The organism is Cryobacterium sp. MDB1-18-1, assembly GCF_004402735.1.
GTDB classification, from domain to species: Bacteria; Actinomycetota; Actinomycetes; order Actinomycetales; family Microbacteriaceae; genus Cryobacterium; species Cryobacterium glucosi.
On record NZ_SOFR01000026.1, the window covers coordinates 1 to 115,343 of the forward strand.

General features: G+C 67.4%; 97 protein-coding genes and 1 tRNA gene (1 of these 98 running past the window's edge). 67 read left to right on the forward strand and 31 right to left on the reverse strand.

The features are described 5' to 3' along the window. From E3O50_RS06455 to pyk, 30 genes are all read left to right on the forward strand, one after another. On the forward strand, positions 1 to 865 hold an 865-nt coding region (locus tag E3O50_RS06455; RefSeq protein WP_134560066.1), incomplete at its 5' end, for an HNH endonuclease signature motif containing protein. Positions 866 to 946: 81 nt separating this feature from the next. Next, the gene (pyrR, locus tag E3O50_RS06460) at positions 947 to 1,489 is read left to right on the forward strand and encodes a bifunctional pyr operon transcriptional regulator/uracil phosphoribosyltransferase PyrR (RefSeq protein ID WP_134448752.1); all 543 of its coding nucleotides are present in this window, start codon (positions 947 to 949) and stop codon (positions 1,487 to 1,489) included. Further along, positions 1,486 to 2,436, forward strand: coding sequence for an aspartate carbamoyltransferase catalytic subunit (locus E3O50_RS06465; protein ID WP_134448751.1), 951 nt, complete (start codon positions 1,486 to 1,488; stop codon positions 2,434 to 2,436). The genes pyrR and E3O50_RS06465 overlap by 4 nt, the downstream gene beginning before the upstream one ends. Next, a complete protein-coding gene (locus E3O50_RS06470; protein WP_134448750.1) occupies positions 2,437 to 3,777 on the forward strand; it encodes a dihydroorotase in 1,341 nt (446 codons plus the stop codon). Beyond that, entirely contained in the window at positions 3,770 to 4,318 is a 549-nt protein-coding gene (locus E3O50_RS06475) for a hypothetical protein (RefSeq protein WP_134448749.1), read from the forward strand. Before E3O50_RS06470 ends, E3O50_RS06475 begins: the two co-directional genes overlap by 8 nt. Before the next feature lie 103 nt (positions 4,319 to 4,421). After that, positions 4,422 to 5,558 (forward strand): glutamine-hydrolyzing carbamoyl-phosphate synthase small subunit, encoded by a 1,137-nt coding sequence (carA, locus tag E3O50_RS06480; protein ID WP_134448760.1) that lies wholly within the window; start codon positions 4,422 to 4,424, stop codon positions 5,556 to 5,558. After that, positions 5,558 to 8,845 (forward strand): carbamoyl-phosphate synthase large subunit, encoded by a 3,288-nt coding sequence (gene carB, locus E3O50_RS06485; protein ID WP_134448748.1) that lies wholly within the window; start codon positions 5,558 to 5,560, stop codon positions 8,843 to 8,845. Before carA ends, carB begins: the two co-directional genes overlap by 1 nt. Beyond that, positions 8,842 to 9,711, forward strand: coding sequence for an orotidine-5'-phosphate decarboxylase (gene pyrF / locus E3O50_RS06490; protein ID WP_322140826.1), 870 nt, complete (start codon positions 8,842 to 8,844; stop codon positions 9,709 to 9,711). Before carB ends, pyrF begins: the two co-directional genes overlap by 4 nt. Further along, on the forward strand, positions 9,704 to 10,624 hold the full coding sequence (gene gmk / locus E3O50_RS06495; protein WP_134448747.1) for a guanylate kinase: 921 nt from the start codon (positions 9,704 to 9,706) through the stop codon (positions 10,622 to 10,624). The genes pyrF and gmk overlap by 8 nt, the downstream gene beginning before the upstream one ends. A 53-nt stretch (positions 10,625 to 10,677) precedes the next feature. Next, entirely contained in the window at positions 10,678 to 10,935 is a 258-nt protein-coding gene (gene rpoZ / locus E3O50_RS06500; RefSeq protein WP_134448746.1) for a DNA-directed RNA polymerase subunit omega, read from the forward strand. A gap of 37 nt (positions 10,936 to 10,972) precedes the next feature. Further along, positions 10,973 to 12,187: a bifunctional phosphopantothenoylcysteine decarboxylase/phosphopantothenate--cysteine ligase CoaBC gene (gene coaBC, locus E3O50_RS06505; protein WP_134560068.1), complete on the forward strand. Its 1,215-nt coding sequence runs from the start codon at positions 10,973 to 10,975 to the stop codon at positions 12,185 to 12,187. A 46-nt stretch (positions 12,188 to 12,233) separates the two neighbouring features. Continuing rightward, a complete protein-coding gene (gene metK / locus E3O50_RS06510) occupies positions 12,234 to 13,427 on the forward strand; it encodes a methionine adenosyltransferase (protein ID WP_134560070.1) in 1,194 nt (397 codons plus the stop codon). Positions 13,428 to 13,429: 2 nt separating this feature from the next. Beyond that, positions 13,430 to 15,514, forward strand: coding sequence for a primosomal protein N' (locus tag E3O50_RS06515; protein ID WP_134560072.1), 2,085 nt, complete (start codon positions 13,430 to 13,432; stop codon positions 15,512 to 15,514). Further along, positions 15,515 to 16,432 carry a methionyl-tRNA formyltransferase gene (gene fmt, locus E3O50_RS06520; RefSeq protein ID WP_134560074.1) on the forward strand — a complete coding sequence of 306 codons (918 nt, stop codon included), beginning with the start codon at positions 15,515 to 15,517 and terminating at the stop codon, positions 16,430 to 16,432. Next, positions 16,429 to 17,820, forward strand: coding sequence for a transcription antitermination factor NusB (locus tag E3O50_RS06525; protein WP_134560076.1), 1,392 nt, complete (start codon positions 16,429 to 16,431; stop codon positions 17,818 to 17,820). The genes fmt and E3O50_RS06525 overlap by 4 nt, the downstream gene beginning before the upstream one ends. 105 nt (positions 17,821 to 17,925) lie before the next feature. Next, positions 17,926 to 18,594 (forward strand): ribulose-phosphate 3-epimerase, encoded by a 669-nt coding sequence (gene rpe, locus E3O50_RS06530; protein ID WP_134448740.1) that lies wholly within the window; start codon positions 17,926 to 17,928, stop codon positions 18,592 to 18,594. A 12-nt stretch (positions 18,595 to 18,606) separates the two neighbouring features. Next, positions 18,607 to 18,870 carry a phosphoribosyl-ATP diphosphatase gene (locus E3O50_RS06535; protein WP_134448739.1) on the forward strand — a complete coding sequence of 88 codons (264 nt, stop codon included), beginning with the start codon at positions 18,607 to 18,609 and terminating at the stop codon, positions 18,868 to 18,870. Positions 18,871 to 18,936: 66 nt separating this feature from the next. Further along, positions 18,937 to 19,776 (forward strand): ATP phosphoribosyltransferase, encoded by an 840-nt coding sequence (gene hisG / locus E3O50_RS06540; RefSeq protein ID WP_134448738.1) that lies wholly within the window; start codon positions 18,937 to 18,939, stop codon positions 19,774 to 19,776. Positions 19,777 to 19,844: 68 nt separating this feature from the next. Further along, positions 19,845 to 20,606 (forward strand): imidazole glycerol phosphate synthase subunit HisF, encoded by a 762-nt coding sequence (hisF, locus tag E3O50_RS06545; protein WP_134448737.1) that lies wholly within the window; start codon positions 19,845 to 19,847, stop codon positions 20,604 to 20,606. After that, entirely contained in the window at positions 20,606 to 21,040 is a 435-nt protein-coding gene (gene hisI / locus E3O50_RS06550; RefSeq protein ID WP_134560078.1) for a phosphoribosyl-AMP cyclohydrolase, read from the forward strand. The genes hisF and hisI overlap by 1 nt, the downstream gene beginning before the upstream one ends. Beyond that, positions 21,037 to 22,581 (forward strand): anthranilate synthase component I, encoded by a 1,545-nt coding sequence (locus E3O50_RS06555; RefSeq protein WP_134560080.1) that lies wholly within the window; start codon positions 21,037 to 21,039, stop codon positions 22,579 to 22,581. The genes hisI and E3O50_RS06555 overlap by 4 nt, the downstream gene beginning before the upstream one ends. Further along, positions 22,582 to 23,229, forward strand: coding sequence for a Trp biosynthesis-associated membrane protein (locus E3O50_RS06560; protein WP_134560081.1), 648 nt, complete (start codon positions 22,582 to 22,584; stop codon positions 23,227 to 23,229). Between the two features lie 98 nt (positions 23,230 to 23,327). Further along, positions 23,328 to 23,555 (forward strand): DUF6704 family protein, encoded by a 228-nt coding sequence (locus E3O50_RS06565; protein WP_134448733.1) that lies wholly within the window; start codon positions 23,328 to 23,330, stop codon positions 23,553 to 23,555. A 4-nt stretch (positions 23,556 to 23,559) separates the two neighbouring features. Continuing rightward, entirely contained in the window at positions 23,560 to 24,330 is a 771-nt protein-coding gene (gene trpC, locus E3O50_RS06570) for an indole-3-glycerol phosphate synthase TrpC (protein ID WP_134448732.1), read from the forward strand. Beyond that, the gene (trpB, locus tag E3O50_RS06575) at positions 24,331 to 25,548 is read left to right on the forward strand and encodes a tryptophan synthase subunit beta (RefSeq protein WP_134560083.1); all 1,218 of its coding nucleotides are present in this window, start codon (positions 24,331 to 24,333) and stop codon (positions 25,546 to 25,548) included. A 26-nt stretch (positions 25,549 to 25,574) separates the two neighbouring features. After that, positions 25,575 to 26,387, forward strand: a complete 813-nt coding sequence (trpA, locus tag E3O50_RS06580; protein WP_134448758.1) for a tryptophan synthase subunit alpha — start codon at positions 25,575 to 25,577, stop codon at positions 26,385 to 26,387. Positions 26,388 to 26,469: 82 nt separating this feature from the next. After that, complete coding sequence (gene lgt, locus E3O50_RS06585) at positions 26,470 to 27,444, forward strand: prolipoprotein diacylglyceryl transferase (protein WP_277612963.1); 975 nt, start codon at positions 26,470 to 26,472, stop codon at positions 27,442 to 27,444. A 125-nt stretch (positions 27,445 to 27,569) separates the two neighbouring features. After that, positions 27,570 to 32,147, forward strand: coding sequence for a glutamate synthase large subunit (gene gltB / locus E3O50_RS06590; protein WP_134560085.1), 4,578 nt, complete (start codon positions 27,570 to 27,572; stop codon positions 32,145 to 32,147). Beyond that, entirely contained in the window at positions 32,140 to 33,597 is a 1,458-nt protein-coding gene (locus E3O50_RS06595; protein ID WP_134560087.1) for a glutamate synthase subunit beta, read from the forward strand. The genes gltB and E3O50_RS06595 overlap by 8 nt, the downstream gene beginning before the upstream one ends. 106 nt (positions 33,598 to 33,703) lie before the next feature. After that, positions 33,704 to 35,149 carry a pyruvate kinase gene (pyk, locus tag E3O50_RS06600; protein ID WP_134560089.1) on the forward strand — a complete coding sequence of 482 codons (1,446 nt, stop codon included), beginning with the start codon at positions 33,704 to 33,706 and terminating at the stop codon, positions 35,147 to 35,149. Between the two features lie 66 nt (positions 35,150 to 35,215). Here pyk and E3O50_RS06605 read toward each other — a convergent pair whose 3' ends face one another. Next, on the reverse strand, positions 35,216 to 35,998 hold the full coding sequence (locus E3O50_RS06605) for an alpha/beta hydrolase (protein WP_134560091.1): 783 nt from the start codon (positions 35,996 to 35,998) through the stop codon (positions 35,216 to 35,218). A 178-nt stretch (positions 35,999 to 36,176) separates the two neighbouring features. Between E3O50_RS06605 and metH the strand changes: the two genes are divergently transcribed. Further along, positions 36,177 to 39,713 carry a methionine synthase gene (metH, locus tag E3O50_RS06610; protein ID WP_134560175.1) on the forward strand — a complete coding sequence of 1,179 codons (3,537 nt, stop codon included), beginning with the start codon at positions 36,177 to 36,179 and terminating at the stop codon, positions 39,711 to 39,713. Here metH and E3O50_RS06615 read toward each other — a convergent pair. From E3O50_RS06615 to E3O50_RS06630, 4 genes are all read right to left on the reverse strand, one after another. Further along, positions 39,601 to 40,521, reverse strand: coding sequence for an ECF transporter S component (locus E3O50_RS06615; protein WP_241975453.1), 921 nt, complete (start codon positions 40,519 to 40,521; stop codon positions 39,601 to 39,603). The genes metH and E3O50_RS06615 overlap by 113 nt on opposite strands. Continuing rightward, positions 40,518 to 42,605: an ATP-binding cassette domain-containing protein gene (locus tag E3O50_RS06620; RefSeq protein ID WP_134560095.1), complete on the reverse strand. Its 2,088-nt coding sequence runs from the start codon at positions 42,603 to 42,605 to the stop codon at positions 40,518 to 40,520. The genes E3O50_RS06615 and E3O50_RS06620 overlap by 4 nt, the downstream gene beginning before the upstream one ends. Positions 42,606 to 42,618: 13 nt before the next feature. Continuing rightward, positions 42,619 to 43,173, reverse strand: coding sequence for a hypothetical protein (locus tag E3O50_RS06625; protein WP_134448724.1), 555 nt, complete (start codon positions 43,171 to 43,173; stop codon positions 42,619 to 42,621). A 99-nt stretch (positions 43,174 to 43,272) separates the two neighbouring features. Then, complete coding sequence (locus tag E3O50_RS06630) at positions 43,273 to 44,301, reverse strand: glutathione S-transferase C-terminal domain-containing protein (RefSeq protein ID WP_134560097.1); 1,029 nt, start codon at positions 44,299 to 44,301, stop codon at positions 43,273 to 43,275. 111 nt (positions 44,302 to 44,412) lie between these two features. Here E3O50_RS06630 and E3O50_RS06635 point away from each other — a divergent pair, with 111 nt between their 5' ends. Continuing rightward, complete coding sequence (locus E3O50_RS06635) at positions 44,413 to 46,650, forward strand: glycoside hydrolase domain-containing protein (protein ID WP_134560099.1); 2,238 nt, start codon at positions 44,413 to 44,415, stop codon at positions 46,648 to 46,650. Then, positions 46,647 to 47,936, forward strand: coding sequence for a glycosyltransferase (locus E3O50_RS06640; RefSeq protein WP_134560101.1), 1,290 nt, complete (start codon positions 46,647 to 46,649; stop codon positions 47,934 to 47,936). Before E3O50_RS06635 ends, E3O50_RS06640 begins: the two co-directional genes overlap by 4 nt. Positions 47,937 to 48,168: 232 nt before the next feature. Here the strand turns inward: E3O50_RS06640 and E3O50_RS06645 are convergent, their stop codons facing one another. The 8 genes from E3O50_RS06645 to E3O50_RS06680 form a co-directional block, all read right to left on the reverse strand. Then, on the reverse strand, positions 48,169 to 49,926 hold the full coding sequence (locus tag E3O50_RS06645; protein WP_134560103.1) for an HNH endonuclease signature motif containing protein: 1,758 nt from the start codon (positions 49,924 to 49,926) through the stop codon (positions 48,169 to 48,171). A 93-nt stretch (positions 49,927 to 50,019) separates the two neighbouring features. Further along, the gene (locus E3O50_RS06650) at positions 50,020 to 51,621 is read right to left on the reverse strand and encodes a hypothetical protein (protein WP_134560104.1); all 1,602 of its coding nucleotides are present in this window, start codon (positions 51,619 to 51,621) and stop codon (positions 50,020 to 50,022) included. Between the two features lie 17 nt (positions 51,622 to 51,638). Beyond that, the gene (locus E3O50_RS06655; RefSeq protein ID WP_134448714.1) at positions 51,639 to 52,385 is read right to left on the reverse strand and encodes a dihydrofolate reductase family protein; all 747 of its coding nucleotides are present in this window, start codon (positions 52,383 to 52,385) and stop codon (positions 51,639 to 51,641) included. After that, positions 52,382 to 53,383 carry a lysylphosphatidylglycerol synthase transmembrane domain-containing protein gene (locus tag E3O50_RS06660; protein ID WP_134560106.1) on the reverse strand — a complete coding sequence of 334 codons (1,002 nt, stop codon included), beginning with the start codon at positions 53,381 to 53,383 and terminating at the stop codon, positions 52,382 to 52,384. The genes E3O50_RS06655 and E3O50_RS06660 overlap by 4 nt, the downstream gene beginning before the upstream one ends. Further along, positions 53,380 to 54,201, reverse strand: a complete 822-nt coding sequence (locus E3O50_RS06665; protein ID WP_134560108.1) for an SAM-dependent methyltransferase — start codon at positions 54,199 to 54,201, stop codon at positions 53,380 to 53,382. Before E3O50_RS06665 ends, E3O50_RS06660 begins: the two co-directional genes overlap by 4 nt. Continuing rightward, positions 54,198 to 55,232 (reverse strand): glycosyltransferase family 4 protein, encoded by a 1,035-nt coding sequence (locus E3O50_RS06670; RefSeq protein ID WP_166790689.1) that lies wholly within the window; start codon positions 55,230 to 55,232, stop codon positions 54,198 to 54,200. The genes E3O50_RS06665 and E3O50_RS06670 overlap by 4 nt, the downstream gene beginning before the upstream one ends. A gap of 2 nt (positions 55,233 to 55,234) precedes the next feature. Beyond that, complete coding sequence (locus tag E3O50_RS06675; RefSeq protein WP_134448710.1) at positions 55,235 to 55,633, reverse strand: 6-carboxytetrahydropterin synthase; 399 nt, start codon at positions 55,631 to 55,633, stop codon at positions 55,235 to 55,237. After that, positions 55,630 to 56,610, reverse strand: coding sequence for a zinc-binding alcohol dehydrogenase (locus tag E3O50_RS06680; protein WP_134560112.1), 981 nt, complete (start codon positions 56,608 to 56,610; stop codon positions 55,630 to 55,632). Before E3O50_RS06680 ends, E3O50_RS06675 begins: the two co-directional genes overlap by 4 nt. Positions 56,611 to 56,685: 75 nt before the next feature. Between E3O50_RS06680 and E3O50_RS06685 the strand changes: the two genes are divergently transcribed. Continuing rightward, positions 56,686 to 57,408 (forward strand): CDP-alcohol phosphatidyltransferase family protein, encoded by a 723-nt coding sequence (locus tag E3O50_RS06685; protein ID WP_134560114.1) that lies wholly within the window; start codon positions 56,686 to 56,688, stop codon positions 57,406 to 57,408. 180 nt (positions 57,409 to 57,588) lie between these two features. Continuing rightward, positions 57,589 to 58,809 carry a DUF2235 domain-containing protein gene (locus E3O50_RS06690; RefSeq protein ID WP_134448707.1) on the forward strand — a complete coding sequence of 407 codons (1,221 nt, stop codon included), beginning with the start codon at positions 57,589 to 57,591 and terminating at the stop codon, positions 58,807 to 58,809. Here E3O50_RS06690 and E3O50_RS06695 read toward each other — a convergent pair. From E3O50_RS06695 to E3O50_RS06710, 4 genes are all read right to left on the reverse strand, one after another. After that, positions 58,799 to 60,085, reverse strand: coding sequence for a hypothetical protein (locus tag E3O50_RS06695; protein WP_134560116.1), 1,287 nt, complete (start codon positions 60,083 to 60,085; stop codon positions 58,799 to 58,801). The genes E3O50_RS06690 and E3O50_RS06695 overlap by 11 nt on opposite strands. Then, a complete protein-coding gene (locus E3O50_RS06700) occupies positions 60,078 to 62,135 on the reverse strand; it encodes a hypothetical protein (RefSeq protein WP_134560118.1) in 2,058 nt (685 codons plus the stop codon). Before E3O50_RS06700 ends, E3O50_RS06695 begins: the two co-directional genes overlap by 8 nt. A 125-nt stretch (positions 62,136 to 62,260) precedes the next feature. After that, complete coding sequence (locus tag E3O50_RS06705) at positions 62,261 to 63,634, reverse strand: glucose-6-phosphate dehydrogenase (protein WP_134560177.1); 1,374 nt, start codon at positions 63,632 to 63,634, stop codon at positions 62,261 to 62,263. A gap of 185 nt (positions 63,635 to 63,819) precedes the next feature. Further along, positions 63,820 to 63,905: transfer RNA gene (locus E3O50_RS06710), tRNA-Leu, on the reverse strand. A gap of 38 nt (positions 63,906 to 63,943) precedes the next feature. On the opposite strand from E3O50_RS06710, the gene E3O50_RS06715 reads away from it, so the two are divergent. After that, positions 63,944 to 64,549, forward strand: coding sequence for a response regulator (locus E3O50_RS06715; RefSeq protein WP_134366651.1), 606 nt, complete (start codon positions 63,944 to 63,946; stop codon positions 64,547 to 64,549). An 82-nt stretch (positions 64,550 to 64,631) separates the two neighbouring features. Here the strand turns inward: E3O50_RS06715 and E3O50_RS06720 are convergent, their stop codons facing one another. After that, the gene (locus tag E3O50_RS06720; RefSeq protein ID WP_134448704.1) at positions 64,632 to 65,057 is read right to left on the reverse strand and encodes a hotdog fold thioesterase; all 426 of its coding nucleotides are present in this window, start codon (positions 65,055 to 65,057) and stop codon (positions 64,632 to 64,634) included. A gap of 53 nt (positions 65,058 to 65,110) precedes the next feature. Between E3O50_RS06720 and polA the strand changes: the two genes are divergently transcribed. From polA to E3O50_RS06795, 15 genes are all read left to right on the forward strand, one after another. Continuing rightward, positions 65,111 to 67,783, forward strand: a complete 2,673-nt coding sequence (gene polA / locus E3O50_RS06725; protein WP_134560120.1) for a DNA polymerase I — start codon at positions 65,111 to 65,113, stop codon at positions 67,781 to 67,783. 53 nt (positions 67,784 to 67,836) lie between these two features. Continuing rightward, complete coding sequence (locus E3O50_RS06730) at positions 67,837 to 69,513, forward strand: DUF885 domain-containing protein (RefSeq protein WP_134560122.1); 1,677 nt, start codon at positions 67,837 to 67,839, stop codon at positions 69,511 to 69,513. Between the two features lie 169 nt (positions 69,514 to 69,682). Beyond that, complete coding sequence (gene rpsA, locus E3O50_RS06735; RefSeq protein WP_134448701.1) at positions 69,683 to 71,140, forward strand: 30S ribosomal protein S1; 1,458 nt, start codon at positions 69,683 to 69,685, stop codon at positions 71,138 to 71,140. Between the two features lie 91 nt (positions 71,141 to 71,231). Further along, the gene (gene coaE / locus E3O50_RS06740) at positions 71,232 to 71,870 is read left to right on the forward strand and encodes a dephospho-CoA kinase (RefSeq protein WP_134448700.1); all 639 of its coding nucleotides are present in this window, start codon (positions 71,232 to 71,234) and stop codon (positions 71,868 to 71,870) included. Positions 71,871 to 71,879: 9 nt separating this feature from the next. Next, positions 71,880 to 73,940 (forward strand): excinuclease ABC subunit UvrB, encoded by a 2,061-nt coding sequence (gene uvrB / locus E3O50_RS06745; protein WP_134448699.1) that lies wholly within the window; start codon positions 71,880 to 71,882, stop codon positions 73,938 to 73,940. Positions 73,941 to 74,041: 101 nt separating this feature from the next. Next, positions 74,042 to 76,909, forward strand: coding sequence for an excinuclease ABC subunit UvrA (gene uvrA, locus E3O50_RS06750; protein ID WP_134448698.1), 2,868 nt, complete (start codon positions 74,042 to 74,044; stop codon positions 76,907 to 76,909). A 51-nt stretch (positions 76,910 to 76,960) separates the two neighbouring features. Next, on the forward strand, positions 76,961 to 78,862 hold the full coding sequence (uvrC, locus tag E3O50_RS06755; RefSeq protein WP_134448697.1) for an excinuclease ABC subunit UvrC: 1,902 nt from the start codon (positions 76,961 to 76,963) through the stop codon (positions 78,860 to 78,862). A gap of 63 nt (positions 78,863 to 78,925) precedes the next feature. Further along, positions 78,926 to 79,798 (forward strand): RNase adapter RapZ, encoded by an 873-nt coding sequence (gene rapZ, locus E3O50_RS06760; protein ID WP_134448696.1) that lies wholly within the window; start codon positions 78,926 to 78,928, stop codon positions 79,796 to 79,798. Between the two features lie 95 nt (positions 79,799 to 79,893). After that, on the forward strand, positions 79,894 to 80,874 hold the full coding sequence (whiA, locus tag E3O50_RS06765; protein ID WP_134448754.1) for a DNA-binding protein WhiA: 981 nt from the start codon (positions 79,894 to 79,896) through the stop codon (positions 80,872 to 80,874). A 101-nt stretch (positions 80,875 to 80,975) separates the two neighbouring features. Beyond that, a complete protein-coding gene (locus E3O50_RS06770) occupies positions 80,976 to 81,602 on the forward strand; it encodes a superoxide dismutase (RefSeq protein WP_134560124.1) in 627 nt (208 codons plus the stop codon). Positions 81,603 to 81,695: 93 nt separating this feature from the next. Then, complete coding sequence (gap, locus tag E3O50_RS06775) at positions 81,696 to 82,703, forward strand: type I glyceraldehyde-3-phosphate dehydrogenase (RefSeq protein WP_134448694.1); 1,008 nt, start codon at positions 81,696 to 81,698, stop codon at positions 82,701 to 82,703. 12 nt (positions 82,704 to 82,715) lie between these two features. Next, entirely contained in the window at positions 82,716 to 83,930 is a 1,215-nt protein-coding gene (locus tag E3O50_RS06780; RefSeq protein ID WP_134448693.1) for a phosphoglycerate kinase, read from the forward strand. Continuing rightward, complete coding sequence (gene tpiA / locus E3O50_RS06785) at positions 83,921 to 84,715, forward strand: triose-phosphate isomerase (protein WP_134448692.1); 795 nt, start codon at positions 83,921 to 83,923, stop codon at positions 84,713 to 84,715. Before E3O50_RS06780 ends, tpiA begins: the two co-directional genes overlap by 10 nt. 129 nt (positions 84,716 to 84,844) lie before the next feature. Continuing rightward, entirely contained in the window at positions 84,845 to 85,096 is a 252-nt protein-coding gene (secG, locus tag E3O50_RS06790; protein WP_134448691.1) for a preprotein translocase subunit SecG, read from the forward strand. 79 nt (positions 85,097 to 85,175) lie between these two features. Further along, on the forward strand, positions 85,176 to 85,544 hold the full coding sequence (locus E3O50_RS06795) for an RNA polymerase-binding protein RbpA (protein WP_134560126.1): 369 nt from the start codon (positions 85,176 to 85,178) through the stop codon (positions 85,542 to 85,544). 72 nt (positions 85,545 to 85,616) lie between these two features. On the opposite strand, the gene pgl is transcribed toward E3O50_RS06795, so the two are convergent. From pgl to tkt, 6 genes are all read right to left on the reverse strand, one after another. Then, a complete protein-coding gene (gene pgl / locus E3O50_RS06800) occupies positions 85,617 to 86,387 on the reverse strand; it encodes a 6-phosphogluconolactonase (protein WP_134448689.1) in 771 nt (256 codons plus the stop codon). Beyond that, complete coding sequence (locus tag E3O50_RS06805) at positions 86,384 to 87,349, reverse strand: glucose-6-phosphate dehydrogenase assembly protein OpcA (protein ID WP_134448688.1); 966 nt, start codon at positions 87,347 to 87,349, stop codon at positions 86,384 to 86,386. Before E3O50_RS06805 ends, pgl begins: the two co-directional genes overlap by 4 nt. Continuing rightward, positions 87,346 to 88,887: a glucose-6-phosphate dehydrogenase gene (zwf, locus tag E3O50_RS06810; protein WP_134448687.1), complete on the reverse strand. Its 1,542-nt coding sequence runs from the start codon at positions 88,885 to 88,887 to the stop codon at positions 87,346 to 87,348. The genes E3O50_RS06805 and zwf overlap by 4 nt, the downstream gene beginning before the upstream one ends. A 61-nt stretch (positions 88,888 to 88,948) precedes the next feature. Beyond that, on the reverse strand, positions 88,949 to 90,553 hold the full coding sequence (locus tag E3O50_RS06815) for a glucose-6-phosphate isomerase (protein WP_134448686.1): 1,605 nt from the start codon (positions 90,551 to 90,553) through the stop codon (positions 88,949 to 88,951). Continuing rightward, on the reverse strand, positions 90,550 to 91,689 hold the full coding sequence (gene tal, locus E3O50_RS06820; RefSeq protein ID WP_134448685.1) for a transaldolase: 1,140 nt from the start codon (positions 91,687 to 91,689) through the stop codon (positions 90,550 to 90,552). The genes E3O50_RS06815 and tal overlap by 4 nt, the downstream gene beginning before the upstream one ends. A gap of 94 nt (positions 91,690 to 91,783) precedes the next feature. Next, positions 91,784 to 93,877 carry a transketolase gene (tkt, locus tag E3O50_RS06825; RefSeq protein WP_134448684.1) on the reverse strand — a complete coding sequence of 698 codons (2,094 nt, stop codon included), beginning with the start codon at positions 93,875 to 93,877 and terminating at the stop codon, positions 91,784 to 91,786. A 256-nt stretch (positions 93,878 to 94,133) separates the two neighbouring features. On the opposite strand from tkt, the gene E3O50_RS06830 reads away from it, so the two are divergent. Continuing rightward, positions 94,134 to 95,075, forward strand: a complete 942-nt coding sequence (locus tag E3O50_RS06830) for a heme o synthase (protein WP_134448683.1) — start codon at positions 94,134 to 94,136, stop codon at positions 95,073 to 95,075. 34 nt (positions 95,076 to 95,109) lie between these two features. Here E3O50_RS06830 and E3O50_RS06835 read toward each other — a convergent pair whose 3' ends face one another. Beyond that, positions 95,110 to 96,051, reverse strand: a complete 942-nt coding sequence (locus E3O50_RS06835; RefSeq protein ID WP_134560127.1) for a COX15/CtaA family protein — start codon at positions 96,049 to 96,051, stop codon at positions 95,110 to 95,112. Between the two features lie 263 nt (positions 96,052 to 96,314). Between E3O50_RS06835 and sufB the strand changes: the two genes are divergently transcribed. From sufB to E3O50_RS06870, 7 genes are all read left to right on the forward strand, one after another. Continuing rightward, positions 96,315 to 97,733 (forward strand): Fe-S cluster assembly protein SufB, encoded by a 1,419-nt coding sequence (sufB, locus tag E3O50_RS06840; RefSeq protein WP_134448681.1) that lies wholly within the window; start codon positions 96,315 to 96,317, stop codon positions 97,731 to 97,733. Further along, entirely contained in the window at positions 97,734 to 98,963 is a 1,230-nt protein-coding gene (sufD, locus tag E3O50_RS06845; RefSeq protein ID WP_134560129.1) for a Fe-S cluster assembly protein SufD, read from the forward strand. A gap of 2 nt (positions 98,964 to 98,965) precedes the next feature. After that, complete coding sequence (locus E3O50_RS06850) at positions 98,966 to 99,295, forward strand: non-heme iron oxygenase ferredoxin subunit (protein WP_134448679.1); 330 nt, start codon at positions 98,966 to 98,968, stop codon at positions 99,293 to 99,295. Between the two features lie 54 nt (positions 99,296 to 99,349). After that, entirely contained in the window at positions 99,350 to 100,114 is a 765-nt protein-coding gene (sufC, locus tag E3O50_RS06855; protein WP_134448678.1) for a Fe-S cluster assembly ATPase SufC, read from the forward strand. 4 nt (positions 100,115 to 100,118) lie between these two features. Next, positions 100,119 to 100,448, forward strand: coding sequence for a metal-sulfur cluster assembly factor (locus tag E3O50_RS06860; protein WP_134448677.1), 330 nt, complete (start codon positions 100,119 to 100,121; stop codon positions 100,446 to 100,448). Between the two features lie 152 nt (positions 100,449 to 100,600). After that, complete coding sequence (locus E3O50_RS06865; RefSeq protein WP_166790690.1) at positions 100,601 to 101,242, forward strand: TetR family transcriptional regulator; 642 nt, start codon at positions 100,601 to 100,603, stop codon at positions 101,240 to 101,242. A 92-nt stretch (positions 101,243 to 101,334) separates the two neighbouring features. Beyond that, positions 101,335 to 102,933, forward strand: a complete 1,599-nt coding sequence (locus tag E3O50_RS06870; protein WP_134448675.1) for an ABC-F family ATP-binding cassette domain-containing protein — start codon at positions 101,335 to 101,337, stop codon at positions 102,931 to 102,933. A 30-nt stretch (positions 102,934 to 102,963) separates the two neighbouring features. Here the strand turns inward: E3O50_RS06870 and E3O50_RS06875 are convergent, their stop codons facing one another. From E3O50_RS06875 to E3O50_RS06885, 3 genes are read right to left on the reverse strand one after another with little or no spacing between them, the layout of a single operon-like run. Further along, complete coding sequence (locus E3O50_RS06875) at positions 102,964 to 103,806, reverse strand: SURF1 family protein (protein WP_134448674.1); 843 nt, start codon at positions 103,804 to 103,806, stop codon at positions 102,964 to 102,966. Next, the gene (locus tag E3O50_RS06880; RefSeq protein ID WP_134448672.1) at positions 103,803 to 104,063 is read right to left on the reverse strand and encodes a hypothetical protein; all 261 of its coding nucleotides are present in this window, start codon (positions 104,061 to 104,063) and stop codon (positions 103,803 to 103,805) included. The genes E3O50_RS06875 and E3O50_RS06880 overlap by 4 nt, the downstream gene beginning before the upstream one ends. Beyond that, complete coding sequence (locus E3O50_RS06885; protein ID WP_134448670.1) at positions 104,060 to 104,431, reverse strand: DUF3099 domain-containing protein; 372 nt, start codon at positions 104,429 to 104,431, stop codon at positions 104,060 to 104,062. The genes E3O50_RS06880 and E3O50_RS06885 overlap by 4 nt, the downstream gene beginning before the upstream one ends. A gap of 134 nt (positions 104,432 to 104,565) precedes the next feature. Between E3O50_RS06885 and fabG the strand changes: the two genes are divergently transcribed. From fabG to E3O50_RS06900, 3 genes are all read left to right on the forward strand, one after another. After that, entirely contained in the window at positions 104,566 to 105,276 is a 711-nt protein-coding gene (fabG, locus tag E3O50_RS06890; protein ID WP_134448668.1) for a 3-oxoacyl-ACP reductase FabG, read from the forward strand. A gap of 20 nt (positions 105,277 to 105,296) precedes the next feature. Beyond that, a complete protein-coding gene (locus E3O50_RS06895) occupies positions 105,297 to 106,280 on the forward strand; it encodes a zinc-binding dehydrogenase (protein ID WP_134560133.1) in 984 nt (327 codons plus the stop codon). Positions 106,281 to 106,455: 175 nt separating this feature from the next. Continuing rightward, on the forward strand, positions 106,456 to 108,117 hold the full coding sequence (locus E3O50_RS06900) for an HNH endonuclease signature motif containing protein (protein WP_134564551.1): 1,662 nt from the start codon (positions 106,456 to 106,458) through the stop codon (positions 108,115 to 108,117). Positions 108,118 to 108,153: 36 nt separating this feature from the next. On the opposite strand, the gene serB is transcribed toward E3O50_RS06900, so the two are convergent. Both serB and E3O50_RS06910 read right to left on the reverse strand, forming a co-directional pair. Beyond that, positions 108,154 to 108,801, reverse strand: a complete 648-nt coding sequence (gene serB, locus E3O50_RS06905) for a phosphoserine phosphatase SerB (protein ID WP_134560139.1) — start codon at positions 108,799 to 108,801, stop codon at positions 108,154 to 108,156. Next, positions 108,798 to 110,042, reverse strand: coding sequence for a glucose-1-phosphate adenylyltransferase (locus E3O50_RS06910; RefSeq protein WP_134446608.1), 1,245 nt, complete (start codon positions 110,040 to 110,042; stop codon positions 108,798 to 108,800). The genes serB and E3O50_RS06910 overlap by 4 nt, the downstream gene beginning before the upstream one ends. An 81-nt stretch (positions 110,043 to 110,123) precedes the next feature. Here E3O50_RS06910 and glgA point away from each other — a divergent pair, with 81 nt between their 5' ends. The 3 genes from glgA to E3O50_RS06925 all read left to right on the forward strand — a co-directional run bounded on the left by glgA (position 110,124) and on the right by E3O50_RS06925 (position 112,501). Further along, complete coding sequence (gene glgA / locus E3O50_RS06915; protein WP_134446607.1) at positions 110,124 to 111,305, forward strand: glycogen synthase; 1,182 nt, start codon at positions 110,124 to 110,126, stop codon at positions 111,303 to 111,305. Positions 111,306 to 111,354: 49 nt separating this feature from the next. Then, positions 111,355 to 112,137 carry an ABC transporter ATP-binding protein gene (locus E3O50_RS06920; protein WP_134446606.1) on the forward strand — a complete coding sequence of 261 codons (783 nt, stop codon included), beginning with the start codon at positions 111,355 to 111,357 and terminating at the stop codon, positions 112,135 to 112,137. A gap of 112 nt (positions 112,138 to 112,249) precedes the next feature. Then, on the forward strand, positions 112,250 to 112,501 hold the full coding sequence (locus E3O50_RS06925) for a type B 50S ribosomal protein L31 (protein ID WP_134446605.1): 252 nt from the start codon (positions 112,250 to 112,252) through the stop codon (positions 112,499 to 112,501). A gap of 108 nt (positions 112,502 to 112,609) precedes the next feature. On the opposite strand, the gene E3O50_RS06930 is transcribed toward E3O50_RS06925, so the two are convergent. After that, entirely contained in the window at positions 112,610 to 113,296 is a 687-nt protein-coding gene (locus tag E3O50_RS06930) for an exonuclease domain-containing protein (protein ID WP_134446604.1), read from the reverse strand. Between the two features lie 81 nt (positions 113,297 to 113,377). On the opposite strand from E3O50_RS06930, the gene E3O50_RS06935 reads away from it, so the two are divergent. Together E3O50_RS06935 and E3O50_RS06940 are read left to right on the forward strand one after the other, a co-directional pair. Continuing rightward, a complete protein-coding gene (locus E3O50_RS06935; protein WP_134560141.1) occupies positions 113,378 to 114,277 on the forward strand; it encodes an alpha/beta hydrolase in 900 nt (299 codons plus the stop codon). Between the two features lie 43 nt (positions 114,278 to 114,320). Continuing rightward, a protein-coding gene (locus tag E3O50_RS06940) for a glycosyltransferase family 1 protein (RefSeq protein ID WP_134560143.1) crosses the window boundary here: on the forward strand, positions 114,321 to 115,343 show its 5' portion. The gene runs 63 nt beyond the window's last position; only the first 1,023 of its 1,086 coding nucleotides appear in the window; it begins with the start codon at positions 114,321 to 114,323; its stop codon lies off the right edge, out of view.

The window sequence follows — 115,343 nt, forward strand, 5'->3', positions numbered from 1 at the left end:
GAAGTCCAACATCGGCTTCGGACAACTCAAGAACGGGTTGTACCCGGTGAAGGGTGGAGTGACACCGGAACTGTTCGGGGTGATGAACACCCTCTTCGATGCCTTCCTCAGCTTCCACGCCCGCCCGGCGTTCCCCACCGCCGAGGAACAGGCCCTGATGGATTCGGGGCAGATGATCCCCGGCGCCGAATCAGCGGGAACCGACGCCGACACGGGCCCGGATCTGGACGTGATCGAAGCAGAGCTCCGGGAGCGCCGGGCGGACACCCGCACGAGTGGGGAGAAACGCGCCGACATCCTCCGGGCCCTGTTCGAACACGCTGCCCGCGACACGGACACCCCGTCGATGGGCGGGTCGGCACCGACGGTGATGGTGCACGTGAACGCCGCCGACCTCGCCTCCGGGGTCGGGGTCGGGTGGATCGACGGCGTCGAGGCCCCCGTGTCGCTGAAGACGGTGCACCAGCGCATCTGCGACGGCGGCTTCCAAGGGGTCCTGTTCGGCGAGCACAACGAGGTGCTCAAGCTCGGTCCGGAACGACGGTACTTCAACCGGGCGCAGCGCCGGGCGATCACCGCCCGGGACGGCGGCTGCATCATCCCCGGCTGCAAAGCCCCGGCGCACTGGGCCGAAGTACACCACGTGAAGCCCTGGGCGAAAGACGGCCCGACCAACGTCGACAACGGTGTCCTGCTCTGCTGGTTCCACCACCACACGATCGACACCTCGGGGTGGGAGATCCGCATGGTGAAAGGCTCACCGCAAGTGCGGGCCCCTGGGTTGATCGACCCGCAACGACTCTGGCGGCCACCGAACAGGCACCGCGCACACCAGGTACTCACCGGACCACCCAACCGCGCATGACCGGGGCTGCTGCTAGGCTGAACAGCGGTAACAGCCATCCTTTAACAACCGTCCGGTGAGGCGGGGAAGGAGGCCTTCGTTTTGTCACGCATTGTGCTCAACCAGGCTGAAATAACCCGGGCTTTGACTCGGATCTCCCACGAGATCCTGGAGTCCAACCGGGGACCGGACAATCTCGTCATCCTCGGCATCCCGACCAGGGGTGTTGCACTCGCCCGGCGGATCGCCGACATCATCGAGCGGATCGAACCCGCCGCGGCACCCGTGAGTTCGGGTTCCCTCGACGTGACGATGTACCGCGACGACCTCGCCCACACCCGCACCCGCACACCGTCCCGCACCCTCGTACCCGCGAGCATCGACGGCGCGACTGTGGTGCTCGTCGACGACGTGCTCTACTCCGGCCGCACCATCCGCGCGGCCCTTGACGCTCTCGGCGACCACGGCCGTCCCGCGATCGTGCGCCTCGCAGTCCTCGTCGACCGCGGCCACCGGGCGCTGCCGATCCGCGCGGACTTCGTCGGGAAGAACCTCCCGAGCTCGACGGAGGAACGCATCAACGTGCACCTCCTCGAGGTCGACGGCGACGAATTCGTGAGCATCGACGGGGGGAGCGCAGAATGAAGCACCTGCTCTCCACCAAGGACCTCAGTCGCGACGACGCCATCACGCTCCTCGACATCGCAGAAGACATGGCGGATGTCTCCACGCGCGAGGTGCGCAAGCTCCCGACACTCCGCGGCAAGACCGTGGTGAACCTCTTCTTCGAAGACAGCACCCGCACCCGGATCTCCTTCGAAGCCGCCGCGAAGCGCCTGAGCGCTGACGTGATCAACTTCAGCGCCAAGGGCTCGAGCGTCTCGAAGGGCGAAAGCCTCAAAGACACCGCCCAGACGCTCGCCGCGATCGGCGCAGACGGCGTCGTGATCCGGCATCCGGCATCCGGTGCCCCCCAGGTACTCGCGACGAGCGGCTGGATCGACGCCGGCATCATCAACGCCGGGGACGGCACCCACGAACACCCGACCCAGGCGCTCCTCGACGCGTTCACCATCCGCCGTCGCCTGCACAAAACCGCGTCGCGCGGCAAAGGCCTCGACGGCGTCACGGTGACCATCGTCGGCGACGTGCTGCACTCGCGGGTCGCGCGCTCCAACCTGTGGCTGCTGACGACGCTCGGAGCCGACGTCACGATGGTCGCGCCACCCACCCTGTTCCCGATGGACATGACCGGCTGGCCGGCGGCGGTGAGCTTCGATCTCGACGACGCGATCGACGCAGGGCCGGACGTGATCATGATGCTCAGGATCCAGCAGGAACGCATGAATGCGGCCTTCTTCCCCAACAGCCGCGAGTACTCGCGGCGCTGGGGACTCGACGATGAGCGCTTCGCCCGGCTCGCGCCGACTAGCATTGTCATGCACCCCGGCCCGATGAACCGCGGCCTGGAGATTTCCTCAGCCGCTGCAGATTCGGCCGCATCGACCGTGCTCGAGCAGGTCGCGAACGGTGTTTCGATACGTATGGCGGCACTGTACCTGCTCATGTCGGGCGACCGGGAGGAAAGCTAAATGAACAACACGGCCACCCGCTATCTGATCCGAAACGCGAGCCTCGCCGACGGCACCCGCACCGACCTGTTGCTCTTCGGCGGTCGCATCCAGGAAATCGGCACCGCGCTCTCACACGCCGGCGCGACGGTGATCGACGCCGACGGCCTCGTCGCCCTTCCCGGACTCGTCGACCTGCACACCCACTTGCGCGAACCCGGCTACGAGCAGAGCGAGACGATCCTCACCGGCAGCCAGGCCGCCGCGATCGGCGGCTTCACGAGCGTCTTCGCAATGGCCAACACCTCGCCGGTGCAGGACACCGCCGGCGTCGTCGAACAGGTACTCGCCCTCGGTGAACGGGCCGGGTACGTCACGGTCCAGCCGATCGGCGCCGTCACCCTCGGGCTCGCGGGGGAGCGGCTCGCCGAGCTCGGCGCCATGGCGACCAGCCGCGCCCGGGTCCGGGTCTTCTCCGACGACGGCTTCTGCGTCTCCGACCCGCTGCTGATGCGTCGCGCCCTCGAATACGTCAAGGCCTTCGACGGCGTCATCGCCCAGCACTCCCAGGAACCGCGCCTCACCGAGAAGGCCCAGATGAACGAGGGCGCACTCTCGAGCGAACTCGGCCTCGCCGGCTGGCCTGCCGTCGCCGAGGAATCCATCATCGCGCGCGACGTGCTGCTCGCCGAGCACGTCGGGAGCCGCCTGCACGTCTGCCACGTCTCGACAGCAGGCGCCGTCGACGTGATCCGCTGGGCCAAGGCGCGCGGCATCAACGTGACCGCGGAGGCCACCCCGCACCACCTGCTCCTCACAGAGGACCTGGTCCGCGGCTACGACGCCCGCTACAAGGTCAATCCGCCGCTGCGCCGCCGCGAAGACGTCGACGCCCTCCGCGCCGGCCTCGCCGACGGCACGATCGACATCGTCGCAACCGATCACGCCCCGCACCCCGTCGAGTCCAAGGACTGTGAATGGGATGCGGCCGCCAACGGGATGGTCGGACTCGAATCCGCGCTCTCGGTCGTGCAGGCATCCGTCGTCGACACCGGACTTCTCGACTGGCGGGACGTGTCCCGGGTGCTCTCGGCCACCCCGGCACGGATCGGGCGCCTCGCGAGCCAGGGCAGGCCGCTCGAGGTCGGCGCCCCCGCCAACGTCACCCTCTACGACCCGGCAGCGAGCCGGGAGTTCGGCAGGGACGACCTCGCCGGCAAGAGCACCAACTCGCCATACCTCGCGATGACCCTGCCCGGTCGGGTCGTCGCCGTCTTCCACCGCGGCACGGCGACCGTGCTCGACGGGGTCCTCAGGGCCCCCGCTGAACTCGGCGGACGAGAGGAACCCCAGCATGGATAGCACCATCCCCGCCATCCTGATCGGTCTGGTCCTCGTCGCCGTGCTCGCGCTCATGCTCCGAAGCTGGCGTGCACGCACCCGCCGCGATGCCGCGCTGGCCGCGGGCTACCCGCTCCCAGGACCGGAATCGGCCGATGCCGTGCTCGCAACGGCCGAAGCGTTCTACGTCGCGACCACACGGGAAGGCCGACAGCTCGAACGCCTGAACATCCGCGGCCTCGGCTTTCGGGCCCGCGCCCTGGTCACCGTGACCGGGACCGGCGTTCTGCTCGATCTCGTCGGCGAGAACCCGGTCTTCATCCCGATGGCGGCCGTCACCGGACTCGAGGACGCCACCTGGACCATCGACCGCGCCGTCGAGACCGGCGGTCTGCTCCTGCTCCGCTGGCGCCTCCAGCCGCAAGCGGATGCCGCAGGTCAGGTCGTCGACAGCTACTTCCGCATCCTTGACCCCACCGACCGCGCCCGCGTGAGCGCGTCGATCCGAACCGAAGCGGCGGGTGCCCTGCACCCGGACGCGCACGACGAAAGCGAGGCGTAGCGTGAGCGACACCGAGGCCCAGGCCCAGGCGGCACCCGACGAGACGACACCGACGACACCGGAGACACCCACCACGCCCACCACGCCGACCACGGCTCCCGCCGTGCTCGTCCTGGAGGACGGCAGGCGCTTCGTCGGCCACGCATACGGCAGCCGAGGACAGACCCTCGGCGAGATCGTCTTTGCGACCGGAATGACCGGCTACCAGGAGACCCTGACCGACCCGTCGTACGCCGGCCAGATCGTCCTGATGACCGCCCCGCACATCGGCAACACCGGGGCCAACGACGAGGACATGGAATCCTCCCGGATCTGGGTTGCCGGGTTCATCGTGCGCGAACCGGCCAGGATCGCCTCGAACTTCCGCTCGACGCGCACCCTCGACGAGGACCTCACGAACAACGAGGTCGTCGGGATCAGCGGCATCGACACCCGGGCGATCACCCGGCACATCCGCTCGGCCGGCGCCATGAAGAGCGGCATCTTCTCCGGGCCCGCCTTCGACCTGTCGGCAGGCGAGCAGCTCGAACTCGTCCGCGGCGGCGCCCCCATGCGCGGCCGCAACCTGTCAGACCAGGTGTCGACGGTCGAACCGTTCCAGATTCCGGCGAAGGGCGAACGGATCGGCTCCGTCGCGGTGCTCGACCTCGGCGTCAAGACGTCGACGCTGAACTACCTCGCCGAACGCGGCTTCGAAGTGCTCGTGCTGCCCCAGTCGGTCACGGCGGAGCACGTGCTCTCGCTCAATCCGACCGCGCTTTTCTTCTCCAACGGACCCGGTGATCCTGCGGCGTCCGATGCGCACGTCACCCTGCTGCAGGAGGTCCTCCGCGCCGGCGTGCCGTACTTCGGCATCTGCTTCGGCAACCAGCTCCTCGGCAGGGCGCTCGGCTTCCGCACCTACAAGCTCCCCTTCGGCCACCGCGGCATCAACCAGCCCGTGCTCGACAAGACCACCGGCCGCGTCGAGATCACGTCGCAGAACCACGGCTTCGCCGTGGACATGCCGATCGAAGGCGTCAGCGACTCCCGCACCGGCTTCGGCCGCGTCGAGGTCAGCCACTACAGCCTGAACGACCAGGTCGTCGAAGGCATCCGCTGCCTCGACATCCCCGCGTTCTCCGTGCAGTACCACCCCGAGTCTGCGGCAGGCCCGCACGACGCCAACTACCTCTTTGATCGGTTCAGGGACATGGTGACCGCCCACACGGCGGCCACCGGAGCAGGAGACGCCAAGTAATGCCCAAGCGCGACGATATCAACAGCGTCCTGGTCATCGGAAGCGGGCCGATCGTCATCGGCCAGGCCTGCGAATTCGACTACTCAGGAACCCAGGCCTGCCGCGTGCTGCGCGCAGAGGGCGTCAGGGTCATCCTGGTCAATTCGAACCCGGCCACGATCATGACGGACCCCGACTTCGCGGATGCGACCTACATCGAGCCGATCACTCCGGAGATCCTCGAGACGATCATCGCGAAGGAACGCCCCGACGCCATCCTGCCGACCCTCGGCGGCCAGACCGCGCTCAACGCGGCCATCCAGTTGCACGAGCGCGGCATCCTCGAGAAGTACGACGTCGAACTGATCGGAGCGTCCTTCGAGGCCATCCAGAAGGGCGAAGACCGCCAGATCTTCAAGCAGCTCGTGCTCGACGCCGGCGCAGACGTCGCCCGCTCGCACATCGCGCACACCGTCGATGAGGCCATCGGCTTCGCCGAAGACCTCGGCTATCCGCTCGTGGTGCGCCCCTCCTTCACGATGGGCGGCCTCGGCTCCGGATTCGCGTACACCGAAGAGGAACTGCGCCGCATCGTCGGCGACGGCCTGCACCAGAGCCCGACCACCGAGGTCCTCCTCGAGGAATCCATCCTCGGCTGGAAGGAATACGAACTCGAGATGATGCGCGACACGGCCGACAACACGGTCGTCGTCTGTTCGATCGAGAACGTCGACCCGGTCGGCGTGCACACCGGTGACTCGATCACCGTCGCCCCCGCGCTCACCCTCACGGACCGCGAGTACCAGAAGCTCCGCGACATCGGCATCGACATCATCCGCGCCGTCGGCGTCGACACCGGCGGCTGCAACATCCAGTTCGCGATCGACCCGGCCGACGGGCGCATCATCGTGATCGAGATGAACCCGCGCGTGTCGCGTTCGTCCGCCCTCGCGAGCAAGGCCACCGGCTTCCCGATCGCGAAGATCGCGGCGAAGCTCGCCCTCGGTTACCGCCTGGACGAGATCCCGAACGACATCACCCAGGTCACCCCGGCGAGCTTCGAACCGACCCTCGACTACGTCGTGGTCAAGGTCCCGCGCTTCGCGTTCGAGAAGTTCCCCGCCGCAGACCCGCGCCTCACCACGACCATGAAGTCCGTCGGCGAGGCCATGGCGATCGGCCGCACCTACGCATCCGCCCTGCAGAAGGCCTTGCGTTCGCTCGAGAAGCGCGGATCGTCCTTCCACTGGGGTGAGGAGACCCGCACGCTCGAGGAACTCCTCGAGGTTGCCTCGATCCCGACGGACGGCCGCATCGTTACCGTTCAGCAGGCCCTCCGCAAGGGCGCCACGATCGACCAGGTCTTCGAAGCCACCAAGATCGACCCGTGGTTCATCGACCAGATCGTCCTGATCAACGAGATCGCCGCAGACGTCGCCGCCGCCGAACGGCTCGACATGGACATCCTCCGTACCGCGAAGGACCACGGTTTCTCCGACGCCCAGATCGGCGAGCTCCGCGGCTTCGGCGAAGCGGATGTCCGCAAGGTCCGACACATCCTCGGCGTGCGCCCGGTCTACAAGACCGTCGACACCTGCGCGGGGGAGTTCCCCGCCCTGACCCCGTACCACTACTCGAGCTACGACGAGGAGACGGAGGTCGTCCCCAGCGACCGCCGCAAGGTCGTCATCCTCGGCTCAGGCCCGAACCGCATCGGCCAGGGCGTCGAGTTCGACTACTCGTGTGTTCACGCCTCGTTCGCCCTCTCCGAGGCCGGCTACGAGACCATCATGATCAACTGCAACCCCGAGACCGTCTCGACGGACTACGACACGAGCGACCGGCTCTACTTCGAGCCGCTCACCCTCGAGGACGTGCTCGAGGTCATCCACGCGGAGAGCCAGAGCGGCGAACTCGTCGGCGTCGTCGTGCAACTCGGCGGCCAGACGGCCCTCGGGCTCGCGAAGGGGCTCGAGGCGGAGGGAATCCCGATCCTCGGCACCTCGCCCACCGCGATCGACCTCGCGGAGGAGCGCGGCCTGTTCTCGAAGATCCTCGACGAGGCCGGCCTGCTCGCCCCCCGCAACGGCGTCGCCACCGACTTCACCGGTGCCGTCGTCGTCGCTGAGGAGATCGGCTACCCCGTCCTCGTCCGCCCGAGCTACGTGCTCGGCGGCCGCGGCATGGAGATCATCTACGATTCCCTGTCCCTCGCCGACTACTTCGAGCGGATGCAGGGCCAGGGCATCATCGGCCCGTCGCACCCCGTGCTCGTCGACCGGTTCCTGGACGACGCCATCGAGATCGACGTCGACGCGATCTACGACGGCACCGAGCTGTACATCGGCGGCGTCATGGAGCACATCGAGGAAGCCGGCATCCACTCCGGTGACTCGAGCTGCACCCTGCCACCCGTGACCCTCGGCCGTGCCGAGATCAACCGGGTCCGCGAGGCCACCCTCGGGATCGCGCAGGGCATCGGCGTGCGCGGCCTGCTCAACGTGCAGTTCGCCATCGGGGCCGGCGTGCTCTACGTGCTCGAGGCCAACCCGCGGGCCTCCCGCACGGTGCCCTTCGTCGCGAAGGCTCTCGGGATCACCCTCGCCAAGGCCGCCGCGCTCATCATGGTCGGAACCAGCATCGCCGAACTCAAGGCGAGTGGAAAGCTGCCGCTCATCGACGGCTCCCGCGTCCCGATGGAATCGCCGGTCGCCGTGAAGGAGGCCGTGCTTCCCTTCAACCGGTTCCGCACCCCGGAAGGCCACGTCGTCGATTCCGTGCTCGGCCCGGAGATGCGCTCGACCGGAGAGGTGATGGGCATCGACCGTGACTTCCCCCGCGCCTTCGCCAAGAGCCAGCTCGCCGCGTACGGTGGAATCCCGCTCAGCGGAACCGTGTTCGTCTCGGTCTCCGACCGCGACAAGCGTGCGATCATCCTGCCGATGCTGCGCCTGCAGCAGCTCGGCTACGAGATCGCCGCCACGGAGGGCACCGCGGAGGTGTTGCAGCGCAACGGAATCCGCGCGAGGGTCGTCACGAAGTTCAGCGAGAAGCACGATGAGGAAGACACGTCGATCGTCGAGCTGATCCGCCGCGAAGAGGTTCAGATCGTCATCAACACCCCCGGCGGTCGCACCGCCCGTGCCGACGGCTACGAGATCCGGGCGGCGGCCGTCGCCGCGGACCTGCCGTTGTTCACGACGATCGCGGAGCTCAGCGCTGCCGTCGCATCCATCGACGCGATTCGAGGCGGGTTCGAGGTGACATCGCTCCAGGAATATGCACTCACGCGGGAAGCCGCCCTGTGATCGACTCCACGTTCGGCGACCGCGTCGAGGCCGCGTTCGGCCGGTGGGGCCAGCTCTGCGTGGGTATCGACCCCCACGCCTGGCTGTTGTCGGACTGGAACCTGCCGGACACCGCTGACGGCGCCGAGACCTTCGGGCGTCTCGTCGTCGCCGCGTGCGCAGGCAGGGTCGGCCTCATCAAGCCCCAGCTCGCCTTCTACGAGCGTTTCGGGTCGCGGGGGTACCTCGCCTTCGAACGCGTGCTCGCGGATGCCCACGCAGCAGGACTGCTCGTGATCGCGGACGTGAAGCGCGGCGATCTCGGAACAAGCGTCGCTGCGTACGGTGAGGCCTGGCTCACCCCCGGTTCCCCGCTCGAAGTGGATGCGATCACCGTCAACGCGTACATGGGCGTCGGTTCGCTCGAGCCCGTCTTCGAACGGGCCGCCGCTGCGGGCAAGGGGCTCTTCGTGCTCTCGGCAACCTCGAATCCGGAGGCGAGCGCCATCCAGCGCGCCCGCGTCCCCGACGGCCCGCACGCCGGTGCCACAGTGGCCCGTGCCGTCTTCGACGACGTCGCCGAACGCAACGCGAGGGCGGGGGGAACGGGTCGGCTCGGCTCGATCGGCGTCGTGCTCGGTGCGACACTCGACCTCGCCGATTTCGGCCTCGACCTCTCGGTTGCACCCGTCGGAGGAGCCACCCCGATCCTCGCTCCCGGATTTGGTCACCAGGGTGCGCATGTCGCTGATCTGGGAAACCTCTTTGGGGGGTACGCTCATTCCGTAATAGTGAGTGAATCTCGTAGCGTGTTGTCAGCAGGCCCGGAACGAATCGGACAGGCGATCGCACGCCGAGTACTTGAAGCAGGAGCGGCCCGTGGCTGAGAATCGCCCTACCCCACCAGACGTCGATCGGGTTGCCGCATCGCGCGCAGCCGTGGCAGCGCGCCGAGCGCGCGCAGCGGTCAAGGCCGAGATCGCAGCAGGGAAGCGCACGCCGCTTGCCGTGCTCTCTGCCGCCATCGAGCATCCGGACGGCGTCGAAGGACGCCTGCGCGCGACGGAGTTCCTCGTCAGCATCCCGGCCATCGGTGTCACGAAGATGCGCCGGATCATGACCCAGCTCGAGATCTCGCCGTCCAAACGGCTCGGCGGCCTCGGCAAGCACCAGCGCGACCGCCTGCGCGAATTCCTCGCGAACCGGACCGTGTCCCGTCGTGGATCCACCGACGCACACCTCGTCGTGCTCGCCGGGCCGACGGCGGTCGGTAAGGGTGCCGTCGCCGGCTATATCCGCGAGAACTACCCCGATGTGCATCTTTCCGTGTCGGCGACGACCCGTGCCCCGCGGCCGGGCGAAGTCGAAGGAAAGAGCTACTTCTTCGTCTCCGACGCCGAATTCGACCGCATGGTCGCGTCGGGGGAGCTGCTCGAGTGGGCCGTCGTCCACAATGCCTTCCGCTACGGGACCCCTCGCGAGCCCGTGGAACAGGCACTCGCGAGCGGACACAGCGTCCTCCTCGAAATCGACCTTCAGGGCGCACGCTCCGTGCGCGCGGCCATGTCCGAAGCGCGAATGGTCTTCCTGCTTCCGCCGAGCTGGGATGAACTGGTGCGCCGCCTCATCGGCCGCGGCACCGAAAGCCCCGCGGAACAGGCACGCCGCCTGGAGACCGCGAAGCTCGAGCTGGCGGCCCAGGACGAGTTCGATTTCCGTGTAGTCAACCAGGAGGTCAATGTGGCGGCCCGGGAAGTCGTAGACTTGATGAATCTGCGTAAAGCACCCTCGCTGCTTTAACGCACTCCGACTTATCCGTCTACTCGCCGCAAACGCTCTGAAGGAGTGCCACCTTGGCCAACAAGCCCACCGGTATCATTGACCCGCCCATCGACGACCTGCTCACCAAGGTCGACTCCAAGTACGCGCTCGTGATCTTCGCGTCCAAGCGCGCTCGTCAGATCAACGACTACTACGCTGACCTGCACGAAGGCAGCCTCTTCGACAACGTCGGACCGCTCGTCGACTCGACCGTTGACGACAAGCCGCTCTCCGTCGCCCTCCGCGAAATCAACGAAGACAAGCTCGTTTCCCGACCGATCGTCGAGTAACACGAAGCAGACCAGAAGCACACCAGAAGCGCGCAGGATGTCGCAAGGACGCACGATCGTCGTCGGTATCACCGGCGGCATCGCCGCGTACAAAGCGGTCAACATCGTGCGCGCTTTTGTGCTGCTCGGGGACTCCGTCCACGTGGTGGCGACCCCAGCGGCCCTGCGCTTCGTCGGCAGGCCGACACTCGAGGCGATCTCCCGGAACCCGGTGCACACCGACCTCTACGAGGGCGTCGCCGAAGTACGCCACGTCGCGATCGGGCAGTCGGCGGACCTGATCGTGGTGGCCCCTGCGACGGCGAACACGATCGCCAAGCTCGCGGCCGGCCTCGCCGACGACCTGCTCGGCAATACGATCCTCGCGAGCACCGCGCCACTCGTGATCGCCCCGGCGATGCACACCGAGATGTGGAACAACCCGGCGACCGTGCACAACGTGCAGACCCTCCGGAACCGCGGCGTCATCGTCGTCGGCCCCGGCGTGGGACGCCTGACCGGATCGGATTCCGGTGCCGGCCGGATGGAAGAACCCGACGTCATCGTCGCTGCGGCCCTCGCCGCCCTGCACCCGGGAACCCCGGCCAGAGACCTCTCCGGCAGGCGCATCGTCATCACAGCCGGCGGCACCAGGGAACCCCTCGACCCCGTCCGCTTCCTCGGCAATCGATCGAGTGGCAAGCAGGGCGTCCGCCTCGCCGAAGCCGCCACCGCGCGGGGAGCGTCGGTCGTGCTCATCGCGGCGAACCTCGAGATCCCGGTACCCGCGGGCATCGAGACCCGCCTCGTCGGCACCGCACTCGAACTCCAGTCCGCCGTGACCGACGCGGCTGCGGGCGCGGACGCCGTCATCATGGCCGCAGCGGTCGCGGACTACCGCCCGGCCACGGTCCGCGGCGACAAGATCAAGAAAGACGACGAGGGGGACACCCTCACCCTCGAACTCGTCAGGAACCCGGACATCCTCGCGGGCCTCGCCGCGGCGAAGACCACCGGTCAGCTCGTGATCGGATTCGCGGCAGAGACGGAGGCGGACCCCGACCGGCTCCTCTCCCTCGGCCGCGAGAAGCTCGCGCGCAAGGGCTGCGACTACCTTGTTCTCAACAGGGTCGGCTGGACCGAAGGGTTCGCCGCGGAACGTAACGAGGTTCGGATCCTCGATTCTGCCGGAGTTATAGTGGCGGAGGCCGCGGGGACAAAAATGTCGGTGGCCGGACGCATCCTTGACGTTGTGGTCGCCGGACTCGGCTGATCCCCTCCATCCATACTTTTCTACCAACGACACAGAGACAGGCCAGATGAGCGATCTTCGCCTCTTCACTTCCGAATCCGTCACCGAAGGTCACCCGGACAAGATCTGCGACCAGATCTCCGACAGCATCCTCGACGCCCTCCTCACCGAGGACCCGAACAGCCGCGTCGCCGTCGAGACCCTGGTCACGACCGGCCTCGTCCACGTCGCCGGCGAAGTCTCGACGGAAGCGTACGTCGAGATCCCGTCGATCGTGCGCAAGTGCATCACCGACATCGGCTACGACTCCTCCGACGTCTGGTTCGACGGCCGCTCCTGCGGCGTTGAGATCTCCATCGGCGGCCAGTCTCCCGACATCGCCCAGGGCGTCGACGACGCCTTCGAGCACCGCGAACAGGCGAGTGCCGAAGACTACGACCGCCAGGGTGCCGGGGACCAGGGCATCATGTTCGGCTACGCCACCCGGGAGACCGCCGAGCTCATGCCGATCCCGATCTGGATCGCGCACCGCCTCGCCGAACGCCTCGCCGAAGTCCGCAAGTCCGGCGAACTCGACTACCTCCGCCCCGACGGCAAGACCCAGGTCACGATCGGCTACGACGGCATCATCCCGCGCACCGTCGAGACCGTCGTCCTGTCCACCCAGCACGCCCCTTCCGTCACGACGGAGCGTCTCCGCGCCGAGGTCGAAGAGCTCGTGATCCGCCCGGTGCTGTCCCGCGTCGAACTCGATTCCTCGAGCCTGACCATGCTGATCAACCCGACGGGCCGCTTCGAGATCGGTGGCCCCCAGGGCGACGCCGGACTCACCGGCCGCAAGATCATCATCGACACCTACGGCGGATCCAGCCGTCACGGCGGTGGCGCCTTCAGCGGCAAGGACCCGTCCAAGGTCGACCGCTCCGCCGCCTACGCGATGCGCTGGGTCGCCAAGAACGCCGTGGCAGCCGGGCTGGCCGAACGGCTCGAGATCCAGGTCGCATACGCGATCGGCAAAGCAGCGCCCGTCGGGCTCTACGTCGAGACCTTCGGAACAGGGGCACTGCCGGACAAGGAGATCACCGCGGCGATCCGCGAGGTCTTCGACCTGCGACCGGCCGCGATCATCCACCACCTCGACCTGCTCCGCCCGATCTACCAGAAGACGGCGACATACGGTCATTTCGGTCGCGAGCTCCCCGAGTTCACCTGGGAGAGGCTGGACCGCGTCGACGAGCTGAGAAGCGCCTCCGGGATCTGATCATGGGACGCACGGGCCTCGTGGCACGCGTCCTGATCGAGTCGACACTGCCCCAGCTCGACCATCTCTTCGATTACGGCATCCCGGACGACCTCGCCGCGGCCGCGCGGCCGGGAGTGCGGGTGCGGGTGCCCCTGCGCTCGGCCGGACGCGTCGCCGACGGCTACCTGATCGAGGTCCTCGATGCCGGGGGAGCCGTCCTCGCGACCCTGAACGCACCGGTGTCCGGCATCGAGCCCCCGAAGGACGCCGCCGCCGACTTCCATGGCGCCCTGAGCCCGGTCGAGGCCATCGTGTCCGCTGCCCCCGTGCTCACGGCGGAGGTCTGGCGGCTCGCACGTCGCGTCGCCGACCGCGCGGCCGGCAACGCGAGCGATGTGCTCCGGCTCGCGATCCCCCCTCGCGCTGTGCGGGTCGAGAAGGCCTGGCTCTCCGCGCACGACGAAGCCGCGCAGGACGAAGCCGCGCAGGACGAAGCCGCGCAGGACGAAGCCGAACCTGCTCCGGAAGCCGAGCCGGCGGCATCCGCCGGTTTCGCTGACTACCCGGCCGGTTTGCTCGACGCGGCCCTGGCCGAGCAGAGGCGCCTCAGCGTGGCCGCCGTACCCGCCCTCGTCGCCCTGCCGGACGGGCGCACCGTCGGCCACTGGGCCACCACAATGGCCGAACTCGCCACGGCAACCGTTCGGAGCGGGCGAAGCGCCATCCTCTGCGTTCCCGACTACCGCGACCAGGACCAGCTCCAGGCCGCCCTCGATGCCTGCGCGCCCGCGGGAACCGTGAGCAGGGTCGATGCCCGCCAGCCCAACCCCGAGCGCTACCGCGCCTTCCTCGCCTGCCTGGAACCCACCCCGCGGATCATCCTCGGCAACCGGTCTGCGGTCTACGCGCCGGCGCACAACCTCGGGGCGATCCTGCTCTGGGACGACGGGGACCCCCTGCACTCCGAACCGCTCAGCCCCTACGTCCATGCCCGCGACGCAGCACTGGTCCGCCAGGCCCTGAGCGGGTGCGCACTGATGTTCTTCGGGCACACCCGCAGCGTGCCCGTGCAGCGGCTCCTCGAACTGGGCTTTCTCGGCGAGGCGCACCCCCTGAGCCCTCGGCATCCCCGGGTGATCCCTACTGAATTCCAGCTCAGTCCCGACCGCCAGGAGCGGACCAACCGGATCCCCTCCGCCGCCTGGCAGGTGGCCAGGGCCGCCCTCGCTGACGGACCCGTCCTCGTCCAGGTCGCGAGCCCCGGGTACGCGCCGACCCTCGCCTGCCAGACCTGCAAGAAATCGGCCCGCTGCACGCACTGCCAGGGACCGCTCGCCCTCGCGAGCGCGAACGCCGTGCCGTCCTGCCGTTGGTGCGGCAAGCTTGCGGCAGGCTGGAGCTGCCTGCACTGTGAGGGCAGGTCCCTGCGGGTGGTGTCCCTCGGAACCGGGCGCACCGCCGAGGAACTGGGCCGCGCCTTTCCCGGCGCGCTGGTCCTCGTCGCCGACGGGGAGCATCCGCTGCAGCAGATCGGGGCCGCCCCTGCCCTCGTCGTCGCGACGCGCGGTGCCGAGCCGATCCCCGAAGGCGGCTACCGGGCGATCCTCCTGCTCGACGGTGAGAAGATGCTCGCCCGCGAGTCCCTCGGCGTCGCAGAGGACTGCCTGCGCTGGTGGAGCAACGCAGCAGCCCTCGCCGCCCCCGGCGCGTCCGTCATGCTCGCCGGCGTCGGCGGGGCACTCGCGACGGCGCTCAACGCGTGGCAGCCCGGTGCCTTCGCAGCGGCAGAACTCGCTGACCGCAGGCAACTGCGCTTCCCGCCCGCCGTGCGCGTCGCCTCTGTGACGGGGACCGCCGCCGATGTCGCAGCGGCGGTCGAGGATCTCACGGACGTTCCCGGCCTCGATGTGCTCGGTCCTGTCACAACCGTCGACCCCCTCGTCCGGGCCGTCGTGCGGTTCAACTACGTCGACGGCGACGACGTCGCCAGGCTCGTGAAGGCGGCGATTGTGCGCAATGCAGCGCGCCGCCGCCGGGCCAAAGGCGCCGCCTTCCGCCCGGCACCTACACTCAAAGTACGATTCGACGACCCGGAGCTGCTCTAAATGAAACTCGTATTCGCGGGCACGCCCCAGGTGGCGGTGCCCAGTCTCCAGGCCCTTGCCGACTCGCCGCACTCCATCGCGGCGGTCATCACCCGGGCGGATGCCCCCCTCGGCCGGAAGCGTGTGCTCACCCCGTCACCCCTCGCGCAGGCCGCTGCCGGGCTCGGACTTCCGCTGCTCAAGACCAATCGCCTCGACGCTGCGGCGACGGAACGAATCGAAGCCATCGAACCCGACCTCGGCGTCATCGTCGCATACGGCGGGCTCGTGCGGGAACCCCTGCTCTCCGTTCCCCGCCTCGGCTGGATCAACCTGCACTTCTCCCTGCTGCCGCGCTGGCGCGGGGCAGCGCCCGTGCAGCGCGCCATCATGGCCGGAGACGAACGGACGGGAGCCGCGGTCTTCCAGCTCGTCGCCGAGCTCGACGCCGGCGCCGTGTTCGCGAGCTTCTCCGAACCGATCTCCCGGCACGCGACCGCCGGCGGGCTCCTCGACTCCCTGAGTCACAGCGGTGCCGTGCTGCTCAGGAACGTCGTCGACCAGCTCGAGGCCAGCACGATCGAGGCGGTGCCCCAGGTGGGCGAGCCCACCACGGCCGCCAAACTCGGCCTCGCCGACGCCAGGATCGACTGGGCCGCATCCGCTGCGGTCGTCTACAACCGGGTGCGCGGCGTGACGCCGGAACCCGGAGCCTTCACCATGCTCGGCGAAGCGCGCCTCAAGGTCCTCGACCTCGCGCCGACCCACGGCGCCCAGCCGCTTCCGGCGGGCGTGATTCGCGAATTTGACAAGAAAGTGCTGGTTGGAACCGGGACGGAGCCGCTAGAGCTCGTCACGGTGCAACCGGCTGGAAAGACACAGATGAAGGCAATCGACTGGTGGCGCGGCATGGCGGCGACGGACGTGGTCGCCTCATGAGCGTCCAACAGCACCAGGGCTTCGTCCAGCCCGCCCGCCGCGTCGCCTACGAGGTCATCGCGGCCGTTCGTGAGTCGGACGCCTACGCGAACCTGTTGCTGCCGACCCGTATCCAGCGGGCCGCCCTCAGCACGGCGGATGCCGCCCTCGCGACCGAACTGACCTACGGCACCCTGCGCATGCAGGGCTACTACGACCTCGTGATCGCGGAAGCGGCCGGCCGGCCGGTCACCGCGATCGACCCGGCCATCCTCGACGTGCTTCGCCTCGGCGCCCACCAGCTGCTCGCGACGCGCGTGGCGACCCACGCCGCCGTCAACGAATCCGTCGAACTGGCCCGGCAGGTCGGCTCCCGCGCCGCCACGGGCTTCACCAACGGCGTGCTCCGCACCATCTCCCGCTCGACCCCGGAGGAGTGGCGCGAACGGGTCCTCGCCGGAGCAGGCTCCGCGGACGACCGGCTCGCCGCCGAACACTCGCACCCGGTGTGGGTCGTGCGCGCATTCAGGCAGTCGCTGCGCCTCGAAGGCCGTGAGGACGAACTCGAAGACCTGCTTATCGCCGATAACGCCGCCCCCCGGGTCAACATGGTCGCGCTGCCGGGCATCACGACAGCAGAGGAGACCGCCGGCCTCGGCCGACCCAACGAGTACTCCCCGGTCGGGTTCATGCTCGCGGGCGGAGACCCCGTTCACCTCGTCACCGACCACGACGGCCGCATCCGGGTGCAGGACGAGGGTTCGCAGCTCGCAGCACTCACCCTGAGCCGGGCCCGCCCCATCACGCCGGGAGAACGCTGGCTTGACCTCTGCGCCGGACCCGGCGGCAAGGCGGCCCTGCTCGCCGCAGAAGCGCGCGCGGGTGGCGCCGAACTCGTTGCAAACGAGCTCGTGCCGGCGAGGGCCACGCTCGTGCGCCGCGCCCTCTCCGCGGTCCCGGGCACCGTTCCGGTCTGGGAACTCGACGGGACCCGCATCGCCGTCAACCACTCCGAGGAATTCGACCGCATCCTGCTCGACGCACCGTGCACGGGTCTCGGCGCACTGCGTCGCCGGCCGGAGGCGCGCTGGCGCAAGCTTCCGCGCGACGTCGCCGAACTCTCCGACCTGCAGTCCGGCCTCATCGACGCGGCGCTCGGCGCACTGAAGCCCGGCGGCCTCCTTGCATACGTCACGTGCTCACCGCACATCGCGGAGAGCCGCGGCATTGTCGCCACGGCGCTGAAGAAGTGGGGAGACCGGGTGCGGGCCGTCGACACGGCCGCGGTCGTCCAGGGATTCAGCGGCACCCCGCTCGACCTGCCGGGCGACGGAACGAGCGTGCAGCTGTGGCCGCACCGCCACGGAACCGACGCGATGTTCATCACCCTGCTCGAGCGCACCGCTTAGCAATACTCGTGAGGTGTCGCATATCGACGTTCGCCGGGCGAATGAAGGTCGATGTGCGACACCTCACGGAGTGGGGTGGCGTGCCTGCGGCGATAGGGTGAAGGCATGCCGATCAGGATCAGCCCCAGCATTCTCGCCGCAGACTTCGCGAACCTGGAACGCGACCTCGGTCGCATCCGCACCGCCGACCTCGTGCACGTCGACGTGATGGACAACCATTTCGTGCCGAACCTCACCTTCGGGCTCCCCGTCGCCGAGCGCATCATGCAGGTCTCTGCGCTGCCCGTCGACGCGCACCTCATGATCGAGGATCCGGAACGGTGGGCACCGAAATTCGCCGAGGCCGGAGCGTTCTCCGTGACCTTCCACGGTGAGGCGACGACCAACCCGGTCGCGCTTGCCCGCAAGCTCCGGGCAGCAGGCGCCCGCGCGGGCATCGCCCTGAAGCCGGGCACCGCCATCGAGCCGTACCTCGAGTTCCTCGCCGAATTCGACCAGGTCCTCGTGATGACCGTCGAGCCCGGTTTCGGCGGCCAGAGCTTCCTGCCGTCGACCATGCGCAAGCTCCGCACGGTGGCGGATGCCGTCAGGGCCAGTGGCAGGGACATCTGGCTGCAGGTCGACGGCGGCATCACGGAGGAGACCATCGTCGTGGCCGCAGAGGCGGGCGCGGATACCTTCGTCGCCGGCTCGAGCGTGTTCGGTTTCCCGGATCCCGAGGCCCGGATCGCTCTCCTGAGGACTGCTGCGACCGCGCACTCGCACGCGCACTAGTAACCTAGGGGAGTGAAAACATTCGACAACCTCTTCGCTGAACTGGGCGAAAAAGCACTCAACCGGCCGGAAGGCTCCGGAACCGTCCGTGAACTCGACGCGGGAGTGCATGCCATCGGCAAGAAGATCGTCGAAGAAGCTGCCGAAGTCTGGATGGCAGCGGAGTTCCAGAGCGACGAGGAAACCGCCGCAGAGATGAGCCAGCTGCTCTACCACGTGCAGGTCATGATGCTGGCGAAGGGGCTCACCCTCGCCGACGTCTACAAGCACCTCTGAACCGGCCGCCGCAGCGGCCGGCGCCGCCATCCCTACCCCGAGAACTGACCTGCTGAGAGTGTTGAGATGCTGAGAATTGCCGTGCCCAACAAGGGCTCCCTGTCCGAAACCGCGGCGCAGATGCTGCACGAGGCCGGGTACACCGGGCGTCGCGACCCGCGCGACCTCGTCGTGTCGGACCCGCGCAACGGCGTCGAGTTCTTCTACCTGCGTCCGCGGGACATCGCCACCTACGTCGGCAGCGGGGCGCTCGACGTCGGAATCACCGGCCGGGACCTTCTGCTTGATTCCGGCTCCCCGGCACGGGAGATCGCGAGCCTCGACTTCGGCGACTCGACCTTCCGCTTCGCGGGCCCCGCCGGACGCTTCGGCGAGCTGAGCGACCTCGAAGGGCTCCGCGTCGCGACGAGCTACCCCGGTCTCGTCGAAGCCTTCCTGGCCCGTCACTCCGTCACGGTCACCCTCGTGACCCTCGACGGCGCCGTCGAGTCCGCCGTCCAGCTGGGTGTCGCGGATGCTGTCGCCGACGTCGTCTCGACCGGAACGACCCTGCGCAAGGCCGGCCTCGAGATCTTCGGCCCGGTCATCCTCGAATCGACGGCGGTCCTGATCACCTCCGAGAACGAGAACGCCGGCATCCACACGCTCCTCCGCCGTCTGCAGGGCGTGCTCGTCGCCCGCCAGTACGTGCTGATGGACTACGACATCCCGCTCGTCAAACTCGACGCGGCCTGCCTGCTCGCCCCCGGAATCGAGTCACCCACGGTGTCGAGCCTGCACGACCCCGACTGGGTCGCCGTGCGCGTGATGGTCCCGCGTCACGACAGCAACCACATCATGGACGCCCTCTATGAGCTCGGCGCCCGGGCCATCCTGATCAGCGCCATCCACAACGCCCGCCTGTAGAACCCGATTGTGGGCAGAATAGCAACGGGCGGAACAACACTGGGCAGCAGAGCCCCGGAGGTGCAATCGTGAGTCTTGCCGTGCGGGTCATCCCGTGCCTCGACGTGGCCAACGGCCGGGTCGTCAAAGGCGTCAACTTCCAGAACCTCAGGGACGCGGGCGACCCGGTCGAACTGGCGCGACGGTACTACGAGCAGGGTGCAGACGAACTCACGTTCCTCGACGTCACCGCGACCGTCGACAACCGGGCGACGACGTACGACGTCGTGCGCGCCACAGCGGAGCAGGTCTTCATCCCGCTCACCGTCGGCGGCGGGATCCGGGGAGTCGAAGACGTCTCGCGGCTGCAGGCGAGCGGCGCTGACAAGGTCGGCGTCAATAGCGCCGCAATCCTCCGCCCTGCCCTGATCGGCGAGATCGCCGACCGCTTCGGTTCACAGGTGCTCGTGCTGTCCCTCGACGTGAAGCGCAGCGACCGCACGGAATCCGGGTTCGTCGTGACGACCCACGGCGGCCGCACGGAGACCGACCTCGACGCCCTCGCCTGGGCCAGGCTCGCGATCGAACTCGGAGCGGGGGAGCTGCTCGTCAACTCCATCGACGCGGACGGGACCAAGAATGGCTTCGACCTCGAGCTGATCGGCCTCATGCGCGAAATCAGCAGCGTACCCGTGATCGCCTCCGGCGGCGCTGGACGGGTCGAAGATTTTCCGCCCGCGATCCGGGCAGGCGCAGACGCCGTCCTCGCGGCATCCGTCTTTCACAACGGCGAACTCAGTATCGGAGACGTCAAACACGAACTCGCCAGGGAAGGACTCGTGGTGCGCTGATGACACCCCTGCAGACCATCGAGGATGCCCTCGGGTGCGCCGTCTTCAATGCGGACGGCCTCCTGCCCGCCGTGATCCAGCAGTGGGACACCCGCGAGGTGCTCATGCTGGGCTGGATGAACGAGGAAGCCCTCCGGCGGACCTTCTCAGAGGGCCGCGTGACATTCTGGTCACGTTCGCGCCAGGAATACTGGCGCAAGGGCGACACGTCCGGGCACGCTCAGTACGTGCGCGGCGCAGCGTTCGACTGCGACGCAGACACCCTGCTCGTCAAGGTCGACCAGGTCGGCGGGGCCTGCCACACCGGAACCCACACGTGCTTCGACGGGCGGGACATCGACGTCGCCCACGGCGCCAGGCCCGATGCGACAGACCCCGATGCGACAGACCCCGATGCGACAGACCCCGACGCGACAGACGGAGAACACGCATGACGACGGATGCCCAGACGAGTACGGCCGGCACGACGACGGCCGCGCAGTTCGACGCGCTGGTAGCCGGGCACCGCGTCATCCCCGTGATCCGCGAACTCTTCGCGGACGGGGAGACCCCCGTCGGCATCTACCGCAAACTCGCGGCCGGTCAACCGGGCAGCTTCCTGCTCGAGTCGGCGGAACAGGGCGGCATCTGGTCGCGGTTCTCCTTTGTCGGGGTGTCGTCGTTCGGCGTCCTGACCCAGCAGGGTTCGGAAACCCGGTGGATCCCCTACGGCGTCGACGCCGCACGCGTCCTCGGCCCGGCAGCGGCCCAGCCGCCGCTCGAGGCCCTCGCCACCCTGTACGCCCGCTGGCAGACGCCGCGGCTTCCCGGGCACCCGCCGTTGACCGGCGGTCTCGTCGGGTTCATCGGCTGGGAGGCCGTTCGTCAGCTGGAACGCCTGCCCAACCAGCCCACCGCAGACTATGACGTACCAGGCCAGGCCTTCAGTTTCGTGGCAGACCTCGTCGCGATCGACCACAAGTTCGGCACGGTCCAGCTGATCGCCAACGTCCTGAACGACGGGATCGACGCCGCGGACACGCTCTGGGCGACCGCCCAGGCCAGGCTCGATTCGATGCAGGCCAGGCTCGCCGTGCCTGCGGAGGCCTGGCTCGCCGAGGTCGACATGTCGGCCCCCGCGACGATGCGCGCCCGCACCACCCGCGACGACTTCCTGGCCTCCGTCGACACCGCCAAGCGGCACATCGTCGACGGGGACATCTTCCAGGTCGTCATCTCCCAGCGTTTCGACCAGGAGTGCACGGCCGACCCGATCGACGTCTACCGGGTGCTCCGCAGCCTCAACCCGAGCCCGTACATGTACCTGCTCGGCCTCGAGTCCGCGACAGGGGAACCGTACTGGATTGTCGGATCGTCCCCTGAGGCCCTCGTCAAGGTCCAGAACGGGCGCGTGTTCACCCACCCGATCGCCGGATCCAAGCCGCGCGGTACCACCCCGGAGCAGGACGCCGACTTCGAGACCGAGCTCGCCGGTGACCCCAAGGAAGGTGCGGAACACCTGATGCTCGTCGACCTCGCCAGGAACGACCTGCTCAAGGTCTGCGCACCCGGCTCCGTCGAGGTCACCGAGTTCAAACGCATCGAGCGATTCAGCCACATCATGCACCTCGTCTCGTCCGTCGAGGGCAACCTGCTGCAGGGGAAGACGGCCATCGACGTGTTCCGGGCGACCTTCCCGGCCGGAACCCTGTCCGGGGCGCCGAAGCCGCGGGCGCTCGAAATCATCGACGATCTCGAGCCCACCCAGCGCGGTGTCTACGGGGGAGTGGTCGGCTACTTCGGGTTCGCCGGGGACGCGGACCTGGCCATCGCCATCCGCACCGCCACGATCAGCAACGGTGTGGCCAGGGTGCAGGCCGGGGGAGGCCTCGTCGCAGACTCCGATCCCGCGAGCGAGTTCCAGGAATCGGTCAACAAGGCCGCGGCACCGCTGCGCGCCGTCGCGATCGCCAACGCCATGAAGCGGGTGCACTAGGTGAAGCGAACCGGTCGCACCCTCAAGCTCCGGCTGGTGCTCCTCGTCATCGCCGCGAGCGGACTCACGCTCCTCGCCTGGAGCCAGGTCTGGATCGACGTGCGCGTCGTGCAGGGGTCATCGACCGTCGACCTGCCGATCAGCGGTTCGACCGCAGCGGGCGCGCTGAGCGCCCTCGCCCTCGCCGGGCTCGCCCTCGCCGGCGCACTCACGATCGCGGGCCCCGTGATCCGGGTCGTGCTCGGCGCCCTCGAGGTGCTTCTCGGCTTCTCGGTCTCCCTCGGTGCCGGCCTCGCCATCGGCAACCCCGCCGCAGCGAGCGCGGCCGCGATCACCAAGGCGACGGGCATCGCGGGTAACGCCTCGATCCAGGACGGCGTCACCGCGGCCGCCCTCACACCGTGGGCCTTCGCCGGTTTCGCGGCCGGTGTCATCATGGCCGCGGCCGGTGTCGGCATCCTCGTCACGAATCGCCGCTGGCCCGGCGCGACGAGTCGATACCAGGCCGTGCGCTTCGAGCCCGCGGACGGTGCACCCGGCGGCCAGCCGGCTGCTTCCGCCGGTGAAGACGCGCGAGAGGATGCCGTCATCACCTGGGACGGGCTCACGCGCGGCGATGATCCCACCGAAACGGCCGGTGACCGGTGATCGGCGCCGCCGCTAGACTTGAGCCGCACCAGGACCCACAATCCACGCGTCCGCAGATGACGCCCATGCGTACGCAGTTGACGCCCAGAAGGAGAACCATGAGCTTCGAGTCGGTAGACCCAGGCGAAGGCCACTCGATCGCGGCCTGGACGGCTGTCGTCGTCATGCTCGTCGCGATCACGATCGGCACCGTCGCCTTCTTCCTCGATGTGCCGTGGCTGGTGTGGGCCTCTGTCGTCCTCCTCGTCCTCGGCCCGATCGCCGGGTTCGTACTGAGCCGGCTGGGCTACGGCGTCGCCGACGCAGCGCCGCACGAAAGTCATTAGCCGAGTGCTGTCCGAACTCCTCGCCGGGGCACTGTCAGACGCCGCTGAACGGCGCCTCACCCGTCCGTTCGCCGCCGTCGAATCGGCGGCCCTCGATCGCGCCCCCGCCATCGACGCACTGCACGCCCTCGCACCGGCCGACAGGGTCAAGATCATCGCGGAAGTGAAGCGGGCGAGTCCTTCCCGGGGCACCCTCGCCGAGATCTCGGACCCTGCCGCCCTCGCCGTCTCCTATGAGTTCGGCGGGGCGAGCGCCATCAGCGTGCTCACAGAGGGACGCCGTTTCCTCGGGTCCCTCGCCGACCTCGAACAGGTGCGATCCGCCGTGTCCATCCCTGTCCTCCGCAAGGACTTCATCGGCGAGCCGTACCAGGTCCTCGAGGCCAGGGCCGCGGGCGCAGACCTCGTGCTCCTCATCGTCGCGGCACTCGACCAGGCCACCCTCGGGTCCCTCCAGGCCCTCGTCCGCGAACTCGGCATGACGGCCCTCGTCGAGACCCATAGCGCCGAAGAAGTCGACCGTGCGCTGGATATCGGTGCAAGCCTCGTCGGGGTCAACGCCCGCGACCTGTCGACGTTCCAGCTCGACCAGGAGCTCTTCGGCCGCCTCGCAGACCGGATCCCCTCCGGTGTCATCCGCGTCGCCGAATCAGCGGTCAAGACGGCCGCGGACGTCGCCCACTATCGTGCCGCCGGCGCCGACGTCGTCCTCGTCGGCGAAGCGCTCGTCACGAACGATCCCATTCTCACCCTTACCGAATTTCTGGCGGTCTAAATGTCCACGTCCCTTCGAACCGAAACAGGCCCGTACTTCGGCGACTTCGGAGGCCGGTTCGTCCCGGAGTCGCTCGTCGCAGCCCTCGACGAGCTCACGAACGAATATGCGCTGGCCAAGGTCGACCCGGCCTTCGCCGCTGAGCTGATGGAACTGCACAGGAGCTACACCGGCCGACCGTCGATCATCACGGAGGTGCCGCGGTTCGCCGCGCACGCCGGCGGCGCCCGGGTGATCCTCAAGCGCGAAGACCTCAACCACACCGGGTCACACAAGATCAACAACGCCCTCGGCCAGGCGCTTCTTACCAAGCGCATCGGCAAGACCCGGGTCATCGCCGAGACCGGCGCCGGCCAGCACGGCGTCGCGACCGCGACCGTCGCCGCGCTGTTCGGGCTCGAGTGCGTCGTCTACATGGGCGAGGTCGACACCGAACGGCAGGCCCTCAACGTCGCACGGATGCGCCTCCTCGGTGCAGAGGTCGTCTCCGTCCGCACCGGGTCGCGCACCCTGAAGGACGCGATCAACGACGCCATGCGCGACTGGGTCACGAACGTCGAGACCACCAACTACATCTTCGGCACCGTCGCAGGTCCGCACCCCTTCCCCGCGATGGTGCGCGACTTCCAGAAGATCATCGGAGAAGAGGCCCGCGCCCAGGTGCTCGAACTCACCGGGCGCCTCCCCGACGCCGTCACCGCGTGCGTCGGCGGCGGCTCCAACGCCATCGGAATCTTCGACGCCTTCCTGGACGACCCTGCTGTCGCCCTCTACGGGTACGAAGCAGGCGGAGAGGGCATCGAGACCCCGCGCCACGCCGCGACCCTGACCAAGGGACGCCCGGGGATCCTGCACGGGGCGCGCAGCCTCATGCTGCAGGACGAGGACGGCCAGACCGTCGAGTCGCACTCCATCTCGGCCGGACTCGACTACCCGGGGGTCGGACCGGAGCACTCCTGGCTCTCGACCATCGGACGGGCGACGTACCTGCCCGTCACCGACGCCGCGGCGATGGACGCGTTCCGCCTCCTCAGCCGCACGGAGGGCATCATCCCGGCGATCGAGTCGGCCCATGCCCTCGCCGGAACCCTCGAGCTCGGCAAACGGCTCGGACCGGAGGCGACCATCCTGGTCAGCCTCAGCGGTCGCGGGGACAAGGACATGGAAACGGCGGGCCGATACTTCGACCTGCTCGACGAGGGTGCACAGCAGCTATGACCGCAACGACGAAGACCAGCACACCGATGACGCCCAACCGCACCAGCAGGGTCGAAGCCACGATCGCCCGGCGCAAGGCAGAGGGCGGCGGTGCCCTGATCGGCTATCTTCCCGTCGGATTCCCCACCCTCGCTGAGAGCATCGAGGCCGCGGTCGCCCTCGCGGAGAACGGCGTCGACATCATCGAGCTCGGGCTCCCGTACTCCGACCCCGTGATGGACGGCCCCGTGATCCAGGCCGCCACCCAGCAGGCCCTCGCCAACGGTTTCCGGCTCCGCCACGGAATCGAAGCCGTCGCGGCGATCACCGCACGCGTCGACGCCCCTGTCCTCGTGATGACCTACTGGAACCCGATCCTGCAGTACGGGGTCGACCGCTTCGCCGACGACCTGCTCGCCGCAGGCGGCGCAGGCCTGATCACCCCCGACCTCATCCCCGACGACGCAGCAGACTGGTTCGCGGCGAGCGACCGCACCGGGCTCGACCGGGTCTTCCTCGCCGCGCCCTCGTCGTCAGACGAACGGCTCGCCCACGCGGTCGAGGTCAGCCGGGGTTTCGTGTACGCCGTCTCCACCATGGGCATCACCGGGGCGCGTTCCGACGTCGACTCCGCAGCCCGCGTCCTGGTCGACCGGCTGCGCCTCGCCGGTGCGACGAGCGCGTGCGTGGGCCTCGGAATCTCGACTCCGGAGCAGGTGCGCGAGATCCTCGGCTACGCGGACGGCGCCATCGTCGGTTCCGCGCTGGTCAAGGCGCTGTCCGACGGGGGAGTCCCCGCCCTCGGAGCCCTGGCCGCCCGGCTTGCAGCCGGAGCGACCGGGATCCGCGCCGCCGTTTAGGGCACGCGACCGTTTAGGGTAAGTTGACCGAGGCGAGCTCCCACGCTTCCCCGCTACGAAAGGTAATACCCAGGTGTCTTTTCTGCTGAGCATTCCGAGCCCAGGCCCCGAGTGGAGTTCTTTCAACCTCGGTATGTTCCCGATCCACGCGTACGCGCTGTGCATCCTGGCCGGCATCATCGCGGCGACGGTCATGACGAGCAGGCGCCTCAGCAATCGCGGCGGCGAGCCGGGCGTCGTGCTCGACATCATCCTCTGGGCCGTTCCGCTCGGCATCGTCGGCGCCCGGGCGTACCACGTGCTCACCCACCCTGCCGACTACTTCTACGCCGGTGCGAACCCCTGGGAGGTCTTCGCGATCTGGCACGGCGGAAACGCCATCTTCGGTGCGCTCATCGGCGGGGCCGTCGGAGCATACATCGGCTGCCGGATCTCCGGCGTGAAATTCTGGTCCTTCGCGGATGCCCTCGCCCCCGGAATGCTCATCGCGCAGGCGATGGGACGCCTCGGCAACTGGTTCAACACCGAACTGTTCGGCCTGCCGACGACCCTGCCTTGGGGCCTCGAGGTGCCGTCGACCAACCCGGCCTTCCCCGTCGGGCTCCCGGCCGGCACCCTGTTCCACCCGACCTTCCTCTACGAGATGATCTGGAACACGATCGGCGTGATCGTCATCCTCCTCATCGAACGCCGGATCACGCTCCGCTGGGGCCGCGCCTTCGGTGTGTACCTGGTCTGGTACGGCCTCGGCCGCACGTTCTTCGAATCGATCCGCATCGACCCGAGCGAGATCTTCTTCGGAATCCGCACCAACGTCTGGGCAGCGATCATCGCGGTGGTCCTCGGCATCATCCTCATCGTGGTGCAGGGCCGCAGGCACCCCGGACTCGAAGTCAGCGTCTATCGCCCAGGTCGGGAATGGAAGCGCCCCGTCCCTGAGGTAGAATCTGAAGAGTTTGATACGGATTTCGAGGACCACGGTGATGAGGCCGTCGAACCCGCCGCATCGGGCGACGTTGCAGCCACAAGCACCAGCAACCCGCGCCTCCAGGCCTGAGACCGTACACCCGGCTCCCGCCTCCCTCCCGGTACGACGGGTCGGCGCGCAACTGTACGCAGATGATCTCCACCCCCGCGGGCCAGCGTCGTCCCCACTTGCCAGCTATCTCTGAGGACGGTCCCATGCCGCAGTCACCCCTCTTTTCCCGCTTCAGCACCGTTCCCCAGCCCCAGGGGCTGTACAACCCTGCCGACGAGCGGGACGCCTGCGGGCTCGCCATGGTCGCGACACTCCGCGGAACCGCCGGGCACGACATCATCACGATCGCACTCGACGCCCTCCGGAACCTCGAACACCGCGGCGCGGTTGGGTCAGACGCCGGAACCGGCGACGGCGCAGGCATCATCACCCAGATCCCGCACGACTTCCTGAGCCAGGTCGTCGAATTCGAGCTCCCCGCCGCCGGGCGGTACGCCGTCGGCAACGTGTTCCTCCCGACAGACCCGACCGAACGCAGCGCCGTCAAGCGCCAGATCGGCCGGATCGCCCAGGAGGAGTGCCTCGAGATCCTCGGCTGGCGCGAAGTCCCCGTGCGCCCCGACGAGGTCGGAAACCTGGCCAGGGCGGCCATGCCCGCGATCCAGCAGCTCTTCGTCCAGAGTTCGCGCACGGAGGACGACGGTGAACGCGTCGCGGACATCGCGCTCGACCGCCAGACCGTCCGGCTGCGGAAGCGCGCGGAGCGGGAACTCGAGACGTACTTCGCGTCGCTCTCCTGCCGCACCCTGGTCTACAAGGGCATGGTCACGACCCTCCAGCTCGAACCCTTCTACCCGGACCTCTCCGACCCGCGCTTCGTCTCGAAGCTCGCCCTCGTGCACTCCCGGTACTCGACCAACACCTTCCCGTCGTGGCCGCTCGCGCAGCCGTTCCGGATGATCGCGCACAACGGTGAGATCAACACCGTGCAGGGCAACCGCAACTGGATGCGCGCGCGCCAGTCCCAGCTCGAATCCTCCCTGCTCGGAGACCTCGCCCCGCTGCTGCCGATCGTCACCCCCGGCGGCAGCGACTCCGCGTCCTTCGACGAGGTCGTCGAGCTCCTGAGCCTCTCCGGCCGCTCCCTGCCGCACGCCGTCATGATGATGGTCCCTGAGGCCTGGGAGAACCAGACCGCGCTCGACGAGGAACGACGCGCGTTCTACGAGTACCACTCGATGCTGATGGAGCCGTGGGACGGTCCCGCGGCGATCGTCTTCACCGACGGTTCCCTCGTCGGCGCCACGCTCGACCGCAACGGGCTCCGCCCCGGCCGGTACCTGATCACCGACGACGGCCTCGTCGTGCTCGCGAGCGAGATCGGCGTGCTCGACATCGACCCCGCCCGCGTGGTCCGCAAGGGCCGGCTCCGCCCCGGCAAGATGTTCCTCGTCGACACCGTCGCGGGCCGGCTGATCGAGGACGACGAGATCAAGGCAGAACTCGCCGCGATGGAACCGTGGGGGGACTGGCTCGACGCCGGCCGGATCAACCTCAAGGACCTCCCTGAGCGCGAGCACATCGTGCACCCGCCGGCATCCGTCGTGCGCCGCCAGCGCACCTTCGGCTACACCGAAGAAGAAGTGCGCATCCTGCTCGCCCCGATGGCCCGCACCGGCGGGGAACCCCTCGGCGCCATGGGCAGCGACACGCCGATCGCCGTTCTGAGCGACCGGCCCCGGCTCATCTTCGACTACTTCACCCAGCAGTTCGCCCAGGTGACAAACCCGCCCCTCGACTCGATCCGGGAGGAGGTCGTGACCTCCCTCAAGCTCGGACTCGGGCCGGAGCGGAACCTCCTGTCCGTCGGACCGGAGCATGCGCGCCAGGTGGTCCTGGACTTCCCGGTCATCGACAACGACGAACTCGCCAAGATCCAGCACATCGACCCCGCCCCCGGCAGCCGGACGACCTCGACCATCCGGGGCCTGTACCGTTTCGACGATGGCCCGGACGCCCTGGCCAACCGCATCGACGCGATGTGCCTCGAAGTCGACGACGCCATCGAGGCCGGAGCCCGTTTCATCGTGCTCTCCGACCGCGATTCCAACAAGGATCTCGCGCCGATCCCGTCTCTCCTGATGATCGCCGCCGTGCACCACCACCTGATCCGCACGGAGAACCGGATGAAGGTCGGCATTGTCGTCGAGGCCGGTGACGTGCGCGAGGTGCACCACGTCGCGCTCCTGATCGGCTATGGCGCCTCAGCGGTCAACCCGTACCTCGCGATGGAAACCTGCGAGGACCTGGTCCGCAGCGGGTACATCACGAACGTCTCACCCGAGAAGGCCGTGCGCAACGTCATCAAGGCCCTGGGCAAGGGCGTGCTCAAGATCATGTCCAAGATGGGCATCTCGACGGTGTCGTCCTATGCGGGAGCCCAGACCTTCGAGGCCGTCGGCCTGAGCCAGGACTTTGTCGCCCAGTACTTCACCGGGACGACGAGCAAGCTCGGCGGCATCGGCATCGATGTCATCGCTGCGGAAAACGAAGCACGCCACGCCTCGGCCTACCCGGAAGATGCAGCAGTCACGGCGCACGAACGCCTCAGCACCGGCGGCGAGTACCAGTGGCGCCGCGACGGCTCCCCGCACCTGTTCAACCCGGAGACGATCTTCCGGCTCCAGCACGCGACCAGGACCGGCCGTTATGACATCTTCCGCGAGTACACCAAACTCGTCGACGACCAGGCCGAGAGCCTCATGACGCTCCGCGGCATGTTCACCTTCGACACGCACAAGCGGCACCCCGTGCCTCTCGACGAGGTCGAATCGGTCGCGTCGATCGTTACGCGCTTCGCGACCGGTGCGATGAGCTACGGCTCGATCTCCCCGGAGGCCCACGAAACCCTTGCGATCGCCATGAACCGGATCGGCGGCAAGTCGAACACCGGGGAGGGCGGCGAGGACCTCGACCGGCTGATCGACCCGCAGCGCCGCAGCGCCGTCAAGCAGGTCGCCTCCGGGCGGTTCGGCGTGACGAGCATGTACCTGTCGCACGCCGACGACATCCAGATCAAACTCGCCCAGGGAGCCAAGCCCGGTGAGGGCGGCCAGCTGCCGCCGACCAAGGTGTATCCCTGGATCGCGCGCACCCGGCACGCCACCGCGGGCGTCGGCCTGATCTCACCGCCGCCGCACCACGACATCTACTCGATCGAAGACCTCAAGCAGCTCATCTTCGACCTCAAACGGGCGAACCCGGATGCACGCATCCACACGAAGCTCGTCAGCCAGTCCGGCATCGGGGCGGTCGCCGCCGGCGTCGCCAAGGCCCTGTCGGACGTGATCCTGATCTCAGGCCATGACGGCGGCACCGGGGCGAGCCCGCTCAACTCGCTCAAGCACGCGGGGACGCCCTGGGAGCTCGGACTCGCGGAAACCCAGCAGACCCTGATGCTCAACGGCCTGCGTGACCGCGTCGTCCTGCAGGTCGACGGCCAGCTCAAGACCGGCAGGGACGTCATCATCGGCGCGCTGCTCGGAGCGGAGGAGTTCGGCTTCGCTACCGCGCCCCTGATCGTCGAGGGCTGCGTCATGATGCGGGTCTGTCACCTCGACACCTGCCCGGTCGGCGTCGCCACCCAGAACCCCGAACTGCGGAAGCGCTTCACGGGCAAGGCAGACCATGTCGTGAACTTCTTCGAGTTCATCGCCCAGGAGGTGCGCGAGTACCTCGCGGAGCTCGGCTTCCGCAGCCTCCAGGAGGCCGTCGGCCACCACGAGATCCTCGACGTCGACGGCGCGCTCGAACACTGGAAGACGGCGGGCCTCGACCTCGCGCCGATCCTCGACGGACCGGACTTTCCGGATTCCGAGCCGAGGCAGTTCGGTCGACCCCAGGAACACGAACTCGACAAGCACTTCGACAACGAGCTGATCAGGCGCGCGGGAAGCGTGCTCGAGCACGGCGGCCGGGTCGAGATCGCCCTGCCGATCCGCAACACCGAACGGGCCGTCGGCACGATGCTCGGCCACGAGGTGACGATCCGGCACGGCGAGAACGGCCTTCCGGCCGGCTCGATCGACGTGACGCTGACCGGTTCGGCCGGACAGTCGTTCGGGGCCTTCCTGCCGGGCGGGATCACCCTCAGGCTGGAGGGCGACTCGAACGACTACGTCGGAAAGGGTCTCTCCGGCGGTCAGATCGTGGTTCGCCCCGACCGTTCGAGCATCTTCTCCGCCGAGGAGAACGTCATTGCCGGCAACGTGATCGGCTACGGCGCCACCCAGGGCAGCATGTTCATCCGCGGCATCGTCGGGGAACGGTTCCTGGTGCGCAACTCCGGAGCGACTGCGGTCGTCGAAGGCGTCGGTGACCACGCCCTCGAATACATGACGGGCGGGCTCGCCCTGATCCTCGGCCGGACCGGGCGCAATCTCGGTGCCGGCATGAGCGGCGGCACAGCATACGTGTACGGACTCCGCACGGAGGACGTCAACAGCCAGGCGCTCGAGTCCGGGGAGCTCACGCTCCTCCCGCTCGGAAGCGCCGACAGGGAGATCGTCAGCGATCTCCTCGAGCAGCACAGAGACCAGACGGATTCCGTGCTCGCCGCGGCTCTCCTGTCGGATCTCGAAACAACCATGTCCACATTCGTCAAGGTGCTGCCGCGGGACTACGCCGCCGTCCTGGCGACCAGGCAGAACGCCGTCGCCGAGGGTCTCGACCCCGACGGCGACGTCGTCTGGAACCGCATCCTGGAGGTTACCAATGGCTGATCCGAAGGGATTCCTCACAACGAAGGCGCGCGAACTGCCGCCGCGTCGGCCGGTGTCCGTGCGCCTGATGGACTGGAAAGAGGTCTACGAACAGGGAGACGCCGCCGTTCTCAAACGGCAGGCCGGCCGCTGCATGGACTGCGGTGTTCCCTTCTGCCACCAGGGCTGCCCGCTCGGCAACCTGATCCCAGAGTGGAACGATCTGACCTGGCGCGAGGAAGGCAGGCAGGCCATCGAGCGCCTGCACTCCACGAACAACTTCCCTGAGTTCACCGGACGGCTCTGCCCCGCCCCGTGCGAGTCGGCGTGCGTCCTCGCGATCAGCCAGCCTGCCGTGACGATCAAGCAGGTCGAGGTCTCGATCATCGACCAGGCCTTCGCCAGCGGCTGGGTGCAGCCGCAGCCGCCGGGGCGCCTGACCGGTAAGACGGTTGCCGTCGTCGGATCGGGGCCCGCGGGTCTCGCCGCAGCCCAGCAGCTCACCCGCGCGGGTCACACGGTCGCCGTGTTCGAACGCGACGACCGGATCGGCGGACTGCTGCGTTACGGCATCCCCGACTTCAAGATGGAGAAGAAGCACCTCGACCTGCGCCTCGCGCAGATGACGGCGGAGGGAACCCGGTTCCGCGCCGGCGTGAACATCGGCGTCGACATCACCTGGGACGACCTCCGTGCCCGGTACGACGCCGTGGTCGTCGCGACGGGTGCGCTCGTACCCCGCGACCTGCCCGTCCCCGGCCGCGACCTCCCCGGAGTGCACTTCGCGATGGAATACCTCGTGCAGCAGAACCGCACGGGCGCGGGGGACACGGTCGACAGCCAGATCACCGCGGAGGGCAAGCATGTCGTCGTCCTCGGTGGTGGCGACACCGGCGCCGACTGCATCGGAACTGCGCACCGCCAGCTCGCGGCATCCGTCACGAACCTCGCGATCGGCAGGCAGCCCGGCACCGAACGGCCCGAACACCAGCCGTGGCCGATGTCCGCGACCCTGTTCGAGGTCTCGAGCGCCCACGAAGAGGGCGGAACCCGCGAATACCTCGCCTCGACGATCGAGTTCCTCTCCAACGAGGCAGGCGAGGTTCGCGCGATCCGCGTCGCTGAAACCGAGTACCTCGATGGCCGGCGCGTGCCCAAGGCGGGTACGGAACGTGAAATCCCCGCGGACCTCGTACTCCTCGCACTCGGATTCACCGGCCCGGAATCGGCGGAGCTCACCAGCCAGCTGCACGTGCCGCTCGATGGGCGGAGTAATGTCGTTCGAGACGGTAACTACCAAACCAGCCATGAGGGCGTGTTCGTCGCCGGCGATGCCGGTCGCGGACAGTCCCTCATCGTCTGGGCGATCGCTGAAGGTCGTGCTGCTGCAGCCGCCGTCGATCGATTCCTCGAAGGTGAGACACAACTACCTGCTCCGGTCAAACCGACCGACCATGCCTTCGCCATCTAACGGTCCCTGTGAAGTGAGCGATTAGCCGGAGGACGCCACCAAGCGGCCTCCAGAACCACAGAACAAGAATGCGCCTACCCGGCGCGGAAAACGGAGCACTTTCAGAATGAGACGCGCCAAAATTGTCGCCACCCTCGGGCCGGCAGCCGCCAGTTACGATCAAATTCGAGCCCTGATCGACGCGGGTGTCGATGTCTGCCGGATGAACCTCAGCCATGGTGACTACACCGTGCACGAGGCCGTCTACGCGAACATCCGCAAGGCAGCGAATGATTCCGGTCGCGCGGTCGCAGTCCTGGTCGACCTGCAGGGCCCGAAGATCCGGCTCGGCAAGTTCGAGGGCGGCCCTTATGAACTGGCCGTCGGCGACATCTTTAAGATCACCACGGAAGACGTGCTCGGCACGAGGGAACTCTCCGGCACGACGTACAAGGGCCTGCCCAACGACGTCAAGCCCGGCGACTTCCTGCTGATCGACGACGGCAAGGTCAAGGTCGAGGTCGTCGCGACAAACGGCATCGTCGTCACGACGCGCGTCATCGTCGCCGGCCCGGTCTCGAACAACAAGGGCATCAACCTGCCCGGTGTTGCCGTCAACGTTCCCGCACTGTCCGAGAAGGACGAAGCAGACCTGCGCTGGGGCCTCCGCCTCGGCACCGACCTGATCGCCCTCTCCTTCGTGCGCGACGCGGCAGACATCACCCGCGTGCACGAGATCATGGCAGAGGAGGGCCGCAAGGTCCCCGTCATCGCCAAGATCGAGAAGCCGCAGGCCGTCGAGCACCTCGAAGAGATCATCGACGCCTTCGACTCGATCATGGTCGCCCGTGGCGACCTCGGCGTCGAGCTCCCGCTCGAAGCCGTGCCGATCGTGCAGAAGCACGCCGTCGAGCTCGCCCGCCGGATGGCCAAGCCGGTCATCGTCGCGACGCAGATGCTCGAATCGATGATCCACAGCCCGGTCCCGACGCGTGCGGAAACGTCCGACGTCGCGAACGCCGTTCTCGACGGCGCGGACGCGGTCATGCTCAGCGGCGAGACCAGTGTCGGCGAATACCCCGTCGTCACGGTTCAGACCATGGCGCGGATCGTCGCATCCACCGAAGACCACGGCCTGGAGCGCATCGCGCCGCTCACGAACAAGCCGCGCACCCAGGGCGGGGCGATCACCCTCGCCGCGATCGAGGTCGCGGAATTCGTCGACGCGAAGTTCCTCTGCATCTTCACCGAATCCGGAGACTCCGCCCGCCGGATGTCCCGCCTGCGGTCGAAGATCCCGATGCTCGCCTTCACGCCTGAGCCCGGCATCCGCCGCCGCCTCGCGCTCACCTGGGGCGTGCAGACGTACCTCGTGGACCGGGTCACGCACACGGACTCCATGTTCGGCCAGGTCGACGACATCCTGCTCGGCCAGGGCCTGGCCCAGCTCGGTGACAAGGTCGTCGTCATCAGCGGTTCCCCTCCCGGAATCGCCGGCTCGACGAACGACATCCGGGTGCACCGCATCGGCGACGCCCACAACGAGGTTGCTCCGGCATACGTCAAGCAGTAGTCCCGTTGGAAGGAAAGCCCCGTCGACCGTTTCGGTCGGCGGGGCTTTTCCAGTGTCCGGGCGGGATCAGTCCGTCGTGCCCAGGAACGCGATGGCCGCGTCGCGGAAGGCGCGGGAGGTCGGGGCGTTGAAGTGGTTGCGGCCGGGGATCTCGAAGAACGATCCGGCAGGCGTGGCCTCCGCGAGGGCCCGCGAAGCCTCGAGGATTCGATCCTCGCTCCCGGTCGCGAACAGGAGCGGCTGGGACGGCGCGTTGTCTGGTCCGGGCTGGGGACCGCCGCGCATGCCCTCGACGAGCGCGACGAGCGCCTCGAGATCGTTGCCCGGCAACGCCTTGGCCATGGTGAGGTACGCGCCAGTGAGCCGGTCGCCCACCTCGGTGCCGTGTTCGATGTGCGCGCGGGCATCGGCGACCTGGAACCGCGTGAGCGGGTCACCGTCCGGAATGCCGCCGAGTACCGCGCGGGTCACGCGCCCCTCGAGCTCACTCGCCGCCTGCCAGCCGACCCGTGCGCCCAGGGAGTAGCCCGCGTAGGCGACCTCGTCGAGCAGGTAGGCGTCGAGGACCTGTTGCACGTCGGCGACGAGCGTGTCCATCGTGTACGCGGAGGGGGAGTGCGGCTTGTCGCTCAGGCCGTGGCCACGCTGGTCGATCGCGATCACGTGGAAGCCCGCGCGCAGGAGGTCCCTCGTCCAGCCGGTGGCGTGCCAGTTCGCGACGGCGCTCGACGCGAAGCCGTGCACGGCGAGCACGGTCGGGTCCGACGGATCACCGAATTCGTAGGTCGCGAGGTTGACCCCGTCCGCGGAGTAGACGAAGCGGTGGGCGGGCGCTGTTCGAGTGTTCATCGTCCACTATTTGACCACGCCGGCGGCCGGGGCGAGCGCTGCGGGGAGCGGCCAGGTCTCTGGCCCGGGCCGCTACTGTAGACGGGTGAGTGAACTGACAGTGAGATCCGATGCCGTGCAGCACCCCGAATTCGCGGATGCCGTGCGCCCGGCCCGGTCGCAGGCCCTGCTCGACACGATGAAGGAACGGGTCGTCATCGCCGACGGCGCCATGGGGACGATGCTGCAGGAGCACAACCCCACCCTCGACGACTACCAGCAGCTCGAGGGCTGCAACGAGATCCTGAACGTGAGTCGTCCCGACATGATCGAGGCGATCCACGGCGCGTACCTCGACACCGGCATCGACGCCGTCGAGAGCAACACCTTCGGAGCCAACTGGTCGAACCTCTCCGACTACGACATCGAGGACCGCATCGAGGAACTCGCGAGGCTCGGAGCGGCGATCGCCAGGAAGAGCGTCGAGGACTACGAGTACAGGGACGGCCGGGTGCGCTGGGTGCTCGGTTCGATGGGTCCGGGCACCAAGCTCCCGAGCCTCGGCCACACCACATACGCCCACCTCAAGGCGACCTTCGCCGAGCAGGCCGTCGGTCTCATTCGCGGCGGTGCCGACGCCTTCCTGATCGAGACCTCCCAGGACCTGCTCCAGACCAAGTCCGCGGTGAACGGCTGCAAGCAGGCCATCGCGGAGACCGGCATCCGCCTGCCGATCTTCGTCGAGGTGACCGTGGAGACCACAGGCACCATGTTGATGGGGAGTGAGATCGGGGCGGCGCTCACGGCGCTCGAACCCCTCGGCATCGACGCGATCGGCCTGAACTGCGCCACCGGTCCGACAGAGATGAGCGAACACCTGCGCCATCTCGCGCGCTACTCGCACGTTCCGGTGATGTGCATGCCGAACGCCGGCCTGCCGATGCTGACGGCGACGGGGGCGAGCTACCCGCTCACGCCGGACCAGCTCGCGACGGCGCACGAACAGTTCGTCAAGGAGTTCGGGCTGGGCCTCGTCGGCGGATGCTGCGGGACGACTCCCGCGCACATGCGCGCGGTCGTCGACCGCCTGCGCGGCGCCACCGTCAGTGCACGCACGATCGAAGAGGACTCCGGCGTCGCGAGCCTCTACCAGCATGTCAGCTTCGACCAGGACAGTGCCTTCCTCGCGATCGGGGAGCGCACGAACGCCAACGGCTCCCGGGCATTCCGCGACGCCATGCTCGAGGAACGCTGGGACGACTGCGTCGACATCGCCCGCGCCCAGGTCCGCGACGGCGCCCACCTGCTCGACGTCTGCATCGACTACGTCGGGCGGGACGGCGTCGCCGACATCCGCCAGGTCATCTCCCGGCTCGCGAGCGCTTCGACCCTGCCGCTCGTCGTCGACTCCACAGAGCCTGCGGTGCTGCAGGCGGGCATGGAACTCATCGGCGGACGCCCGGTCGTGAACTCGGTCAACTTCGAGGACGGCGAGGGACCCGGCAGTCGCTTCGGCCGGATCATGCCGCTCGTCAAGGAACACGGAGCCGCCGTGATCGCCCTCACCATCGACGAGGAGGGCCAGGCCCGCACCGCAGAGCACAAGGTGCGCATCGCGACCAGGCTCGTCGAGACCCTCGTGAACGACTGGGGGATGCGGGTCGAAGATATCATCGTCGACGCCCTGACCTTCCCGATCGCCACGGGCCAGGAGGAAACCCGCAGGGACGGGATCGAGACGATCGAGGCGATCCGGCAGATCAAGGCGAAGTATCCCGGCATCCACACCACGCTCGGCGTCTCGAATGTGTCCTTCGGGCTGAACCCGGCGGCCAGGTCGGTGCTCAACTCGGTGTTCCTGCACGAGGCGACAGCGGCCGGGCTCGACTCCGCCATCGTCAACTCGGCCAAGATCGTTCCGCTCGCCTCGGTGCCGGACGACCGCCGTACGGTGGCGCTCGACCTGGTCTGGGATCGCCGCGAGTACGACGTCGACGGCAACCTGACCTACGACCCACTGGCCGCGCTCCTCGACCTGTTCGCCGGTGTCGACTCCGCCGCACTGAAGGACGAGCGCGCGGCCGAGCTCGCGGCCCTGCCGGTCGGCGAGCGCCTCGAGCGACGCATCATCGACGGAGAGGCCAAGGGGCTCGAGGCCGACCTCGACCTCGCCCGCGCCGGAGGGATGAGCGCCCTCGACATCGTCAACGTTCACCTGCTCGCCGGCATGCAGATCGTCGGCGCCCGGTTCGGCAGCGGAGAGATGCAGCTGCCGTTCGTGCTGCAGTCCGCCGAGGTGATGAAGGCCGCCGTCGCGCTCCTCGAGCCGCACATGGAGAAGTCGGAGGCAGCGGGCAAGGGCACGATGGTCCTCGCGACCGTGCGCGGCGACGTGCACGACATCGGCAAGAACCTCGTCGACATCATCCTGACCAACAACGGTTACGACGTCGTGAACATCGGGATCAAGAAGACGATCAACGAGATCATCGCGGCCGCGGAGGAGCACAACGCCGACGTGATCGGGATGAGCGGCCTGCTGGTCAAGTCCACGGTCGTGATGAAGGAGAACCTGCTCGAACTGAACAACCGGGGGCTCGCGAAGAAGTGGCCCGTGATCCTCGGCGGCGCAGCCCTCACCCGCGCCTACGTCGAGGAAGACCTCGCCGGACTGTTCGAGGGGCAGGTCCGGTACGCCAGGGACGCCTTCGAGGGCCTGAAGCTGATGGAGCCGCTCGTGGCCATCGCCCGCGGCGCAGACCCGGCATCCGTCGGCCTGCCGCCGCTGAAACAACGCATTCACAAGCGCAGCCTGCTCACCGTCACCGAGCCGGACGCCATGCCGGTGCGCAGCGACGTGGCAGCAGACAACCCGGTGCCCGTTCCGCCGTTCTGGGGGACCAGGATCGTCAAGGGCGTCGCCCTCGCCGAATACTCGGCCTTCCTCGACGAGAGGGCGACCTTCATGGGCCAGTGGGGCCTCAAGCCCAGCCGCGCGGAAGACGGCGCCAGCTACCAGGAACTCGTCGACACCGAGGGCAGGCCGCGGCTGCGGTACTGGCTCGACCGGATCCTCGCGGAGGGCATGCTCGACGCCTCCGTCGCGTACGGCTACTTCCCCGCATACAGCGAGGGCAACGACCTCGTGGTGTTGCACCACGACGACGACCCGGACGGGCGCCTCGGCACGCCGGGCCTGCTCGCGCCCGACGGCGGTTCCGGCGGAGCGGTCGGCACCGAACGGTTGCGATTCTCCTTCCCGCGCCAGAGACGGGACCGGCACCTGTGCCTGGCCGACTTCGTCCGTCCGCGCGAGTCCGGGCAGGTCGACGTCGTCGCCCTCCAGCTCGTCACGGCCGGCGCCAACGTCGACAGCGTGACCGCGAAGCTCTTCGCTGCGAACAAGTACCGCGATTACCTGGAGCTGAACGGTCTCACCATGCAGCTGACCGAGTCCCTCGCCGAGTACTGGCACGCTCGCGTGCGCTCAGAGCTCGGTCTCGGCGCCGAGGACCCGGCCGACGTGGCCGGCATGTTCAAGCTCGAATACCGCGGCGCCCGTTTCTCACTCGGCTATCCGGCCTGCCCCGAGATGGAGGACCGCCGCAAGGTCGTCGAACTGCTCAGGCCCGAGCGGATGGGTGTCGTGCTGTCTGAGGAGCTGCAGCTTCATCCGGAGCAGTCGACGGATGCGTTCGTGTTCCATCACCCGGAAGCGAAGTACTTCTCGGTCTAGCGTCGCCCGGCGATGGCGCGCTCCTGGCGGCGGGCAGTTTCGCCCGGCGCAGGGCGGCGAGGGCCGCCGGGCCGACCAGGAAGATGCCGAGCACCGTCGTGACGGCGCGAACGGTGTCCCAGGTCAGCGTCGACGTGACGAGCGAGTAGAGGCCGAAGGAGGCCAGGTTCGTGCCCAGGGACGCTCCGGGGGAGTAGGAGATGCCGGTCCCCGTTCCAACGGCGAACGGCCAGAACCACAGGTTCATCACGAGCCCGAACAGGTAGGACGCGACGACGCCGTACCCGGCCAGGAGCGCGATCTCGAGGCGTGCCCTGGCACGCGGGCCGAGTCGCCCACCGGCGCGCAGGCGTGGCAGCAGGGCTGCACCCGCGCCGACCCAGCCGCAGGCGAACATCTGGAACGGGGTCCACGGCCCGAACCCGCCCCAGAGCACCGAAGACACGGCGATGGTCAGCAGCCCGAGCAGCAGCCCGAACCGGGCACCGTAGACCCGTCCGGCCAGGATGAGCAGGATGAACACGGCCTCGATACCGCCGACGCCCGTGCCCGCGATCCGGACCGCAGCTCCCACTGCCGCGAGCACCCCGAGCAGGGCCACCGTCTTCGCGGTGTACATCTCGCGGTCCACCACGAGGGCGAGCGCGACGATCACGGCGGGCACGAGGGCGAACGCGACGAACGGAACAGCGCCCTGCGCGTCCCGGGGAACGGCGGTCGCGAACAGCGGCCAGCCGAAACCCGCGGCGGCGAGCAGGCTGCCACCCCACAACACCGCGGATGTCCACCGCCCGCTGCGGCGCTTCACGGCGTCACCGGCTTGTCCCGGCCCGGAGTACCGACAGCTGAGGCTGCGCCCGACGCCCCGGCGCCGATGTACAGCTCTGCACTCAGGCACCCGGCCTCGAGGTGCAGGGTCCGGGTGGCGAAAGACCGGGAGAAGTCGTGGTCGTGCGTCGCGAACAGCACCGCGGATTCCCGGCTGGACGCGCGTTCCAGCGCCGTGCCCACGAGCGAACGGGCTGCGGCGTCGAGGCCTCGGGTCGGCTCATCGACGAGCAGCAGGGCAGGGGTGTCCGCGAGCTGGATCGCGATCGCGAGGCAAAGCCGCTGGCCCGCGGACAGGTCCCGCGGGTGACGCTCGAGGAGGGGAGCTGCTGCGGCGGAGTCGTGCCCCAGAAGCCGCGCGAACGTCCCGGCTGTGGAACCCGGTGCGAGGCCCGCGCGTGGTCCCGCTCGTCGCCGCGTCGACCGGTCACTGCGGCGGCATTCGTCCGCGACCGTCGTAGCGAAGAACAGGTCGTCGAAATTCTCCGGAACGAGCGCGACCGCCCGGCGCCGGTTCCTCCTGTGCATGGCCGAAACATCCTGCCCGGCGACGATCACGGTGCCACGGGTCGACGGCAGCGCGAGCGCGTTCAGGAGGCTGCTCTTGCCCGCGCCGTTCCGGCCCTCGAGGGCGACGATCTCGCCGGCTGCCAGCTCGAGTGACACCGCGTCGACGACGGTCCGGTCGCCGTGTCGAACCGTCAGCCCGCGGATGCCGGCGAGCGGCTTTCCGGCGAACGGCACCGCGGCGCGCAGCCCGGCCTCCGACTCCGATCCGGGACTCGGACGGTGCCCGGCCCGTGCGTTCCTGCTCGGGACGCTGCGATCGCCGACCCGGTTCGGCGGCTGATCACCCGGAGGCAGCATGCGCGCGCGGTGCCCGTCGAGCACGAGCCAGGCATCCGCGAAAGTTTCGAACTCGCGGCTGTTGTGCTCGGCGACCACGACGCAGACTCCGGCCTCGTGGGCCAGCCGGTCGAGCACGCGGAGGACCCTGTCCCTCGCCTCGGTGTCGAGTTCGGCGAGTGGTTCGTCGACGAGCAGGAGCACCGGCCGGCAGATCAGGGCGCCACCGAGGGAGACGAGGGTGGCCTCCCCGGCGGAGAGCGCCGAGACGGGGCGACCCAGCAACGGCGTGATGCCGAGTTGCGCGGCCACCTCCCGCACACGCTGCTCCACGATCACCGCGGCGACGCCGCGCACGGCGAGGGCGAAACCGATCTCCTCCGCCACGGTCTCCGCGACGAAGGACAGCCGCACGTCCTGTGGCACCAGGCCGACGAAGCCGGCGGTGTCGCGCGGGGGAGTCTCGGCCCTGTCGACGCCGGCGATCTCGATCCGGCCGTGCTGGCGGCCGCCGTGGAAGTGCTGGAACAGCCCGCTCATCGCCTGGAGCAGGCCGGACTTGCCCGAACCGGTCGGCCCGACGATGACCGTGAGGGTGCCGGGGGCGAGAGCGAGGTCGAGGTGCTCGAGGCGCCAGTCCCCGTCGAAATCGAGCGCGGCATCCGCCAGGACGACGGGCCGGTCACAGGCGCCGCCGACGGCCCCGACGGACGCGAACCCCCGCGCCTCCATCGATGCAGCGAGGGCGAGGGCGCGCTCGATGGTCTGCTCGAACACCGGGACGAGCAGGGCTGCCACGGTCCGCTCACCCCGGAGGGCAGCGGCCAGGCGGACGCGCCTGACCGAGTCCAGGAGTGCGGGAAACGTGGCCCACGCGATCACAAGCGCGCGGGAGACCGTGCGCAGCGGCCCGCGCCTGGCGCCGCGGGCGAACAGGCGGCTCACGTCGACGAGCGCGTTGAGCACCCCGAACACGAGGATCACGGCCGCGACCGGGAGCGCGCTCAGCGCCGCGTTCCCGATGCCGCCGGTCGTGACAGGTCCGAACAGCACGACGTGACTGAACGGTCCGGCGAGGGGGACTCGCGGCAGGTCGAGCAGCACCAGCCCCGTGCCCCCGCCGCCGCCGAAGAGCACCCGGTATCCGATCCGAAGCACCACGAATCCGAGCGCGAAGAGCACGGCCGCGCGGAGGGGGGCCAGGCGAAAGCGGAACACCGGGGTCGGAGCCCTAGCTCCCGGGCGTCGGAGTCTCGGTACCGGTGGTGAACACGAGGCCGAGGGACTGACCCGGCGTCACCTGGAGGCTCCCGAGGCCCTCCTGGGCGTACTCCCAGGCCGCGCCGGGGGACTGCTGGATCCACAGCGCCCAGTATGCGTATGCGGGCGCCATCGACTGGCACGATTCGACGAACGAGGCCTGGCCCGTGACCGTGACGGTCTCGTCGGCGGCAGGGCGCCCGTTCACGCGGCAGACGACCTGGTCGCCGTACTGGACGGTTCCCTCGGTCGCGACGGCCGCGGTCTTCATGACGGCGCTTGCAGCGATCGTGGTCGCCGTCCCGGTGTCCACACAGTCGGTGATCTTCGGTGCGGCGAGGGTTCCGAAATCGACGACAACCCTCACCCCGGAACAGGCCTCTGGCGAGGCGGACTCCGTGGCGGCGGCCGTTGCTGCGGCTCCGGGCGCGGCTGTCCCGCTGGGCGACGTGGACGGGCCGGTGGCGCAACCGCTGAGCGCCAGCGCTCCGAGCAGGGTGAGCGTAACGAGTACTGGCATCTTCATGCCCCCCAGAATACTGAGCGGCAGGCGGGAATCGGAATTCGTCAGACGCGCAGGGTCATCGTGCCGGAGCATGCCCGCGGTGCTGTCCCCGGGACAGAGTCAGAGCGCCGGCACCCGCTCTGCCGGCAGGGGAGACCCCGGCGGGGTGCCGTCGCCGAACGGACGCCCGCCCAGGGCCTCGCGACCAGACGGTTCGAGCCAGCCACGGGCATCCGGCCCCTTCGGGACGATGCCGCTCGGATTGATGTCGCTGTGGGTGACGTAGTAGTGCCGCTTGATCTGTTCGAGGTCGATCGTGTCGCCGAAACCCGGCGTCTGGAAGAGGTCCCTCGCGTATGCCCACAGGACAGGCATCTCGCTGAGCTTGTTGCGGTTGCACTTGAAGTGGCCGTGATACACGGCGTCGAACCGTGCGAGCGTCGTGAAGAGCCGGATGTCGGCCTCGGTGATCGTGTCGCCGACAAGGAAGCGCTGGGTCGCGAGGCGCTCCTCGAGCCAGTCCAGGCGGGCGAAGAGGGCGTCGTATGCCCGCTCGTAGGACTTCTGGCTGCCGGCGAAGCCGCACTTGTAGACGCCGTTGTTGACGTCGTGGAAGACCAGGTCGGCGACCTCGTCGATCTCGGCGCGATGCTCGACCGGATACAGATCGGGAGCACCCTCACGGTGATACTCCACCCATTCGGTTTCGAAGTCGATCGTGATCTGCGGGTAGTTGTTGGTGACGACCCGTCCGCTCGGAATGTCCACGATCGCGGGAACGGTGATGCCGCGCGGGTAATCCGGGAATCTCGCGAAATAGGCCTGCTGAAGCCGTTCAATGCCGAGCACCGGGTCAACGGCGCCGGGGTCGAGGTCGAAGGTCCAGCTGTTCCTGTCGTGCGTCGGTCCCGGCAGGCCCAGCGAGATGACCGCCTCCAGCCCGAGCAGGCGCCGGACGATCGCGGTCCGGTTCGCCCACGGGCACGCCCGCGCGGCCACGAGACGGTACCGGCCGGGCTCGACGGGCCAGCCGTCACGGGCGTCCCGGGTGATGCGGTCCTCGATGTAGTGGGTGTCGCGATCGAAGGGCTGTCCGGGTTCGATGTAGCTCGGCGTCAGGTCTGCGCCCTCGGGCTCTGGGGTGGTCATCCTTCAACGGTAGCGGCGGCGCGAGAATTTACCTCGCGGTAACGGAGTCGCGTCATCTTCGACGCAGTGCAGCGGCTACTCTCCGAGGAAGGCATTCAGAGGAGATACTGCATGATCGGTCGCGTTGACCCGTTTATCGGCACCGAGGTTACGGACCTTCCTCCCCAGACCGGCCTCGCCGCCACCTGGTGGTGGCCGAAGCCTCAAATCGGGAACACGCACCCGGGCGCTACCTACCCGCTCGGGATGGTATCGGCCTGCGCGTATTCGGGGGCCTATCCGACAGGGTACGGCCGGTACGACCTCTCTCTCGAGGGCATCCCGCCCCTCCTGCACGAGCGTCACCTCGCTTCGGGATTCGCGCACTTCCAGCAGTCCGGTACCGGCGCCATCCGAAAGTACTACAACTACTTCCGCGTCACGCCGATGATCGAACCACTCGACGTGCTCGGTCGGACCTGGGAGCTGACCGACGAACAAGCCGAGCCGGGCTGGTATTCAGGAACCCTCGACTCCGGCATCACCGCAGAGCTCACCGTCGGGCCGAAGAGTGCGGTGCACCGGTATACCTTTCCGGCACATTCCAAGGCGCGGGTGGTCATCGACTTCTCGCACGGTGGACTGTCGATTCCGTACGGCGCCACGATCCCGGTGCGGGCCCATCTCGAGTGCCTCGAGCCCGGAGTCGCCAGCGGGGAGATCGTGGTGGAGGGCGCCCCTCTTTCGGTGTACATCGAGTGCGACAACCCCCAGTGGCGTCAGATGCTCTGGTACGACAGACGCCTGATGCCGGGTGGGACCCGGCTCGACTTCGACCACATCCGCCCGACGACCTTGCGCCCGTTCGGCCTGATGTGGGCCGGTCCGAGCGAGGAGGGCCAGACGATCGAGCTGCGGATCGGATTCTCCCTGCGGGGCGTCGACCAGGCCAAGCGCAACCTCGAGGCGGATTGCGGAACCGGACCGGCGCAGTTCACGCCCCGCCGGGAGCGGACCCAGAAGGTCTGGCGCAAAAAGCTCAAGGGCATCACGGTCAGGACACCGTCTGCCGCTCGCCAGACGGTGTTCTCGACGGCGCTCTACCACGCCCTGATCAAGCCCTGCCTGGCCCCCTCGGAGAGCCCGTTCTGGCCGACGGACGGACCGTTCGTCTTCGACATCAGCACCATGTGGGACATCTACCGCACCCAGCTTCCCCTGATCACTGCGCTGATGCCGGAACGAGCGGTCGAGCTCGCGAACGCGATGATCACCATCTCGGAGGAGGAGGGCAACTTCCCCATCGGGTACCGGATGGCCCGCGGAAGCGACCGTTTCTCACGGCAGGCGAGTGCTCTCGCCCATACCTTCCTCGCCGACCTGTGCCAGCTCGGCCTCCCCGGAATCGACTGGGACTGGGCCCTCGTGCACATGTCCGACGACCTGCGCCGCACCTACGGCGAGGAGTTCCTGGTTCACGGGGAGGCGCATCCGATCAGCCACACCCTCGACCTGGCATTCGGATACTGGTGCACCGCGAAGGTCGCCGGGCACGTCGGCGACAGGGCCCTCGTCGAGCAGTTCGTCGCCCTCGCTGAACGCTGGGTGAATGCGTACGACCCGGTCACCGGTCTCCTGAAGGACTCCACGTACTATGAGGGCACCCGGCACAACTACTCGTTCCGGCTGGTTCAGGACATGGATGCCCGCATCGCTCTGAGTGGAGGGGCCGAGCGGTTCATCGCCCAGCTCGACGAGTTCTTCGGCTACGGCGCCGAGCCGGTGAAGCAGCTCGTCCGGGGCTCCGGCCCGGAGGAAGTCATCGCCGGCTACCGACTCGGCCGATTCGAGGGGCTCAACAACGAGCCCGACATGGAAGCGCCGTGGTCGTACCATTACGTGGGCCGGCCGGACCGCACGGCCGAGATCGTGCACAACATCGTGCATCAGCAGTTCGGCACCGGCCGGGGAGGGCTGCCAGGAAACGACGACTCCGGCGGGCTCAGTTCCTGGTTCGTCTGGGCGTCACTCGGGCTGTTCCCGGTGGCCGGCCAGAACATCTTCCTCGTCAACGCACCCTCCTTCGAGAAGTCGACGTTTTCTGTCGGTAAGCACTCGTTCACCATCCGTACTCGTGGATTCATTGAACCGACACCGGGCGGACCCGTACAGTATGTGCAGGCTATGGAATTCAACGGGGAACCGCTCGGGCGCACCTGGCTCAGTGGGAATGAATTCCACGCCGGTGGCGAACTCGTCGTGGAGTTGGGGCCTGAGCCCGGCAGCTGGGGAACGACGGACTTCCCACCCTCGACGCCATCATCCTTGTCACCATCACGAGCGTCACGATCCACGGGAGAGACACCATGAATTCTGTTGAGAACCGGCTTGTCATCGTGGTCCGGGCCGATCCGGTCATCTGCGGCCACTCCGTCGAAGCGCGTAATCTCGCTGAGACCGCGCTCGAGCGTGGCTTCGACGAGGTGCGCATCGTGACGTGGCCGATCGACAAGCTCCAGGCCTCCGGACTGCCGCTCAAACCGCTCGATTCCGTGCTGCCATACAGTCCCGGGATCTTCGTCGACCGCCCCGCACCGGTCGGGGACTACAAGGTGCTCGACGGGCGCCACCTCGCCGGGGTCACCGGCCGGCTGATCGAGCTCTTCACCGATGGCGTGCCCACGGTCTGCCTCTCGCTCTACCTCACGCCGCACACGCTCGCGGTCTCCGACGCCGTGCGCGCTGCCTGGGGGACCGGGCTGCCCGTCAACGTGACCACGATCGCGGAAGCCGTGGGTTCGGACGTCACGAATGTCGTGCGCACCGCGGTCAACGAGGGACGATTCGGCGCCGCTGCGCACATCCTGTCGAGCTATCTCAGCCAGGATTACTGCGTCGCTGTGTCCGAGTACACCCGGCAGCTCATCATCACCGAGGCCGAACTCGTCGACCAGCACCACGGCACCCGCTACGCGGCCCAGTGCCGCGAACGGATCACGATCTCCTACCCGGCGATCGACGCAGACTCCTACCTGCACCTCGACGAGAGCGTGACGGACGACGTTCTCACCGCCCGCGGCCTCGAACGGGACGGGTACATCCTGTTCCTCTCCCGGCTCACCGCGGCGAAGGGCGTCGACGATCTCATCGCCGGTTACGCGATCAGCGCGGCCAGCCAGGACAAGATCCTCGTGATCGCAGGCCGCGGCCCGCAGTCCGAGGCACTCCGGGCCATCGCCGCGGCCTCGCCGCTCGCCGATCGCATCCGGTTCCTCGACGACGTCGGCGATGCGGAGAAGCCGTATCTGATGGCCGGATGCGCCGCCTTCGTGCTTCCGAGCAAGCCGCGGCCGGAGTTCGTGGAGACGTTCGGCATCGCACTGGCCGAGAAGATGCTCGCCGGCGGCGGTCCCGTGATCACCACCGTCACCGGTGGCATCGGCGAAGCCGTGGGCGACCACGCCCTGATCATCCCCGTCGAAGACCCGCAGGCGATCGCCGCAGCGATCGACCGCGCAATTCTCGAGACCACGGCGGAGGAGCGCAGGGACTGGGCTGACCGTGCGCGCGAGTACGCGATGCAGTTCGACCGGCGCAACGTCTTCGACCGGATGTTCGCCCCGCTGCGCGACATCGCCGAGGTGCCGCACCAGTAGGAGCGGATCCGGCAGTCGGACCCGCCGCGGGCGAGACGGTTGGTCTGAAACCGTGAAGTGTGAAGCGGTGAGGTCTGAAGCGGTGAGGTCTGAAGCGGTGAGGTCTGAAGCGCCGATGTCTGAACTGCCGGGTCCGAAACGTCCAGTTTCGAACACCATTAGTACGGAACAAGGAGACTCGGCGGTCGGTGCCGCTGCCGTCCCCGCTACACCGCCGATCTTCCTCGCCGACTCAGTCGTCGTCCCGGAGGATCGGGCTTTTGCTGGTAAGGACGATGGGTCTCTGTTCGGGGTCGAGTCCCGGGGGTGGTGTGAGCCAGTAGTGGCCGGTGTCGTCGCGTGTGATGCGCCAGTGTTCGTTGTGGAGTCTGAGGTGGTCGGCCCGGCAGAGCAGGATCCCGTCGGCGAGGTTGGTTGCGCCGGTGTCGTCTTTCCAGTGCTGGATGTGGTGGGTTTCGGTCCAGGAGGGTGCTCGGTCGCAGCCGGGCCACATGCAGCCGCCGTCGCGAAGGGCGAGGGCGTCGCGTTGGGCGGGGCTGAAGGTGCGTTGTTCGCGGCCGAGGTCGACGCCGCTGCCGTGGTCGTCGAAGGTGACGTCGAGGAGTCCGGTGTCGCACCGGTTCCGTTCTAGAGTCTCGGTGGAGACCGTAACCGCGGTTCCCTCGATCACGCCCGGCTGGAGCGCGGGTGCCTCGTCTCTGCGGCCTGCCTCGGCATCGGACGTGGGTCCGGTCACCGCGTCGGGAGTCGGCCAGCTCGGTTCAGTCCTGCCGGCTGCGGTCTCGATCGACGCGGTCCGGACCGGCGCGGTCCCGTGCGGTGCGACGCCGATGAGTGCGGTGCCGGTGGATGCGGTCCCCGTCGGTGTGGTGCTGGTCGGTGTGGTGCTCCTGGGGCGGATGGTGATCATGCGGACGGCGGGGCTTCGTCCTCCGGCGATGCGCTTGGGGTCGGCTTTGACGCCGAGTTTGGTCAGGGCGAGGAATGCGTCCGCGGTGAGCTGTTCGGTGGTGCGCGGGTCGTCCTGCACGCGCTTCGTCCACGCTGCCTGCTCCTTGTCCACGAAGCGGACCCCGCCCCGGCGGGGGCTGGTGATGGCGTCGTAGGTACTCATCAGGTATTCGCCGTCTTCCGGGGCGAACAACCCGACCATGCGCACCTGCCCCGTGTGGAGCCGCCAGAACCGCAGGGACCGGTCGTCGTAGACGGCTTTCTCGCGGGCGGCGATGCCGGCCTCATCGAGCACGTCCCGCACCCGGCGGGCCCGCTTGAACAACTGATCTGCGTTCAGGGTTCGTGCTTCGGTGAGGAGCCGGTCCAGGGCGGACGCGAGATTCTCCGGGGTGATAGCCCGGTCCAGATCGCCCAGGCCCTTACGGAGCGCGTCCGCCTTCTCGACGCTGAGCCAGCCCTCGGCGAGGGCGCGGCCGATCGGGGCGTGCCACGGTGGTACCGCTGCCGACGGAACCGGCTGGTCGACCGGCGGCAGATCTGGAGCGGCCCCGTCGAGGGGCGGGGTGCCGTCGAGCAGCTTCTGGGCCTCGGCGGCGTCGCGGGCGGCCTTCTCAGCGGCGTCGATCTCGGCCACCAGCCGGCCCACCCCGAGGAGCTTGACCGCATCGCCCTTGCTCGACCCGGAGATCGACTGCAGCAGGTCCTCCGGGGAGCGGAACCCCTTCCGGGCCGCAAGACCCTTCCCGCCGAGGTCGGGCCGGGACCTGCGGGCCAGGGTCGCTGCGAACCATGCTGCCTGGGTGTCGAGGGCCCGCCGGGCTTTCGCGATCAGTGCGTGTCCCTCGAGCACCGCCTCGTCACTGAGCGTGTCGACGGCGGCGGACGAACCGCCCAACCCGGTGACGACATTTGCCATCGAGCGCAACCCGCCGAGCACTCCGCCGCCGAGCACGCCGCCGCCGAGCACCGGGTCGTCATGCTCCCGGTCGCCGTGCGGCTTTTCGGGTGAGGCGGGCGACTCCGGGAGGTTGGTCATGCCCCCACGTTACGACCGACCACCGACATTCTGTGAGCATGGCTCAGGTGTGTGGAAACTTCCTCTGACCAGCACACTATTGAGGACAGGTCGTCAGTCAAACGCCGCGAGAAACCGGTTGCGGAATTCGTCCATCCGCCATACGGGCGCCGTGCGTCCCGGCAGCATTTCCGGTTGCCACTGCCACGCGGAAATCCGCCTCATGACCTCGGGATCCCGGGAGATGATGCTGATCGGCACAGTATGGTTCGCTCCTTCGCCACTGACCACGGTGGCCGGTTGGTGGTCGCCGAGAACGACGAGGACGAGGTTCGGGTCGTCGTAGGTGGTGAGGAAGGAGAAGAGCGTGCTCAGCGTGTATTCCACCGATTGGCCATAGAGCTGCTGCACCAGGTGCGGACTCTGCCAGACCTCGCTCGGAGACAGGCCCTGGTCCGGCTGGGAGTCGTAGATTGAGCCGTCCCCGACAGCGGTCCACGGCACCTCGTGGGGCAGGGGAGTCCACGGGGTGTGCGAGGACACCAGGTCGATCTCCGCCATCAGCGGACGGTGAGGTCCTGCCAGCTCGTGCTTCTGAAAGTAGGCCCAGGTGTACTGATCGGGTATCAGGGCATAGCTGAACGGAGGACCCTGATATCCGACGTTCTCAGAGGTGAGTTCGGTGTCGAAATGATAGAACGATCGGCCGATCGGCCACGGCCCGCTGTCCGATGGCACGTCGCTGATGGTTTGCCAGCCCGCCTCAGCGAAGGCCCTGCTGAGGGTGAGCCGGTTTCCAGCGGTCACCTGATCGTATTTCTGTTGTGAATCAATCCAGAGCCCGGTCTGCAGGGTGGCGTGGGCGAGCCAACTGATTCCGCCAAACGTCGGCGAAGTGAGAAAGGCGCTGCGTTCCGAATAGCCCTTGGCCGCGAGCTCCGTGTTTCCCCTGCGCAGGACGTCGTCGACGCCGACGGAGAAGAACGTGTCCTGGACGGCGACCTGGCCATAGCTTTCGATGAACGCGACGATGACGTCCTTTCCCTTCAGCCCGGTGAGGAGAGAGGATGCCGGCAATCGGGCGTATTCGTCGGTTGCGCTTGCGCGTGCGAATCTGGCCTGGTCGGCATCCGCGATCCTGACCTGCTCGGCTTTCACGACGACCGTGTGGATCGTGTCCGCAGCGGCGACGGATTCGCCGGGTACGACCTGGGCGCCGCTGAATCCGAGCGCGATCCAACTCGCTGCGATCACGAAGCCACCGATCGCTGCGGGGCGGCGTCGCCGACCCACTGCGTCCGTGATCCGAAGGAATGCACCAGCCAGAATGAGAGTGACAGCCGAAAACGATAGCGGGATCAGGATGAGCAGTGTGACCGATGCGACCGGGCCGGCAGAATCCCGGAGGACACCGTAGGCGTCCCGCACCTCCGGCCAGCCGGTCACCACATTGAACGGCTGACCGACCGTGCTTTTGAACCCCCGATCGAGAGCCGCGAGGGCGATGGTTGCGACGAAGATCATACTGGCGAGGATTGAGACGGTCCGGCGCGCGAACGGACGCCGAAGTCCCGCCAGGATCAGGACGACGACGACCGATTCCAGGGGTACGCGCACCAGGGCCAGCAGCGACCCCGTGCTGATCCATCCAGGCGCTAGGACGGCAACCACGGCCAGGACGAGGGCGGCGATCAGGCCCACCCGTCGTCGAACCATCGGCGGACGGTTGGCGCTCACCGCATTCCCACCATGAGAGGCGCCGTGATCACAGCCGGGTGGGCTTCCGCGTCGTGCTCGGTGAACCGATCTGAGAGCGCGTAACGCATCAGAACCATGTCACCGATCGGCCTGGCTTCTGCGAGGTGAGCCCGCCGGTCACTGGTCCACGGAAACACACCGTCTCCGACGAAGCGGGCACCCCCGGCCGAGCCGACGAAGAACGGCGCCACGCACAACTGAAGCTCGTCGACCAGATTCGCGGTGAGAAACTGCGTGTGGACGATCGCTCCTCCCTCGACCATGAGCCTGCCGATCCCGCGCCGGCCCAGGTCCGCGACGAGCTCGGTCATTCTCACTCCACCGTCCAGTCCGATCACAACGGCGGCGGGTCCGAGCCGTCGCCGGAGGCCGCCGGCCAGCGGCGCGGGGCAGTACACGAGCCGAGTGGTGTCCCCGGATGTGAAGAATGCCGCGTTCGGATCGAGGTCGCCCGTCGCCGTCACCGTGACCTTCCACGGTGAGCGCGGCAGGCCGGCCGCCTCTCGACGGTTCTGGCGGGCAGCGCTCCTCACCAGCAATCGCGGGTTGTCGGCTCGCACGGTTCGTGCACCGACCAGGATTGCGTCGTTCCTTGCCCGCACGGCGTCAACACGATCGAGGTCGGCTGCATTCGACAGGGTGAGCCGCGGTGGACGCGCTGTGTCGAGATACCCGTCGAGCGAGATGGCGCAGCTCAGGGTGACGAATGGCGTGAGTGTCACGATGTCTCCTCCTGGTCGAGAGCGTGGTCGAGAGCGTGTGGAACGAGAATGGACTCCGGTCGGCGCAGACGAACGGCGACAGCGGCGGCGACGAGCGCGCCCGGCGTGATCGAGAGCATCGTGAGCACGCCGAACAGGGTGGATGCCGCCACCCCCGCCGGCGCGCCCGATCCCGCAACTGCGAATGCCCAGCCGGCGATGCCCTCGCGAGGTCCCCAGCCGCCGATGTTCAGCGGGATCGAGGCGCCGAGCAGGATGACGAGAGCGAGAGTGAGCATCCGCAGCCCCGGCATCCTCGCGCCAACGGCCGTAGTTGCGAGCGTGAGAGTGGCGACATGGCAGCCGACGACGATGACCGACGCGATCGCGACCTGCAGGGAGGTGCGCAGTGATCCGAGGCCGGCCCGGAGTTCGCGCGCCTCGCTGAGCAGCACCGCACGGGCGCGTGTGCTCAGCGCTATCGTCGCGGCAAGCCCGGCGACGACAACGCCGAATCCGATCCCGAGCGCCGGCAGCAGGTAGCCCTCGAACTCGGTTCCGAAGCACGCCAGCACTATCAGCGCCAGGCCGAGCTGCACGACCTGCCCCGACAGGCGCTCGACCGCGACAGCGCGCGCGGCGGGCCTGACGCTTGTGCCGCGCGGGCCGCTGTCGACTGCCCGGCGGATGTCCCCGACGATTCCGCCCGGAAGGATCGTGTTCAAGAACTGGGACTGGTAGTACATTCCGACGGCGGTCGACAAGCGGAGCGGAACTCCCAGGCGGGTCGCGATGAGCTGCCACCGCCACGAGGCAGCCACTGTTGCAACGGCCGAAAGAAGCAGCGCCGCGCCGATCGTCGGTCCGTCCAGGCTGACGATGCCCTGCAGGAACGGGCCCGTTCCCACCTGGCCGATGACGCTGATGAGGACGCCGGCGCCGAGGACCGGACGGATGGCACGGCGGAATCCCGCCGACCGCAAGACCTGGCGAATCAGGGCTCGGCTGCGGTGGGTCATCCGCGCGGCCAGGCCAGCAGGTCGACGTGGCGGATGCGCGCTGCCAGCTCCCCGCGTCGGATCTGGGACATCCGAAGTCGCCGGAAGCGCGCGGCCTCAGCGCCCAGCCGGGGATCCTGCTCGACGGCGGCGTCCACCCATCCGCAGAACCAGTCGAGGAGCAGGCGGTGCCTGCTGTGGTCGAGCAGCCATTCCGTGGCGGTCTGGCGCACCTCCCAGCCGGCCTGTGTGAACAGTCCGCGCGCAATCGGCGCGCCATACGGACCGAGCTGCCTGCGATTGTCTGCCAGTCGAAGTTGATGTGCGTTGAAGGCTTCCTCGAATGCCGCGTCGAGGTGGTCCCGTGGGCTCAGGCGAACCCGGCCTGTCACGCTGAGGGTGAGAAGAGCGGGGCAGCTGGCGTCAACGCAGGCGTCCACGATGGTGTGGGTCTCGTGGGAGGTCAGCACATCGAGCAGGGCGGATGCCGTCACGAGGGACGCACCCTCAAGGTCGGATGCCCGCAGGTCGGCGAGGTTCCCCGGTCGGGCGAGAACGGAGATCGCTGCCGAGTTCCCGTCCCGCGGACGCATCCTGCCGATGGCCGATTCGATCAGGTCCGGATTCCAGTCGTGCAGGATCCAGGACTGCGGACCGGGGAGGAGGGGAGCGAGCCAGCGCATCATCGAACCGGTCCCGCTGCCGAGATCGTGAACGATCACCGGTCCATCCGGGATTTTGGCGGCGGCGGTGAGCGCAAGATCGCGTGAGCGCGCAGCTGCGTCCTCCGGTTCACGCAGCGCCAGCCAGTCCGGACTGACCAGGGGAATGCCGGTCATGGGGAAACCGCCGTTTCACGGAATGCCACCTCGATGAGCGTTGACGCAATGGCGGCTACCGTCGCACTCCACGGCCTGGCCCGTCTGCTGGCCGCCGTGGCGGCTGCCTTGAGCTGCGACCGCTGTGCCGGACTGGCTAACCAATGGCGCAGCGCGACCTCGAGCGCCCGCGGATCCTCCGGCGCGACGAGGATCCCCGCCGACTCGTTCGAGAGCGCTTCCGGAATGCCACCGATACGGGAGGCCAGGACGGGAATGCCGTGGGCCAGGGCCTCTGCGACGACCATTCCGAAGCTCTCGTACCGGGATGGCACGACGACAAGGTCGGTCCTGGCGTATGCGCTGTCCAACCGTGTTCCGACCAGCGCACCCGTGAACGGTGCCCTGGCGGTGAGGCGTGCCCGGTGACGGGCGCGCGTCAGCTCGTCGACAAAACCTGGTGCACCGTCGAGTGATCCGACGAAGGTGCACGTCCAGCCGTCTATGTCGGTGAGGTGCGCCAATGCCTCCAGCAACAGGTCCTGGCCTTTATGCGGGGCGACCACGCCAACGCACAGCAGCCGGCCACCGGCTGGTGAAGCAACCGTCGTGGAAGCGGGATCCGTCCCGGGGTAGGCGACCACGACGTCGCCGGGCTCTGAGCCGTGACACGTGATGATCTCAGACCGGGTCCATCCGCTCGTGGCGATGATGCGTTTCGCAGCCCGGAATGCGTCTCGTTCACGGCTGTCGGCCGTGACCATGTGCGCGAGGACGATCAACCGGAGCCGGGTGGCCTGGAGGCCCAATGCCACCGATTCGCGTGCGGCGATCAGGCCGTCGACCAGGGCGAGGGCACCGTCCGGCAGCCTCGACAGGGTCAGGCCCGTGAGCATGCCGTCATCCGGCGGGATCGGAACCATGTGCACCTCCCAGCCGCTGCGTCGGAGCCCGTCGCGAACGTGCTGGTCGTAGACGTTGCCACCGCTGACCCTGGCGGGGTCGTCGATCGCTGCGGGCACGAAGAAGGAGACCCGACGTTCGGCGGACATGCTCATGCCGTCCTCGTGTAGCTTGCCCACGCGATGTGTGACTCATGGAGCGTGACCGTGATGGAGTCCAGCTGCTGAACGGGGCCGAGTGACCCTGCCTTCACCCCTTCGGCCAGCAGATCGGCGATCGCTGTGCAGAGCACTTCGGTGGTTGTGTTCCGGCCCCGGAACCGCGGGTCTTCGTCGAGGTTGCGATACGTGAGCGCCCCCGTGATCTCCGCGAGCGCGCTCGCCAGTCTGCCGATGTCCACGACCACACCGTTGGCGTCGAGGCCGCCCGACGCGACGGTCGCGTCGACGATGAACGTGGCTCCGTGGAGTCGCTGGGCAGCGCCGAAGGCGTCGCCCGTGAGACTGTGGGCGATCATCAGATGATCGCGGACCGTGACCGTGTACGTCATTTTGGTTCTCCCCACGTGATGGTGTGACACAGGACATCCGGAGCCCCCCGGGCGAGGCTCGCCATCACCTCGGGAAGGTCGCGCCACGAGGATTCACCGGTCAGCACGGCGTCGAAGGCCGGGTCGTGCAGGAGCCGCATGGCCAGCTCCAGGCGTTCACGCCTCGACCGGTTTCCCCGGCGACTCGCCGCCACCGCTCCGACCTGGCTCGACCGGATCGTCAATCGTCGCGAGTGGAAGTCGGCGCCCAGCATGAGCGTGACCGGGCGATCGCCGTACCAGCTCGCCTCGAGGACCTCACCGTCGGTGACCACTGTTTCGAGGGCGAGCTGCAACCCGGCGGCCGAACCGCTCGTGTTGATTACGATGTCCCGGTCACCCGGCGGCCGCGCGACGTCGGCGAAGCCAACGCCCAGTCGATCCGCAACCACCTGGCGCGCTGGGTTGACGTCGATCAGAGTGACCTCGACCCCGGGGATGCCGCGGAGCAGTCGTGCGACACAACACCCGATCATGCCGGCGCCGATGACGGACACCTGGTCGCCGATAAGTGGACGAGCATCCCAGAGCACATTGATGGCTGTTTCGACCGCGCCCGTGAGCACGGCGCGACGTGCCGGTATCCCGACGGGAACCGGCACGACCGCATCGGCGGGGACGACGAACGCTGACTGGTGGGGGAACAGCGTGAACACGATCCGGCCCTCGAGGGATTCGGGTCCCTGGTCTACGACGCCGACATTCAGATAACCGTATTTGACCGGGCCCGGAAACTCGCCGTCCTGGTGGGGGGCACGCATCAAGTCGAACTCGCTCTGCGGGACGTGTCCGCTGAAGACCGAAATCTCCGTGCCTCGGCTGACCCCGGTGTAGAGGGTCCTTACGAGCACCTCTCCATCGCCGGGTTTCGGCACGGTTTCCCGGCGGAGCACCCCGACGTGGGGCGACTCCACCCAGAATGCGGATGACTCGACCACAGTCCCTCCCGTTCGTGAACGATTTATGCCGGAGCGCCGTCTTAACAGATGAGTTAACAAAGAAACGAGACAGGGATGCGCAGAGTTCAATTCGCGCCGATTTCCTCAGCAATCGCGGGGACGGCAGCCGCGACGGTCCTCGGCCTTGCCGCTGGGTCCTGGGACCGGTCGTGGGCGCCCGCTGTCGGCTGGCTGGTGGCCCTCAGCTACCTGGTCGTGTCGAATGCCCTGCTCGTGCGCGGGCTACGGAGCAGAAACTCGACACGATTTGGACCAGCAAACCGTGTCACGGCCGTGCGGTCGACGCTCGTCGGGATGATCAGCGGGATCGTCGTTGCATCGTTCGTCGCGCCGGTTCCCACCACCCTGATGATGGCCCTCGTCGTGCCTGCCCTCGTCCTGGACGCCGTCGACGGCTGGGTCGCGCGGCACACGAACTCCACGAGCGAGCTGGGCGCGCGGTTCGACATGGAAGTCGATGCGTTCCTGTTGCTCGTGCTGAGCGTTTATGTGTCGAAGAACCTGGGGACCTGGGTCCTCGCGATCGGCACCATGCGGTACCTCTTCGTCATCGCCGGGTGGACCTTTCCCTGGCTCCGCCGGCAGCTGCCATCCCGGTATTGGCGGAAGGTCGTCACGGCCGTGCAGGGCATCGCCCTGGCGACGGCCGCGACACGGCTTCTCCCCGGTCTTGATGCCCTGCTCGTCGCGCTGGCGCTCGTCCTGCTCCTCGAATCCTTTGGCCGCGACGTGCTCTGGCTCGCTGCACGACGGTCAGAGCCGGTCAGGTTCCGTTGATCCCGATCAGGAATGGCGAGCGGCGGAGGCGAACATTCACACGGAGGGGAATGCCGGGCACTTCGAAGCACGGTCCCGCTGCACCCATCCCGCGTGATCGCTCTGGTAACTGCGCTCAAACCACGGCTATCTTGTTACCCGTCCGGTTGATACCGCTACGCGAGCCAGGGGAGGAACTTCATGGCTAGGAATCTGGTCATCTGTCTTGATGGCACGGGCGCCCAGCCGCGAGCACGGGGTGACTCGAACGTCATCAAGGTGTTCGGGATGCTCGACCTCACCGACCCGACGAAACAGATCGCCTACTACGACCCGGGGGTGGGCACATTCTCGTCGTCGGCCTCGTGGGGTCCGCTCGCGCGTTGGCTCTCGCGCGTCGGCGGGCTTGCGTTCGGCAATGGGCTTCGCCAGAACCTGGGCGAGGCATACACATGGTTGATGCGGGAGTGGAATCCGGGTGACCGCATCTTCGTGTTCGGATTCAGCCGCGGCGCATACACCGCCCGCGCTCTATCAGGCATGCTGCGCACGATCGGCCTTCTTCATGCCGGCTCGGAGAACCTCGTGCCCTATGCAGTTTCCGAGTTCACCAAGCGCAGCAAGGATGACCGTCCCCAGGGACAGGACGGCGTCACCACCCCGAGCGGGAAGACCCCCACCAGCGCCGCACCTCGCACCCCGCAGACTGTCGCGTCGAGGGCATTCTGGGCAGGAATCGACGAGTTCTCCGAGAACTTCGCCCGCAAAGTCAACGGGCGGAGTACCGTGCGCGTCGCGTACCTCGGCGCATTCGACACGGTGAAGGCGGCTGGATTCCTCAAATGGGATATCAAATGGCCCTATACGCGCAAGCTGGACAATGATGTGCGCGTGCGTCATGCCGTGTCGATCGATGAGAAGCGCCGACCCTTCCGCGAATACCTCGTCACGCCGTCCCCTCAGTCCCAGCTTGAGGAGGTCTGGTTCGCGGGTGTGCACACGGATGTCGGGGGCACTTTCGAGGACGACCCGCGCCTCTCGAACGTCACCCTCAAGTGGATCGTCGAGGGCGCCCTTGAGGAGGGAATGCTCGTTGAACCTGGTCCGTACGCGAAAGCGTGCACCGTCACTGAGCTGAGCGCCGACGGAACCGTGCACGCGAATAGCTGGATGTGGAAGATCTTTATCGACCGAACACGCCCGATCCCGGCGAACGCGTTCATCCACTCCAGCGTCAGGCCCCGTATGGAGGCCCCGGGCCTCTATGAAACGCGGATCCCATCGGGCGTGCAGTGGGCTGACCCGAATTGGATCGACCTCGCGCCCGTCCCGGTCCGAGCCGCCAATCCGATCGAGTCCGCTCCGGCGCCTACGGAGCATCCCGCGCCAGCGGCCGTAGCGACCCGACCTACTACACCGTGAAGGTCACCTGACTCCACAGCAGTCCCGGGTCCACCACTACAGCCGGTGGCGCGGCGACTGGCGCATCCGCTCGAACCACATGCGTGTTGAGTTGAGCCAGGGCCGTGAGAAGTTCTGCCTTGGGAATGGTGTTCTCCCACTGTTTGACCAGTCCCCAGGGCAGCATCGCATAGGCCCCCTGCCCGAGCACGGACTCAACGAACGGCTTCGGAGTCGCGTTGTGCGATCCATGGTGCCCGATCTTGTAGAACGCGACACTGCTGACCAGAGCCTTCGACACGGGGTCGTCGAGCACGTGCTCCCAGGCGCCTTCCTGCGAGTCGCCCACGAACAGCAACCGCGTCCCGGACACGTCGAGCACGAAGTACACGCTCGTGTTGTTGACGGAGCGTTCGAGAACGGCCGCTGCGTCGAGCAGCGCGTCGTCGTCGGTGCCGAGCTGGGTCAGGCGCAGGGAGGCGCGCGCGTCCCTCAGCTCCGAAGGGATCGACTGGACGTCCTCGTCCGCCACTACATAGATCGGATCGAAGATGGTCGGTGTTTCGTCGTCGTCGTCGGGGTGCTGGTCGGGATCGAGTTGCAGCCACTGTGCTGACACCGGCGGGTCCATCAACGCGAGCTGCTTCGGATCGCGCGACGGGCCGAGCAGGTGGATGCTCACCCCCTCGATGGGCACGGCGATCACGTTCTTCGCGGGGTCCCGGTTGGGAACGAACATGACCGGCGGCGTGTTCTTGAACTGGGTGCCGTTGCGGCTGAGCAGCCGGTCGGTTGCTTTCGCGTTGCCCATCGAGTTGGCTGCCAGGGCGCTGGCCAATGCCAGCGGAGCCGGCAGATCCCCTGAGTTCGTCTGGGCCTTCGCCTCGATGAAACCGTGGATCTGGGTCGCTGTGGACACGAGTGAATTGCGCAGCGCCTGGGCAGCCGGATCGCTCGTGTCCTCCACGAACGGGACCAGCACCTGGCCGACATCGACGCTGGTCCACTCGTCGACCGCGAAGCCGCTGATGTGGTCCTGGTGGTGGTGGGTGGCGACGACAACGTCGAGGTGCGGGGGAGAGCCGGCAGCGGCAACCGCTGTGAGGTCCGCGATGACCGTGTGGACCACATCGGAAATGTCCCGGGTGACACCGTTGATCGTCGCGCGGCCCTGACTGTGCACACCGCAATCGACGAGCATCCGCCACACCTGTAGACCTCGTGTGATCGTGACCAGGAAGCAGTCACCAAAGCCAACGTTGTACATCCGCACGGCAACGGTCGTCTGGTCAGGCATGGGGCACGACTTTCGGCATCGGGACCTCCTCTGCGGCGTGGAGAGACGCGAACGTCATGCGAAGCAGCGAGGGCTGGTCGGTCCAGGCCGCGAGCGCATCCGCCGACGTCACGTGGTCGCTCCACGCCTGCAGCGCTTTCGCCCGCTTCGCACCGATCGCAGCACTCGATTCCGCGAACGCTCGCACCGCGTCCGGTTTCCCGGTGAATGTCTCCGGCTTCGTCAACGCATCGGGGTTCGACAAGGGAAGTGGCTTGGCCACCACGTGCACGACTTGCCCGTCGACGCGGGCGATGACCGTCGTTCCCGCTCGGATCGCCATGCGTTTACCCGCGGGCAGGGACTGGTCTTCGAGCTCCTGATGGCGTTGCGCGAACTGCGCCACCACGATCGGCCGGGGCTGCAGGTCGGATGCTTGCACGAACACCGCGTGCACGCCCACCAATTCCAGAGGGAGGTCCGGATCCAGGCCGAGTTCGTACGCGTGATACCTGCCCCACTCGATGAGCGCCACGACCGTCGCGGAATTCGCTGTCGTCGCCGACGCCGGTTTCAGGGCTCCCGACTGTGCCGCCGGAACCGCCGGAACCGCCGGCACCGCGGGTCGCGCACGAGTGGATACCCGTGGCCGTGCATCCGACTTGTCCGGCCCCTCGATCTCCGGGTCCGCGTCCGCTCCGGTGATGGTCGTCGACGCCTCGCCGCCCAAGTCGAGGTTCTGCGTCGCCTCCAGGATGAGGGGCGCCAAGTCGACACTGTGTGCCCCGCGGGTCAGGCTGAGTGCCGGATCCGCCGGCCCCGGCCAGGTCAATGCTTCTTCTGTCAGCGAGGACACCGACGGCGGATAGATCCCGCGCCGCCGCAGAGCTTCCACGAGGTTCGTCCTCAAACGCATCGCATCATCCGGGTAGAGCGCCCGGTCGGCCGTCACGATACCGCGGACCACGTCCCCGAACGTCACGTCGACCACCGGCAGGTATTGGAAAGCCCGCACGACCATCCCGAGGATACGGTCTGCGTTCCGGATCGCCTCGACCGTCACCCGTTTCACCAGGTCGGTTGGCAAGGCCCCTGGTGGGAGGACTCCGGTTCCGCCGGTTGCCAGCCGGCGCAGATCGTTGATCTGTTTCAAATAGGTGTCGAGGTAGGCGTCGAAGACCGCCGCCACGAAGCACGCCCCCCGCGCGTGCGGCTCGGTCGCCGCCAGGAACGCGTCCGGCGTGCGCGGCGACCCGATGGCCGACCGCAGCGCCGCACCGCGGCCTGTCGACTCCCCGAATTCGAGCGCCAGGTCGAGCAATGCCGACCCTTCCCGAAGGTCTGTGCTCGAGTTGGCCACCGCCTCAGCCACCACGTCCGGGAAGAGAAAGTGGTGAAACAGCGCCACCAGGTCGGCGAATGCCTCGTGCCACGCGAACACATCCGGATTCGATGCCTCCGAGAAGTACTTGCGGATGCGATGGACGATCGCATGCGTCACTTCGTGCGCCACAACATCGACGCTCAAGCACGTGAACATCACCTGGCCGGGCAGATTCGATCCCGGATCGCGTTCGTCGGCCTTGTAGTAGCCGAAGAGCACCGCACGCCGCGTTGGATCAAAGAACGCATTGCGGCCTTCAAACGCGTGCGGCACGATCCGCAACTCCCGCCCGCCCCGCCAGCGGAAACGCTGCCCACCGAAACGTTCGAACCGTTCGATCACGCTCATCGCGACGGCGTAGACAACCTGCTGGTGGGTGCGCGGATCGCTTTCGGACGGACGAAGCCCGCCCTGGGCCAGGATCGCCGGATCATTCAGATCGACCGGCCGATACCAGACATCGCGAGCCGCGTCGTAGTCGACGACCTGCACCAGCCGGCCCGATGGTCCCGGCTCCAAATCGCGCTCGAACGGAACATCGACCGTCAAAAATCGGCCGCTCAGTCGAGTTGACATCGGATCGAACGCGTAGACCGGCAACGGCCGCCGAGCGGGCAGCCGCACCGGCGGATCGTTACGCGGTCCCAGGCGCGCTGGCGGCTGGTCTCCTGGTGTGGCGACCCCCATCGGTGCCTTCTTCCTCCGCGACAATGTCAAACGGTGAGTGTTCGCGCTCGAGGTGTTGGCTCGATCATCCCCCGTGCGGTTCGGATTGGGAACCCCGGACGAGGCCGACCATGGGAGGAGTTTTTCTAGCGCCAGGTGGTTGGCCCCGCGGAGCCGGCTCGATAGTTGTCGAGAGGTACGGAGCTTTTGCGCCAGGCGGAGAGGATCGGAGTGACAATGCGCCAGCACTCTTCCACCGCGTCTGCACGCACCGAAAGGGTGGGGTCGTCGGAGAGGATTCCGTGCAGTACTTCGCCGTACGGGCCTAGTTCTCCCTGGGCGAATTGCACCTGAAGATTGACCCGGTCGAGAGCGAAAGGATCATCTTCGCCGTTGATGTTGATGTTGAGGTCGAGATCGATACTGTCCGGGGTGAGCGAGATAGTGAGCCGCGCGGGACCGGGGTTGCCGGTGAAGCCGTAGGGCCGGTGCGGTACGTCCTTGAAAGTTACGACGATCTGTTGGCGGCGGTCGGCCATGGCTTTTCCCGACCGAAGTCGGAATGGAACGCCGGCCCAACGCCAGTTCTCGATCCCGACGGTCACCTCCGCGAGTGTTTCTGTGTCGAGTTCGGGAGTCACGCCGGTCTCTTTCACGTAAGCGGGAAGTCTTCGCCCGTCAATTGTGCCGGCGGTGTATCGGGCACGGCGGCTGCTGGCTACCGGGTCGCCCTTCCACGCGCGGGTGGCGCGGAGTACCTGGGCCATTGATCCGCGCAGATCGTCGGCGTCCAGACTCGACGGGGGCTCCATCGCAGTGAGCGCCATCACGAGAAGCAGGTGGCTCTGGATCATGTCAACGAGGGCGCCCGCCTTGTCGTAATACCCGGCGCGACCCTCGAGGCCAAGGGTCTCGTCGAAGACGATATCCACTCGCTCGATGTGCTCTGCGCTCCAGACCTGCTCGAACAAGCGGTTGGTGAAACGGAGGCCGAGCAGGTTGAGCACCGTGGACTTTCCCAGAAAGTGGTCCACCCGGTGGATGTGGTTCTCTGGCAGAAGCCTCACGAGCTGCCTATTGAGCGCCTGGGCGCTGCGCAAGTCGGTGCCGAACGGTTTCTCCATCCCGAGAACGGTGTTCTTAGGCAGCCTGACCTTCCCCAGTGCAGCGATCGAGAGAATCGTCACGTTCGGCGGCAGAGCGAAGTAGAGCGCCGGTGTGCCCGTTGCGGCAGCAAGCACGCGAGCGAGGTCAGCTGGTTTCGTCACGTCGGCCTGGAGGTATATCGAGTTGTTCGCCACCCTGGCAGACCGGGCGCTCTCGGATCCCCCTGCGGCGAAGGACTCGACGACACGGGAACGCCACTGCGCACTCGTCATGGGATCGGATCCCACACCGATCAGGCGAAGATCGTAGCCCCGGGAGCTACTGAGCAACTGGCCCAGGCCCGGAAGAAGCAACCTCTTTGAGAGATCCCCGCCCGCTCCGAATATGACGAGAGTTCCGATGCGGTCAGCCATGCGCACACGATACCTCGGCAAGACTGGCGAAACGGGACTAGTCGCCACCTGGCTGATGCAGAAGACCTCTTGGACGACGACGACCTGGACGCCGTCGCAGACCGCCTCGATCACACAATCGGAGCTTCACGTGTGGGCCACCGGCGTCTGATTCGCCCGAGTTCCGCATCATGACTGACCTGTGTTGGTACCGGTGGTGGGACTCGAACCCACACGTCCTCTCGAACAAAGCATTTTGAGTGCTCCGCGTCTGCCATTCCGCCACACCGGCTCACAACACCTGGTTCAGAATACCGTAGGCTTTGACCCGTGACCGACCAAGATTCAACCCCAGTACCTCCTCGCCGTGTTGTCGTGGCCGAGGATGAGTCCCTCATTCGTCTCGACATCGTCGAAATCCTTCGTGACGCCGGATTCGAGGTCGTCGGCGAGGCCGGCGACGGCGAAACCGCTGTGGCCCTGGCGACCGAGCTGCGACCCGACCTGGTGATCATGGACGTCAAGATGCCGCACCTCGACGGCATCTCGGCCGCGGAGCGGATCACCAAGGCGCACATCGCCCCGGTTGTGCTCCTCACCGCGTTCAGCCAGAAGGAACTGGTCGAGCGGGCGACGGAAGCCGGCGCACTCGCATACGTCGTCAAGCCGTTCACCCCGAACGACCTGCTGCCCGCGATCGAGATCGCGTTGTCCCGCTACAGCCAGATCATCACCCTCGAAGCCGAGGTCGCCGACCTCGTCGAGCGCTTCGAGACCCGCAAGCTCGTCGACCGGGCCAAGGGCCTGCTCAACGAGAAGATGGGCCTCACCGAACCGGAGTCGTTCCGCTGGATCCAGAAGGCGTCGATGGACCGCCGCCTCACCATGCACGATGTCGCCCAGGCGATCATCGAGCAGCTCTCCGCAAAGAAGTAGCACCACTGCACAGACGAAAGGCGGGTCCGGTCAATGGCGACCGGGCCCGCCTTTGTCGTGTGTGCACGGCGGGCGTGACAGATCAGGCGATGCCGGGGCGGTCGGTGATCAGGTTCGTGATCCGGATCGTCGAGCAGCGCCTGCCTTGATCGTCGTCGATCTCGATCGAGTGGGTCGTCAGGGTGCGCCCGAGGTGGATCGGCGTGCAGACGCCGGTGACCCAGCCGCTCGTCGCCGAGCGGGTGTGCGTCGCGTTGATCTCGATGCCGACGGCGAGCTTGCCCGGTCCCGCGTGCAGGTTCGCGGACATCGATCCGAGGCTCTCGCCGAGCACCACGAAGGCGCCCCCGTGCAGGAGCATGGCCGGCTGGGTATTGCCGAACACCGGCATCCGTGCCACCGCCCGCTCGAGGCTGAACTCGAGGAATTCGATGCCCATCTTGTCGGCGAGGGCCCCGCCGCCGCGCTGCTGCACCCAGCTGAGGGCGTCTTCGGTCTTCTGGGTCATGGTCACCTTGGATAGGGCCCTGCGCCGTCGGACGACGCTTGTAGGCTGTCTGTGTGTCGGATTCCGAAAAGCCTACCCTGATGATCATCGACGGCCATTCACTGGCCTACCGGGCGTTCCATGCGCTCCCGGTCGACAGTTTCCAGACCCGGGACGGCCAGCACACCAACGGCATCCACGGGTTCATCTCGATGCTGCTGAGCCTGCTGCGCACCGAGAACCCCTCGCACATCGCCGTCGCTTTCGATATCTCGCGCGCCTCTTTCCGCACCCGCGAATACCCCGAATACAAGGGAACCCGGGCGAGTACCCCTCCGGAATTCAAAGGTCAGGTGCCGCTCCTGCAGGAGGCCCTCGCGGCCATGAACATCACGACCATCACGAAGGAAGACTTCGAGGCGGACGACATCCTCGCGACCCTGTCCGTCCGCGGAACCGCGGAGGGGTACCACGTCTTCGTCGTCTCCGGCGACCGGGATTCGATCCAGCTCGTCAACGACAACGTGACCCTGCTCTACCCGGCGAGCCAGGGCGTCTCGGCGCTCACCCGGTACGACCCGGCACGTGTGCGCGAGAAATACGGCATCGATCCGGCCCAGTATCCCGATGTCGCGGCCCTCGTCGGCGAGACGAGCGACAACCTGATCGGCATCAGCAAGGTCGGCGAGAAGACCGCCGTCAAGTGGCTCGGCCTCTACGGCAGCCTTGCCGGCATCCTCGAACACGCGGACGAGATCAAGGGTGTCGTCGGAAACAACCTGCGCGAGCAGAAGGAGAACGCGATCCGCAATCGCCGCCTCAACCGGCTCGTGACCGACCTCGACCTCCCCGTCGAACTGCCAGACCTCGTCCGCGCCCCGATCAACGAAGCCGCCGTGCGCGAGGTCTTCGGTCGCCTCGAGTTCAAGAACCTGCTCGAACGCGTGATCAAGCTCGAGGGCGGCGCGGACGAGTCTGGCGCGACCGTCGTGCCGGTCGAGCGTGACGATGCGCCCTCCGCGCCGGTCGCCAAGGACCTTCTCGACGAGGAGCTGGATGCCTGGCTCACCCGGGTCGTAGCGGCCAACCCGGGCGGACTCGGCCTCCAGGTCGAGGTGCAGGACGGCAAGGCGATCGGTTTCGGTGTGTCCGGGCTCGAGGAGTCCGTGAACCTTCCGTGGCAGCCGGGACGCACGGACTACCTGCCCTTCGAGGACTGGCTCGCGAGCGACGCGCTCAAGATCATGCACGACGCCAAGCACCAGCTCAAGGCCCTGCGCCGCAGTGGCCTCGGCTTCGGTGGGCTCGTCACCGACACCCTCGTAGCCGCCTGGCTGCTGCGCCCGGGCGGGCCGGACAAGACCCTCGCCGACCTCGTCACCCGCTACCTCGACGAGACGCTTCCTGTCGCAGACCCCAACCAGCTGGTGCCGGACGAGTCGGAGTCTGGCGGCGTGCCCACCGAGGCCTGGTACGCCTACCGGCTCTCGGCCGCGCTCGGGGCCTTGCTCGATCCGGGTTCCCAGTCTGTGCTCACCGACATCGAAATGCCGACCCTGCTGACCCTCGTCGACATGGAACTCACCGGCGTCGCCGTGTCACACGAGGAGCTGTCCGTCCTGTCGGCCCAGCTCGGCGAGCGGGCGGCGGAGTACGCGGCGGGCGCGTTCGCCGAGATCGGCCGCGAGGTCAACCTCGGCTCGCCCAAGCAACTCCAGGAGGTCCTGTTCGAGCAACTGGGCATGCCGAAGACCCGCGCGAACAAGACCGGATACACGACGGATGCCGGCGCCCTCGCCGATCTCCAGGCGAGCAACCCGCATCCCTTCCTCGGTCTCCTCCTGCAGCACAGGGACGCGACCAAGCTCCGCCAGATCGTCGAGACCCTTGACAAGGCGATCGACGCGACCGGGCGCATCCACACCAATTACGTGCAGATCGGCACTGCCACAGGCCGGATCTCCTCGGCCGATCCGAACCTTCAGAACATCCCCGTGCGCACAGAGGAAGGCCGGCGGATCCGGGCAGCCTTCCACTCCGGCCCGGACGCCGAGTGCCTGCTGACGGCCGACTACTCCCAGATCGAGATGCGCATCATGGCGCACCTCTCCGAAGACGCCGGGCTGATCGAGGCCTTCAACGCCGGAGAAGACCTGCACCGCTTCGTCGGCGCATCCGTCTTCGGGGTCACGCCGGAGGAGGTCACGAACGAGATGCGCAGCAAGGTCAAGGCCATGTCCTACGGACTCGCGTACGGGCTGAGTGCCTTCGGCCTCTCCAAGCAGCTCCGGATCGACCAGAAGGAAGCACGCCAGCTCATCACGGACTACTTCGCCCGGTTCGGCGCCGTGCGCGACTACCTGCGGCACGTCGTCGAACAGGCCAAGGTCGACGGGTACACGGCGACGATCTTCGGGCGCCGCCGCCCGTTCCCCGAACTGCACAGTTCCAACCGCGTGCTCAGGGAGAACGCGGAGCGGGCTGCGCTCAACGCCCCGATCCAGGGCTCGGCCGCCGACATCATGAAGATCGCAATGAACAACATCGCGGAGGACATGCTCGAGGAAGGCCTCGAGTCCCGGATGATGCTCCAGGTGCACGACGAATTGATCTTCGAGGTCGCGCCCGGCGAGTGGGACGCTCTCCGCACCGTCGTCACGCACCGGATGGAGACCGCCGCTGCGCTGCTCGTGCCCCTGGACGTGCAGGTCGGCAGGGGTGCGAACTGGGACGCCGCGGCGCACTGAGGTCCCGGCTCGCTCCCTGTGTCGCTGCCGGTACGGTGATCTAGGCTCGGTCCATGAGCCAAGACACCGTGCGTACGCCCACAGCGATTGATGCGATCGCGGAAGACTGGGTCGACACCCTCGTCGACCTCGATCCCACGATCGGCACCTACATCGGCCGCATCGTGGGCGCCGACCGGTATGGCGACTACTCCCCGGCGGGCCTGGAACGGCACCGCCTCGCGTCTCTCGCAACGATCAGGCGCCTCGATGCCGCTGTCGTCGTCGACGCGGTCGACGAGGTCACCCGCGCGGATCTGCGCAGCGAACTCGCCCTCGGCGTCGAGAGCGCCGATGCGGGCCTGCCGCTTCGGGACCTGAACAATCTCGCCTCGCCCGCGCAGGACATCCGCGCGGCCTTCGACCTGATGCCGACGGAAACCGTCGAGGACTGGCGCACCATCTCCACGCGGCTCGGCGCCGTGCCCGAGGCCGTCGCGGGTTACATCGAGACCCTGCGCCTCGGCATCCGCGAAGGCATCATGCCCGCGAAGCGCCAGGTGCGCGAGGTCGCAGTTCAGGCACGCCGGCACGCGGCGAAGACGGGCTTCTTCGCCACGCTCGCCGCGGAGGCGAGTCCCGTGACGGGCAGCCTGCCCGCGAGTCTCGCGACCGACCTCGGGTCCGGCGCCCGCGCCGCCGCCGCCGCATACTCCGCGCTGGCCGCATTCCTCGGCGACGAGCTCGAACGGTCCGCGCCAGAGGCGGATGCGGTCGGCCGGGAGATCTATGCGCTCCAGTCCCGCCGGTTCCTCGGGGCCGCTGTCGATCTCGACGAAACCTACGAGTGGGGGATCGAGGAACTCGCCAGGATGGTCGCGGAGCAGGAGGGCATCGCCAGGCAGATTCTCCCGGGAGCGAGCGCGCAGGAGGCCATCGCCCACCTCGACGCCGACCAGAGCCGCACCCTGCACGGCACGGCGGCCTTGCAACGCTGGATGCAGGAGACGAGCGACCGCGCCGTCGCCGAACTGTCGGTGAGTCACTTCGACATCCCCCAGGAGATCCGCGCGCTCGAGTGCCTGATCGCCCCGACGCAGGACGGCGGCGTGTACTACACCGGGCCGAGCGACGACTTCTCCAGGCCGGGCCGGATGTGGTGGTCGGTTCCGGCAGGCGTCACCGAGTTCTCCACCTGGCGCGAACTGTCGACCGTCTATCACGAGGGTGTTCCTGGCCACCACCTGCAGATCGGACAGGCGGTGCATAACCGCGGCATCCTGAACACCTGGCGTCGCCAGCTCGCGGGCACGTCAGGGCACGCAGAGGGCTGGGCGCTCTACGCCGAACGCCTGATGAGCGAGCTCGGCTACCTCGACGACCCGGCCGACCGTCTCGGCATGCTCGACGGCCAGCGGATGCGCGCCGCCCGCGTCGTGATCGACATCGGCGTGCACCTCGGCAAGACCCTGCCGGATGGAAGCGGCGTCTGGACGGCCGAGCATGCCTTCGACTTCTTCCGCCGCAATGCCAACGTCGACGAGAGCACGGTGCAGTTCGAAGTCAACCGGTACCTCGGCTGGCCGGGACAGGCGCCCTCGTACAAAATCGGCCAGCGCATCTGGGAGGAACTCCGCGACGCCAGCACGGCCAGGGAGGGTGCGGCGTTCTCGATCAAGGACTTCCACAGGCGAGCCCTCGACCTCGGCGGCGTCGGCCTCGACACCCTCCGCGCGGCGCTGCTGTCCTGACGTCTCTCCGCGTACACGACGTGACAAGCGGATGTTGCCGGTGGCCCCTGCAAACAGCTAAGCTTGACTGTCACGTTTGTGACGAACTATCCGCTGCCATGCGCGGAGTCCACAATCCCCACCCGTTCGCGTATGGCCCGACTTATGTCCATCCTGGAGCAACTACTACATGACAATCGCAACGACCGATAGGGCACCTAAGCAGGTCGCCATCAACGACATTGGATCTGCTGAAGACTTTCTTGCCGCGGTCGAAAAGACTCTGAAATTCTTCAACGACGGAGACCTCATCGAGGGCACCGTTGTGAAGATCGACCGCGACGAGGTCCTCCTCGACGTGGGTTACAAGACCGAGGGCGTCATTCCCTCCCGCGAACTTTCCATCAAGCACGACGTTGACCCTTCCGAGGTTGTCAAGGTCGGCGACCTGGTCGAGGCCCTTGTTCTCCAGAAGGAAGACAAAGAAGGCCGCCTCATCCTCTCGAAGAAGCGCGCCCAGTACGAACGTGCGTGGGGCGACGTCGAGAAGATCAAGGAATCCGATGGCGTTGTCACCGGTTCGGTCATCGAGGTCGTCAAGGGCGGGCTCATCGTCGACATCGGCCTCCGTGGCTTCCTGCCGGCCTCGCTCATCGAGCTTCGCCGCGTTCGCGACCTGACCCCGTACCTGGGCCAGGAGATCGAAGCGAAGATCCTCGAGCTCGACAAGAACCGCAACAACGTTGTGCTGTCCCGTCGTGCCCTGCTCGAGCAGACGCAGTCCGAGAGCCGCACCACGTTCCTCAACAACCTCCAGAAGGGACAGGTCCGCAAGGGCGTCGTCTCCTCGATCGTCAACTTCGGTGCGTTCGTCGACCTCGGTGGCGTTGACGGCCTGGTTCACGTCTCCGAACTCAGCTGGAAGCACATCGAGCACGCCAGCGAGGTCGTCGAGGTTGGCCAGGAAGTCACCGTCGAGATCCTCGAGGTCGACCTCGAGCGCGAGCGCGTGTCGCTGTCGCTCAAGGCCACCCAGGAAGACCCGTGGCAGGTCTTCGCCCGCACCCACGCCATCGGCCAGGTTGCACCGGGCAAGGTCACCAAGCTCGTCCCCTTCGGCGCGTTCGTTCGCGTTGCAGAGGGCATCGAGGGCCTGGTCCACATCAGCGAACTCTCCGGCAAGCACGTCGAGCTCGCCGAGCAGGTCGTTTCGGTCGGCGACGAGGTCTTCGTCAAGGTCATCGACATCGACCTCGAGCGTCGCCGCATCTCGCTGAGCCTCAAGCAGGCCAACGAGGGTGTCGACCCCGAGGGCACCGAGTTCGACCCGGCGCTCTACGGAATGCTCACCGAGTACGACGACCAGGGCAACTACAAGTACCCCGAGGGCTTCGACCCGGAGACCAACGAGTGGCGCGAAGGCTTCGAAAACCAGCGCGAGAAGTGGGAGCAGGACTACGCTGCAGCCCAGGCTCGCTGGGAAGCCCACAAGAAGCAGGTCGCGTCCGCGAACGACGAGATCATCGCCGTCGGCGACGTTCCCTCTGCAGCTGGCAACTCGTTCTCGAGCGAGACGGCCGGAGCCGGAACGCTTGCTGACGACGAGGCACTCGCCGCACTGCGCGAGAAGCTCAGCAGCAACAACTAGCACGCAGCTCCACCGCAACACCAGAACCGGCCGGACCCTTCGGGGCCCGGCCGGTTTTCTGCGCCCTGGCCACATCGGTAGCATTGCCGGGGTGTACCTCATTGGACTGACCGGCGGGATCGCATCCGGCAAGAGCACCGTTGCGAGCGCCCTCACGGAACACGGGGCCGTCGTCATCGATGCGGATCGCCTCGCCCGCGAGGTCGTCGAACCGGGCAGCCCCGTCCTGGCGGCGATCGCGGCGGAGTTCGGCACCGCTCTCGTCGGACCGGACGGTGCGCTGGACCGGCCCAGACTCGGCGCGATCGTCTTCGGCGACCCGGCGGCCCTGGCGAGGCTCAACGCGATCGTGCACCCCGCAGTGCGGTCGCTCACGAACGCACGCATTCGTGCAGCCGGGCTCGCGAATCCCTCGGCGGTGGTCGTCTACGACGTACCCCTTCTGGTCGAGGCGGCCGTCGAGCATCCGTTCGACCTCGTCGTCGTCACCCAGGCGACTCCGGAGACCCGGATGCAACGGATGGTCGACCTGCGCCGGATGAGCCAGGAGGACGCGGCCATGCGCATCCGCGCCCAGGCCGATGATGCCGAACGGCTTGCGATCGCCGACGTCGTGATCGACACCGATGGCACCCTGGAACACACCCTGCGACAGGTCGACGCGCTCTGGGAACGCGTGCGGAGCGCCGGAAACTCTGCCGGCACCGAGAGTGTCGGTGGTCGAATCTAGACTGGAGGGATGGAACCCACGCGATCCGTACATCCCTTTGAGGTCGTGAGCGAATACACGCCGAGCGGCGACCAGCCGACCGCGATCAAAGAACTCGCCGAACGCATCAACGCCGGTGAAACCGACATCGTGCTCCTCGGAGCCACCGGAACCGGCAAGTCCGCGACGACCGCCTGGCTGATCGAACAGGTGCAGCGCCCGACGCTCGTGCTCGCGCACAACAAGACCCTCGCAGCCCAGCTCGTGAACGAGTTCCGCGAGCTGATGCCGAACAACGCCATCGAGTACTTCGTGTCGTACTACGACTACTACCAGCCGGAGGCGTACGTCCCGCAGACGGACACCTTCATCGAGAAGGACTCCTCGATCAACGCCGAGGTCGAGCGGCTCAGGCACTCCACCACGAACTCGCTCCTGAGCCGCCGGGACGTCGTCGTCGTCTCCACCGTGTCCTGCATCTACGGCCTCGGCACACCCGAGGGATACATGGAGGCCATGATCGCCCTCCAGGTGGGCCAGAAGGTCGACCGTGACTGGCTGATCCGCAAGTTCGTTGCGATGCAGTACCAGCGCAACGACGTCGACTTTTCCAGGGGCCACTTCCGGGTGCGCGGCGACACCATCGAGATCATCCCGATGTACGAGGAACTCGCGATCCGGATCGAGATGTTCGGCGATGAGATCGAGGCGCTCTACAGTCTGCACCCGCTCACCGGTGACATCGTCCGCAAGCTCGAATCCGTGTCCGTTTTCCCCGGCTCGCACTACGTCGCGAGCACCGAGACCATGCAGCGGGCCATCGTCACCATCCAGGAAGAACTCGCCGAACGGCTCGGCCAGCTCGAACGGGAAGGCAAACTGCTCGAGGCGCAGCGACTTCGGATGCGCACGACCTTCGACCTCGAGATGATGGAACAGATCGGCTTCTGCTCCGGCATCGAGAACTACTCCCGGCACATCGACCAGCGGTCACCGGGGGAGGCGCCGCACTGTCTCCTCGACTACTTCCCCGACGACTTCCTGATGGTCATCGACGAATCCCATGTCACCGTCCCGCAGATCGGGGCGATGTACGAGGGGGACTCGTCCCGCAAACGCACGCTCGTCGAGCATGGCTTCCGGCTCCCGAGCGCCCTCGACAACCGGCCGCTCAAGTTCAACGAATTCAAGGACAGGGTCGGCCAGACCGTGTACCTGTCCGCCACGCCCGGGAAATACGAGATGGGCATCGCAGACGGCATCGTCGAACAGATCATCCGCCCGACCGGGCTCATCGACCCGCAGATCATCGTCAAGCCGTCCAAGGGACAGATCGACGACCTCCTCGAGGAGATCCACAAGCGCGTCGCACTCAACGAGCGGGTACTCGTCACGACCCTCACCAAGAAGATGGCCGAGGAACTCACGGACTTCCTCACCGAGGCCGGCGTCCGGGTGCGCTACCTGCACTCCGACGTCGACACCCTGCGCCGGGTCGAGCTCCTCACCGAGCTCCGCGCGGGCGTGTACGACGTCCTCGTCGGCATCAATCTCCTCCGGGAGGGCCTCGACCTGCCCGAGGTGTCGCTCGTCGCAATCCTCGACGCCGACAAGGAAGGGTTCCTGCGCTCCGCAACCTCCCTCATCCAGACGATCGGCCGGGCCGCCCGGAACGTCTCCGGCGAGGTGCACATGTACGCCGACCGGCTGACCGCCTCGATGGAACGCGCGATCGACGAGACCGACCGCCGCCGCGAAAAGCAGGTCGCCTACAACACCCTGCACGGCATCGACCCCACTCCGCTCCGCAAACGGATCGCCGACATCACCGACATCCTCGCACGGGAAGAGGCCGACACCGCCGAGCTCCTCGCCGGTCGCGACGCCCGGCGCAAGGTCGCGGCGACCCCGCTCCGCACCGGCATCGCCGCGAACGGAGCCAACGACCTCGAGTCGATCATCGCCGACCTCAGTGGCCAGATGCTCGAGGCCGCGGGCGAGCTCAAGTTCGAACTCGCTGCCCGGCTCCGGGACGAGGTCTCCGAACTCAAACGCGAACTCCGCCAGATGGAGAAGGCCGGGCACATCTGATCAACAACCGCCCAACGTCGCGGTCGGAATTCGAACGTTTGTTCGCTCAGGGCGTGCGTCCGGGGCGCAGGAGTGTCGGTGGCACTCAATAGACTCGAACGGTGTCAATTTCCAAGGTAACGTCCGGGTCCAAGCTCAGTGTCCGCGGTGCGCGTGTGCACAACCTGCACAACGTCGATTTGGAGATCCCCAGGGATTCCCTGGTCGTCTTCACGGGACTGTCCGGTTCGGGCAAGTCCTCACTCGCGTTCGACACCATCTTCGCGGAGGGGCAACGCCGCTACGTCGAGTCGCTCTCCGCGTACGCACGCCAGTTCCTCGGCCAGGTCGACCGGCCGGACGTCGACTTCATTGAGGGGCTCAGCCCCGCCGTCTCGATCGACCAGAAGTCGACCAACCGCAACCCGCGGTCGACGGTCGGCACGATCACCGAGGTCTACGACTACATGCGCCTGCTCTGGGCGCGCATCGGAGTGCCGCACTGCGCCGTCTGCGGCGAGGTCATCCAGGCCCAGACCGTTCAGCAGATCGCCGACCAGCTCATGGAACTTCCGCAGGGCACCCGATACCAGATCCTGAGCCCGGTCGTCTCCCAGAAGAAGGGCGAGTTCGTCGACCTGTTCAAGGAGCTCGCCGCCGGCGGCTACTCCCGCGCCATGGTCGACGGCACCCAGATCCAGCTCAGCGAACCGCCGACGCTCAAGAAGCAGCTCAAGCACGACATCTCCGTGGTCGTCGACCGCCTCGTCGCGGCGCCGGAACTCCTCAGCCGCCTGACCGACTCCCTCGAGACCGCGCTCAAACTCACCGACGGCATCGTCCAGATCAACTACGTCGACGGGGAGGGTGACGCGGCGTGGCAGAGCTACTCCGAGAAGCTCTCCTGCCCGAACAACCACCCCGTGCAGCTCACCGAGATCGAACCGCGCACCTTCTCCTTCAACGCGCCCTTCGGCGCCTGCCCCGAGTGCTCCGGCCTCGGCACGCGAATGTCCGTCGACCAGGATCTCCTTCTCGGCGACCCTGAGCTCAGCATCGCGGAGGGCGTCGTGCTGCCCTGGACCACCCAGGGCAAGGGACTCTTCCAGTACTACGAGAAGCTGCTCGACGGCCTCGCGCACGACCTCGACTTCTCACTCGACACCCCCTGGGGCGAACTCACGCCCGACGTGCAGAATGCCGTGCTCCGCGGCGACAACTTCGAGGTCCGCGTGAAGTGGAAGAACCGCTACGGCCGTGAGATGAGCTACACCTCCGGCTTCGAAGGCGTCGTGCCGTACATCGAACGCCAGTACCTGCAGGCGGAGTCCGACACCCAGCGGGCCCGCTGGGGCGAGTACCTCCGCGAGATCGACTGCCCGGTCTGCTCGGGCACCCGGCTCAAGCCCGAGGTCCTCGCCGTGCTGATCCACGGCTCCAGCATCGCGGATGTCTGCAACCTGAGCCTCGCGGACGCCCGGTCGTTCATGGACCTGCTCGAACTGACCGACCGTGAGGCCATGATCGCGGCCCAGGTCCTCCGCGAGATCAAGGCGCGGCTGGACTTCCTGATCCGGGTCGGCCTCAACTACCTGAACCTGGCCCGCGCAGCCGCGAGCCTCTCCGGCGGAGAGGCCCAGCGCATCCGTCTGGCCACGCAGATCGGCTCCGGGTTGACCGGGGTGCTCTACGTGCTCGACGAGCCGAGCATCGGCCTGCACCAGCGGGACAACCGGCGACTCATCGAGACCCTCGTCGCCCTCCGCGACCTCGGCAACACCCTCATCGTCGTCGAACACGACGAGGACACCATCAAGATGGCCGACTGGATCGTCGACATCGGTCCCGGCGCCGGCGTGAACGGCGGCCACGTCGTGCACTCCGGCTCCTACGCGAGCCTCCTGGAGAACCGGGAGTCGCTCACGGGAGACTACCTCGCCGGCCGCAAGTCGATAGAGACGCCGGAGACGCGCAGGCCGATCGACCCTGACCGCCAGATCAACGTGATCGGGGCGGAGGCGAACAACCTCAAGAAGGTCTCCGTGACGTTCCCGCTCGGCACCTTCACCGCCGTCACCGGCGTGAGCGGCTCCGGAAAGTCCTCCCTCGTCAACGACATCCTCTACCGGGTGCTCGCCAACCGGCTGAACGGCGCCCGCAAGCTCCCCGGCAAGCACACCAGGGTCACCGGGCTCGAGCAGCTGGACAAGGTCATCCACGTCGACCAGGCCCCGATCGGCCGCACCCCTCGGTCCAACCCGGCGACGTACACGGGCGTGTTCGACAAGATCCGCACCCTCTTCTCGGAGACGATCGAGGCGAAGGCGCGGGGCTACCTGCCCGGCCGGTTCAGCTTCAACGTCAAGGGCGGCCGCTGCGAAGCCTGCTCCGGCGACGGCACGATCAAGATCGAGATGAACTTCCTGCCCGACGTCTATGTCGCGTGCGAGGTCTGCGGGGGAGCGCGGTACAACCGCGACACCCTCACCGTTCACTACAAGGGCAAGAACATCGCCGAGGTCCTCGACATGCCGATCAGCGAGGCTGCGGAATTCTTCGAGCCGATCTCGGCGATCCACCGCTTCCTGAAGACCCTCGTCGAGGTCGGACTCGGCTATGTGCGCCTCGGCCAGAGCGCCACGACGCTCTCCGGAGGTGAGGCGCAGCGCGTCAAGCTCGCCACCGAACTCCAGCGTCGCTCGAACGGCCGCAGCGTCTACGTGCTCGACGAACCCACGACCGGGCTGCACTTCGAAGACGTGCGCAAGCTCCTGCTGGTGCTCAACAGTCTCGTCGACAAGGGCAACACCGTGATCGTGATCGAGCACAACCTCGACGTGATCAAATCGGCCGACTGGGTGATCGACCTCGGGCCGGAGGGCGGGTCCGGCGGCGGGCGCGTGCTCGCGACCGGAACACCGGAGCACATCGCGACCGTCAAGAAGAGCCACACGGGCACCTTCCTCAAAGAGATCCTGGCGGCGCGCTAAAATTCTGTTCGGCCGGTTTCTGTCCGGCGCGGGGAAGTACCAGGAGAGTTCATGTCGGACGCGTTGAGCTATCGGCCGAAGGCGGGGGAGATCCCCACGGTCCCTGGCGTGTACCGCTTTCGCGACGAGACCGGGCGGGTGCTCTACGTCGGCAAGGCCAAGAACCTGCGCGCCCGCCTCAGCAACTACTTCGCGCCGCTCAGCAGCCTGCACGAGCGCACCCGGCGCATGGTCACGACGGCCGCGTCCGTCGAGTGGACCACAGTCGGAACCGAGGTCGAGGCCCTCCAGCTCGAATGGACCTGGATCAACGAGTTCGACCCGCCGTTCAACGTGCAGTTCAAGGACGACAAGTCCTACCCGTACCTCGCCGTGACCCTCGCAGACGAGGCGCCGCGCGCCCTCGTCACCCGCACCACCGGCATCCGCGGCGCGCGTTATTTCGGCCCGTACCCCAAGGTCTGGGCCGTTCACGAGACGATCGACCTGATGCTCAAGGCCTTCCCGATCCGCACCTGCAACAACGCCAACTACAAACGCGCCATGCAATCGGGGAAACCGTGTTTCGCCGGCCAGATCGGCCGCTGCTTCGGCCCGTGCTCCCAGAAGGTCTCGATCGAGGAGCACCGCGTCATCGTCGACGAATTCGTGAGTTTCATGGCGAGCCAGGACCGCACCATGATCAACCGACTGACCAACGAGATGAAGGCCGCTGCCCTCGGCCAGCAGTACGAGCTCGCGGCCAAACGGCGGGACCAGGTCAAGGCGCTCACGAACGTGCTCGAGAAGAGTGCGGTCGTGCTGCGTGACAACGTCGACATCGACCTGTTCGCCGTCGAGGAGGACGAGCTCGCTGCGGCTGTGCAGCTGTTCATCGTGCGCGGCGGCCGGATCCGCGGTGTCCGCGGCTGGGTCGTCGACAAGGAGCTGGACCTGACAACAGGGGAGCTGATCGATTCCCTGCTGCAGACCGCATACTCCAGGGACGCCGTGCCGCCGCGGGAGGTCGTCGTCCCGTTGCTTCCTGACGACTCCGCAGCGCTCGAAGAATGGCTCGGCGGCATCGCCGGGCGCAAGGTGCACCTCGTGGCCGCCCAGCGCGGCGAGAAGGCCGCTCTGCTCGCGACGGCCACCCAGAACGCACGGCAGGCACTGATGCTCTACAAGACCCGCCGCAGCTCCGACTTCGTCGCACGCTCCAAGGCGCTCGAGGACATCCAGGAGGCGCTCGGTATGGACTCGGCGCCGCTCCGAATGGAGTGTTATGACGTCTCGCACCTGAGCGGCACGAACATCGTCGCCTCGATGGTGGTCTTCGAAGACGGGCTTCCACGCACGGACGAATACCGGCGCTTCAGCATCCCGGAGTCCACAGACGACACCGACTCGATCTACCGCACCCTGACCAGGCGCCTCGCCTACCTCGTGCCAGACGACGGCCCTGCAACGGATGCCGGCACGGAGCCCGCACCGGATCCCGCGGGTGCGTCGCCGGACTCGCCGGCCAGACGCAAGAAGTTCCGGTACCAGCCGAACCTCCTGATCGTCGACGGCGGCCAGCCGCAGGTCGCTGCGGCGGCCAGGGCGCTTCGCGAATCCGGGGTCACCGGCATCCAGCTGTGCGGCATCGCCAAGCGCCTCGAGGAGATCTGGCTGCCGGACTCGGACTATCCCGTCATCCTGCCGCGCAACAGCGACGCACTCTTCCTCATCCAGCGGATCCGGGACGAGGCCCACCGCTTCGCGATCACCCACCAGCGCGCCCGCCGCAAACGCGACATCGCAACGGTCCTCGGCGAGATCGCCGGCCTCGGCCCGGCACGGGTCAAAGTGCTGTTGCAGCATTTCGGATCCGTCGCCCGGCTCAAAGAGGCCCCCATCGAGGCAATCGCGGAGGTCCGCGGCATCGGACCAGGCCTCGCGGCGACGATCCACCAGCACTTTCGCGCCTGAAACCGATCTCGGTCGGTAGGCTGGACTGACAGGCCCACCACCGACAGAAGGCGCACCCCCAGGATGACGGAGAACGACAAGCAGGAAATGCTTATCGTCACGGGAATGTCCGGGGCCGGGCGTTCGACAGTGGCCAACGCCCTCGAAGACCTCGGCTGGTACGTCGTCGACAACCTTCCGCCGCAAATGCTGCGCCCGCTCGTCGAACTCGCCGGCAAGGCGGGCACGAGCCTGCCCAAGATCGCCGCCGTCGTGGACATCCGCGGCCGTGACTTCTTCGCGGACTTCCAGGAGATCGTGCAGTCCCTCCGCAACGGCTCCCAGTTGCGCGTGATCTTTCTCGAGGCCAGGGACGACGTCCTCGTGCGGCGTTTCGAGTCCGTGCGCCGTCCGCATCCGCTGCAGGGCGACGGCACCATCCTCGATGGCATCGACGCCGAACGCACCCGGTTGCGCGCCGTCCGTGAATCGTGCGACATGGTCATCGACACGTCCGACCTCAACATCCACCAGCTCGCGACGACCATCAGCGAACGCTTCGCGGCCGAAGATGCCGCAGGCGTGCACGTCACGGTCATGAGTTTCGGCTTCAAGTACGGTCTTCCCACGGATGTCGACATGGTTGCCGATGTCCGTTTCCTGCCGAATCCGTTCTGGGTGCCCGAACTCCGCTCCCACACCGGACAGGACCCCGAAGTGCGGGACTACGTGCTGGCCCAGGAAGGCGCCCTGGACTTCATCGAGCACTACTCCCTGGCGCTCGCACCGGTGCTGGCGGGCTACCAGCGCGAGAACAAACGCCACGCCACCATCGCCATCGGCTGTACGGGCGGCAAGCATCGCTCGGTGGCGATGGCCCGCGAAATCGCTCGCCGGATCGGCGATCTGCCCGGAGTCGCGATAAGCCTCAAGAATCGCGACCTCGGCCGGGAGTAAGACCCCGCCCGGTGCGCCGCCCCGCGGGCTGCGCCGGGCAACACAGACCACAGACCGACCCATTTTGGGGTCAGTACGACAGAATGGACAAACGATTGGCACTCACGGCCGACGTCAAAGATGAACTTGCACGGGTTGACGTGTCGAAGACCACGGTGCGGGCGGCGGAGCTCGCGACGATCCTGCGATTCTCCGGCGGCCTGCACATGATCAACAGCCGGATCGCGATCGAATCCGAGCTCGACACCGCACTCCTCGCCCGCCGGGTGCGGAAGGACCTCGCCGAACTCTACGGCGTCCGCAGCGAAGTCTCCGTGATTTCGGCATCCGGCCTGCGCCGCACCAGCCACTTCCTGGTGCGCGTGCTCGATGGGGGAGAAACCCTGGCCAGACAGACCGGCCTGCTCGACGCCCGGCGACGCCCCATCCGAGGTCTGCCGAACCGGCTGACCACGGGGTCCAAGGAAGAGATCGCCGCCGTCTGGCGCGGTGCGTTCCTCGCGAACGGCTCCCTCACCGATCCCGGTCGCTCGGCGGCCCTCGAAGTGACCTGCCCGGGCAACGAGGCCGCGATGGCCCTCGTCGGTACGGCCGGTCGACTCGGCGTCGTCGCCAAGGCCCGTGAGGTGCGGGGCGTGCACCGGGTCGTGATCCGCGACGGCGACGCCATCGGCGCCATGCTCGTGCACATGGGTGCGGCGGAGACCGTGCTCAACTGGGAAGCGCTCCGACAGCGCCGTGAGGTGCGCGCAACGGCCAACCGCCTCGTCAATTTCGACGACGCCAACCTCCGCCGCAGCGCGCAGGCCGCCGTTGCGGCGTGCGCCCGCGTGCAGCGCGCGATGGAAATCCTCGGCAGCGATATTCCGGAACACCTCCGTTACGCAGGCGAGTTGCGCCTCTCGTTCCGCGACTCCAGCCTCGACGAACTGGGCCACCACGCCGATCCGCCCATGACGAAGGACGCCGTCGCCGGACGCATCCGCCGCTTGCTCGCCATGGCGGACAAAAAGGCCGTCGACCTCGGGATCCCCGGAACCGATGCGAACCTTCCGGCTGACCTCGACGATGTTTGAGGCCCCCTCGTCAGCGGGGCACCCTGACCTGAGTAGACTTGAAACGTCGCTTACACACTCGTGGCGGAGTACTTCGCGCCAACTCGACAGAGGAGATATGAATGGCTGAATACACTTTGCCCGCTCTCGCCTATGACTACTCGGCGCTCGCGCCGAGCATCAGCGGCACCATCATGGAACTTCACCACAGCAAGCATCACCAGGCCTACGTGACCGGCGCGAACACCGCCCTCGCGCAGCTTGCGGAAGCTCGCGACTCCGGCCAGCTGGCCAACGTCAACAAGCTTGAAAAAGACCTCGCCTTCAACCTCGGCGGTCACGTCAACCACTCCATCTTCTGGACCAACCTCTCCCCGGACGGCGGCGACAAGCCCACAGGCGAGCTTGCGAGCGCCATCGAGGACTACTTCGGTTCCTTCGACAAGTTCCAGGCGCACTTCACGGCGGCAGCCCTCGGTGTGCAGGGATCCGGCTGGGCGGTGCTCGCCTGGGATTCGATCGGGCAGCGCCTGATCATCCAGCAGTTCTTCGACCAGCAGTCGAACTTCGCAGCCGGCACGATTCCGGTGCTCATGCTCGACGTCTGGGAGCACGCGTACTACCTCGACTACCGCAACGTGCGTGCGGACTACGTGAAGGCATTCTGGAACATCGTCAACTGGGCGAACGTCCAGGACCGATTCACGATCGCTCGCGAAAAGACCAACGGGCTTCTGCTGCTCTCATAGCGCAGCCGTAGGACGGGCCCCGTGAGGGGCCCGTCCCCCGTGTATTTCACCCACAAGAAACCGCGCTTCGGCGCACAAGATTAGGAGACATTCGTGTCTGTAAAGATCGGTATTAATGGCTTTGGCCGCATTGGCCGCAATTATCTTCGCGCCGCCCTGGCGCAGGGCAGCGACATCGAGATCGTCGCCGTCAACGACCTGACCGACACGAAGACGTTGGCCCACCTTCTTAAATATGACTCCATCACCGGACGCCTGAACGCCACCGTTTCCGTCGAGGGCGACTCCATCCTCGTCAACGGCAAGCCGATTAAGGTTCTCGCCGAGCGCGACCCGGCCAACCTTCCCTGGGGCGCCCTGGGCGTCGACATCGTCATCGAGTCCACCGGCCGCTTCACCAAGGCAGAGGATGCGCGCAAGCACATCACCGCAGGCGCCAAGAAGGTCATCGTTTCCGCTCCCGCCTCAGGCGACGCAGCGACGATCGTCATGGGTGTCAACGAGCAGGACTACGACCCGGCCAAGTTCGACATCATCTCCAACGCGTCCTGCACCACGAACTGCCTCGCGCCCTTGGCCAAGGTCTTCAACGACAACTTCGGCATCAAGTCCGGCCTGATGACGACGATCCACGCGTACACCGCCGACCAGAACCTCCAGGACGGCCCGCACTCCGACCTGCGTCGCGCCCGCGCCGCGGCCATCAACATCATCCCGACCTCGACCGGTGCGGCCAAGGCCCTCGGCATCGTCCTCCCCGAGCTCAAGGGCAAGCTTGACGGCTTCGCACTGCGCGTTCCGGTTCCCACCGGTTCCATCACCGACCTCACCGTCATCGCGGAGCGCCCCGTCACGATCGAAGCGATCAAGGCCGCCTACAAGGCTGCTGCGGAGTCCGGTCCCCTCAAGGGCATCCTGATGTACACGGAAGACGAGATCGTCTCCAGCGACATCGTGACGGACCCGCACTCCTCGATCTTCGACGCCGGCCTGCTGCGCGTCATCGGCGACCAGGTCAAGCTGTCGTCCTGGTACGACAACGAGTGGGGCTACTCCAACCGCATGGTTGACCTCACCGCGCTCGTCGCCAAGAGCCTGTAGCAGGGGCCCGCAGTGACGCTTCGTACAATCGAATCGCTGGGGCTGCTCACCGGAAAACGCGTCATCGTCCGCTGTGACCTGAACGTGCCGTTGAAAGACGGCGAGATCACGGACGATGGTCGCGTTCGCGCGTCCCTCCCGACCATCAAGGCGCTGCTCGAACAGGGCGCCCGCGTGGTCATCGTCTCCCACCTCGGACGGCCGAAGGGTGCACCGGAAGAGAAGTACAGCCTCGCGCCCGTCGCAGTGCGCCTTGCGCAACTGCTCGGACACGACGTCGCCTTCGCGACCGACACCGTCGGTGACGCCGCAAAGGCCGCCGTCGGCGCGCTGTCCAATGGCGACGTCGTCGTGCTCGAAAACCTCCGGTTCAACCCGGGGGAGACGAGCAAGGTCGACGCAGAGCGGGTCGCCTTCGCGACCGAGCTCGCCGCCCTCGGCGACGTCCTCGTGTCTGACGGCTTCGGCGTCGTTCACCGCAAGCAGGCAAGCGTGTACGACCTGGCAGCAATCCTGCCGAGCGCTGCCGGCCTGCTGATCGCTGCCGAGCTCGACGTGCTCGACCGTCTCACCGAAAAGCCGGAGGCGCCGTACACGGTCGTCCTCGGCGGCTCCAAGGTCTCGGACAAGCTCGGCGTGATCGGTCACCTCCTGCCGCGGGTCAACTCGCTGCTCATCGGTGGCGGAATGCTCTTCACCTTCCTCGCAGCTCAGGGCCACAAGGTGGGCGCAAGCCTGCTCGAGGCCGACCAGATCGAAACCGTTCGCGGTTACCTGGTCGAGGCCGAGCGCCTGGGCGTGAAGATCGTCCTGCCGACGGATGTCGTCGTCGCCTCCAAATTCGGAGCTGACGCCGAGCACGTGGTCACCGCTGCCGACTCGATTGAGGACACCGCATTCGGTGCCACCGGTCTGGGCCTCGACATCGGACCGGACACGGCCGCGGCATTCGCCGCGATCATCCGCGCATCGAAGACGGTGTTCTGGAACGGGCCCATGGGCGTGTTCGAGCTCGCACCGTTTGCTGAGGGCACCCGTGTGGTGGCCGCAGCACTCACAGAGGTTGACGGTCTCAGCGTCGTAGGAGGTGGCGATTCCGCCGCCGCCGTGCGCACGCTCGGATTCACGGACGACCAGTTCGGTCACATTTCTACCGGTGGCGGCGCGAGCCTTGAGTTCCTCGAAGGCAAGCGTCTCCCAGGACTGGAGGTCCTCGGATGGCAGTAAACACTCAGCGCACCCCGCTGATTGCAGGCAATTGGAAGATGAACCTGGATCACCTCCAGGCCATCGCGTTCGTGCAGAAGCTCGCCTGGAACCTCAAGGACGCCAAGCACGACTTCGCGGCCGTCGAGGTTGCGGTGTTCCCGCCGTTCACCGACCTTCGCTCCGTGCAGACGCTCGTGTCAGCCGACAAGCTGCCCGTCGTCTTCGGCGCGCAGGATGTCTCGGCTCACGATTCCGGCGCCTTCACGGGTGAGATCTCCGGCGCGTTCCTCGCTCAGCTCGAGTGCACGTACGTGCTCATCGGGCACTCCGAGCGTCGCACGTTGCACGGGGAGAACGACGAGGAGGTGGCCGCGAAGGTCACCGCCGCCGTCAAGCACGGACTCGTTCCGATCATCTGCGTCGGCGAGACCGCCGCGGACCTGGAACTGCACGGTCCGAGCGCCGTCCCTGTCGCCCAGCTGCGCACCGCACTGTCGGGCATCGACAGCGCGGCTGACATCGTAGTGGCATACGAGCCCGTGTGGGCCATCGGCTCCGGCCAGGCGGCAACGCCTGAGCAGGCCGAACAGGTCGCAGCCCAGCTGCGCCTGGTCCTCAGCGAGACCCTCGGACAGGATGTGGCCGACAAGACCCGCATCCTCTACGGCGGTTCCGTGAAGGGCGTCAACATCGCGGGCTACATGCGCGAACCCAACGTCGACGGAGCGCTCGTCGGCGGGGCAAGCCTGGATATCGACGAGTTCTCGAGCATCGTCCGATTCCAGAAGCACGTGGGCGTCTAGCCCGAAGTTCCACCTGATATCACCGCTCCAGCCCGCCACCCTGACCAGGGGAGGCGGGCTGGTTCGTCAGTCAGGCTATGATGATCACTGATCCCGGTGGAGAAACTCCACCATTCTGAAAGGTTTCGCGTGCAGATTCTCCAGGTCGTGTTGCAGGTTGTCCTCGGACTGACGAGCCTCCTGCTCACCATGCTCATCCTCCTGCACAAGGGCCGTGGTGGTGGCCTCTCCGATATGTTCGGTGGCGGCGTCACCTCGAACCTCGGCGCCTCCGGCGTTGCGGAACGAAACCTCAATCGCATCACCGTGATCCTCGCCGTCCTCTGGATCGCGTGCATCGTCGTCCTGGGCCTCATCACCAAGTTCGACACGGCACTGTAACTCCCTCACACCCCCTTCGCTTTTCCCACACCCGTGGCCGTGCGGCCACAAGCACAATCGCCTTTCATGGAGGAACACAATGGCATCTGGTGGCAGCGCAATTCGTGGATCCAGGGTCGGAGCCGGCCCCATGGGGGAGCAGGACCGCGGTTTCCAGGCGGACCGGATCCGCGTCTCCTACTGGGACGCTCTCGGCAACGAGACCGTCCGCTACTTCGCGGCGAACCTGCCCGATGATGAAATCCCCGAGACGATCGACTGCCCGTCCTCTGGGCTTCCGGCCGGCCGCGACAAGGAGAACCCGCCGTCCGTCGTGAAGCTCGAACCGTACAAGACGCACCTCGCCTACGTGAAGGAGCGCCGCACGGAAGAGGAAGCGGACTCGCTTCTCGAGGAAGCCCTTCTGCAGCTGCGGATTCGCCGCGGGAAGCTCTCCGCCACCAACTAGCTCCGGACCTTTCGTCCATCGGACACGAAAAAGCCCCGACCACGGTCGGGGCTTTTTCGTGCGCGAACGGTGTCAGAACGACGACGCGGTCAGGTTCTCCGGTACCTCTGCGGCCGCTTCCCGGTCCACGAAGAAGTTCGTGTAGCGGCGCCCCTTGATGCCCGCAACAGGAACCTCGTCCCTGCTGGCACCGGCGAGTGCGAGCCCGAGGGCGGATGCCTTGTCCGGCCCTGCGAGGACCAGCCAGATGCAGCGCGACGAGTTCAGGGCAGGGCGGCTCAGGGTGAGCCGTTCGGCCGGGGGCTTGGGGGAATTGCGCACCGTGAGCACGCTCGCGGTGTCCTCGCGGATTCCCGGGAGGTGCGGGAACAGCGAGGCGATGTGCCCGTCCGGGCCGACGCCGAGGAAGGTGATATCGAAGCGCGGCAGCACGGTTCCGTCGTTCGAGGCTGCCTCGAGCTCCTCCGCATAGGCTGCTCCGGCCGCGTCGAGGTCGAGCGGTCCGTCGGAGGACGCAAACGGGTGGATGTTCTCCGCGGGGATGTCGAGGTGGTCGAGGAGTGCGGTACGGGCCTGGAGTTCGTTGCGTTCCGGGTCGGCGTACGGCAACCAGCGTTCGTCGCCCCACCAGAAGTTCACGTGCTCCCAGTCGACGGTGTCCCTGGCCGCGGAAGCGTTGACAGCGTCGAGCACCTCTGTCGCGACGCTTCCCCCGGTGAGGACGACATGGATGTCGCCCTCCTCGTGGAGGAGGTCGACCGCGGTGGTGATGAATCGTGCCGCGACCGATGCGGCGAGGGCCGCCCGGTCTGCATGCACTAGTACGCGTCGTTCGTGTGTCACGGTCGTCCTCCGGTTTTGTCTGCAACCGCGTCCAGGTTCGGCAGTCCGCGGGTGATCACTTCACCATACAACTCGTCGGGATCGAGCCGGCGAAGCTCGTCGCTGAGGCAATCCCGGAGGCTGCGGCGCTTGAGGGTGAGGTCCTGCACGGGCTGGCCGGGCTGGGTGAGGGTTGCGATGCCCGGCAGTTCACGCTCGAGCGAGATCACACCGGATGCCCGGGTGAAGTGCACGCCGTGGATTCCGCTCGCTTTGGCCCCACCGGTGAACTCGTAGTCGACGTCCACGGCGAGCTGGAGCTGCAGCCAGGCGGCGAGCAGCGTCGTCGAGGGGGAGTCGGCCGCGCCGGAGACCTGGACGGCTGTGACGGCTTCGTACGGCGGCTGGTCGAGAACGGCGGCGAGCTGTGCCCGCCAGAGCGTGAGCCGCGTCCAGGCGAAGTCGGTGTCGCCGGGGCGGTACGAGGAGCACAGCCGGTGCAGGGCGGCCTGCGGGTCCGGCTGGGCGGAGGAATCCGTGATCCGCCGGTAGGCGAGGCGCCCGAGCGGAGAGTCCGCCGGGATGACGGGGGCGACGCCCGGCCACCACGTCACGACGGGGGCATCGGGCAGCAGGAGGCCTGTGACCAGGCTCTCCGGGTCGCTCGCGGCTTCGCCGTACGCGCGCAGCACGATGACTTCGCTCGCCCCGGCGTCTCCGCCGACGCGGATCTCCGCGTCGACCTTCGCGTCGACGGGGGTCTCCGATTCGGTTTCTTCCTGGGTGGAGACGACGATGACGCGCATCGGATGTTCACGGGATGCGTCGTTTGCGGCCTCGATGGCCTCCTCCTCGCGTCCCATGGTCGACGCGATGATCAGGGTCAGCACCCGGCCGAGGGCGACGGCGCCGCCCTCTTCCCGGATGCGGACGAGGGCCTTCGAGATCTTCGAGGTGTTCGTGTCTGGCAGATCGACGATCATGGGCGCCTCCATTGACGGCCGTCCCTGGCCAAGAGCTCGTCCGCGGACGAGGGGCCCCAGGTTCCGGGGCGGTACTGTTCGGGCTGGCCCTGCTCGGACCAGAACTTCTCGACCGGGTCGAGGATCTTCCACGAGAGTTCGACCTCTTCGTGACGGGGGAACAACGGCGGGTCGCCGAGGAGCACGTCGAGGATCAACCGTTCGTACGCCTCCGGGCTCGCCTCGGTGAAGGCATGGCCATAGCCGAAGTCCATCGTGACGTCGCGCACCTGCATGCCGACGCCGGGGACCTTGGAGCCGAATCGGATCGTGACGCCCTCGTCGGGCTGCACCCGGATCACGAGTGCATTGGATCCGAGGGCAGCCGTGTTCTCCTTGGCGAACAGATGCTGGGGGGCGCGCTTGAACACGACAGCGATCTCGGTCACCCTGCGGCCGAGTCGCTTGCCTGCCCGCAGATAGAACGGCACGCCGGACCAGCGGCGCGTCTCGATGGTGAGGCGCAGCGCCGCGTAGGTTTCCGTGAGCGACTCCGGGTCCATTCCGTCCTCTTCGAGGAATCCGAGAACCTTCTCACCGCCCTGCCAACCGCCGGCGTACTGGCCGCGGGCGGTTCCGGTCGCGAGGTTGTCCGGGAGCCGGACGGATGCGAGGACCTTCTCCTTCTCGGTGCGCAGGTCGGCCGCGTCGAAGGAGATGGGCTCCTCCATCGCCGTGAGGGCGAGGAGCTGCAGGAGGTGGTTCTGGATCACGTCCCTGGCGGCACCGATTCCGTCGTAGTAGCCCGCGCGTCCTCCGACGCCGATGTCCTCGGCCATCGTGATCTGCACGTGGTCGACGTTGTTCGAGTTCCAGATCGGTTCGTAGAGCTGGTTCGCGAAGCGCAGCGCGAGGATGTTCTGCACCGTCTCTTTGCCCAGATAGTGGTCGATCCGGAACACGGAGTCGGGCGGGAACACGGATTCGACGACGTCGTTGAGCTCACGGGCGGTTTTCAGGTCGCTGCCGAAGGGCTTTTCGATCACGACACGACGCCACTGGCCGTCCTTCTGCTCGGCGAGGCCGGACCGGCGCAACTGGCCGACGACCTGCGGGAACGCCTTCGGCGGGATCGACAGGTAGAACGCATGGTTGCCCATCGTGCCCCGCTCGCGGTCGAGCTCGGCGATGGTGTCCTTGAGCCGTTCGAAGGAGTCGTCGTCGTCGAAGGTGCCCTGCACGAAGCGGATGCCCTCGGAGAGCTGGGCCCAGACATCCTCGTTGAACTCGGTGCGGGCATACTGCTTGACCGAGTCGTGGACCACTTGGGAGAAGTCCTCGTCGTCCCAGTCGCGCCTCGCGAAGCCGACGAGGGCGAATCCGGGCGGAAGGAGTCCGCGGTTGGCGAGGTCGTAGACCGCGGGCATGAGTTTCTTCCGGGACAGGTCGCCGGTTACGCCGAAGATCACGAGGCTCGAGGGCCCCGCGATGCGATTCAGACGGTAATCAGAGGACGACCGCAGCGGATTGAACTCCGGGGTGATTTCCACCGGGGACATGCAACTCCTTTTCTGTGGCAACGAGGCCCGCCGGAGCAGGCCCCGCTGCAGGGGACGACTTCTACTTGAGGGCGCCGAACAGGGCGGCGATATTCGCCGCGGGGTCGGTGAGAGTGAGGGTGAGCACCGGACGGCCGTGCTGAGCGAGAACACTCGCGTCGCCGCTGGCCTGCGCCTGAATGAGTTCGCCGAAGGTGAACGGACGATCCGGAATCGACAGGTCCTCCTGTGCGGTCGCGAGGATCTGCAGGAACACACCGGATGGCTGACCGCCCTTGTGGAGCTGGCCGGTCGAGTGCAGGAACCGGGGGCCCCAGCCGAATGTGACGGGACGTTTCGAGAGCTTCGCGACCAGGTCACGGATGCCGGCGAGCTGTGGCAGCTCGAGGCGGTTCACGTAGGCCTGGACGGAGACGTACCCGTCGGGGCCGAGCTCCTCGAGGAGCGCGTCGATCGCTGAGGCGAGGTCGCTCGCCGCGCCGATGACGTGTGCGGTGCCGCGCACCTCGATGCCGTCGGAGATGAACGCCGCGGGCGCCGGCTCGGGTCGGCCGTCGAGCAGCGCGCGGGTGGCGACCTTGGCTGCCTCCACGTCCGGTTGGTCGAAGGGGTTGATCCCGAGCAGCCGTCCAGCGACCACGGTGGCGTATTCCCAGACCAGGAATTGTGCGCCGAGGGTGCCGCTCACGCGGATCTCATCGGTGCCGTCCGCGGGAAAGATCGTGGTGCCCGCGTCCTCGACGAGGCGCAGGACCTGCAGGTCCGGGAGGTTCTCGGTGAGTTCGGGGGCGCCGAGCTCGAGGACAACGGGGAGGATTCCGGTGCCGATCTTGCCGGTCGACTCCGCGATGAGCTGTTCCGCCCAGTCAGGGAACCCGACGATGTGGGTGCCGTCTGCGACGAGCGCGAGCTTGTCACGCCGTGGCTCCGTCGCAGCGATCGCGGCGCCGAGGATGAGCCCGGGGTTTTCCGGGCTGTCGACCGCGAGCGCGAGCGAAACGGCCTCCGCCTCGTCGAGCAGCTCACCGATGTCGACGCCGGCGAGTCCCGATGGAACCAGCCCGAACGCGGTGAGCACGGAGAAACGTCCTCCCACGGTCGGGTCCGCGTTGAAGACGCGGTAACCGGCCGCCCGAGCGGAGGTGTCGAGCGGCGAACCGGGGTCGGTCACGACGACGATGCGGCCGATGGGGTCGATGCCGGCTTCCCGGAAGGCGCGTTCGAACACGCGACACTGGCTGTCGGTCTCCGCGGTCGACCCGGACTTCGAGGAGACGACCAGCGCCGTCTCCGCGAGGTGGTCGTCGAGGGCCGCGAGTACCTGGCCGGGGTCGGTCGAGTCGAGCACGGTCAACGCGACGCCGGCCGTGCGGGTGATGACCTCCGGTGCGAGCGAGGAACCGCCCATGCCGGCGAGCGCGATCCGGGTGACACCGGCCGAGGCCAGGGTCGCCCGGAGAGCGAGGATCTCCGGGACGAGCGGGCGTGAAACGGCAACGGACTCGGTCCAGCCGAGACGCTTGGCCGCCTCGGACTCGGCCTCAGGGCCCCACAGTGCGGGGTCGAGGGCCGTGATCCCCGAGGCGACCAGGTCGGACACCAGGGTGGGAACGGTTCGGCGTGCCGCATCGGCCGCCGCCCCGGTCACCGCGATGCGGAAACTCACAGGGCCGACGGGGCTTCCGCGTTGTTCTTGGCTGCGTCCAGGGCAACCGTCACGGTGTCGAGGAGTTCGTTCCAGGAAATGATGAACTTCGCAACGCCCTCGGACTCGAGGACCTGCGTGACGTCGACGTAGGAAACGCCTTCGTTCGCAAGGGCGTCGAGGACAGCGTTCGCCTCGTCGTATGCGCCCGTGATCGAGTCCGCCGGGATGACCCCGTGGTCGAAGGTCGCGTCGAGGGTCTTCTCCGGCATGGTGTTGACGACCTCGGGCGCGACGAGGTTCGTCACGTAGAGGGTGTCGGGGAGCGCTGCATCCTTGACGCCCGTCGACGCCCAGAGCGGACGCTGCTTGTTGGCGCCGGCCGCGAGGAGGCCGAGGGCGCGCTCGGTGGAGAAGGCCTGCTGGAAGACCTCGTATGCGAGCTGCGCGTTCGCGACGCCGGCCTTGCTCTTGAGGGCGATCGCCGTCTCGGTGCCGATGGCCTCGAGGCGCTGGTTGATCTCGGTGTCGACGCGGGAGACGAAGAAGGACGCGACGGAGTGGATCGTGCTCAGGTCGATCCCGGCGGCCTTGGCCTTTTCGAGGCCGGACAGGTACGCGTTGATGACCTCGCGGTGACGCTGCAGGCTGAAGATCAGGGTGACGTTCACGCTGATGCCGAGGGCGATCGTCGCGGTGATGGCCTCGAGGCCCTCGATGGTCGCGGGGATCTTGATCATGGCGTTGGGGCGGTTGACCTTGGCCCACAGCTCCTGGGCCTGGGCGACGGTTCCGGCGGCGTCGTGGGCGAGGCCGGGCTCGACCTCGATCGAGACGCGGCCGTCGACACCGTTGGTGCGGTCGTAGACGGGACGGAAGATGTCGCTCGCTGCGGTGACGTCGTCGGTCGTGATCTCGAAGACGGCTTCCTGCACGGTCGCGCCGGACGCGGCGAGGGCGGCGACCTGGTCGACGTAGGCTTCGCCCTTGCTGAGCGCGCCGGCGAAGATGGTCGGGTTCGTCGTGACGCCGACGACGTTCCTGGTGTCGATGAGGTCCTGCAGCCCGCCGGAGGCGATGCGCTGGCGGGAGAGGTCGTCGAGCCAGATGCTGACGCCGGCGGCGGAGAGCTCGGCGGTGGGGGTGGTATCGGTCATGGGGACAATCTCCTTGTGATACATGGTGTGTGACGTGTGCGGGAGTCGGGCGGGGAGCTCAGCGTTGCCGCAGGCTCCCCGCCCGGCGGGGAGCTCAGTGAGCGGCGAGCGAGTCCTTCGCGGCGGCGACGACGGCCTCGGTGGTGATTCCGAATTCACGGAACAGCGTCTTGTAATCTGCGGAGGCGCCGAAGTGCTCGATCGAGATGCTGCGGCCGCGGTCGCCGACGTAGCGGTCCCAGGTCAGCGCGATACCGGCCTCGACGGACACGCGGGCGGTGATGCCGGCGGGCAGCACGGACTCGCGGTACTCCGCTGTCTGCTCCCGGAACCACTCGAGGCTCGGCGCAGACACGACGCGGGCGTTGATGCCCTCGGACGCGAGCGCCGCACGGGCGTTCACGGCCAGCTGGACCTCGGAACCCGTGGCGATCAGGATGACGTCGGGGGTGCCGTTCGGCGCTTCGGCGAGAATGTACGCGCCCTTGGCGACGTTGCGGGCGGAGGCGAAGACCTCGCCGCTCGCGTCGCCGTCGCCGCGCTCGAACACGGGGATGTTCTGGCGGGTGAGGACGATGCCCGCGGGGCCTTCGCGGCGCTCGAGGATCGTCTTCCACGCCCAGGAGACCTCGTTGGCGTCGCCGGGGCGCACGACGTCGAGCCCGGGGATGGCGCGGAGGGTCGCGAGCTGCTCGACCGGCTGGTGGGTCGGGCCGTCCTCGCCGAGGGCGACGGAGTCGTGGGTCCAGACGAAGATCGACGGCGCCTTCATCAGCGCAGCGAGGCGAACGGCCGGGCGCATGTAGTCGCTGAAGATCAGGAAGGTGCCACCGAACGGGCGGGTGTTGCCGTGCAGCACGATGCCGTTCAGGATCGCGCCCATCGCGTGCTCGCGGATCCCGAAGTGCAGGACGCGGCCGTACTCGTTGCCGGTCCACTCGTGGGTCGAGTGCTCGGCCGGAATGAAGGACCGGGCACCGCCGATGGTGGTGTTGTTCGACTCGGCGAGGTCGGCGGAACCGCCCCAGAGCTCGGGGATCACGGCGCCGAGCGCGGTGAGGACCTTGCCGGAAGCTGCACGGGTGGAGACCTCGGTGCCGGCCTCGAAGACGGGCAGCGCGGCATCCACGCCCTCGGGCAGGTCGCCGGCCAGGATCCGGTCGAGGAGGACCTTGCCGTCCGGGTTCGCGGCGGCCCAGGCGTCGAACTGCACCGTCCACCGGGCATGCTCGTCGGAGCCGCGGGTGAGCGCCTCGCGGGTGTGCTCGATGACATCGGGGGCGACGAAGAAGTTCTCGGCCGGATCGAAGCCGAGGACCTCCTTCACGGCTGCGAGTTCCGCGGCGCCGAGCGCCGAGCCGTGGATCTTGCCGGTGTTCTGCTTCTTCGGGCTTGGCCAGCCGATGATCGTCTTGAGGATGATCAGCGACGGCTTGTCCGTGACGGCCTTCGCCGCGTCGATCGCGTCGTTGAGGGCGTGGAGGTCTTCGACGTATTCGCCGGTCTTCTTCCAGTCCACGGTCTGCACGTGCCAGTGGTAGGCCTCGTACCGGGCGGCGACGTCTTCGGTGAAGGCGATGTTGGTGTCGTCCTCGATCGAGATCTGGTTGGAGTCGTAGATCGCGATCAGGTTGCCGAGCTGCTGGTGGCCGGCGAGGGAGGATGCCTCGCTCGTGATGCCCTCCTGCATGTCGCCGTCGCCCGCGATGACGTAGACGAAGTGGTCGAAGGGGCTCTCGCCCGCCGCGGTCTCCGGGTCGAACAGTCCGCGTTCGAAGCGGGACGCGTATGCGAAGCCGACGGCGGACGCGAGGCCCTGGCCGAGCGGGCCCGTCGTGATCTCGACACCGTCGGTGTGGCCGTATTCCGGGTGACCGGGGGTCTTGGAACCCCAGGTGCGGAGAGCCTTGAGGTCGTCGAGCTCGAGGCCGTAACCGCCCAGGTAGAGCTGGACGTACTGGGTCAGGGAGCTGTGGCCGACCGAGAGAATGAAGCGGTCGCGGCCGATCCATTCATTGTCAGAGGGATCGCGGCGCATGACCTTCTGGAAGAGAAGGTATGCGACGGGGGCGAGGCTCATCGCCGTGCCCGGGTGGCCGTTCCCGACCTTCTCGACGGCGTCCGCCGCGAGAATGCGAGCCGTGTCGACCGCCCTGTTGTCAATCGAATCCCACTGCAGTGCTGCCACTTCGTAGTTACCCTTCGTCAAGCTAGGGCAGGCCTTGGAAACCCGCACCCGTTGGATTGAGCGCGCCCGTGGACATCGACGTCATCCGGCGCGGCAGGCGAATGCCCATTTTCCAGGACGCACCGACACGCGCCATGATTGGCGAGCACCCCCAAGTATAGGCAGTCGGCATGGCCGGGTGAGGTTGACCGGCGTAAAGCTGAACGATCCTCGAATGGGCTTCCGCCCGGCCGGGACTGGTTAGACTCAATCCACTATGCAGATCTCCCAGGACGCGACCCCCGCGGGCGTGCAGGCGCCCGGCGGCAGGGGAGCGCGAGGCTTCCGTCGGACCTTCCTCGCCTACCTCTCCCTGACCAAGCCGCGCGTCGTCGAACTGTTACTCGTTGTGACAGCGCCGACCATGCTGCTCGCCGAACGCGGGATTCCGAGCCTGTGGCTCGTGCTCGCGACCCTCATCGGCGGGGCGCTCAGCGCAGGATCCGCCGGCGCGTTCAACTGCTACATCGACCGCGACATCGATCGCGTGATGAAGCGCACGATGAACCGGCCGCTCGTCACCGGCGAGCTCAGCGACCGGGAGGCCCTCGTCTTCGCGTGGGTGCTCGGTGCCGCGTCGATCGTGTGGCTCCTGGTCTTCACGAACTGGGTCGCCGCGGCTCTCTCGCTCGGCGCAATCCTGCTTTATGTCGTTTTCTACACGATCATCCTCAAGCGCCGCACCGCCCAGAACATCGTCTGGGGCGGAATCGCCGGCTGCATGCCCGTACTGATCGGCTGGGCCGCCGTCACCGGCGACCTGTCCTGGCCGCCGCTGATCCTGTTCGCGATCATCTTCCTGTGGACCCCGCCGCACTACTGGCCGCTCTCCATGAAATACCGCGCCGAGTACCAGGCCGCCGGCGTCCCGATGCTCGCCGTCGTGCGCGGACGCGCCCAGGTCGGCCTCCAGGTCATCCTCTACGCGTGGGCGACCGTCGCGTGCTCACTGCTCCTGATCCCGGTCGCTTCGATGGGCCTGCTCTATACCGGGGTCGCGCTCGTCACCGGCGGCTGGTTCATCTACGAGACCCACCGCCTGTACAACCTCGCTATCCGTCACGAGGTGGTCTCGCCGATGCGGGTGTTCCACGGTTCGATCACGTACCTGACACTGCTCTTCGTCGCCGTGGGCGTCGACCCGTTGCTCCCCTTCTAGGTCGCGCGGGGGCTTCCCAGCAGAGCCGGGTGCGTCAGCGTGCGGTTGCCTGGTGCGGAACCGGGGGAGTGGCGTCGACGGGCTGCGCCACCGGCTCTTTGAGGTGCAGTACGACGGCGGTCATCGCGGCCGCGAGTACGCACGCGAGGACCATGTGGATTCCGACGAGGCCGGTCGGTAGTCCGGTGTTCGCCTGAACGAGCCCCACGACGACCTGGACGGCCTCGACACCGAGCAGGGCCAGGGTCCAGGTGCGGAGCGACCGGCCGAGGCCCCAGGCGCCGATGACGAGGGCGATGGTGAGCGCGACGGTCAGGTAGGCGGGCCAGCTGTGCACGTGCTGCAGGAACTCCGAGTCGAGCCCGTTTCGCGGTGCATTCTCGTCACCGGCGTGCGGCCCGGAACCGGTCGTAAGGATGCCGACGACGATTGTGACGGCGACCACGGCGCTCGTCACATGCGTGAGGATCGCGTACCAGCGGGGCACGACGGCAGCCCGCTGGCCGTTGCCGGTGTAGACCCGGTAGACGAAGGCCGTGCAGAGCGCCACGAGCACTGCGGAGATGACGAAGTGCAGTCCGACGACGGTGGGGTCGAGCTGCGTGAGCACGCTGATGCCCCCGATGACCGCCTGGGCGGGGATGCCGAGCCCGGCGAACAGGGCGAGGCGGAACAGGTCGGGGCGTTCGCGACGCAGCCGCACGACGGCGAGGAAGGCAAGGACCGCGACGAGGCCGAGTACGGCACCGAGCAGGCGGTTGCCGAACTCGATGACGCCGTGGATGCCCATCTCCGGCGTGTTGACGAGCGAACCGTCGGTGCATTTCGGCCAGGTCGGGCAACCGAGCCCTGAGCCTGTCAGGCGGACGAGGCCGCCCGTGCCGACGAGGAGGATCTGCGCGGCGAGGTACACCCACGCGATCAGGCGGACCCTTCGGTCAACGCTCGTGGGCAGCCATTCCGAAATCCGTTTCACGGGTTCTGCTTCCTCTCGGGCCTGGTGCATGTGAAATCGCCGGGTCCGGCCACTTAACGCATCGGGAACCTGTAGAATTAGGTGTTTCTGGGCGGTGATCACGCGGTTGTACAAACCGCGGTTCGACACCTCGCCGCCTCTAATCATCTTAGGTACGCAACGTAGCCGCCCACGCAACCCGTTCATCGCACGTCTTCGCTTGGAGCCGTGCGGGAATGACCGGACTAATATCCGGGTTGTCGTGGATGGGAGAAGAGGTAAATATGTCTGACGTCCTGCTCGACCGGCCCGAACTCGCGGGCCTGGGAACGTACGAATTCGGCTGGTCCGATTCCGACGCGGCCGGCGCATCCGCCCGCCGTGGCGTCTCGCCAGAGGTCGTGACCGACATCTCGAAGCTCAAGAACGAGCCGGACTGGATGCTGCAGCGCCGGCTCAAGGCCCTCGAACTGTTCGAGCGCAAGCCGATGCCCACGTGGGGCGCCGACCTGTCCGGAATCGACTTCGACAACATCAAGTACTTCGTGCGTTCAACGGAGAAGCAGGCCCAGACCTGGGAAGACCTGCCTGACGACATCAAGAAGACCTACGAGAAGCTCGGCATCCCCGAGGCGGAGCGCCAGCGCCTCGTCTCCGGCGTCGCGGCCCAGTACGAGTCAGAGGTCGTCTACCACCAGATCAATGAGGAGCTCGAAGCCCAGGGCGTCATCTTCATGGACACGGACACCGCGCTCAAGGAATACCCCGAGGTCTTCAAGGAGTACTTCGGCACCGTGATCCCCTCCGGTGACAACAAGTTCGCCGCGCTCAACACCTCGGTCTGGTCTGGCGGCTCCTTCGTCTACGTTCCGCCCGGCGTGCACGTCGAGATCCCGCTCCAGGCGTACTTCCGGATCAACACGGAGAACATGGGCCAGTTCGAGCGCACGCTCATCATCGCCGACGAGGGCAGCTACGTGCACTACATCGAGGGCTGCACCGCCCCGATCTACTCGTCGGACTCGCTGCACTCCGCCGTCGTCGAGATCATCGTGAAGAAGAACGCCCGAGTTCGGTACACGACGATCCAGAACTGGTCGAACAACGTCTACAACCTCGTCACGAAGCGCGCAACAGCCGCAGAGGGCGCGACCATGGAATGGATCGACGGCAACATCGGCTCCAAGGTCACCATGAAGTACCCGTCGATCTACCTGATGGGCGAGCACGCCAAGGGCGAAACCCTGTCCGTGGCCTTCGCCGGTCCCGGCCAGCATCAGGACGCCGGCGCCAAGATGATCCACATGGCTCCGTACACGCAGTCCTCGATCGTGTCCAAGTCCATCGCCCGCGGCGGCGGCCGCTCGGGGTACCGCGGTGAAGTCCGGGTGGATGCCGGTGCGCACCACTCCGCGAACACCGTGCGCTGCGACGCGCTGCTCGTCGACACCCAGTCCCGCTCCGACACCTACCCGTCCATCGACATCCGTGTCGACGACGTGCAGCTCGGCCATGAGGCCACCGTCTCCCGCGTCAGCGAGGAGCAGTTGTTCTACCTGATGAGCCGCGGTATGCCCGAGGACGAGGCCATGGCCATGATCGTCAGAGGATTCATCGAACCGATCGCACGGGAGCTCCCGATGGAGTACGCCCTCGAACTCAACAAGCTCATCGAAATGGGCATGGAAGGATCCGTCGGCTAAATGTCCGCCGCCCCGACTTCAACAACAGCAGCACTGCCCACCAGCGAACAGCACGGCATCAAGGCGCACTCGGACGGACGCTTCGGCTTCGTCCCCGTGCAGACCAGGAACGACCGCTTCAAGAGCGTCGACGTCGCCGACTTCGCCCCCGTCACGGGGCGCGAGGCCGTATGGAAGCTCTCACCGGTCGCCAAGTTCACCGACCTCACGGCCGGCGAGCTCGACGGCGCAGCCTACGACGTCGACTCGACCCCGACCGACGGTGTCGCGATCGACTGGGTCGGGCGCGATGACGCCCGCATCGGTTCGGTCGGCGCCCCGGAGGAACGAGCCGCCGCCAACGCCTGGACGAGCTTCGAGAAGGCCCTGGCCATCACCGTCACCGGTGAAGAGGACAAGGAGATCACGATCACCCGGGCCCGTCTCGGCACCGGCCCGCGCGGCGCCCACACGATCATCGAGGCCAGGCCGTTCAGCCGGGCGACGATCATCCTCGAGAACACCGGCGACGCACGCCTCACCGAAAACCTCGAGATCATCGTCGGCGAGTCCGCGCACCTCACGGTCGTCACGCTGCAGGAGTGGAACACCGGTGCCGTTCAGCTGGCCAACCACTTCGCATCCGTCGGCCGCGACGCCTACCTCAAGCACGTCGTCGTGTCCCTCGGCGGCAGCATCGTGCGGGTCAACCCCTCGGTGCGCCTCGCCGGTCCCGGCTCCGACACCGACCTCTACGGTCTCTACTTCGCGGATGCCGGCCAGCACCTCGAACAGCAGGTGTACGTGCACCACGACGCCGCGAACAGCCGCAGCCGGGTGACCTACAAGGGCGCCCTGCAGGGCGCAGGCGCTCGGACGGTCTGGATCGGCGACGTCCTGATCGGTCGCAACGCCCCTGGAACCGACAGCTACGAACAGAACCGCAACCTCGTGCTGACCGAAGGCACCCGCGCGGACTCGATCCCGAACCTCGAGATCGAGACGGGTGACATCAAGGGCGCCGGGCACGCGAGTGCGACCGGCCGCTTCGACGATGAGCAGCTGTTCTATCTGCAGTCCCGCGGAATCACGGAAGACGAGGCCCGGCGACTCGTCGTGCGCGGCTTCCTGAGCGAGATCGTGCAGCACATCGGATCCCAACCGCTCGAAGACCGCCTCCAGGCGGCCATCGAAGCCGAACTGCGCAGCACCGACGAGGTCCGCGCACCCGCAACAACCAAGGAGAACTGACCATGGCGTCCACGAAGATCTGCGCCTTCGACGAACTCGAAGAGAATCAGGCCGTCAAGGTCGAGATCGACGGAGTCCCCATCGTCGTGGTGCGGGACAGCGCCGGCGACGTCTTCGCGATCGGCGACACCTGCACGCACGGCGACATCTCCCTCTCCGAGGGATTCGTCGAAGACGACACGGTCGAATGCTGGGCACACGGCTCCAAGTTCTCCCTGAAGAGCGGTCGCCCGCTCAACCTGCCCGCCTACGAACCCGTTCCGGTGTTCACGGTCGAGCTGATCAACGGCGACGTCTTCATCGACCCGACCCCGCACTACGTCACCGCGTAACCCCCACACGTACCGGCGCCTGCGCGCCGTTGAATGAAAGAGACCAGAGAATCCATGTCAGTTCTTGAGATCAAGGACCTGCACGTCAGCGTCGAGACCGACCAGGGCACCAAGCAGATCCTGAAGGGTGTCAACCTCACGATCAACGAGGGTGAGATCCACGCCATCATGGGGCCGAACGGCTCCGGCAAGTCGACCCTCGCGTACACGATCGCCGGCCACCCCAAGTACCACGCCGACAGCGGCTCGATCCTGCTCGACGGTGAGGAAGTCCTCACCATGACCGTCGACCAGCGCGCCCGCGCCGGCCTCTTCCTCGCGATGCAGTACCCGGTCGAGATCCCCGGAGTCACCGTCACCAACTTCCTGCGCACCGCCAAGACCGCGATCGACGGCGAAGCGCCCGCGATCCGTTCCTGGATCAAGGACGTCCGCCAGTCCATGACGAACCTGCGCATGGACAAGAGCTTTGCGGAGCGCAACGTGAACGAGGGCTTCTCCGGTGGTGAGAAGAAGCGCAACGAGATCCTGCAGCTCGAACTGCTCAAGCCCAAGTTCGCGATCCTCGACGAAACCGACTCCGGCCTCGACGTCGACGCGCTCAAGATCGTCTCGGAGGGCGTCAACCGCGCCAAGGCGAACACCGGACTCGGCATCCTCCTGATCACGCACTACACCCGCATCCTGCGCTACATCGAGCCCGATTTCGTGCACGTGTTCGTCAACGGGCGGATCGCGGAGCAGGGCGGACCCGAGCTTGCCGACCGGCTCGAGGACGAAGGCTACGATCGCTTTCTCGTCGATTCGAACGTAGGCTGACCGCATGGTTTCAACGCTGTCACCCGAGCGATTCGATGAGATCGAAGAGGCGCTCAAAGACGTCATGGACCCCGAGCTCGGCATCAACGTCGTCGACCTCGGCCTCATCTACGACTTGGGCTGGGACGACGAGAACGACGCCCTGATCATCCACATGACCCTGACCTCGGCAGGCTGCCCGCTGACCGACGTGCTCGAGGAGCAGACCGCCGAAGCGCTCGACGGGGTCGTCGACCAGTTCCGGATCAACTGGGTCTGGATGCCGCCGTGGGGCCCTGAGAAGATCACCGACGACGGCCGTGACATGATGCGCGCCCTCGGCTTCGCGATCTGACCGTCGCCCCAGTATCACCCGCCCAGTGTCGCCCCGGATTCCGATCCGGGGCGACACTGCGTTAATCGGCGGATGCCGTCGGCCGGCGGCATCCCCGCGCCCGCGACTGAATTAGTATGCTCCTCCACTCATTGGAACGCTATGCTAATGAGATGGATTCCCCCGGAAGGACGCGGCCGAGCCGTCGATCGGCGCAAAGCGAGGCGACCAGGACGGTCATCCTCGACGCGGCCGAGCGCCTCATGCTCGAGCGCGGGTACATCGCGGCATCCATCGCGGCGATCGCCGCGGAGGCCGGTGTCGCGGTGCAGACCATCTACAATTCCGTGGGCCTCAAGGCCGACGTGCTTGCGGCGGTACTCGAGCGTGGTGCCACGGAGCCGTCGGGCAGTGGGGAGTCCGCGCTCCAGGATCCGGTTGCGTCACCCCGGGAGGCGAGCGGACCGCGCTCGGCGACCGACATCATCCGCCTCCTCGTCGACTGGTGCGTCGAGACGAACGTGCGCACCGCCGCCCTGCGGAGGGTCGTCGCGCAGGCCGCGGGGGTCGAGGCCGACGTGGCGCGTCTCGAGCTGCGCCAGTCCGCACGGTTGCTGCACAACTTCAGCGAGACGGCAACGGCGTTGCGCGACCGCCATGCGTTGCGCAGCGGCCTCAGCGACCACGAGGCGGCCGCGGCGATCTGGGCGCTCGCCCACCCGCAGGTCTACCGCTCCCTCGTGCTCGATCTGGACTGGTCCCTCGGGGCCTACCGGGAGTGGCTCGGGAACACGCTCCGGGCCACACTTTTCTGAGCGTCCCTCCCCGTCGCCGCGCGAGAATATACTAGATAGCTGGCCCGGTCGGGCCGAACCCCTCCCACGAACCTTCCGAACGGACTATTGCTGTGCTCAGTGTGCAAAACCTCGAAATCAGAGTCGGGGCGCGCGTGCTCATGGAAGACGTCAGTTTCCGCGTCTCCGCCGGCGACAAGATCGGCCTCGTCGGCCGCAACGGTGCGGGAAAGACGACCCTCACGAAGACGCTCGCGGGCGAGACGATGCCGACCCACGGCCAGATCGACCGCTCCGGCCAGATCGGCTACCTTCCGCAGGACCCGCGCTCCGGTGAACCGACCATGCTCGCGCGCACCCGTATCCTCGACGCCCGCGGCCTCGGCACGATCTCCCTCGGCCTCTACCAGGCCGGCCTCGACATGGGCAGCGACGACCCCAAGGTCGCCGCGAAGGCCATGAAGGTCTACGGCAACCTCACCGACCAGTTCAACGCCCTCGGCGGCTACGCAGCGGAGGCGGAGGCGGCCTCGATCGCGAGCAACCTGAACCTCCCGGACCGGATCCTCGACCAGGAGCTGCAGACCCTCTCCGGCGGCCAGCGCCGCCGCATCGAGCTCGCCCGCATCCTGTTCTCCGCCGCGGAGACGATGATCCTCGACGAACCGACCAACCACCTCGATGCCGATTCCGTCGTCTGGCTGCGCGAGTTCGTCAAGAACTACCGCGGCGGCGTCATCATCATCTCCCACGACATCGAACTCGTCGGCGAGACCGTCAACCGGGTGTTCTATCTCGATGCCAACCGCATGGTCATCGACATCTACAACATGAACTGGAAGAACTACCAGCGCCAGCGCCTCGCAGACGCCGACCGTCGTAAGAAGGAACGCGCCAACGCCGAGAAGAAGGCGTCCACCCTGCAGCTGCAGGCCGCAAAGTTCGGCGCCAAGGCGAGCAAGGCCGCAGCGGCCCACCAGATGGTCGCCCGGGCTGAGAAGCTGCTCTCCGGACTCGACGCCGTGCGAGCCGTCGACCGCGTGGCCAAGCTGCGCTTCCCCGTGCCGGCCCCGTGCGGCCGCACCCCGCTGATGGCGAACGACCTCTCGAAGAGCTACGGTTCCCTCGAGATCTTCGCAGCTGTCGACCTCGCGATCGACCGCGGGTCCAAGGTCGTCATCCTCGGCCTCAACGGTGCGGGCAAGACCACGCTTCTGCGGATGCTCGCGGGCGTCGACAAGCCGGACACCGGCACGATCGTCCCCGGCCACGGTCTCCGCATCGGGTACTACGCGCAGGAACACGAGACCATCGACGTCAAGCGCAGCGTTCTGCAGAACATGGTGTCCTCGTCGCCGAACATCACCGAAATGGAAGCCCGCCGGGTCCTCGGCTCGTTCCTGTTCACCGGTGACGATTCCGACAAGCCGGCCGGGGTTCTTTCCGGTGGAGAGAAGACCAGGCTTGCCCTCGCGATGATCGTGGTCTCCGGCGCCAACGTGTTACTCCTCGACGAACCGACGAACAACCTCGACCCCGCGAGCCGTGACGAGATCCTCGACGCGCTCGCGCACTACGAGGGTGCCGTCGTCCTGGTCAGCCACGACGAGGGCGCCGTCGAGGCGCTCAACCCGGAACGCGTGCTGATCATGCCGGAGGGCACAGAGGACCACTGGAACAAGGACTACCTCGACCTGATCATGCTCGCCTAGCTTCCGCTATCGGTCGGTGCGTACTGTCTGTCAGTGCGTGCTGTCGATGAGGTCGTCTTCGACCTCTGCGTCCGTACGCGGCTTGGCGGCCGCACGGCGGGCGCGTTCCTCCGCGCGCGTGCGCTCTTCGGGGTCGTCCGCGTTGAGAGAGCGGAATTCCTGCCGCACCGCCCAGCCGAGCCCGATGAAGCCGAGCAGGGCGAACAGCATCCACTGGAACGCGTACGACAGGTGCGAGCCTTCGTCCGCGACCGGCCTGGTCACGCCGGCCGGCCGGGTGGCCGGCGCGGGATCCTCGGAGGCCATCAGGCCGTATGCCGCGGTGTACGTGGGTGCGCCGACCCGGTCGGCGACGTCGGCGAGGTGGATCGTGGCGATCTGGTTCCCGCTCGCCGTGCGCCCGGGAAGGGTCGGTTCTCCGGCCTTGAGCCTGGCGATGACCGTGACTTCACCCGTCGGCGCTGCGGGAACCGGGCCGGGGGCCTCCGCCGTCTCGCCGGTGGGGACCCAGCCACGATCGACGACGAAGACCGTGCCGTCAGCGAGGAGCAGCGGCGTGAGCACCTCGAAGCCCGGGTGCACGTTCAGCGGGCGATTCCGCACGATCAGCTCATCGGCGACGAGGTACGTTCCCGTCATCGTCACCGGCAGCCACTTCTGTGACTCGTTGAAGGAATCGAGAGTGGGAAGTGCTTCGGTCAGGCTCACCGGGATGTGGTCGTAGTTCGCGTCGACCTTGTTGATCTCGACGAGGGCCTCGTTGCGCCTGGCGAACTGCCACATACCGAGGCCGGCGCAGGCGGCGCCGAAGATGATGGTGAGCACGAGGTATCCGGCCCACCTGCGGGTGAAGGCGAACTTCCAGCCGGTCACGACGGGTCCGTCCCTGCGGCCGGGCGGCCCGGTGTTGTGTCCGGTGCAGCTTCGAGCGCGAAGACGGCCACCGGAAAGTCCCTGGCACCCAGGAATTCCCGCAGATACTCGACATGCTCCGGGCAGGCGAGCCAGGTCTTGACCCGGTCAGCGGTATGGATACGCGGGTTGCGCCAGTCGATGCGCCACTGCGCGTCCTCCCGGCAGCCGGCCCTCGAACAACGCGGTACGTCGAGGTCGTCGTCGAAACCGATCATTCGTCCGTACCCGGGCCGCGGGACGGGTCGTGAGTCGGCGCCGGCCGGTCGGAGGCTTGCCCGGGTGGCGACTGGGCGGCCGACGAGGATTCAGGACTGGTCGAGGACTGACCGCGGTAGAGCTGAACGGCTCCCGGGCGGACGACGGCGGTTCCCGCGCCGTTTCCGTGGACGTTTGCGACGATGACCGCGAAATAGGGGAGCAGGATCGCTCCGGCGGCGCAGACCAGGAGCCACCAGCCGTGCACGAAGAGCATCAGGACGATGCACACCATCCGGATGCCCATGGTCACCGAGTATTTGATCATCCGGGCGCGTCGCTCGGCCTCCGGAGACGGAGGCAGGGACGTGATCGACTGCTGTTTCATACTCTCATCGCTTCGGTCAACCGGTGGAGGTTTTGCCTGATAAGCCTACGTCTCGCCCGGTCTGTGGGATGACACCGTAAACTGGAATATACGTGCGTACGGCTGGTCGTTCGCTGGGAATAGATTGGAACCGTATGCCCTCCGTCAGGACCGTTCTCGTGACCGGGGGCAACCGTGGGATCGGCTTTGCCATCGCCGAAGAATTCGTGCGCCAGGGCCATCGCGTCGCGGTCACGGCCCGCTCCGGGTCCGGCCCAGAGGGCAGCCTCACGGTACGTGCCGACGTCACCGACGCCGCATCGATCGACGCCGCGTTCACCGAGATCGAAGCGTCCCTCGGACCGGTTGAAGTGGTCGTGGCCAACGCCGGCATCACCAAAGACACCCTTCTGATGCGGATGACGGAAGACGACTTCACCTCCGTCATCGACACGAACCTGAGCGGTGCCTTCCGCGTCGTCAAGCGCGCATCCAAGGGCATGCTCAAGGCCAGGTTCGGCCGGATCGTGCTCATCTCGAGCGTGGTCGGCCTCTACGGTTCCGCCGGGCAGGTCAACTACTCCGCCTCCAAGAGCGGGCTCGTCGGGCTCGCCCGCTCGGTCACCCGCGAGCTCGGCGCCCGCGGCATCACTGCGAACGTCGTCGCACCCGGCTTCATCGAGACCGAGATGACCGCGGAGCTTTCCGAGGCCGTCCAGGCCGAATACAAGAAGAACATCCCGGCAGGACGCTTCGCTTCCCCCGCCGAGGTCGCCAAGGTCGTCACGTGGCTCGCGGGCGACGACGCCGGTTACATCTCCGGCGCCGTGATCCCGGTCGACGGCGGACTCGGAATGGGTCACTGACCTCCGCCATGAGACCGACAATGACGGCGACAATGCGGGCGGTTGTCGTCGACGGGCCTGGTGACCCCGGTGTTCTGCGCGTCCGTGACGTGCCGATGCCGACGCCGCGACCCGGATGGGTGCTGATCCGGGTTGAGGCCTTCGGGCTCAACCGGTCCGAACTCCACTTCCGTTCCGGTGTCGCGTCGACCGGCTCGTTTCCGCGCATTCCTGGGATCGAAGCGGTCGGAACGATAGCGGATGCCCCGGGTGGGGAGTATCCCGTCGGCGCCCAGGTGGCCGCGATGATGGGCGGCATGGGCCGCTCCTTCGACGGCGGTTACGCCGAATACGTGTCGGTGCCGGCCGCGATCGTCGTGCCCTTCACCAGCGGACTCGGCTGGGACGTGCTCGGTGCCGTGCCCGAGATGCTGCAGACCGCGGCGGGGTCGCTGCGTGTCGGGCTGCAGGCCGCCGACGGCCAGAGCCTGCTCATCCGCGGCGGAACGTCCTCTGTCGGCCTCGCGCTGGCCACCCTCGGCGCGCTGCGCGGGATGCGGGTGCTTTCGACCACGCGGAATCCCTCGAGCGTCGGCCTGCTCGAGGCTGCAGGCGCCGACCACGTCATCATCGACGATGGCGAGGTCGCGCGCCGGGTGCGGGAGATCGTGCCTGACGGTGTCGACGGAGCCGTCGAGCTCGTCGGCGTCAACGTCCTGCGCGACACCCTCCGAGCGGTGCGAGCCGGAGGCACCGTCTGCTTCACCGGGATGCTCTCCGACACCTGGACGATCGACGAGTTCTACCCGATGGACTGGCTTCCCAACGGAGTGCGCCTCACCGCGTATTCCGGAGAGGCCGCAGACCTGACATCAGCGGAGTTGCAGGCCTTCCTCGACGCCGTCGCAGCCGGTCACGCGCGCGTCCCGCTCGGCCGTGTCTACAGGCTCGATGAGATCGTGCAGGCCCACCGCGACATGGAGGCCGGTACCGCCGGCGGAAAACTCGTCGTCCTTCCGCGCTGAACTCCCCGACTGAGGTCGGACGGATCGTCACACCGCTGGCGAACGGCGCCGGTCACATGCACAGCGTCCGTCAGGGGTCGGTACCCTCGTTTCCAGGTGTGAAACTCAAGATGAGAAGCCTAAAATTATGTGAGTAAGTCTCGCATTCGTGTTCGATTCGGGGTAGAATCGGGGTATGGCAGGAGCTTGGGATCCCCAGTCACACACCCCGCAGGCACCCGGTTCCGGGGTCGCGGGAGATCAGCCCATCGCAGGCGTCAAGTCGGCCCATCCGGTTGCGGTTGTCGAGGGTTTCGAGGGCGCGGAGGGTCTGGCCGGGTCGGTGCCGTCGGTGCATGCGGATGCTGTCGCCCGTCTCGCCGAGGCCCAGGCGGTTCTCGCCGAGGCCCTGGCCGCGATCCCGGTCGGGCTGCTCAGCGACACAGAAGCGGTCACGGCGCTGAGCACCGTGGAGGCGATCGGGCGGACAGTGGACGCGGCCAGGGTGAGCACGGCGACGGATGTGGACCGGCGGGCTCGGGTTTTGGGCCGGGAGGGCCTGGCCTGGCGGATGGGCTGCACGGGCCCGTGGGATGTCCTCACCCGGGTGACGCGGGTGTCGGCCCGGGAGGTGAAGCGGCGCACGAAGCTCGGCGACGCGGTGTTGCCGCGGCCGTGCGGCGGGAGCAGCTGGTTGCCGCCCTTGTTCCCGACCGTCGGAGCCGCCCTGGCGGCGGGGCAGATCGGGGTGGAGACGGCGGAGTTGATCGTGGCCGGGCTACAGGTGATCAGTCACCGGGTGGCGCCGGATGACCTGTTGACGGCGGAGCGGGCCCTGGTCGCCACGGCGGCGGGGCTGATCACCCCGGAGACCGAGGACCTGGCCGGGGCCGGTGTGCCGGTGACGACGGACCTGATCCGGGGCATGGTCGCGCAATGGCAGGCGGCCCTAGACCCCGACGGGGTCCTCCCAACCGAGGACCTGTTCGAGGCGAAGTCCAACATCGGCTTCGGACAACTCAAGAACGGGTTGTACCCGGTGAAGGGTGGAGTGACACCGGAACTGTTCGGGGTGATGAACACCCTCTTCGACGCCTTCCTGAGCTTCCACGCCCGCCCGGCGTTCCCCACCGCCGAGGAGCAGGCGCTGATGGATTCGGGGCAGATGATTCCCGGCGCCGAATCAGCGGGCACCGACGCCGACACGGGCCCGGATCTGGACGTGATCGAGGCAGAGCTCCGGGAGCGCCGGGCGGATACCCGCACGGGCGGGGAGAAACGCGCCGACATCCTCCGGGCGTTGTTCGAACACGCCGCCCGGGACGAGGACACCCCGTCGATGGGCGGGTCGGCGCCGACGGTGATGGTGCACGTGAACGCTGCGGACCTCGCCTCGGGGGTCGGGGTGGGGTGGATCGACGGCGTCGAAGCCCCCGTGTCTTTGAAGACGGTGCATCAGCGCATCTGCGACGGCGGCTTCCAGGGCGTGTTGTTCGGGGCGAACAACGAAGTGCTCAAGCTCGGTCCGGAACGACGGTACTTCAACCGGGCCCAGCGCCGGGCGATTACCGCCCGGGACGGCGGCTGCATCATCCCCGGGTGCAAAGCGCCGGCGCACTGGGCCGAAGTACACCACGTGAAGCCCTGGGCCCAGGACGGCCCGACGACCGTCGACAACGGGGTCTTACTCTGCTGGTTCCATCACCACAGCATCGACACCTCCGGGTGGGAGATCCGCATGGTGAAGGGCTCACCGCAAGTGCGGGCCCCCGGACTCATCGACCCGCAACGACTCTGGCGGCCACCGAACAGGCACCGCGCCCACCAGGTCCTCACCGGACCACCCAGACGCGACTAGAGTCCACCGGACACGGCGGCGCCTGTAGTGGAAGTGCTAGCCGCGGAGGCCGAGGATGGGCAGGACCTGGCTGAGGTCGCAGATGTCGATCGCGACATCCGCCTGTGCCCGCACGAGAGGCTTCGCGTTGAACGCGATGCCGAGACCCGCGACGTGCATCATCTTCAGGTCGTTCGCTCCGTCGCCGACGGCGACGGTCTGGGGGAGCGCGACGCCGAGTTCCGCCGCCCACTCCTGGAGGGTATCCGCCTTCGCGGTTGCGTCGATGATCGGCCCGACGAGGTTGCCGGTGAGGTGGCCGCCGACGACTTCGAGCCGGTTGGCTCGCCAGTGGTCGATGCCGAGGCTCTCCGCGAGCGGATCGAGCACTTCGTGGAAACCGCCGGAGACGACCCCGATTCTGCTGCCGTGGGCATGCAGTCCGGCGATGAGCTCGTGCACGCCCGGAGTCGGGCGCACCAGGAGCCCGACGTCGGTGAAGACGCTCTCCGGCAGCCCGGCGAGGGTCTTCACCCGGGCACGGAGGCTCTCGGCGAAGTCGATCTCACCGCGCATGGCCTGCTCGGTCACCGCAGCGACGAGTTCGAGCGAGCCCGCAGCATCCGCCAGGAGCTCGATCACTTCGTTTTCAATCAGGGTGGAATCGGAATCGAGGACGACAAGGAAACGAGTGGGACGGGTCACGGGTGTACGTGCACGCCCTTGCCGACGACGGTGATGCCGGACTCGGTGACGCTGAAACCGCGCGCGAGGTCACGGTCCCTGTCGACACCGACGGAGGCTCCGGCGGCGACGACGACGTTCTTGTCGAGGATGGCCCGACGGACGGTCGCGCCGGGCAGGATCTGCACCCGGTCGAAGAGAATCGAGTCCGCGATGTGGGCGCCGGAATCGATGGCCACCCACGGCCCGAGCACACTGCGCTCGATGTGGGCGCCGGAGATGACGCAGCCGAGGGACACGATCGAGTCGATCATCGTGCCGAGCGAACCACGCCCGTCACGGACGAACTTGGCCGGCGGCGAGTTGAGCTGCTGGCTGAAGATCGGCCACTTCTGGTTGTAGAGGTTGAAGACCGGGAGCGCGCTGATCAGGTCCTGGTGTGCCTCGAAGAAGGAGTCGATGGTTCCCACATCGCGCCAGTAGTACCGGTCGCGATCGGTGGAGCCCGGTACCTCGTTGCGCTGGAGGTCGTAGACACCGGCTTCGCCGCGGGACACGAAGTCGGGAATGATGTCCCCGCCCATGTCGTGGCTCGAGTCGGTGCGTTCTCCGTCACGCAGCACGGCCTCGATCAGGGCGTCGGCGTTGAAGACGTAGTTGCCCATCGAGGCGAACACCTCGTGCGGCGCGTCGGCGAGGCCGATCGCGTCCTTCGGCTTCTCGCGGAACTCCCGGATGTGGTCCGGAGTGGCCCCGTCGACCTCGATGACGCCGAACTGGTCGGCGAGGCCGATCGGCTGGCGGATCGCAGCGACCGTCGCCTGTGCCCCCGAGGCGATGTGGGCCGCGATCATCTGGCTGAAGTCCATGCGGTAGACGTGGTCGGCGCCGACCACGACGACGATGTCGGGCTTCTCGTCGTGGATCAGGTTGAGGCTCTGCAGGATTGCGTCCGCGGAGCCGGAGAACCAGCGCTTGCCGAGGCGCTGCTGCGCGGGCACGGACGCGATGTATGAGTTGAACAAGCCGCCGGAGACGTGCCAGGTCTGGGAGACGTGACGGTCGAGGCTGTGCGACTTGTACTGGGTCAGGACGACGATCTGGGTCAACCCGGAATTGATCAGGTTGGACAGTGCGAAGTCGATGAGCCGGTAGTTGCCGCCGAACGGAACGGCCGGCTTTGCGCGGTCCTCCGTCAACGGCATCAGTCGTTTGCCCTCGCCACCAGCGAGTACGATTCCAAAGATCTTCTTCGATGCCATGTCTTTACAGTAAGGGCATCCGGGGCCTGTGGCCACCCGAAAACGGTGTGTCGGATGCGATGCTGCGCTAGTTTTACTTTCATGCGAGTCGATCTGTTGACCAAGGAATATCCACCGGAGGTTTACGGCGGGGCCGGCGTGCACGTCGCTGAGCTCGTCAAGGCCCTCCGTACCGACATCGACGTCGTGGTGCGCTGCTTCGGTTCGCCGCGCGACGAACCGAATACCTTCGCATACGGCGTCCCAGCCGAGCTTGCGACGGCGAACGGCGCCCTGTCGACACTCGGCGTCGACCTGTTGATGGCCCAGGACGCCGCGGGCACCGACATCGTGCACTCGCACACCTGGTACGCCAACGGCGCAGGGCACCTCGCCAAGCTCCTGCACGGCGTCCCGCACGTCGTCACTGCACACAGCCTGGAGCCGCTCCGGCCGTGGAAGGCCGAACAACTCGGCGGAGGCTACCGGGTCTCGAGCTGGATCGAACGCACGGCCTTCGAGGCAGCGGATGCCGTCATCGCCGTCAGCGGGGGAATGCGGGCGGATATCCTCCGCAGCTATCCGGCACTCGACGAGTCCCGGGTGCACGTCGTCTACAACGGCATCGACCTCGAGGCCTGGAAGCCGACCGCGGACGAGGACATCGTCCGTTCGCTCGGCATCGACCCGACCCGACCCTCTGTCGTGTTCGTCGGACGGATCACCCGGCAGAAGGGACTCCCGTATCTTCTCCGTGCCGCAGCGTCTCTCCCGCCTGAGGTCCAGCTCGTGCTCTGCGCCGGGGCACCGGACACCGCAGAAATCATGGCCGAGGTGACCGCTGGAGTCAGGGCGCTCCAGGCCGAGCGCACCGGGGTCGTGTGGATTCCGGAACACCTGTCCCAGCACGACCTCTCCGCCGTCCTGACGGCCGGCACCGTCTTCGTCTGTCCCTCGGTCTACGAGCCTCTCGGCATCGTGAACCTCGAGGCGATGGCGTGCGGCCTCCCGGTTGTCGGTTCGGCGACCGGCGGCATCCCCGAGGTCGTCGACGACGGGGTCACCGGACGACTCGTGCCCATCGACCAGGTCAGTGATGGCACCGGCACGCCGATCGACCCTGACCGTTTCGTCGCCGACCTCGCCCGCACCCTCCTGGAGGTCGTCTCAGACCCCGATCGTGCCGCGGAAATGGGCAGGGCCGGCCGGATCAGGGCAGAGGAAAAGTTCAGCTGGAGCCAGATCGCCACGAGCACCCGGGAGATCTACGCCGGGTTGCTCTGAGCCCCGCCCGGCGTGCCGACGCCTCGGCGACGGCAGATAACATGGATGCATGGTCAACGTTCTTCAATTCACCGACGTCTCCGTCGTCCGGGCTGGCACAACCATCCTCGACTCAGTGAACTGGAGTGTTGATGACGATCAGCGCTGGGTGATCCTCGGCCCGAACGGCGCTGGAAAGACCACGCTCCTCCAGATCGCCGCCGCGATGCTGCACCCCACCCGGGGCACAGCCGAGGTGCTCGAGGAGCCGATCGGCGGCACCGACCTGTTCGAGCTGCGTCCGCGCATCGGCTTCGCGTCGACCGCGCTCGCCCGGAAGGTTCCGGCGGGTGAAAAGGTGATCGACGTCGTCATGACCGCCGCGTATTCGGTGACCGGTCGCTGGACCGAGGAATACGAGGCCATCGACGAGCGCCGCGCCCAGCGTGTCCTCCAGGAATGGCGCCTCGACCACCTCGCCGATCGCACCTTTGGAACCCTGAGCGACGGTGAACAGAAGCGGGTGCAGATCGCCAGATCGATCATGACCGACCCCGAACTGCTCCTGCTCGACGAACCGGCGGCGAGCCTCGACCTCGGCGCCCGCGAAGAACTCCTGCGCCTGCTCGGCGGTTATGCCCTCGAGCAGAGTTCACCGGCCATCATCATGGTCACCCATCACGTCGAAGAGATCCCCCTCGGCTTCACCCACGCCCTGCTTCTCTCTGGTGGACGCGTCGTTTCGGCCGGCCCCTTCGCGGAGTCTCTGACGGCGGACACCCTCACCGAAACGTTCGGCCTGCCGATCGGCCTGAGCGAGGACGCCGGTCGCTTCACGGCCCGTGCGGCCTGACGTTCGCTTCTGCTAGACTCGACAGTCGGTCCTCGGGCCGTGTAACTTTTTCCTGCCGCCGTTCCCCGGGCCATCCGGTCCGGACCGGCGCAACTCATATAAGGAAGTTTTCATGAAGTCTGACATCCACCCCACATATGCCCCCGTGGTCTTCCGCGACCTCGCGTCGGGTGCGACCTTCCTGACCCGTTCGACGGTCTCGAGCGCCAAGACGATCGAGTGGGAAGACGGATCCACCTACCCCGTCATCGACGTGGAAATCTCCTCTGAGTCGCACCCGTTCTACACGGGCAAGCAGCGCATCATGGACTCCGCCGGACGCGTGGAGAAGTTCAACTCCCGCTACAAGGGCTTCGGCAAATAAGACCGACGCACTCGAGCGCGATACACGAAAGGCGAGCAGCCACGGCTGCTCGTCTTTTCTGTACCCCGCGTTCCGTACCCCGCGCGGATGCCTGCGGTGCTGCTCGCGTTACCGCTCGGGCCACGCGCCGCTCGCGACGAACTTCGGGTCGCGTTCGCGGCGCATGTAGTCCTGGAAGCGCTCGGCCTGCTGCATGGACCACTGCACCTGCAGCTCGTGCAGTTCGGCGACCGTGCCCGGCAGCACGGCGACGTGGGCCTTCGCGATGGCCTGGGCGACCCTGCCCGCGGCGATCGCGTCCGCACCGGCGTCATGGGCGTCGTCGAGGGACACCCCGTAGTAGGCGCTCGTGACCTCGAGGGTGCGCTTGCCCTTGCGGTAGCGGTCCACCTGCTTGTCGATGACCAGCGGGTCGACGACGGGGGAGGGCGACACGAGTGGTGCGACCCCGTAGCGGATGGCCTCCCGGTTGAGCAGGGAGAGGTCGTACGGCGCGTTGTATGCCACGATCGGAAGGCCCCTGCTGAGCAGTTCCCGGATGGTCGCGACGATCTCGGTGACACCTTCGCCGGCGGCGCGCCCGTTCGCAACGGCCTGGGCCGTCGTGATGCCGTGCACGTTGGTCGCCTGCTCGGGGATCTCGATGCCGGGGTCGAGCAGCCAGTCGATGCGCTCGACGACGGCCCCTGAGACATCGATCACGGCCACCGTCGCCGAGACGATGCGACTCGTCTCCACGTCGATTCCGGTCGTTTCGAGGTCGAAGACGGCGAGGGTGTCACTCCAGTTGCTCATGGGGCCAGCCTAGGGCCGACCGCCGACATCCCCGGGCGTCGACGCCGCTCCGTCGCGCGCGTCCTGCGTAAACTGGAGGGGATGATTGTTCCTTCGCCATACGACGCCCAGCTCGCCCGGATCCCGGTGAGCGTTCACACCGTCCCGGTGCTCGGGACCGACACCCGCTACTGGGAGTACGGGGATCCCGCAGCGACGACGACGATCGTGATGGTGCACGGCTTCCGCGGCGACCACCACGGCCTCGAGCCCGTCGTCGCCCAGCTCGCGGGGTATCGCATCCTCTCGCCAGACCTGCCCGGCTTCGGCGAATCGGCGGCGCTCACGACCCTGGGACACGACGTGCCCGGCTACTCGGAGTGGCTCAGGGGCTTCGTCTCGGCGGTCGCCCCGACCGGGCGCACCGTGATCCTCGGGCACTCGTTCGGCTCGATCATCGTGGCCTCCGCCGTCGCGGGCGGACTGCCCGCGGATGTCGTCGTGCTCGTCAACCCGATCGCGGCGCCGGCCCTGTCCGGTCCCCGCGGAATCCTCACCCGCCTCGCGGTGTTCTACTACTGGTCAGCGGCCGCCCTACCGGAGCGGCTCGGCTTCGCCCTGCTCCGCAACCGCGTCATCGTGCGGGTGATGAGCATCGCGATGGCCAAGACCCGTGACCCCGCCCTGCGCCGCTGGATCCACAACCAGCACGACCGGTATTTCTCCGCCTTCTCCGATCGCCGGGTCGTGCTCGAAGCCTTCCGCGCGTCCGTCGGAAGCGACGTGAGTGAATTCGCCGCGCGCATTCCGCAACGCACCCTGCTGATCGCGGCGGACAAGGACGACATCACCCCCGTCGAGGCCCAGTACCGGCTGCGCGCGCTGTTCCCGGACGCCCGTCTCTATGTCATCCCCAACGTCGGGCACCTCATCCACTACGAAGTTCCCGCCGAAGCGGCAGAACAGCTGCGCCGCTTCCTCGACGAGGCGGCGTCGGCATGATCGGCCCCGGCATGATCGGCCCAAGCAGGATCGAGCTGACAGCATGAGGATCGTTTTCGACTGCCGCTACACCCGGTTCGACCGGCACGACGGCATCAGCCGCTACACCTCCGAACTCGTCACCGAGCTGAGCCGGCTGCACGCCGTGACGATGCTCATCAGCGACCACAGGCAACTCGCGATGCTCCCCGCGCTCCCGTGGCAGCTCGTGAACGCGCCCACGAGCATCCGCGAGCCCCTCGTCGGCCTCCGCGTCAACCGGCTGCACCCCGACGTCGTCTTCAGCCCGATGCAGACCATGGGTTCTTGGGGCCGCAACTACAGACTGCTGCTCACCGTCCACGACCTGATCTACTATCGCAACCGCACACCCCCGCGCGACCTGCCCGCCTTCATCCGGCTGCTCTGGCGGTTCTACCACCTGTCCTGGTGGCCCCAGCGGATGCTGCTGAACCGCGCTGACGGCGTCGTCACGGTCTCCGAGACGACACGGGCACTCATGCTGAAGCACCGCCTCACCCGCAAGCCCATCACGGTCGTCCCCAACGCCGCCGGTGCCCTCGGCGAGGCGGCAGGCGCAGGGACGGGCGTGCGTCGCACCGGGCCGGCAACGGGCAGCCTCGTCTACATGGGCTCGTTCATGCCGTACAAGAACGTCGACACGCTCGTGCGCGCCCTCGCTGACCTTTCCGGCCATGACCTGCACCTGCTCAGCCGGATCGGTGACACGGAGAAGGCCCGCCTGCAGGGGCTCGCCCCCGGAGCGCGGATCGTTTTCCACGACGGCGTCTCCGACGCGGAGTACGTGTCCCTGCTCGATTCGGCGACGGCCCTGGTGACCGCGTCCCTCGACGAGGGCTTCGGGATCCCCCTCGTCGAAGCGATGAGCCTCGGGATCCCGGTCGTCGTGAGCGACATTCCGATCTTCCGGGAGATCGGCGGTGAGGCCGCGCTCTACTTCGAACCGCGCGACGCCGGGGGGCTCGCGGCTGCCGTGCACCAGCTCGACGAACCGGGGGAGTGGGCGAAGCGCTCAGGGCTCGCCATCGACCAGGCCGCCCGGTAC

Excerpts from the sequence above, each read along its gene's own strand:
- E3O50_RS06805 (WP_134448688.1), bottom strand. The coding sequence starts at position 87,349 with ATGATCGTCGATCTGCCAGACACGAACACCTCGAAGATCTCGAAGGCC.
- E3O50_RS06690 (WP_134448707.1), top strand. The coding sequence starts at position 57,589 with ATGGCTAGGAATCTGGTCATCTGTCTTGATGGCACGGGCGCCCAGCCG.
- sufB (WP_134448681.1), top strand. The coding sequence starts at position 96,315 with ATGTCTGACGTCCTGCTCGACCGGCCCGAACTCGCGGGCCTGGGAACG.
- E3O50_RS06515 (WP_134560072.1), top strand. The coding sequence starts at position 13,430 with ATGGGACGCACGGGCCTCGTGGCACGCGTCCTGATCGAGTCGACACTG.
- fabG (WP_134448668.1), top strand. The coding sequence starts at position 104,566 with ATGCCCTCCGTCAGGACCGTTCTCGTGACCGGGGGCAACCGTGGGATC.
- E3O50_RS06595 (WP_134560087.1), top strand. The coding sequence starts at position 32,140 with ATGGCTGATCCGAAGGGATTCCTCACAACGAAGGCGCGCGAACTGCCG.
- E3O50_RS06730 (WP_134560122.1), top strand. The coding sequence starts at position 67,837 with ATGAGCCAAGACACCGTGCGTACGCCCACAGCGATTGATGCGATCGCG.
- E3O50_RS06830 (WP_134448683.1), top strand. The coding sequence starts at position 94,134 with ATGCAGATCTCCCAGGACGCGACCCCCGCGGGCGTGCAGGCGCCCGGC.
- E3O50_RS06705 (WP_134560177.1), bottom strand. The coding sequence starts at position 63,634 with ATGGCTGACCGCATCGGAACTCTCGTCATATTCGGAGCGGGCGGGGAT.
- sufC (WP_134448678.1), top strand. The coding sequence starts at position 99,350 with ATGTCAGTTCTTGAGATCAAGGACCTGCACGTCAGCGTCGAGACCGAC.
- trpB (WP_134560083.1), top strand. The coding sequence starts at position 24,331 with ATGTCCACGTCCCTTCGAACCGAAACAGGCCCGTACTTCGGCGACTTC.
- E3O50_RS06665 (WP_134560108.1), bottom strand. The coding sequence starts at position 54,201 with ATGACCGGCATTCCCCTGGTCAGTCCGGACTGGCTGGCGCTGCGTGAA.
- E3O50_RS06625 (WP_134448724.1), bottom strand. The coding sequence starts at position 43,173 with ATGAAGATGCCAGTACTCGTTACGCTCACCCTGCTCGGAGCGCTGGCG.
- trpA (WP_134448758.1), top strand. The coding sequence starts at position 25,575 with ATGACGCCCAACCGCACCAGCAGGGTCGAAGCCACGATCGCCCGGCGC.
- E3O50_RS06770 (WP_134560124.1), top strand. The coding sequence starts at position 80,976 with ATGGCTGAATACACTTTGCCCGCTCTCGCCTATGACTACTCGGCGCTC.
- rpsA (WP_134448701.1), top strand. The coding sequence starts at position 69,683 with ATGACAATCGCAACGACCGATAGGGCACCTAAGCAGGTCGCCATCAAC.
- carB (WP_134448748.1), top strand. The coding sequence starts at position 5,558 with ATGCCCAAGCGCGACGATATCAACAGCGTCCTGGTCATCGGAAGCGGG.
- metH (WP_134560175.1), top strand. The coding sequence starts at position 36,177 with ATGAAGGAACGGGTCGTCATCGCCGACGGCGCCATGGGGACGATGCTG.
- E3O50_RS06635 (WP_134560099.1), top strand. The coding sequence starts at position 44,413 with ATGATCGGTCGCGTTGACCCGTTTATCGGCACCGAGGTTACGGACCTT.
- hisI (WP_134560078.1), top strand. The coding sequence starts at position 20,606 with ATGACACCCCTGCAGACCATCGAGGATGCCCTCGGGTGCGCCGTCTTC.
- uvrC (WP_134448697.1), top strand. The coding sequence starts at position 76,961 with ATGTCGGACGCGTTGAGCTATCGGCCGAAGGCGGGGGAGATCCCCACG.
- E3O50_RS06565 (WP_134448733.1), top strand. The coding sequence starts at position 23,328 with ATGAGCTTCGAGTCGGTAGACCCAGGCGAAGGCCACTCGATCGCGGCC.
- E3O50_RS06720 (WP_134448704.1), bottom strand. The coding sequence starts at position 65,057 with ATGACCCAGAAGACCGAAGACGCCCTCAGCTGGGTGCAGCAGCGCGGC.
- E3O50_RS06470 (WP_134448750.1), top strand. The coding sequence starts at position 2,437 with ATGAACAACACGGCCACCCGCTATCTGATCCGAAACGCGAGCCTCGCC.
- E3O50_RS06850 (WP_134448679.1), top strand. The coding sequence starts at position 98,966 with ATGGCGTCCACGAAGATCTGCGCCTTCGACGAACTCGAAGAGAATCAG.
- E3O50_RS06910 (WP_134446608.1), bottom strand. The coding sequence starts at position 110,042 with ATGGCATCGAAGAAGATCTTTGGAATCGTACTCGCTGGTGGCGAGGGC.
- E3O50_RS06465 (WP_134448751.1), top strand. The coding sequence starts at position 1,486 with ATGAAGCACCTGCTCTCCACCAAGGACCTCAGTCGCGACGACGCCATC.
- rapZ (WP_134448696.1), top strand. The coding sequence starts at position 78,926 with ATGACGGAGAACGACAAGCAGGAAATGCTTATCGTCACGGGAATGTCC.
- E3O50_RS06475 (WP_134448749.1), top strand. The coding sequence starts at position 3,770 with ATGGATAGCACCATCCCCGCCATCCTGATCGGTCTGGTCCTCGTCGCC.
- E3O50_RS06895 (WP_134560133.1), top strand. The coding sequence starts at position 105,297 with ATGACGGCGACAATGCGGGCGGTTGTCGTCGACGGGCCTGGTGACCCC.
- E3O50_RS06685 (WP_134560114.1), top strand. The coding sequence starts at position 56,686 with ATGCGCAGAGTTCAATTCGCGCCGATTTCCTCAGCAATCGCGGGGACG.
- E3O50_RS06795 (WP_134560126.1), top strand. The coding sequence starts at position 85,176 with ATGGCATCTGGTGGCAGCGCAATTCGTGGATCCAGGGTCGGAGCCGGC.
- E3O50_RS06885 (WP_134448670.1), bottom strand. The coding sequence starts at position 104,431 with ATGAAACAGCAGTCGATCACGTCCCTGCCTCCGTCTCCGGAGGCCGAG.
- uvrB (WP_134448699.1), top strand. The coding sequence starts at position 71,880 with ATGGAACCCACGCGATCCGTACATCCCTTTGAGGTCGTGAGCGAATAC.
- E3O50_RS06525 (WP_134560076.1), top strand. The coding sequence starts at position 16,429 with ATGAGCGTCCAACAGCACCAGGGCTTCGTCCAGCCCGCCCGCCGCGTC.
- hisG (WP_134448738.1), top strand. The coding sequence starts at position 18,937 with ATGCTGAGAATTGCCGTGCCCAACAAGGGCTCCCTGTCCGAAACCGCG.
- coaBC (WP_134560068.1), top strand. The coding sequence starts at position 10,973 with ATGTCGCAAGGACGCACGATCGTCGTCGGTATCACCGGCGGCATCGCC.
- pyk (WP_134560089.1), top strand. The coding sequence starts at position 33,704 with ATGAGACGCGCCAAAATTGTCGCCACCCTCGGGCCGGCAGCCGCCAGT.
- E3O50_RS06675 (WP_134448710.1), bottom strand. The coding sequence starts at position 55,633 with ATGACGTACACGGTCACGGTCCGCGATCATCTGATGATCGCCCACAGT.
- E3O50_RS06925 (WP_134446605.1), top strand. The coding sequence starts at position 112,250 with ATGAAGTCTGACATCCACCCCACATATGCCCCCGTGGTCTTCCGCGAC.
- E3O50_RS06650 (WP_134560104.1), bottom strand. The coding sequence starts at position 51,621 with ATGGTTCGACGACGGGTGGGCCTGATCGCCGCCCTCGTCCTGGCCGTG.
- glgA (WP_134446607.1), top strand. The coding sequence starts at position 110,124 with ATGCGAGTCGATCTGTTGACCAAGGAATATCCACCGGAGGTTTACGGC.
- sufD (WP_134560129.1), top strand. The coding sequence starts at position 97,734 with ATGTCCGCCGCCCCGACTTCAACAACAGCAGCACTGCCCACCAGCGAA.
- E3O50_RS06695 (WP_134560116.1), bottom strand. The coding sequence starts at position 60,085 with ATGCCTGACCAGACGACCGTTGCCGTGCGGATGTACAACGTTGGCTTT.
- E3O50_RS06555 (WP_134560080.1), top strand. The coding sequence starts at position 21,037 with ATGACGACGGATGCCCAGACGAGTACGGCCGGCACGACGACGGCCGCG.
- E3O50_RS06700 (WP_134560118.1), bottom strand. The coding sequence starts at position 62,135 with ATGGGGGTCGCCACACCAGGAGACCAGCCGCCAGCGCGCCTGGGACCG.
- gltB (WP_134560085.1), top strand. The coding sequence starts at position 27,570 with ATGCCGCAGTCACCCCTCTTTTCCCGCTTCAGCACCGTTCCCCAGCCC.
- E3O50_RS06670 (WP_166790689.1), bottom strand. The coding sequence starts at position 55,232 with ATGTCCGCCGAACGTCGGGTCTCCTTCTTCGTGCCCGCAGCGATCGAC.
- E3O50_RS06930 (WP_134446604.1), bottom strand. The coding sequence starts at position 113,296 with ATGAGCAACTGGAGTGACACCCTCGCCGTCTTCGACCTCGAAACGACC.
- E3O50_RS06935 (WP_134560141.1), top strand. The coding sequence starts at position 113,378 with ATGATTGTTCCTTCGCCATACGACGCCCAGCTCGCCCGGATCCCGGTG.
- E3O50_RS06865 (WP_166790690.1), top strand. The coding sequence starts at position 100,601 with ATGGATTCCCCCGGAAGGACGCGGCCGAGCCGTCGATCGGCGCAAAGC.
- E3O50_RS06640 (WP_134560101.1), top strand. The coding sequence starts at position 46,647 with ATGAATTCTGTTGAGAACCGGCTTGTCATCGTGGTCCGGGCCGATCCG.
- fmt (WP_134560074.1), top strand. The coding sequence starts at position 15,515 with ATGAAACTCGTATTCGCGGGCACGCCCCAGGTGGCGGTGCCCAGTCTC.
- rpe (WP_134448740.1), top strand. The coding sequence starts at position 17,926 with ATGCCGATCAGGATCAGCCCCAGCATTCTCGCCGCAGACTTCGCGAAC.
- E3O50_RS06880 (WP_134448672.1), bottom strand. The coding sequence starts at position 104,063 with ATGATCGGTTTCGACGACGACCTCGACGTACCGCGTTGTTCGAGGGCC.
- E3O50_RS06630 (WP_134560097.1), bottom strand. The coding sequence starts at position 44,301 with ATGACCACCCCAGAGCCCGAGGGCGCAGACCTGACGCCGAGCTACATC.
- E3O50_RS06920 (WP_134446606.1), top strand. The coding sequence starts at position 111,355 with ATGGTCAACGTTCTTCAATTCACCGACGTCTCCGTCGTCCGGGCTGGC.
- E3O50_RS06605 (WP_134560091.1), bottom strand. The coding sequence starts at position 35,998 with ATGAACACTCGAACAGCGCCCGCCCACCGCTTCGTCTACTCCGCGGAC.
- metK (WP_134560070.1), top strand. The coding sequence starts at position 12,234 with ATGAGCGATCTTCGCCTCTTCACTTCCGAATCCGTCACCGAAGGTCAC.
- tpiA (WP_134448692.1), top strand. The coding sequence starts at position 83,921 with ATGGCAGTAAACACTCAGCGCACCCCGCTGATTGCAGGCAATTGGAAG.
- E3O50_RS06860 (WP_134448677.1), top strand. The coding sequence starts at position 100,119 with ATGGTTTCAACGCTGTCACCCGAGCGATTCGATGAGATCGAAGAGGCG.
- tal (WP_134448685.1), bottom strand. The coding sequence starts at position 91,689 with ATGACCGATACCACCCCCACCGCCGAGCTCTCCGCCGCCGGCGTCAGC.
- E3O50_RS06900 (WP_134564551.1), top strand. The coding sequence starts at position 106,456 with ATGGCAGGAGCTTGGGATCCCCAGTCACACACCCCGCAGGCACCCGGT.
- E3O50_RS06660 (WP_134560106.1), bottom strand. The coding sequence starts at position 53,383 with ATGACCCACCGCAGCCGAGCCCTGATTCGCCAGGTCTTGCGGTCGGCG.
- zwf (WP_134448687.1), bottom strand. The coding sequence starts at position 88,887 with ATGTCCCCGGTGGAAATCACCCCGGAGTTCAATCCGCTGCGGTCGTCC.
- E3O50_RS06645 (WP_134560103.1), bottom strand. The coding sequence starts at position 49,926 with ATGACCAACCTCCCGGAGTCGCCCGCCTCACCCGAAAAGCCGCACGGC.